Source organism: Streptomyces sp. NPDC091281 (assembly GCF_044757425.1).
In the GTDB taxonomy this organism is placed as follows: Bacteria; Actinomycetota; Actinomycetes; order Streptomycetales; family Streptomycetaceae; genus Streptomyces.
Genome location: NZ_JBIVUY010000008.1, coordinates 226,644 through 340,181, shown reverse-complemented (window position 1 = coordinate 340,181; position 113,538 = coordinate 226,644). Strand labels below are relative to the sequence as shown.

97 protein-coding genes, 3 tRNA genes and 3 pseudogenes (1 of these 103 cut by a window edge) are annotated in these 113,538 nt (G+C 71.7%); 46 read left to right on the top strand and 57 right to left on the bottom strand.

From position 1 onward, the window contains the following. The first annotated feature begins 99 nt into the window (after positions 1-99). Together ACIQPQ_RS22730 and ACIQPQ_RS22725 are read left to right on the top strand one after the other, a co-directional pair. Positions 100-648, top strand: a complete 549-nt coding sequence (locus tag ACIQPQ_RS22730; RefSeq protein ID WP_401306293.1) for an ATP-binding protein — start codon at positions 100-102, stop codon at positions 646-648. A 189-nt stretch (positions 649-837) separates the two neighbouring features. After that, positions 838-1,782, top strand: a complete 945-nt coding sequence (locus tag ACIQPQ_RS22725) for a helix-turn-helix domain-containing protein (RefSeq protein WP_401306292.1) — start codon at positions 838-840, stop codon at positions 1,780-1,782. Between the two features lie 86 nt (positions 1,783-1,868). Here the strand turns inward: ACIQPQ_RS22725 and aspS are convergent, their stop codons facing one another. Beyond that, a complete protein-coding gene (gene aspS / locus ACIQPQ_RS22720; RefSeq protein ID WP_401306291.1) occupies positions 1,869-3,632 on the bottom strand; it encodes an aspartate--tRNA ligase in 1,764 nt (587 codons plus the stop codon). A 325-nt stretch (positions 3,633-3,957) separates the two neighbouring features. Here aspS and ACIQPQ_RS22715 point away from each other — a divergent pair, with 325 nt between their 5' ends. Further along, a complete protein-coding gene (locus tag ACIQPQ_RS22715) occupies positions 3,958-6,180 on the top strand; it encodes a SpoIIE family protein phosphatase (protein ID WP_401306289.1) in 2,223 nt (740 codons plus the stop codon). Positions 6,181-6,199: 19 nt separating this feature from the next. Here the strand turns inward: ACIQPQ_RS22715 and ACIQPQ_RS22710 are convergent, their stop codons facing one another. The 3 genes from ACIQPQ_RS22710 to ACIQPQ_RS22700 form a co-directional block, all read right to left on the bottom strand. Continuing rightward, positions 6,200-7,270, bottom strand: a complete 1,071-nt coding sequence (locus ACIQPQ_RS22710) for an AI-2E family transporter (protein ID WP_401306288.1) — start codon at positions 7,268-7,270, stop codon at positions 6,200-6,202. 139 nt (positions 7,271-7,409) lie between these two features. Continuing rightward, positions 7,410-8,381, bottom strand: a complete 972-nt coding sequence (locus ACIQPQ_RS22705) for a pirin family protein (protein ID WP_383769709.1) — start codon at positions 8,379-8,381, stop codon at positions 7,410-7,412. 229 nt (positions 8,382-8,610) lie between these two features. Next, positions 8,611-9,093, bottom strand: a complete 483-nt coding sequence (locus ACIQPQ_RS22700; protein WP_383769712.1) for an SseB family protein — start codon at positions 9,091-9,093, stop codon at positions 8,611-8,613. Positions 9,094-9,335: 242 nt separating this feature from the next. Here ACIQPQ_RS22700 and ACIQPQ_RS22695 point away from each other — a divergent pair, with 242 nt between their 5' ends. From ACIQPQ_RS22695 to ACIQPQ_RS22685, 3 genes are all read left to right on the top strand, one after another. Then, positions 9,336-11,162 carry an acyl-CoA dehydrogenase gene (locus ACIQPQ_RS22695; RefSeq protein WP_401306286.1) on the top strand — a complete coding sequence of 609 codons (1,827 nt, stop codon included), beginning with the start codon at positions 9,336-9,338 and terminating at the stop codon, positions 11,160-11,162. Between the two features lie 187 nt (positions 11,163-11,349). Then, the gene (locus ACIQPQ_RS22690; protein ID WP_401306285.1) at positions 11,350-12,648 is read left to right on the top strand and encodes a M18 family aminopeptidase; all 1,299 of its coding nucleotides are present in this window, start codon (positions 11,350-11,352) and stop codon (positions 12,646-12,648) included. A 183-nt stretch (positions 12,649-12,831) separates the two neighbouring features. After that, positions 12,832-13,077 carry a DUF6458 family protein gene (locus ACIQPQ_RS22685; protein WP_383769719.1) on the top strand — a complete coding sequence of 82 codons (246 nt, stop codon included), beginning with the start codon at positions 12,832-12,834 and terminating at the stop codon, positions 13,075-13,077. A gap of 117 nt (positions 13,078-13,194) precedes the next feature. Here the strand turns inward: ACIQPQ_RS22685 and ACIQPQ_RS22680 are convergent, their stop codons facing one another. Together ACIQPQ_RS22680 and ACIQPQ_RS22675 are read right to left on the bottom strand one after the other, a co-directional pair. Further along, entirely contained in the window at positions 13,195-15,102 is a 1,908-nt protein-coding gene (locus tag ACIQPQ_RS22680; RefSeq protein ID WP_401306283.1) for an NHL domain-containing thioredoxin family protein, read from the bottom strand. A 245-nt stretch (positions 15,103-15,347) separates the two neighbouring features. Next, entirely contained in the window at positions 15,348-16,898 is a 1,551-nt protein-coding gene (locus ACIQPQ_RS22675; protein WP_401306282.1) for a recombinase family protein, read from the bottom strand. 144 nt (positions 16,899-17,042) lie between these two features. On the opposite strand from ACIQPQ_RS22675, the gene ACIQPQ_RS22670 reads away from it, so the two are divergent. Next, positions 17,043-17,537: an LURP-one-related/scramblase family protein gene (locus ACIQPQ_RS22670; RefSeq protein WP_383769727.1), complete on the top strand. Its 495-nt coding sequence runs from the start codon at positions 17,043-17,045 to the stop codon at positions 17,535-17,537. Positions 17,538-17,799: 262 nt separating this feature from the next. Further along, complete coding sequence (locus ACIQPQ_RS22665) at positions 17,800-18,738, top strand: UTP--glucose-1-phosphate uridylyltransferase (protein ID WP_401306280.1); 939 nt, start codon at positions 17,800-17,802, stop codon at positions 18,736-18,738. 94 nt (positions 18,739-18,832) lie between these two features. On the opposite strand, the gene ACIQPQ_RS22660 is transcribed toward ACIQPQ_RS22665, so the two are convergent. Next, on the bottom strand, positions 18,833-19,630 hold the full coding sequence (locus ACIQPQ_RS22660; protein WP_401306278.1) for a carbon-nitrogen family hydrolase: 798 nt from the start codon (positions 19,628-19,630) through the stop codon (positions 18,833-18,835). Between the two features lie 243 nt (positions 19,631-19,873). Between ACIQPQ_RS22660 and ACIQPQ_RS22655 the strand changes: the two genes are divergently transcribed. Beyond that, entirely contained in the window at positions 19,874-20,698 is an 825-nt protein-coding gene (locus tag ACIQPQ_RS22655; protein WP_383769735.1) for a maleylpyruvate isomerase family mycothiol-dependent enzyme, read from the top strand. Positions 20,699-20,880: 182 nt separating this feature from the next. On the opposite strand, the gene ACIQPQ_RS22650 is transcribed toward ACIQPQ_RS22655, so the two are convergent. Beyond that, the gene (locus ACIQPQ_RS22650) at positions 20,881-21,714 is read right to left on the bottom strand and encodes a D-alanyl-D-alanine carboxypeptidase family protein (RefSeq protein ID WP_401306277.1); all 834 of its coding nucleotides are present in this window, start codon (positions 21,712-21,714) and stop codon (positions 20,881-20,883) included. A gap of 303 nt (positions 21,715-22,017) precedes the next feature. Between ACIQPQ_RS22650 and ACIQPQ_RS22645 the strand changes: the two genes are divergently transcribed. Beyond that, entirely contained in the window at positions 22,018-22,746 is a 729-nt protein-coding gene (locus ACIQPQ_RS22645; RefSeq protein WP_401306276.1) for a GntR family transcriptional regulator, read from the top strand. Next, a complete protein-coding gene (locus ACIQPQ_RS22640) occupies positions 22,743-24,056 on the top strand; it encodes a nitrate/nitrite transporter (RefSeq protein WP_401306275.1) in 1,314 nt (437 codons plus the stop codon). Before ACIQPQ_RS22645 ends, ACIQPQ_RS22640 begins: the two co-directional genes overlap by 4 nt. A 225-nt stretch (positions 24,057-24,281) precedes the next feature. On the opposite strand, the gene ACIQPQ_RS22635 is transcribed toward ACIQPQ_RS22640, so the two are convergent. The 3 genes from ACIQPQ_RS22635 to pdhA (ACIQPQ_RS22625) are packed head-to-tail and all read right to left on the bottom strand — an operon-like array spanning position 24,282 to position 27,970. Continuing rightward, positions 24,282-25,787 (bottom strand): dihydrolipoamide acetyltransferase family protein, encoded by a 1,506-nt coding sequence (locus ACIQPQ_RS22635; RefSeq protein WP_401306273.1) that lies wholly within the window; start codon positions 25,785-25,787, stop codon positions 24,282-24,284. A 10-nt stretch (positions 25,788-25,797) separates the two neighbouring features. Then, complete coding sequence (locus tag ACIQPQ_RS22630; RefSeq protein WP_401306271.1) at positions 25,798-26,775, bottom strand: alpha-ketoacid dehydrogenase subunit beta; 978 nt, start codon at positions 26,773-26,775, stop codon at positions 25,798-25,800. Position 26,776: 1 nt separating this feature from the next. Beyond that, positions 26,777-27,970, bottom strand: coding sequence for a pyruvate dehydrogenase (acetyl-transferring) E1 component subunit alpha (gene pdhA / locus ACIQPQ_RS22625; RefSeq protein ID WP_383769752.1), 1,194 nt, complete (start codon positions 27,968-27,970; stop codon positions 26,777-26,779). 321 nt (positions 27,971-28,291) lie between these two features. On the opposite strand from pdhA (ACIQPQ_RS22625), the gene ACIQPQ_RS22620 reads away from it, so the two are divergent. Then, positions 28,292-28,951 carry a response regulator gene (locus ACIQPQ_RS22620; RefSeq protein ID WP_401306270.1) on the top strand — a complete coding sequence of 220 codons (660 nt, stop codon included), beginning with the start codon at positions 28,292-28,294 and terminating at the stop codon, positions 28,949-28,951. Between the two features lie 173 nt (positions 28,952-29,124). Next, complete coding sequence (locus ACIQPQ_RS22615; RefSeq protein ID WP_401306269.1) at positions 29,125-29,535, top strand: pyridoxamine 5'-phosphate oxidase family protein; 411 nt, start codon at positions 29,125-29,127, stop codon at positions 29,533-29,535. A gap of 85 nt (positions 29,536-29,620) precedes the next feature. Here the strand turns inward: ACIQPQ_RS22615 and ACIQPQ_RS22610 are convergent, their stop codons facing one another. Continuing rightward, a complete protein-coding gene (locus tag ACIQPQ_RS22610; protein ID WP_401306267.1) occupies positions 29,621-31,231 on the bottom strand; it encodes a protein kinase in 1,611 nt (536 codons plus the stop codon). A gap of 402 nt (positions 31,232-31,633) precedes the next feature. Between ACIQPQ_RS22610 and ACIQPQ_RS22605 the strand changes: the two genes are divergently transcribed. Further along, the gene (locus tag ACIQPQ_RS22605; protein ID WP_401306266.1) at positions 31,634-33,265 is read left to right on the top strand and encodes a protein kinase; all 1,632 of its coding nucleotides are present in this window, start codon (positions 31,634-31,636) and stop codon (positions 33,263-33,265) included. Between the two features lie 30 nt (positions 33,266-33,295). On the opposite strand, the gene ACIQPQ_RS22600 is transcribed toward ACIQPQ_RS22605, so the two are convergent. Continuing rightward, positions 33,296-33,844 (bottom strand): bacterial proteasome activator family protein, encoded by a 549-nt coding sequence (locus ACIQPQ_RS22600; protein ID WP_383769767.1) that lies wholly within the window; start codon positions 33,842-33,844, stop codon positions 33,296-33,298. Between the two features lie 168 nt (positions 33,845-34,012). Between ACIQPQ_RS22600 and ACIQPQ_RS22595 the strand changes: the two genes are divergently transcribed. After that, complete coding sequence (locus ACIQPQ_RS22595; protein WP_401306264.1) at positions 34,013-34,885, top strand: hypothetical protein; 873 nt, start codon at positions 34,013-34,015, stop codon at positions 34,883-34,885. 34 nt (positions 34,886-34,919) lie between these two features. On the opposite strand, the gene ACIQPQ_RS22590 is transcribed toward ACIQPQ_RS22595, so the two are convergent. After that, entirely contained in the window at positions 34,920-35,900 is a 981-nt protein-coding gene (locus tag ACIQPQ_RS22590; protein ID WP_401306263.1) for an NAD(P)H-quinone oxidoreductase, read from the bottom strand. 167 nt (positions 35,901-36,067) lie between these two features. Between ACIQPQ_RS22590 and ACIQPQ_RS22585 the strand changes: the two genes are divergently transcribed. Together ACIQPQ_RS22585 and ACIQPQ_RS22580 are read left to right on the top strand one after the other, a co-directional pair. Continuing rightward, complete coding sequence (locus ACIQPQ_RS22585) at positions 36,068-37,117, top strand: ATP-binding cassette domain-containing protein (protein ID WP_401306262.1); 1,050 nt, start codon at positions 36,068-36,070, stop codon at positions 37,115-37,117. Beyond that, entirely contained in the window at positions 37,114-37,965 is an 852-nt protein-coding gene (locus tag ACIQPQ_RS22580) for an ABC transporter permease (protein WP_401306260.1), read from the top strand. Before ACIQPQ_RS22585 ends, ACIQPQ_RS22580 begins: the two co-directional genes overlap by 4 nt. Before the next feature lie 146 nt (positions 37,966-38,111). On the opposite strand, the pseudogene ACIQPQ_RS22575 reads toward ACIQPQ_RS22580, so the two are convergent. Next, positions 38,112-38,864 (bottom strand): annotated as a pseudogene (locus tag ACIQPQ_RS22575) (potassium channel family protein); the annotation flags it as partial. 31 nt (positions 38,865-38,895) lie between these two features. Between ACIQPQ_RS22575 and ACIQPQ_RS22570 the strand changes: the two are divergent. Together ACIQPQ_RS22570 and ACIQPQ_RS22565 are read left to right on the top strand one after the other, a co-directional pair. Beyond that, positions 38,896-40,011 carry a potassium channel family protein gene (locus ACIQPQ_RS22570; RefSeq protein WP_401306258.1) on the top strand — a complete coding sequence of 372 codons (1,116 nt, stop codon included), beginning with the start codon at positions 38,896-38,898 and terminating at the stop codon, positions 40,009-40,011. A 108-nt stretch (positions 40,012-40,119) separates the two neighbouring features. Then, on the top strand, positions 40,120-40,608 hold the full coding sequence (locus ACIQPQ_RS22565) for a hypothetical protein (RefSeq protein WP_401306257.1): 489 nt from the start codon (positions 40,120-40,122) through the stop codon (positions 40,606-40,608). An 84-nt stretch (positions 40,609-40,692) separates the two neighbouring features. Here ACIQPQ_RS22565 and ACIQPQ_RS22560 read toward each other — a convergent pair whose 3' ends face one another. The 5 genes and pseudogenes from ACIQPQ_RS22560 to pdhA (ACIQPQ_RS22540) form a co-directional block, all read right to left on the bottom strand. After that, positions 40,693-42,132, bottom strand: coding sequence for a molybdopterin molybdotransferase MoeA (locus tag ACIQPQ_RS22560; protein WP_401306255.1), 1,440 nt, complete (start codon positions 42,130-42,132; stop codon positions 40,693-40,695). A 209-nt stretch (positions 42,133-42,341) separates the two neighbouring features. After that, a pseudogene (locus tag ACIQPQ_RS22555) lies at positions 42,342-43,220 on the bottom strand (DUF6457 domain-containing protein); the annotation flags it as partial. A 175-nt stretch (positions 43,221-43,395) separates the two neighbouring features. After that, entirely contained in the window at positions 43,396-44,772 is a 1,377-nt protein-coding gene (locus tag ACIQPQ_RS22550) for a dihydrolipoamide acetyltransferase family protein (protein ID WP_401306253.1), read from the bottom strand. Next, positions 44,772-45,776 (bottom strand): alpha-ketoacid dehydrogenase subunit beta, encoded by a 1,005-nt coding sequence (locus ACIQPQ_RS22545; protein ID WP_383769794.1) that lies wholly within the window; start codon positions 45,774-45,776, stop codon positions 44,772-44,774. Before ACIQPQ_RS22545 ends, ACIQPQ_RS22550 begins: the two co-directional genes overlap by 1 nt. Beyond that, positions 45,773-46,945 (bottom strand): pyruvate dehydrogenase (acetyl-transferring) E1 component subunit alpha, encoded by a 1,173-nt coding sequence (gene pdhA / locus ACIQPQ_RS22540; RefSeq protein ID WP_401306251.1) that lies wholly within the window; start codon positions 46,943-46,945, stop codon positions 45,773-45,775. The genes ACIQPQ_RS22545 and pdhA (ACIQPQ_RS22540) overlap by 4 nt, the downstream gene beginning before the upstream one ends. A 174-nt stretch (positions 46,946-47,119) precedes the next feature. Here pdhA (ACIQPQ_RS22540) and ACIQPQ_RS22535 point away from each other — a divergent pair, with 174 nt between their 5' ends. Next, positions 47,120-47,719 (top strand): Lrp/AsnC family transcriptional regulator, encoded by a 600-nt coding sequence (locus ACIQPQ_RS22535; protein ID WP_401306249.1) that lies wholly within the window; start codon positions 47,120-47,122, stop codon positions 47,717-47,719. Positions 47,720-47,847: 128 nt separating this feature from the next. Here ACIQPQ_RS22535 and ACIQPQ_RS22530 read toward each other — a convergent pair whose 3' ends face one another. Both ACIQPQ_RS22530 and ACIQPQ_RS22525 read right to left on the bottom strand, forming a co-directional pair. Beyond that, positions 47,848-48,438, bottom strand: a complete 591-nt coding sequence (locus ACIQPQ_RS22530; protein WP_401306248.1) for a TetR/AcrR family transcriptional regulator — start codon at positions 48,436-48,438, stop codon at positions 47,848-47,850. Beyond that, positions 48,435-49,949 (bottom strand): 3-hydroxyacyl-CoA dehydrogenase, encoded by a 1,515-nt coding sequence (locus ACIQPQ_RS22525; RefSeq protein ID WP_383769804.1) that lies wholly within the window; start codon positions 49,947-49,949, stop codon positions 48,435-48,437. Before ACIQPQ_RS22525 ends, ACIQPQ_RS22530 begins: the two co-directional genes overlap by 4 nt. Before the next feature lie 148 nt (positions 49,950-50,097). Between ACIQPQ_RS22525 and paaN the strand changes: the two genes are divergently transcribed. After that, on the top strand, positions 50,098-51,789 hold the full coding sequence (gene paaN, locus ACIQPQ_RS22520; protein ID WP_401306246.1) for a phenylacetic acid degradation protein PaaN: 1,692 nt from the start codon (positions 50,098-50,100) through the stop codon (positions 51,787-51,789). A 50-nt stretch (positions 51,790-51,839) separates the two neighbouring features. On the opposite strand, the gene ACIQPQ_RS22515 is transcribed toward paaN, so the two are convergent. From ACIQPQ_RS22515 to ACIQPQ_RS22505, 3 genes are all read right to left on the bottom strand, one after another. Beyond that, a complete protein-coding gene (locus ACIQPQ_RS22515; RefSeq protein WP_401306244.1) occupies positions 51,840-52,649 on the bottom strand; it encodes a TrmH family RNA methyltransferase in 810 nt (269 codons plus the stop codon). Continuing rightward, complete coding sequence (locus ACIQPQ_RS22510; RefSeq protein WP_401306478.1) at positions 52,646-54,073, bottom strand: HTTM domain-containing protein; 1,428 nt, start codon at positions 54,071-54,073, stop codon at positions 52,646-52,648. The genes ACIQPQ_RS22515 and ACIQPQ_RS22510 overlap by 4 nt, the downstream gene beginning before the upstream one ends. Before the next feature lie 137 nt (positions 54,074-54,210). Beyond that, the gene (locus ACIQPQ_RS22505) at positions 54,211-54,990 is read right to left on the bottom strand and encodes a DUF5819 family protein (RefSeq protein ID WP_401306242.1); all 780 of its coding nucleotides are present in this window, start codon (positions 54,988-54,990) and stop codon (positions 54,211-54,213) included. Positions 54,991-55,226: 236 nt separating this feature from the next. Here ACIQPQ_RS22505 and ACIQPQ_RS22500 point away from each other — a divergent pair, with 236 nt between their 5' ends. Next, entirely contained in the window at positions 55,227-56,360 is a 1,134-nt protein-coding gene (locus ACIQPQ_RS22500) for an acyl-CoA dehydrogenase family protein (RefSeq protein WP_401306240.1), read from the top strand. Positions 56,361-56,425: 65 nt separating this feature from the next. Here ACIQPQ_RS22500 and ACIQPQ_RS22495 read toward each other — a convergent pair whose 3' ends face one another. From ACIQPQ_RS22495 to ACIQPQ_RS22480, 4 genes and pseudogenes are all read right to left on the bottom strand, one after another. Beyond that, on the bottom strand, positions 56,426-56,755 hold the full coding sequence (locus tag ACIQPQ_RS22495; protein ID WP_401306476.1) for a rhodanese-like domain-containing protein: 330 nt from the start codon (positions 56,753-56,755) through the stop codon (positions 56,426-56,428). Between the two features lie 456 nt (positions 56,756-57,211). Further along, positions 57,212-58,006 (bottom strand): annotated as a pseudogene (locus ACIQPQ_RS22490) (hypothetical protein); the annotation flags it as partial. Positions 58,007-58,037: 31 nt separating this feature from the next. Beyond that, on the bottom strand, positions 58,038-59,477 hold the full coding sequence (locus ACIQPQ_RS22485; RefSeq protein ID WP_401306239.1) for a DUF2252 domain-containing protein: 1,440 nt from the start codon (positions 59,475-59,477) through the stop codon (positions 58,038-58,040). A gap of 334 nt (positions 59,478-59,811) precedes the next feature. Next, positions 59,812-59,895 (bottom strand) — tRNA-Leu (locus ACIQPQ_RS22480). A 575-nt stretch (positions 59,896-60,470) separates the two neighbouring features. On the opposite strand from ACIQPQ_RS22480, the gene ACIQPQ_RS22475 reads away from it, so the two are divergent. The 6 genes from ACIQPQ_RS22475 (at position 60,471) to pknB (ending at position 68,735) form a co-directional block, all read left to right on the top strand. Beyond that, positions 60,471-61,331: an FhaA domain-containing protein gene (locus tag ACIQPQ_RS22475; protein ID WP_401306237.1), complete on the top strand. Its 861-nt coding sequence runs from the start codon at positions 60,471-60,473 to the stop codon at positions 61,329-61,331. Positions 61,332-61,341: 10 nt separating this feature from the next. Next, positions 61,342-61,863 carry an FHA domain-containing protein gene (locus ACIQPQ_RS22470; protein WP_383769821.1) on the top strand — a complete coding sequence of 174 codons (522 nt, stop codon included), beginning with the start codon at positions 61,342-61,344 and terminating at the stop codon, positions 61,861-61,863. A gap of 92 nt (positions 61,864-61,955) precedes the next feature. Continuing rightward, positions 61,956-63,599, top strand: a complete 1,644-nt coding sequence (locus ACIQPQ_RS22465) for a Stp1/IreP family PP2C-type Ser/Thr phosphatase (protein WP_401306235.1) — start codon at positions 61,956-61,958, stop codon at positions 63,597-63,599. A gap of 27 nt (positions 63,600-63,626) precedes the next feature. Further along, positions 63,627-65,066, top strand: a complete 1,440-nt coding sequence (locus ACIQPQ_RS22460; RefSeq protein WP_383769826.1) for an FtsW/RodA/SpoVE family cell cycle protein — start codon at positions 63,627-63,629, stop codon at positions 65,064-65,066. Next, the gene (locus tag ACIQPQ_RS22455; protein ID WP_401306233.1) at positions 65,063-66,535 is read left to right on the top strand and encodes a peptidoglycan D,D-transpeptidase FtsI family protein; all 1,473 of its coding nucleotides are present in this window, start codon (positions 65,063-65,065) and stop codon (positions 66,533-66,535) included. The genes ACIQPQ_RS22460 and ACIQPQ_RS22455 overlap by 4 nt, the downstream gene beginning before the upstream one ends. 181 nt (positions 66,536-66,716) lie before the next feature. Further along, entirely contained in the window at positions 66,717-68,735 is a 2,019-nt protein-coding gene (gene pknB, locus ACIQPQ_RS22450; protein ID WP_401306231.1) for a Stk1 family PASTA domain-containing Ser/Thr kinase, read from the top strand. A gap of 136 nt (positions 68,736-68,871) precedes the next feature. Here pknB and ACIQPQ_RS22445 read toward each other — a convergent pair whose 3' ends face one another. From ACIQPQ_RS22445 to ACIQPQ_RS22420, 6 genes are read right to left on the bottom strand one after another with little or no spacing between them, the layout of a single operon-like run. After that, complete coding sequence (locus tag ACIQPQ_RS22445; RefSeq protein WP_383770157.1) at positions 68,872-69,633, bottom strand: class E sortase; 762 nt, start codon at positions 69,631-69,633, stop codon at positions 68,872-68,874. Positions 69,634-69,645: 12 nt separating this feature from the next. Beyond that, entirely contained in the window at positions 69,646-70,743 is a 1,098-nt protein-coding gene (locus ACIQPQ_RS22440) for a class E sortase (RefSeq protein WP_401306230.1), read from the bottom strand. Beyond that, positions 70,740-71,378: an aminodeoxychorismate/anthranilate synthase component II gene (locus ACIQPQ_RS22435; RefSeq protein WP_401306228.1), complete on the bottom strand. Its 639-nt coding sequence runs from the start codon at positions 71,376-71,378 to the stop codon at positions 70,740-70,742. Before ACIQPQ_RS22435 ends, ACIQPQ_RS22440 begins: the two co-directional genes overlap by 4 nt. After that, entirely contained in the window at positions 71,375-71,536 is a 162-nt protein-coding gene (locus ACIQPQ_RS22430; RefSeq protein ID WP_383769839.1) for a hypothetical protein, read from the bottom strand. The genes ACIQPQ_RS22435 and ACIQPQ_RS22430 overlap by 4 nt, the downstream gene beginning before the upstream one ends. 52 nt (positions 71,537-71,588) lie before the next feature. Continuing rightward, complete coding sequence (locus ACIQPQ_RS22425; protein WP_401306226.1) at positions 71,589-72,359, bottom strand: class E sortase; 771 nt, start codon at positions 72,357-72,359, stop codon at positions 71,589-71,591. A 36-nt stretch (positions 72,360-72,395) separates the two neighbouring features. After that, complete coding sequence (locus ACIQPQ_RS22420; RefSeq protein ID WP_383769845.1) at positions 72,396-73,187, bottom strand: DUF881 domain-containing protein; 792 nt, start codon at positions 73,185-73,187, stop codon at positions 72,396-72,398. Positions 73,188-73,339: 152 nt separating this feature from the next. Here ACIQPQ_RS22420 and crgA point away from each other — a divergent pair, with 152 nt between their 5' ends. Next, positions 73,340-73,594 carry a cell division protein CrgA gene (crgA, locus tag ACIQPQ_RS22415; protein WP_383769848.1) on the top strand — a complete coding sequence of 85 codons (255 nt, stop codon included), beginning with the start codon at positions 73,340-73,342 and terminating at the stop codon, positions 73,592-73,594. Positions 73,595-73,930: 336 nt separating this feature from the next. On the opposite strand, the gene ACIQPQ_RS22410 is transcribed toward crgA, so the two are convergent. Together ACIQPQ_RS22410 and ACIQPQ_RS22405 are read right to left on the bottom strand one after the other, a co-directional pair. Next, on the bottom strand, positions 73,931-74,824 hold the full coding sequence (locus ACIQPQ_RS22410) for a rhomboid family intramembrane serine protease (protein ID WP_401306224.1): 894 nt from the start codon (positions 74,822-74,824) through the stop codon (positions 73,931-73,933). A gap of 138 nt (positions 74,825-74,962) precedes the next feature. Next, positions 74,963-75,505 carry a peptidylprolyl isomerase gene (locus tag ACIQPQ_RS22405; protein WP_401306222.1) on the bottom strand — a complete coding sequence of 181 codons (543 nt, stop codon included), beginning with the start codon at positions 75,503-75,505 and terminating at the stop codon, positions 74,963-74,965. 491 nt (positions 75,506-75,996) lie between these two features. Here ACIQPQ_RS22405 and ACIQPQ_RS22400 point away from each other — a divergent pair, with 491 nt between their 5' ends. The 4 genes from ACIQPQ_RS22400 to ACIQPQ_RS22385 all read left to right on the top strand — a co-directional run bounded on the left by ACIQPQ_RS22400 (position 75,997) and on the right by ACIQPQ_RS22385 (position 79,992). Continuing rightward, positions 75,997-76,692, top strand: a complete 696-nt coding sequence (locus ACIQPQ_RS22400) for a DUF5324 family protein (protein WP_401306220.1) — start codon at positions 75,997-75,999, stop codon at positions 76,690-76,692. A gap of 885 nt (positions 76,693-77,577) precedes the next feature. After that, positions 77,578-78,609 carry a helix-turn-helix domain-containing protein gene (locus ACIQPQ_RS22395; protein WP_401306218.1) on the top strand — a complete coding sequence of 344 codons (1,032 nt, stop codon included), beginning with the start codon at positions 77,578-77,580 and terminating at the stop codon, positions 78,607-78,609. A gap of 98 nt (positions 78,610-78,707) precedes the next feature. Next, the gene (locus ACIQPQ_RS22390) at positions 78,708-79,088 is read left to right on the top strand and encodes a hypothetical protein (protein WP_401306216.1); all 381 of its coding nucleotides are present in this window, start codon (positions 78,708-78,710) and stop codon (positions 79,086-79,088) included. Between the two features lie 100 nt (positions 79,089-79,188). Beyond that, a complete protein-coding gene (locus ACIQPQ_RS22385) occupies positions 79,189-79,992 on the top strand; it encodes an SAM-dependent methyltransferase (protein WP_401306214.1) in 804 nt (267 codons plus the stop codon). A 156-nt stretch (positions 79,993-80,148) separates the two neighbouring features. Here the strand turns inward: ACIQPQ_RS22385 and ACIQPQ_RS22380 are convergent, their stop codons facing one another. Together ACIQPQ_RS22380 and ACIQPQ_RS22375 are read right to left on the bottom strand one after the other, a co-directional pair. Then, complete coding sequence (locus tag ACIQPQ_RS22380; RefSeq protein WP_401306212.1) at positions 80,149-81,066, bottom strand: helix-turn-helix domain-containing protein; 918 nt, start codon at positions 81,064-81,066, stop codon at positions 80,149-80,151. 93 nt (positions 81,067-81,159) lie between these two features. Then, complete coding sequence (locus tag ACIQPQ_RS22375; protein ID WP_401306211.1) at positions 81,160-81,393, bottom strand: DUF397 domain-containing protein; 234 nt, start codon at positions 81,391-81,393, stop codon at positions 81,160-81,162. A gap of 206 nt (positions 81,394-81,599) precedes the next feature. On the opposite strand from ACIQPQ_RS22375, the gene ACIQPQ_RS22370 reads away from it, so the two are divergent. Then, a complete protein-coding gene (locus tag ACIQPQ_RS22370; RefSeq protein WP_401306210.1) occupies positions 81,600-82,154 on the top strand; it encodes an ATP-binding protein in 555 nt (184 codons plus the stop codon). Positions 82,155-82,677: 523 nt separating this feature from the next. Here ACIQPQ_RS22370 and ACIQPQ_RS22365 read toward each other — a convergent pair. Next, positions 82,678-82,989: a class I SAM-dependent methyltransferase gene (locus ACIQPQ_RS22365; RefSeq protein ID WP_401306474.1), complete on the bottom strand. Its 312-nt coding sequence runs from the start codon at positions 82,987-82,989 to the stop codon at positions 82,678-82,680. Between the two features lie 515 nt (positions 82,990-83,504). Between ACIQPQ_RS22365 and ACIQPQ_RS22360 the strand changes: the two genes are divergently transcribed. Genes ACIQPQ_RS22360 through ACIQPQ_RS22350 form a run of 3 tightly spaced genes read left to right on the top strand, consistent with a single transcriptional unit; the run spans position 83,505 to position 86,561 of the window. After that, complete coding sequence (locus tag ACIQPQ_RS22360; protein WP_401306209.1) at positions 83,505-84,221, top strand: hypothetical protein; 717 nt, start codon at positions 83,505-83,507, stop codon at positions 84,219-84,221. Continuing rightward, positions 84,214-85,197: an McrB family protein gene (locus tag ACIQPQ_RS22355; RefSeq protein ID WP_401306208.1), complete on the top strand. Its 984-nt coding sequence runs from the start codon at positions 84,214-84,216 to the stop codon at positions 85,195-85,197. Before ACIQPQ_RS22360 ends, ACIQPQ_RS22355 begins: the two co-directional genes overlap by 8 nt. Then, entirely contained in the window at positions 85,194-86,561 is a 1,368-nt protein-coding gene (locus ACIQPQ_RS22350) for a hypothetical protein (RefSeq protein WP_401306206.1), read from the top strand. The genes ACIQPQ_RS22355 and ACIQPQ_RS22350 overlap by 4 nt, the downstream gene beginning before the upstream one ends. Here ACIQPQ_RS22350 and ACIQPQ_RS22345 read toward each other — a convergent pair. After that, on the bottom strand, positions 86,539-87,702 hold the full coding sequence (locus tag ACIQPQ_RS22345; RefSeq protein ID WP_401306204.1) for a DNA methyltransferase: 1,164 nt from the start codon (positions 87,700-87,702) through the stop codon (positions 86,539-86,541). The genes ACIQPQ_RS22350 and ACIQPQ_RS22345 overlap by 23 nt on opposite strands. A gap of 402 nt (positions 87,703-88,104) precedes the next feature. On the opposite strand from ACIQPQ_RS22345, the gene ACIQPQ_RS22340 reads away from it, so the two are divergent. Then, the gene (locus tag ACIQPQ_RS22340) at positions 88,105-88,362 is read left to right on the top strand and encodes a hypothetical protein (protein WP_401306203.1); all 258 of its coding nucleotides are present in this window, start codon (positions 88,105-88,107) and stop codon (positions 88,360-88,362) included. Between the two features lie 593 nt (positions 88,363-88,955). On the opposite strand, the gene ACIQPQ_RS22335 is transcribed toward ACIQPQ_RS22340, so the two are convergent. Beyond that, on the bottom strand, positions 88,956-89,144 hold the full coding sequence (locus tag ACIQPQ_RS22335) for a hypothetical protein (protein WP_401306201.1): 189 nt from the start codon (positions 89,142-89,144) through the stop codon (positions 88,956-88,958). Positions 89,145-89,325: 181 nt separating this feature from the next. Beyond that, positions 89,326-89,398, bottom strand: a tRNA-Ala gene (locus ACIQPQ_RS22330). Positions 89,399-89,586: 188 nt separating this feature from the next. Here ACIQPQ_RS22330 and ACIQPQ_RS22325 point away from each other — a divergent pair. Both ACIQPQ_RS22325 and ACIQPQ_RS22320 read left to right on the top strand, forming a co-directional pair. Beyond that, positions 89,587-90,135, top strand: a complete 549-nt coding sequence (locus ACIQPQ_RS22325; protein WP_383770053.1) for a helix-turn-helix domain-containing protein — start codon at positions 89,587-89,589, stop codon at positions 90,133-90,135. Positions 90,136-90,400: 265 nt separating this feature from the next. Beyond that, the gene (locus ACIQPQ_RS22320; RefSeq protein ID WP_401306199.1) at positions 90,401-92,332 is read left to right on the top strand and encodes a serine/threonine-protein kinase; all 1,932 of its coding nucleotides are present in this window, start codon (positions 90,401-90,403) and stop codon (positions 92,330-92,332) included. Here the strand turns inward: ACIQPQ_RS22320 and ACIQPQ_RS22315 are convergent. After that, positions 92,296-93,648, bottom strand: a complete 1,353-nt coding sequence (locus tag ACIQPQ_RS22315; protein WP_401306197.1) for a hypothetical protein — start codon at positions 93,646-93,648, stop codon at positions 92,296-92,298. The genes ACIQPQ_RS22320 and ACIQPQ_RS22315 overlap by 37 nt on opposite strands. A 253-nt stretch (positions 93,649-93,901) precedes the next feature. Further along, positions 93,902-94,030: a DLW-39 family protein gene (locus ACIQPQ_RS22310; protein WP_003999697.1), complete on the bottom strand. Its 129-nt coding sequence runs from the start codon at positions 94,028-94,030 to the stop codon at positions 93,902-93,904. A gap of 361 nt (positions 94,031-94,391) precedes the next feature. Here ACIQPQ_RS22310 and ACIQPQ_RS22305 point away from each other — a divergent pair, with 361 nt between their 5' ends. Beyond that, positions 94,392-94,793: a DUF6344 domain-containing protein gene (locus tag ACIQPQ_RS22305; protein ID WP_401306196.1), complete on the top strand. Its 402-nt coding sequence runs from the start codon at positions 94,392-94,394 to the stop codon at positions 94,791-94,793. A gap of 277 nt (positions 94,794-95,070) precedes the next feature. Here the strand turns inward: ACIQPQ_RS22305 and ACIQPQ_RS22300 are convergent, their stop codons facing one another. From ACIQPQ_RS22300 to dnaA, 12 genes are all read right to left on the bottom strand, one after another. Then, positions 95,071-95,694, bottom strand: coding sequence for an SMI1/KNR4 family protein (locus tag ACIQPQ_RS22300; RefSeq protein WP_401306194.1), 624 nt, complete (start codon positions 95,692-95,694; stop codon positions 95,071-95,073). Beyond that, a complete protein-coding gene (locus tag ACIQPQ_RS22295; RefSeq protein ID WP_401306192.1) occupies positions 95,691-96,044 on the bottom strand; it encodes a VOC family protein in 354 nt (117 codons plus the stop codon). The genes ACIQPQ_RS22300 and ACIQPQ_RS22295 overlap by 4 nt, the downstream gene beginning before the upstream one ends. 135 nt (positions 96,045-96,179) lie before the next feature. Further along, positions 96,180-97,289, bottom strand: coding sequence for a hypothetical protein (locus ACIQPQ_RS22290; protein ID WP_401306190.1), 1,110 nt, complete (start codon positions 97,287-97,289; stop codon positions 96,180-96,182). 116 nt (positions 97,290-97,405) lie between these two features. Further along, positions 97,406-97,479, bottom strand: a tRNA-Ile gene (locus ACIQPQ_RS22285). 124 nt (positions 97,480-97,603) lie between these two features. Then, positions 97,604-98,536, bottom strand: a complete 933-nt coding sequence (locus ACIQPQ_RS22280) for a DUF3566 domain-containing protein (RefSeq protein WP_401306188.1) — start codon at positions 98,534-98,536, stop codon at positions 97,604-97,606. Positions 98,537-98,555: 19 nt separating this feature from the next. Then, positions 98,556-101,150, bottom strand: a complete 2,595-nt coding sequence (gene gyrA, locus ACIQPQ_RS22275) for a DNA gyrase subunit A (protein ID WP_401306187.1) — start codon at positions 101,148-101,150, stop codon at positions 98,556-98,558. A 42-nt stretch (positions 101,151-101,192) separates the two neighbouring features. Then, entirely contained in the window at positions 101,193-103,277 is a 2,085-nt protein-coding gene (gene gyrB, locus ACIQPQ_RS22270) for a DNA topoisomerase (ATP-hydrolyzing) subunit B (RefSeq protein WP_401306186.1), read from the bottom strand. 492 nt (positions 103,278-103,769) lie between these two features. Further along, positions 103,770-104,300, bottom strand: a complete 531-nt coding sequence (locus tag ACIQPQ_RS22265; protein ID WP_401306185.1) for a DUF721 domain-containing protein — start codon at positions 104,298-104,300, stop codon at positions 103,770-103,772. Continuing rightward, entirely contained in the window at positions 104,297-105,418 is a 1,122-nt protein-coding gene (recF, locus tag ACIQPQ_RS22260; protein ID WP_401306183.1) for a DNA replication/repair protein RecF, read from the bottom strand. Before recF ends, ACIQPQ_RS22265 begins: the two co-directional genes overlap by 4 nt. 108 nt (positions 105,419-105,526) lie before the next feature. Continuing rightward, positions 105,527-106,402, bottom strand: a complete 876-nt coding sequence (gnd, locus tag ACIQPQ_RS22255) for a phosphogluconate dehydrogenase (NAD(+)-dependent, decarboxylating) (RefSeq protein ID WP_401306182.1) — start codon at positions 106,400-106,402, stop codon at positions 105,527-105,529. 181 nt (positions 106,403-106,583) lie between these two features. Beyond that, on the bottom strand, positions 106,584-107,714 hold the full coding sequence (gene dnaN / locus ACIQPQ_RS22250) for a DNA polymerase III subunit beta (RefSeq protein ID WP_383770163.1): 1,131 nt from the start codon (positions 107,712-107,714) through the stop codon (positions 106,584-106,586). Positions 107,715-108,830: 1,116 nt separating this feature from the next. After that, complete coding sequence (gene dnaA / locus ACIQPQ_RS22245; RefSeq protein ID WP_401306180.1) at positions 108,831-110,846, bottom strand: chromosomal replication initiator protein DnaA; 2,016 nt, start codon at positions 110,844-110,846, stop codon at positions 108,831-108,833. A 375-nt stretch (positions 110,847-111,221) separates the two neighbouring features. Between dnaA and rpmH the strand changes: the two genes are divergently transcribed. The 5 genes in view from rpmH to ACIQPQ_RS22220 are tightly spaced (at most 21 nt apart) and all read left to right on the top strand, a layout consistent with a single transcriptional unit that may run on beyond the window. Beyond that, on the top strand, positions 111,222-111,359 hold the full coding sequence (rpmH, locus tag ACIQPQ_RS22240; protein ID WP_003956500.1) for a 50S ribosomal protein L34: 138 nt from the start codon (positions 111,222-111,224) through the stop codon (positions 111,357-111,359). A 21-nt stretch (positions 111,360-111,380) separates the two neighbouring features. Beyond that, positions 111,381-111,752, top strand: a complete 372-nt coding sequence (gene rnpA / locus ACIQPQ_RS22235; protein WP_383770091.1) for a ribonuclease P protein component — start codon at positions 111,381-111,383, stop codon at positions 111,750-111,752. Then, the gene (yidD, locus tag ACIQPQ_RS22230) at positions 111,749-112,102 is read left to right on the top strand and encodes a membrane protein insertion efficiency factor YidD (RefSeq protein ID WP_383770094.1); all 354 of its coding nucleotides are present in this window, start codon (positions 111,749-111,751) and stop codon (positions 112,100-112,102) included. Before rnpA ends, yidD begins: the two co-directional genes overlap by 4 nt. A gap of 3 nt (positions 112,103-112,105) precedes the next feature. Then, entirely contained in the window at positions 112,106-113,383 is a 1,278-nt protein-coding gene (yidC, locus tag ACIQPQ_RS22225) for a membrane protein insertase YidC (RefSeq protein ID WP_401306178.1), read from the top strand. A 15-nt stretch (positions 113,384-113,398) separates the two neighbouring features. Beyond that, positions 113,399-113,538, top strand: the beginning of a protein-coding gene (locus ACIQPQ_RS22220) for a protein jag (protein WP_383770099.1). It continues 373 nt past the right edge of the window; the window shows 140 of its 513 coding nt (coding positions 1-140); it begins with the start codon at positions 113,399-113,401; the stop codon falls past the right edge of the window.

The following is a 113,538-nucleotide window of genomic DNA, read 5'->3' as shown; positions in this document are numbered from 1 at the left end:
CGCACCTCTTCGGATACCGGACCTCCTCACGTCCTCCCTGGTCACCGAGACGACGAGTCCGCCCCCACCCAACTCCAGCCACCCACAAACGACTTCACGGTGCTGCTCTCCCCCGCCCCCCGAGGCGCCCGCCTGGCCCGTCTCCTCGCCACGGACTGGCTGCGCGCCCGGAACCTGCCTCACCCCGTCCCCGAGACCGCGGAGCACCTCATCGCCGAACTCGCCGCGAACGCGGCCACCCACGGCCGGTTCCCCGGCAGGGACTTCCGCCTCGCTCTTCTCGTGGACGCGGCGACGCTCCGTATCGAGGTCGCGGACACCCGAGGGGACGACCTCCCGCACCGCCGAGTACCCGGTCCCGAGGACGAGTCGGGGCGCGGTCTGCTGCTGATCGAGGCCCTGGCGGACCGCTGGGGAGTCGAGCGCGGCCCGTTCCCGAGGAAGACCGTATGGGCTGAACTCGATCTGGCAAAGCGCCGACCTGCGGAAACATCGCTCGCACCGGAACCCGGCCGCCCGTGCTCCGGTGGCGCCGACGATCTCCCACAAGAAGCCACTGGAGAGAAAGGAACCGGACCAGACCCCACCCCTCCCGCCCATGGCGGCGACTCACTCGGGAGGGTGAACATCCCCAACTGGATTGGATAGGCGAGGGGTTGTCTGCCCTACGCTCAGCGCAGCAAAACAACACGACCCCGGACATACGACGGCCCTCGCAGGGACTGCCATCCCGATGCGAGGGCCTGACCACCTAGGAAGCATCACCTTCCCGACGGCCTGACCACCAAGAAGCATCACCTTCCCGATGGCCCCCACCTAGGAAGCATCACCTTCCCGATGGACACTCAGAACCCTAGCGCGCACCGCCGCCCCCAGTCCCGTATCGGCGGGAAAAGCCACTCCTTCCGGCGCCCCCGCGCGAACGCGCATCCGACCGGTGGCGTCACCCACGACAACGCGCGGCACACCACCCGCTTCACGGTGATCGGCAACCACCTGGCGCAGCACGAGGATCTGTCGCTGCTGGCGATCGGTCTGGCCTGCCACATCCAGTCGCTGCCGACGGGCGCCGCGATCGACATCAAGAGCCTGGCGGCCCGCTTCCCGGAGGGCGCGGCCCGGATCGCCGCCGCCCTGCGCGAACTGGAGGCGCACGGCTACCTGCGCCGCACGCGCGAGCGCACCACCGAGGGCCGCATCATCACCCGCACCGTCTCCTGCAACCAGCCCAAGCGGGCCCGTACGGCGGACGACACCCGCACCCCCGGCCCCGGCGCCCCGTCCGCCCCCACCCCCGAGGGGGCAGCACCGGAGCGTCCCGCCCCCCGCCAGAACCCGACCCCCCGCCGCCCCCGCGCCCTCCCCGACGTACCGAAGCCCGCGTACACCTCCCCGGCCGCCCTCCAGGCAGCTACGGAGGTCCTGGCGTCCCTCCGCCGGGAGGACCCCCGCCTGCTGCTCTCGGCGACCGACGCCGACCACCTCGCGCCGGGCGTGGCCGCCTGGCTGGAACGGGACCTGACCCCCACCGCCGTACGCCGCGCCCTGTCCACCGGCCTCCCCCTGGAACCCCTGGTCAGACCGGCCGCCTTCCTGGCCCACCGCCTGACCGCGAACCTCCCACCCCTGCCCCCACCCGGCCCGCCGAGACAGACGCCCCCACCCCCACCACCGCTCCGCCACCCCCTCCGCAACTGCGACTCCTGCGACCACGCCTACCGAGGCCCCGACCCCCACCGCTGCCCCGGCTGCGCCGCGCCGAAGGACCCTCCCGAGCGATGACCCCGCGGGCAGACGGCGCGCAACGCGAAGAGGGCCCGGGATCACCGATCCCGGACCCTCTCGCAGGCACCCTATGCCCGCCGCTACTACTTCGGCTGCGGCTTGCGCACCGTCAGGTGCAGTTCGCGCAGGCGGGTCTCGTCCAGCTCGGTGGGGGCGCCCATCATGAGGTCCTGGGCGTTGCCGTTGAGCGGGAAGGCGATCGTCTCGCGGATGTTGGGCTCGTCGGCGAGGAGCATCACGATGCGGTCGACGCCGGGGGCGATGCCACCGTGCGGCGGGGCGCCGAAGCGCAGCGCGCGCAGCATGCCCGCGAACTCGCGCTCGACGGTCTCGGCCTCGTACCCGGCGAGGGCGAACGCCTTCAGCATGATGTCGGGCTCGTGGTTACGGATCGCGCCGGAGGACAGCTCGACGCCGTTGCAGACGATGTCGTACTGCCAGGCCAGGATGTCCAGCGGGTCCTGGTTCTCCAGGGCGTCCATGCCGCCCTGCGGCATCGAGAACGGGTTGTGCGAGAAGTCGATCTTTCCGGTCTCCTCGTCCTTCTCGTACATCGGGAAGTCGACGATCCAGCAGAACCGGAAGACGTTCTCCTCGAAGTGGCCGGCCCGGCGGGCGGCCTCGACGCGGACCGCGCCCATGATCTTGGAGACCTCGTCGAACTCGCCCGCGCCGAAGAACACCGCGTGCCCGGCGGCCAGCGACAGCCGCTTGGTCAGCTCGGCCACGTCGTCCTCGGTGAGGAACTTCGCGATCGGCCCGGACAGCGAGCCGTCCTCGGCGACGCGCACCCAGGCAAGGCCCTTGGCGCCCTGCGAGACGGCGAAGTCGCCGAGCTGGTCGAAGAACTTGCGGGGCTGGTCCTGGACGGCCGGGACGGGGAGCGCGCGCACGTGCTTGCCCGCGAACGCCTTGAACTCCGAGCCCGCGAAGACGTCGGTGATGTCGACCAGTTCCAGCTGGGCCCGCAGGTCCGGCTTGTCGGAGCCGTACTTCAGCATCGACTCGCGGAACGGGATCCGCGGGAACGGCGAGGTGACCTCACGGCCGCCGCCGAACTCCGTGAACAGCTCCGTCATCAGCTTCTCGATCGGCTGGAAGACGTCCTCCTGCTCGACGAAGCTCATCTCGACGTCGAGCTGGTAGAACTCGCCGGGCGAGCGGTCCGCGCGCGCGTCCTCGTCGCGGAAACAGGGCGCGATCTGGAAGTAGCGGTCGAAGCCGGAGACCATCAGCAGCTGCTTGAACTGCTGCGGCGCCTGCGGCAGCGCGTAGAAGCGGCCCGCGTGCAGCCGGGACGGCACGACGAAGTCGCGCGCGCCCTCGGGGGAGGTCGCGGTGAGGATCGGCGTCGCCATCTCGTTGAAGCCGAGCGCCACCATCTTGTGCCGGATCGCGGAGATCACGGCCGTGCGCAGCATGATGTTGCGGTGCATGCGCTCGCGGCGCAGGTCGAGGAAGCGGTACTCCAGACGGCGCTCCTCGTTCACCCCGTCCTCGGCGTTGATGGTGAACGGCAGCGGCTGGGCGGCGCCGAGCAGCTCGACCTCGCCGACCTCGACCTCGACCTCACCGGACGGCAGGTCCGGGTTGACGTTCTCGGCGCCGCGGGAGACGACCTTGCCGTCGACGCGGACCGTGGACTCCTTGGTCAGCTTGTCGAGGGCGTCGTAGGCGGCGGTGCCGGGGCGGGCCACCAGCTGGGTGATGCCGTAGTGATCGCGCAGATCGATGAAGAGGATGCCGCCCAGGTCGCGCCGATTGTGCAGCCAGCCGCTCAGCCGGACGTCGGTGCCGACGTCAGAGGCGCGGAGCTCGCCGCAGGTGTGGGACCTGTACCGATGCATCGTCGTTTCATCCAGTCTGTGCAGATCGGGCGGATCAGGGCGGATCGGGCGGATGTTTCACGTGAAACAGCTCCCAGGGTACCGGGCACCCCACCGCCGCCTCCCCCGGATAACAGGCCGCCACCGGACCGCCGACCCGACCACTGGCCAGACCATCGACCGGACCGCCGACCCGACCACTGGCCAGACCATCGACCGGACCGCCGACCCGACCGCCGACGAGCGGTCACCGGGAGCGGGACGGCCGATCGCCGACGAACGGGCGACAGACGACCGGTAGGGGGATCAGTGGCATTCTTCGATCGTCTGTTCTTAAAGTGGGGCAATGCGCACTGGCGAGCCGTTGCCCGCCGTGGGGGAGGTCCTGGCCACCCTCGCGACCGGAGTCTGGCACTGGGACACCGCCACCGGACTGGTCACGGCCGACGCCGAGGCCGCCCGGCTGCTCGGGCTGCCCCCGGAGGAGACCGTCCTGACCGAGGCCCAGACCCGGGCCCGGCTGCACCCGGTCGACTGGAACGAGATCACCGGCATCGTGCAGCTCGCCGCCGCCGAGGGCACCCTCGCCGAGGTCCGCATCCGGATCATGGACGAGCGCGGCCGGATCGTCCGCGTCGTCCGCAGCCGCTCCCGGCCGTCCTTCGACCCGGTCAAGAAGGCGTACGAGCTGATCGGCACCCTCCAGGAGGTCACCGAGCCCCGCCCCGGCACCCCCGCCGGGCGCACCGCCGTCACCGGCGACTGGCGGCGCTCGCGGGAGGCGTTCCTGCTGGACGCGGGCCGCGCGCTGGCCGAGGCCCGCTCCACGGAGGAGGTCCTGCGGGTCGCGGGCGGACTGTCGATGCCGGGGTTCTCCCCGGACGGGCTCGCCGTGTTCGGCGTGACGGGCGACCGGCTGACGATCATCGGGCACCACGGCCAGCAGCCCGGCGACGAGGACCCCTTCACCCAGATGGCCCTCGGCACCGACTACCCGGCGGCCGAGGTCGTCCGCACCGGCCGCGCCGTCTACCTCTCCTCGCCCGACCAGTACCGCACCCGCTACCCGCTGACCTGGCCGCTCGCCGCCCGCTTCGACCGGCACTCGTGGGCGTTCCTGCCGCTGACGGTGGCCGGGCGGACCATGGGCGCCTGGATGGCGGGCTTCGCCTACCCGGTGGCGTTCACCCCCGACGAGCGGTCCGTCCTCACCACCGTGGCCCGCATGCTCGCCCAGGCCCTCACCCGGGCGAGCGCCGCCGAGACCCAGCGCGAGCTGACCGACGGGCTCCAGCGCTCCATGCTGCCCACGCTCGGCCCCGAGATCCCCGGCATGACCCTCGCCGCCCGCTACATACCGACCGGCGGCGGCCTCCAGGTCGGCGGCGACTGGTACGACATGATCCCGCTGCCCAACCAGCGCTTCGCCCTCGTCATCGGCGACGTCCAGGGCCACGACGTGCGGGCGGCGGGCCTGATGGGGCAGCTGCGGATAGCGCTGCGGGCGTACGCCGCCGAGGGCCACCGCCCCGACGCCGTCCTCTCCCGCGCCTCCCGCTTCCTCTACGGCCTCACCCACACCGACGACGCGGGCGCCGACGGCGACCTGCGCTTCGCGACCTGCCTCTACATCGAGGTCGACCCGGCCACCGGGCTGCTGGAGACGGCCCGCGCCGGGCATCTCGACCCGGCGATCCGGCTCGCCGACGGCACCGTCCTGCTCCGGGCCACCGCCGGTGGTCTGCCCCTCGGCATCGACCCGGACTCCGACTACCCCACCACCCGGCTGGCCCTGGAGCCCGGCGAGGCCCTGATGATGAGCACCGACGGCCTGCTGGAGACCGGCGGCCACGACCTCGACAGCGGCTGGCAGCGGGTGCGCGGCATCCTGGAGACCCACGAGGGCGGCCTGGAGGAGCTGGCCGACGCGCTGGTCCAAGCCGTGCACGGGCCGTCCTCCCACCACACCACCGGCCCGTTCGCCGACCGCCGCGAGGACGACATCGCCCTGCTGCTGGTCTGCCGCCAGTGCGAGGGCGGCGTCGGCCTCGGCGCGACCGCGCCCGCCCGGACCGCCGTACGGCGTTCCGTCCTCACGATCGCGCAGGCCGAGCCCGAGCGGGTCGCGGAGGCCCGGCGGCAACTGCGCGAGCTGCTGCACGACTGGCCCAGCGCCGACCAGGTCGACTCCGCCGTCCTGCTGGTCTCCGAGATGCTGACCAACGTCCTCGTCCACACCGACGCGGACGCGCTGCTGCTGGCCGAGGTGACCGGGGTCGGCCCCGGCGGGCGGCGTATCCGGGTCGAGGTCACCGACACCAGCGACGACCTGCCCCACAAGCGCCGACCGGGCGAGCTGGCCTCCTCCGGCCGGGGCCTGGTCCTCATCGAGCTGCTCGCCGACGCCTGGGGGGTCGCCCCGCGCGGCGAGGGCAAGAGCATCTGGTTCGAGCTGTACGAGACACCGGGCACGGACGACCCGGACGCTCTACCGGACGCGGCCGACCGGACCGACCCGGCCCCTCGGCCCGACCCGGCGGACCAGGCCGAGGGGCCGGACCTCGGCTGACCCTGGGCCGCCGGACCGGTCAGGGGGAGCCGCCCGCCTCCGGCGTCGCCTCCGCCCCGCCGCCGGGCCCGTACCGTTCCCGCAGCTCGTGCACGACGCCGAACACGGCCGCCGTCAGCGGGACGGCGAGGAGCATGCCGATGATCCCGGCGACGGAGGCGCCCGCCGTGATCGCCAGCATCACCACCGCCGGGTGCATCTGCACGGTGCGGCTCTGGATCATCGGCTGGAGCACGTGCCCCTCCAGCACCTGCACCGCCAGCACCACCCCGAGCACCCACAGCGCGATGACGAAGCCCCGGTCCGCCATCGCCACCAGCACGGCCACCGCCCCGGACAGGAAGGCGCCCAGGTAGGGGATGTAGGCGCCGACGAAGACCAGCGCGCCCAGCCCCACGGCGCCCGGCACCCGCAGCACCAGCAGTCCGACGGTGATGCAGACGGCGTCGATGAACGCGATGAACGTCGTCCCCCGCATGAACCCCTCGACCCCGCGGAACGCCCGCCGGGCCATCGCCTCCAGGGTGTCGGCGGTCCCCGCCGGGGCGATCGTGCGCAGGGTGGCCACGGCCCGGTCGGAGTCGCGCAGGAAGAAGAAGACGAGCAGCAGGGCGAGGACGGCGACGGCGATCGACTCCGCGACCACGCTGACCCCGCTGATCACCCCGGAGGCGGCGGTCCCGCCGAACTTGGACAGCAGCTCCCGCGCGTTGGAGGCGACGTCCTCCAGGGAGGTCCCGGCCGGGCCGAAGTGCTCGGCGAGGGAACGGGAGGCGTCCTTGAGCGAGGCGACGATCTCGTCCCCGCTGTCCAGGATGGCGGCGACGACGATGTAGACGGCCCCGCCGACCACGGCCACCACGGCGACACAGGTGACCCCCGCCGCCACCGACCGGTTGACGCGCGCCCGTACCAGCCGCCGGTGGAACGGCCCGAGCAGCGCGGACCCCAGCAGCGCGAGCAGCACCGGCACCACGGCCGTACTGAACTCCACGCACAGCCTGATCCCGATGTAGACGACCCCCGAGACCAGCAGCACGACCACACACCAGGCGGCGACCCGCCGCACCGCATCCGGAAGCAAGAGCACACGCCCACCCGACCACGCCCCCGCCCTGCTGTCCCCCGCACAGGGCCACGCGGGTGACGGACCGTCAGCGGGCCGGGACCCGCACCCTGGGGTACGGCTCCCGGCCCGCTTCTCCCGCCGCGGCGGGGGGACCCGGCCCCTACAGGCCGCCCTCCGTCATTCCGTGGACCGCCGGGACGGTGCCGAGGCGGCCCTTCTGGAAGTCGTCGAAGGCCTGCTGGAGTTCGGCCTTGGTGTTCATGACGAACGGGCCGTAGTGGGCCATCGGCTCACGGATGGGCTGTCCGCCGAGGAGGACGACCTCCAGGTCGGGGGTGTGGGAGTCCTGCCGCTCGTCCGCCCGGACGGTCAGCGAGCCGCCCGCGCCGAAGACGGCCGTCTGCCCGACGTGGACCGGACGCCGCTCCGCGCCCACCGCGCCCTTGCCCGCCAGGACGTAGGCGAGGCCGTTGAAGTCCTCGCGCCACGGGAGGGTGATCTCCGCGCCCGGCGCCAGGGTCGCGTGGACCATGGTGATCGGGGTGTGGGTGATGCCCGGCCCGGCGTGCCCGTCCAGCTCGCCCGCGATGACCCGCAGCAGCGCCCCGCCGTCCGGCGAGGTCAGCAGCTGCACGCTGCCGCCGCGGATGTCCTGGTAGCGGGGGGCCATCATCTTGTCCTTGGCCGGGAGGTTCACCCACAGCTGGAGGCCGTGGAAGAGGCCGCCCGACATGACCAGCGCCTCCGGCGGCGCCTCGATGTGGAGCAGGCCCGAACCGGCCGTCATCCACTGGGTGTCGCCGTTGGTGATGGTGCCGCCGCCGCCCTGGCTGTCCTGGTGGTCGAAGATCCCGTCGATGATGTAGGTGACGGTCTCGAAGCCGCGGTGCGGGTGCCAGGGGGTGCCCTTGGGCTCGCCCGGCGCGTACTCCACCTCGCCCATCTGGTCCATCATGATGAACGGGTCGAGGTGGCGGTAGTGGATTCCCGCGAACGCCCGGCGCACCGGGAAGCCCTCGCCCTCGAAACCGCTCGGCGCGGTCGTGACGCCGAGCACGGGGCGGGCCACAGCGTCGGCCGGCGCGGCCACGCGCGGCAGGGTCAGCGGGTTCTCGACGGTCACTGCGGGCATGTCGGTACCTCCTTGGGGCGACGTACGTCCGAGTTTAGTTGAGCGTTGAACTTTCTGCCACCCACAACGGCGGAAGCCCGGAGGACATTCCCTCCGGGCTTCTCCTGGACGATGCGCGGGATCGATTGTGGAAGAACGGTGAAGAACAGGTGGGCCCACGCACCGTACGCGCTCGGGTCCCCTCTGTCACCAGGGCCCCCACCGGACCCCCGGGCCCCAGCGGTACGTCTCAGCCGTACATCCGCCGCATCGCGAACTCGACCATCTGCTCGACCGCCTTCGCGTCGAACACCATCCGGTGCTCGCCCTCCATGTCGAGGACGAAGCCGTAGCCGGTGGGCAGCAGGTCGAGGACCTCGGCGCCGGTGATGACGAAGTACTTGGACTCCTTGCCCGCGTAGCGCCGCAGCTCCTTGAGGGTGCTGAACATCGGGATCACCGGCTGCTGGGTGTTGTGCAGGGCGAGGAAACCGGGATTGTCGCCGCGCGGGCAGTAGACCTTCGACGTGGCGAAGACCTGCTGGAAGTCCTCGGCGGCCAGCTGCCCGGTGGTGAAGGCGCGCACCGCGTCGGCGAGCGACGGCGGTGACGGCTCGGGGTACAGGGGCGGCTGCTGACCGTATCCGCCGAGGCCGCCGGACATCTGCTGCTGCGGCTGGGCGTACTGCTGCTGGGCAGCGCCCCCGTCCATGGGCTGGCCGTATCCGTACATGGCGCAAGCGTAGCGAGGAAGCCGCCCGGCTCGGGGGCTCGGGCGGGAGCAGGAAGCGGGCGCGGGCTAGACCCTTCTCACACTTGACCGAGTTGGGGTTGCGCCTTATTACCGACGGGTAGCATCATCGTAGTCACTTGCTACTTGTTGGTATGTGAACGACGCGAGGGCCCGATCCCCCGATCCAGTGCCTCGCCGATCTCTCTGCCGAAATCTCTACTACGGAGCCGGGAGCCGTCGCCATGGGGCACTACAAGTCGAATCTCCGCGACATCGAGTTCAACCTCTTCGAGGTGCTGGGGCGCGACAAGCTGTACGGCACCGGCCCGTTCGAGGAGATGGACACCGAGACCGCCCGCAGCGTGCTGGAGGAGCTGACCCGCCTCTCCGAGAACGAGCTGGCCGCGTCCTTCACCGACGCCGACCGCAACCCGCCGGTCTTCGACCCGGAGACGAACACCGCGCCGGTCCCCGCGTCCTTCCGCAAGAGCTACCAGGCCTTCATGGACTCGGAGTACTGGCGGCTCGGCCTGCCCGAGGAGATCGGCGGCACCACCGCCCCGCCGTCCCTGATCTGGGCGTACGCCGAGCTGATCCTGGGCGCCAACCCGGCCGTGTGGATGTACTCCTCCGGCCCGGCCTTCGCCGGCATCCTCTTCGACGAGGGCAACGACACCCAGAAGAAGATCGCCCGCATCGCCGTCGACCGCCAGTGGGGCTCCACCATGGTCCTCACCGAGCCGGACGCGGGCTCCGACGTGGGCGCGGGCCGCACCAAGGCGGTCCGGCAGGAGGACGGCTCCTGGCACATCGAGGGCGTGAAGCGGTTCATCACGTCCGGCGAGCACGACATGTCGGAGAACATCCTCCACTACGTCCTCGCCCGCCCCGAGGGCGCCGGCCCCGGCACCAAGGGCCTCTCCCTGTTCCTCGTCCCGAAGTACCACGTCGACGCCGAGACCGGTGAGCTGGGCGAGCGCAACGGCGTCTACGCCACCAACGTCGAGCACAAGATGGGCCTCAAGGCCTCCAACACCTGCGAGATGACCTTCGGCGACCGCCACCCCGCCAAGGGCTGGCTGATCGGCGACAAGCACGACGGCATCCGCCAGATGTTCCGCATCATCGAGTTCGCCCGCATGATGGTCGGCACGAAGGCCATCTCCACCCTCTCCACGGGCTACCTCAACGCGCTGGAGTACGCCAAGGAGCGCGTCCAGGGCCCCGACCTGGCGAACTTCATGGACAAGGCCGCCCCCAAGGTCACCATCACCCACCACCCCGACGTCCGCCGCTCGCTGATGACGCAGAAGGCGTACGCGGAGGGCATGCGCGCCCTCGTCCTCTACACCGCCTCCGTGCAGGACGCGATCGCCGTCAAGGAGGCCGAGGGCGCCGACGCCAAGGCCGAGCACGCGCTCAACGACCTGCTCCTGCCCATCGTCAAGGGCTACGGCTCCGAGAAGGGCTACGAGCAGCTCGCGCAGTCGCTCCAGACGTTCGGCGGCTCCGGGTTCCTCCAGGAGTACCCGATCGAGCAGTACATCCGCGACGCCAAGATCGACACCCTCTACGAGGGCACCACCGCGATCCAGGGCCAGGACTTCTTCTTCCGGAAGATCGTCCGCAACCAGGGCGCCGCGCTGAACTCGCTCGCCGAGGACATCAAGAAGTTCCTCGCCCTCGGCACCGGCGGCGAGGACCTCGCGGGCGCCCGGGAGCACCTGGCCAAGGCCGCCGTCGAGCTGGAGGCCGTCGTCGGCCTGATGCTGACCGACCTCGCGGCGACCGAGCAGGACGTCAAGAACATCTACAAGGTCGGCCTCAACACCACCCGGCTGCTGCTGGCCTCCGGTGACGTCGTCGTCGGCTACCTGCTGCTGAAGGGCGCCGCGGTCGCCGCCGAGAAGCTGGAGACGGCCTCCGCCAAGGACCGCGCCTTCTACACCGGCAAGATCGCCGCCGCCAAGTTCTTCGCCGCCAACGTCCTGCCCGGCGTCACCCTCGCCCGCACGATCGCGAGCGACGTCGACCTGGACCTGATGGAGCTGGACGAGGCCGCGTTCTAGGACCCGCCGCCGCCCCGGCCGGGGGCGCGCTCGGACCGCCCCGCGGCCCGCCCCCGCCCGTCCCGGCCAGGCCCCGGCCCGCCCCCGGTCCGCTTCGACCGGGGATGGACCGACCTCCACACCGTCCTCACGAGGGCCCGTTCCCCATCACCGGGAGCGGGCTTTCGTACGTCGTTAAGGTGAACCCATGAGCGAACCCCCCCGCTTCGACCGCGGCCACACCGACGATCTCCTGACCTTCCTCACGGCCGGCCCCACGCCCTACCACGCCGTGGCGACCACCGCCGAGCGGCTGGAGAAGGCCGGGTTCCGGCAGGTCGCCGAGACGGACGCCTGGGACGGGACGAGCGGCGGCAAGTACGTGCTGCGCGGCGGCGCGATCGTGGCCTGGTACGTCCCCGAGGGCGCCGCCCCCCACACCCCGTTCCGCATCGTCGGCGCGCACACCGACTCCCCCAACCTGCGCGTCAAGCCGCTCCCCGACACCGGCGCGCACGGCTGGCGCCAGGTCGCCGTCGAGATCTACGGCGGCCCGCTCCTCAACTCCTGGCTCGACCGCGACCTCGGCATCGCCGGACGGCTCACCCTGCGCGACGGCTCGACCCGCCTCGTCGACGTCAGCAGACCCCTGCTGCGCGTGCCGCAGCTCGCCATCCACCTGGACCGCGCCGTCAACACCGACGGCCTCAAGCTCGACAAGCAGCGGCACGTCCAGCCCGTGTGGGGCCTCGGGCACGACGTCCGCGACGGCGACCTCGTCGCCTTCCTCGCCGAGGAGTCCGGGCTCGCCGCCGACGAGGTCACCGGCTGGGACCTGATGACGCACCCCGTCGAACCGCCCGCGTACCTCGGCCGGGACGAGGAGCTGGTGGCCGGTCCGCGCATGGACAACCTGCTCTCCGTGCACGCCGGGGCCGCCGCCCTCGCCGCCGTCGCGACCGGCGGCGCCGACCTGCCGTACATCCCCGTCCTGGCCGCGTTCGACCACGAGGAGAACGGCTCCCAGTCGGACACCGGCGCCGACGGGCCCCTCCTCGGCGGCGTGCTGGAACGGTCCGTCTTCGCGCGCGGCGGCTCCTACGAGGACCGCGCCCGCGCCTTCGCCGGGACCGTCTGCCTCTCCTCCGACACCGGGCACGCTGTGCACCCCAACTACGCGGAGCGGCACGACCCCACGCACCACCCGCGCGTCAACGGCGGCCCGATCCTCAAGGTCAACGTCAACAACCGCTACGCCACGGACGGTTCGGGCCGCGCGGTGTTCGCCGCCGCCTGCGAGCGGGCGGGCGTGCCCTTCCAGTCGTTCGTCTCCAACAACTCCATGCCCTGCGGCACGACGATCGGCCCCATCACCGCGGCCCGGCACGGCATCCAGACCGTCGACATCGGGGTGGCGATCCTCTCGATGCACAGCGTGCGCGAGTTGTGCGGCGCGGACGACCCGTACCTGCTGGCCAACGCGCTGGTCGCCTTCCTGGAGGGCTGAGGGCCACGCCGCACGGCACCCGCGGGAGCGCCGGGGAGGCGCTCCGCTGACGGTCCGTCGACGGTTCCTGCGGCGGTGTCAAGGGCGCTTCGAGGCATGCGTGTTGACGCCGGGGGTACCCGGATTCCGCGACCGGCCCGACCGGACCGGACCGACGGGTACACCGGACAGAGAGGCGACACCATGGGCCTCGGCGGATGCATCATCCTCATCGCCGCGGGAGCCATCCTCACGTTTGCGACCGACTGGGACATGCAAGGGGTCAACCTCGACCTGGTCGGGGTCATCCTGATGATCGTCGGACTGATCGGTGTCACGACCTTCAGCAGCATCGCCCGTCGCCGCCGCGTGATGGTGCCCCCGGCCTCCACGGTGGTCGAGACCGACCACCAGCGCCGCGACGGCTACCGCGACGGCTACGGCGTCTGAGACGTCCCGCACAGCTGAGACACCCCGGACAGCTGAGACGTCCCGGGATGCCTCGGGCGCCCCGGACAGCCGGGACGCCCGAGGCGTCCGGCAGCGACGACGGCGGCAGCGTCGGCGTCAGCCGTCCATGCCCGCCAGCACCAGCGGCAGGCGGTCGGCGCCGTCGTCGGTGAGCACCACCGGCACGCCCCAGTCCTGCTGGTGGACGTGGCAGGCCGGATACGGGTTCGCGGGGTCGTCGTCGCAGGACGCGGCCATCGCGGAGACGTGCAGCACTCCCTCCGGCACGGCGGGGTCGAACTCCACCACCCGTGACAGCGCGGTGTCCGCCCCGCCGCCCGCGACGATCAGTCCGGGCGGGGTGGACGAGACGAGCAGCCGGGTGGAGGGCCCGTACCGGGTGTCGAGCTTCTGCCCGGACGGCGCCTGGAAGATCACGTCCAGCCGCACCCCCGCTCTCGCCACCTCGGTGGCGGCGCGGCGGGTGCGGTGCGCGACGGACGCCACCCGCACCGCCTCCTCGGGCAGCCGCAGCCGGGTCAGCCGGTGCCGCGCCGACTCCACCACCACGATGTCGTCACCGACGAGCACCGCGTCGCTCGGTTCGCGCAGATCGGTGGCGAGGGTGGTGACCTCGCCGGTCGCCGGGTCGTAGCGGCGCAGGGCGTGGTTGTAGGTGTCGGAGACGGCCACCGAGCCGTCCGGCAGCGCGGTCACCCCCAGCGGGTGCTGGAGGAGCGCCTGGTCGGCGGGGCCGTCACGGTGCCCGAAGTCGAACAGCCCGGTGCCGACGGCGGTGTGCACGGTGCCCTCCGGGTCCACCCAGCGCAGCGCCGAGGTCTCGGAGTCCGCCAGCCAGAGCCGGTCCGGGGTGGCCGCGAGGCCCGAGGGCTGCGCGAACCAGGCCTCGGCGGCGGGTCCGTCGACCAGCCCCTCGTTGGTGGTCCCGGCCGCCGCCGCGACGGTGCCGTCCGCCGGGTCGTACGTCCACAGCTGGTGGGTGCCCGCCATCGCGATCCACACCTTGCCGCCGAACAGCGCCACGTCCCACGGGGAGGACAGATCGACCTCGCGGGCCGGACCGGCGGTGGGCGACCCCTGCCACCACTGCTTCCCGGTGCCCGCGAGGGTCGTCACCTCACCGGTGGCCAGGTCCAGGCGGCGCAACGCGTGATTGACCGTGTCCGCGACGACCACGGCGGCGCCCCCCGAGCCGCCGGAGCCACCCGAGTCGCCGGAGCCGTCCGAGCCCCCCGAGCCGCCGGAGCCCTCCAGCAGCGCGAGCCCCTGCGGTTCGTTGAACGCGGCGGCCGTCCCCGTCCCGTCGGTGAAGCCGCGCAGCCCCGACCCGAACCGGCGCAGCACGGTCTCCCCGTCCGCCGCCAGCTCGACCAGCTGATGCCGGGTCGTGTCGCTGACCAGGAGGTTCCCCGAGGGCAGCAGCAGTGCCTTGCCGGGGAAGCGCAGCGCGGTCGGCTCCGGTTCGGGCGCCACGTACGGCCCGTCGCCGCGCCGCAGGGTGCCCTTCGCGCCGTGCTCCGCCTCCAGCTCGGCCACCAGCCGCTCGATGGCGTGCACATGCCCCTCACCGGCGTGCTGCGCGACCACGTACCCCTCGGGGTCGATCACGACCAGCGTCGGCCAGGCCCGCACCGCGTACTGCTTCCAGGTGACCAGCTCGGGGTCGTCGAGCACCGGGTGCTCCACCCCGTACCGCTCGACGGCGTCGACGACCGCCCGGTGCTCGGCCTCGTGCACGAACTTCGGCGAGTGCACCCCGACGACGACCACCGTGTCCCGGTGCTTCTCCTCCAGCTCGCGCAGCTCGTCCAGGACGTGCAGGCAGTTGACGCAGCAGAAGGTCCAGAAGTCCACAACAACGCACTTACCTCGCAGGTCGGCGAGGGTCAGCTCTTCGCCTCCGGTATTGAGCCAGCCGCCCTTGCCGATCAGCTCGGGGGCGCGGACACGGGCACGGCGGCGGGGCGCAGGACCAGGGGTGGGCTCCGGGACGGCATCGTTCATCCGTCAAGCTTGCCATCCGCGCGTGAACGCAGAATCACGGCCGTACGAAGCGGCTGCTCAGGGCATACGCTCCACCACGGCGACCTCAGAGAACTCCCGGAGGACAGGTAATCGGGCAGCGCCCGGCGGTCGCGAATCGCCCTGAGGAGCGCCTCGACGTATGCGCGCGTCTGGAAAGGGGATGTTGCGTGCTGTGGCGATCAGGTCGGCCGCCTGTCCGCTGTCGGTGGGCGTCTACCGGGTGCTCAGACAGCGGGGTCGGTGCCGACCGGCTTCGCCCAATGGATCTGGACGCGTTGCTCGGGGATGATCCGCTGACCGCGCACCCCCTTGCTCACCTCGACCCGGTCTATGGCGAGTGACAACCGTTCGCGCCGGTCTTCGTTCGTCGCGACCGTCCACGCCTCGCGCAGGGTGACGCCGTCGAGCATCGAAGACACGTCCACGGACGGCACGGGGAGCCTCTGGAGCTCGCCACGAAGGCCGTCGAGGCGTCCCCTCAGTCGTCCTGAAAGCCGGTTGTAGCGCTCCACGGCTGCGGCACCGCTGAACTCACCACGCAGGTAGCGCGCATCCTCCAGATCAGCCAAGCGGGCTTCCTCGTCCTGGATTTCGGCCGTGAGCGCATCACGTTTCGCAAAGGTCTCCGGGTCCACACGATGCACCCAGCGATCTGCGATCGCGACAAGCAGCGGGTCGTCCGGTCCGAGCGCCGGGAGCTTGGTGAGGAATTGTTCCGTCACGTACTGGTCCACCGCCTCAGCCAACGCTGACGCTCCGATGCACTGGTTGCCCGCGCGGCGAGCCATGCACTGATAGCTCCCGCCCACACGGTGCATGCGGCGACCACAGCCCGGAACCGCGCAGAAGACGAGCCTCGTGAGCAGAGCCGTCCCCTCGGGCTTCGGCCGCCGCTTTCCTGCGTGCACGAACGTTCTGGACTCCAGCGTGCGGATGATCTGTTCACGCTCTCCTACCGTGATGATCCCCTCGCCGATCTCGACGGTGTCCCGCGTCTCGGGATCGCGGTACGGGAAGACCCTGCCGGTGTACTTCCGCTCGCCGCCATCCGTCACGACGCTCTCGGTCTCCGGCATCAGGCCGGCGAACGCAGGGGAGCGCAGGAGTTGCGTGATGCTGGCCGCGTTCCACTGCCCGCCCCTCGGCGAGAGGATCTCGTACTCGTTGAGGAGACGGGCGATCTTGACCAACGATGTCCCGGCGAGTGCTTCATCCGCGATCAGGCGAGCGTAGACGGCATGCTCCTGGTCGTGGACCAGTCTCTTGGTCTGCCCGTCGATGAGCAGTCCGTACGGGGGCTGTCCGCCGATCCACTGCCCCCTGCTGCGGAGGTAGCGCTTCGCATGACCGACACGCGTACCAAGGTTCTTCGACTCGGACCGGGCGAGCTCAGCCAGCATCGCGACGACCATGCGCGCCGAGTCGTTCGAAGTATCGAGACCGTCCAGGACTGAGACGAGACGGCCGCCGGCCTTCTCGATGCCGTCCAGCACCTTGCCCACCTGGCCGATGCCCTTGCGGGACAGGCGGTCCAGTTTCCAGACGATCAGCGTGCCGACGACACCCGCCGTCACAGCCGCCAACGCGGCGTCGAAGCCCTTGCGCTCAACGGTCTTGTAGCCGGAGCGCCCTCTGTCCATGTGGACCTTGCGGACGGTCAGTCCGTTGCGTTCGGCCCAGGCACGGCAGTCGGCTTCCTGCCGTTCGATTGCGGTCTTGCCGTCCCTGTCGAGGGACAGGCGAAGATAGAGATCACAGATCGTGTCTTGGTGCACCCACTCAGTGTGGCAACGGCAAGCTTGCCACCGCCGGACGGATGCCGTCCGGCCTGTGGATATCCGCCTGTGGATATCCGCCGGTAGACCCCCGACGGCCTACGGTCTGCGTCCCCGGGCGGTCGCCGGGGAAGCCGTCACCGTATGAGATTCCTCGTGCGCGACCGCATTCTCGGCTTCGGCGACGACTACTGGATCGAGGACGACCGGGGCAACAAGGTCTACCTCGTCGACGGCAAGGCGATCCGGCTCCGGGACACCTTCGAGCTGAAGGACACCCGTGGGCGGGTCCTGATCGACATCCACCAGAAGATGTTCGCGCTGCGCGACACCATGGTGATCGAGCGGGACGGCGAACCGCTGGCGACGATCCGCCGCAAGCGGCTGTCCTTGCTGCGCAACCACTACCGCGTCTCGCTCGCGGACGGCCGCACCGAGCTGGACGTCAGCGGCAAGATCCTCGACCGCGAGTTCGCCGTGGAGTACGACGGCGAACTCCTCGCCGTCATCTCCCGCCGCTGGCTCAGCATCCGCGAGACCTACGGCGTCGACGTCGTCCGCGACGACGCGGACCCGGCGCTGCTGATCGCGGTCGCGGTCTGCGTGATCCACCTGGCGGAGAAGGACCGGGAGGACTGACCGGAAGGACTGGCCGGGAGGACCGACCCCGGCGGCCGGCGCCGAGCCGCACGGACACCGGCCGCAACGACAACAGCCGTACGTAGCAACAGCCGTGCGTACCGGCAACCGCCGTACGGAAGACCACCGTACGGATCACCACCGTACGGACAACAGCCGTACGGATCACAGTCGTGGAGATCGCCCCGGAGCGCCGTCTCCCGTTGGTAGCGTCGGGCGTGCCGTGCCGGTCGGTGCGGCAGCCCGGCGACCGAGGAGCCCGATGCCCCCTACGATCCGCAGGGCCGTGATCCCCGCCGCGGGACTCGGCTCCCGTCTGCTGCCCCTCACCAAGGCGATCCCCAAGGAGATGCTGCCGGTCGGCGACAAGCCGGTCATCGAGCACACCGTGCGGGAGCTGGTGGACTCCGGCATCACCGACATCACCATCGTCGTCTCGGGCGGCAAGTCGCTGATCCAGGAGCACTTCCGGGCCAGCCCCGCCCTGGTCGCGCAACTGCGGGCCGACGGCAAGGACGGGTACGCGGACGCGGTGGAGGAGGTCGCCGAGCTGGCCCGCCGGGGCCACATCACCTACCTCGACCAGCACGGCCCGTACGGCAACGGCACGCCCGTGCTCAACGCCGCCCGCAGCTTCGGCGACGAGCCGGTCCTCGTGCTGTGGCCCGACGACGTGTTCGTGGCGGAGGTGCCGCGCGCCCAGCAGTTGATCCGCGCCCACGAGCAGACCGGCTGCCCGGTGCTGGCGCTGCTGCCCATCGACCGTACGGAGGCGCACCGTTACGGCGTGCCGGTCGTCAAGGAGGACCTGGGCGGGGGCCAGTTGCGCATCACCGGTCTGACGGAGAAGCCGCGCCCCGCGGACGCCCCGTCGGAGTACGCGGCCATCGGCGGCTACGTCATCACGCCGGGGATCGTGGAGGAGCTGCGGGAGCAGACCCGCCGCTGGTACGAGGCCCGCGAGGCGGGGCGGCCGGTCGGCGAGATCTATCTGACGGACGCGATCAACGCGTACGCCAAGGACCGCGCCGTCTACGGGCAGGTCATCCGCGGTACCTGGTACGACACGGGCAACCCGACCGACTACCTGGTGGCGCAGATGGCGCACGCCCTGTCCCAGCCGGAGTACGGCACCGTCCTGCGGGACCTCGTCGACCGCCTGGGCCGCCCCGCCGCCGAGGAGCCGGGCACCGCCGCCTGAGCCGCCCGAGCCGCCCCGGCCGTCCTGGCCCGCCCAGCCGTCCTGGCCGCCCGCACCGGCCCGGACGACATCCGGCCCGCCCGGCCCCGCCGGGTCAGCGGCGCGGCGTCGTGAGCCCCGGCACCCGGTCCTTGAGCGCCGGGAACTCCTCGCGGACCGCCGGGACGCGGGCCGGGTCGAACTCGACGGTGAGGACCTGCTCGCCGGGGCCTGCCTGGGCGAGGACCTCGCCCCAGGGGTCGACGACGATCGAGTGACCGGCCTGCGCGACCCCGGCGTGCGTCCCGGCCGTCGCGCAGGCGAGGACGAACGCCTGGTTCTCGACCGCGCGCGCCTGCGCCAGCAGCGTCCAGTGCGCGCGGCGCCGCTCCGGCCAGCCCGCGCAGAGGACGAGGGTCTCGGCGCCCGCGTCGACGAGGCCGCGGAAGAGTTCGGGGAAGCGCAGGTCGTAGCAGGTGGCGAGGCCGAGGACGGTGCCGGGCAGGGGGACCGTCACGAGGTCGGTGCCCGCGCTCATCAGCACGGCCTCGCCCTGGTCGAAGCCGAAGCGGTGGATCTTGCGGTAGGCGGCGGCCGGTTCCCCGTCGGGGGAGAAGACGAGCGAGGTGTTGTAGAGGGGGCCGTCCGGGTCGCGCTCGGGGATCGAGCCCGCGTGCAGCCAGACGCGCGCGTCCCGCGCGGCCGCGGCCATCGCCTCGTACGTCGGCCCCTCCAGCGGTTCCGCCTCGGTGGCGAACGACTCGTAGGCGAAGGCGCCCGTCGTCCACAGCTCGGGGAGGACGACGAGATCGGCCGTCCCGGCCTGCTCCCGCACGAGCGCGGCCACCCGCGCGCGGCGCGATTCGACCGATTCGCCCTCGTCTACGGCGATCTGGAGGAGAGAGGCGCGCACACTACCACCGTCCTGGCATTCGAGCCGTCCACACGGGCCTACGATCGTCACACGAAAGCACTGCCGGGGTGCCTGGCATCAGCGTAACTTGGGGGCTCCCCCGCTCGGACGCCGCCGGGCCCCGGGGAACCCCAAGACAGCCGCCGACCGCCGCCGACACCCGCCGACAGCCGCGCCTCCCGCTGGCAACGCCGCCACGACCTGCCCGAGTACCGAGTTACGACCGCCGAGGGGTCCCGTTCCGTGAGTCTGCATCCCACTCTCCAGCCCTACGCCGACGCCTGGACCCACTCCATCGAGGCCATATCTGGGCTGGTGCAGCCGCTGGTGGAGGCGGACTGGAACCGGCGGACGCCGTGCCCCGGCTGGTCGGTGCGCGATCTGGTCTCGCACGTCATCGGGCTGGACAGCGAGATGTACGGCGACCCGCGGCCCATCCACACCCTGCCGCGCGACCTGTTCCACGTCACCAACGACTTCCAGCGGTACATGGAGATGCAGGTCGACGTCCGCCGTCACCACACCTCGCCGGAGATGACCTCCGAGCTGGAACTCATGATCATCCGCCGTAACCGGCAGCTGCGGAACGAGAACCGGCAGCCCGGCCAGGCGGTCCGCGGCCCGCTCGGCACCGAGCTGACGCTGGAGGAGTCGATGCGCGGCCACGCGTTCAACGTGTGGGTGCACGAGCAGGACCTGCGCGCCGCCCTCGGCGTCCCCGGCAACCTCGACTCCCCCGGCGCGCACATCGCCCGCGACGTGCTGCTGGAGGAGCTGCCCGCCGTCGTCGCGGAGAAGGCGGACGCGCCGCGCAGCTCCGCGATCGTCTTCGACGTGCACGGGCCGGTGGAGTTCCTGCGTACCGTCCGGGTCGACATCCAGGGCCGCGGCACCGTCGAGACGGCCCCCGCGCTCGGGCCCGCCGCCGCCTTCTCCCTCGACTGGGAGACGTACGTCCGGCTCGCCTGCGGGCGGGTGACGGCGGACGCGGTCGCGGACCGGGTGAAGGCGGAGGGCGAACCGGAGCTGACGGCGGCGGTCCTGCGCCACTTCGCGGTGACGCGGTAGGCGCCACCCGGGCCGCGCGGAACCGGGGCCCGCGGCGGCCCGACGGGAACGGCGAGGCGAGCGACGACAACGGGAAGGGCCCGTCGTGAGTGACACGACGGGCCCTTCCCGTTCGTCCGCCCGACCGCGGTCCGCGGACCGCGCGCGGCCCTGAGCCGACGTCGGCCGGCCCGGAGTCCGCGTCAGATGCGGGAGTAGCCGTACTTGATGAGCTTCTGCACGTCCGTGGTGCGCTGGGCGGCCGACGGGGCGGTCATCACCGCGCCGACGATCGACTTGCGGCCGGACGTGGCCGCGAAGACCAGGCAGTACTTGGCCTCGGTGCCGGAGCCGGTCTTGACGCCGAGCGTGCCGTTCCAGCCGAGCAGCGTGTTCGTGTTGACCCAGGCCGCCATCTTCCGCTTCGCGCCGGTCTTGGTGACCGTCGTCGCGGTGTACGACTTGGCCTTGACGACCGCGCGGAACGTGGAGTTCTTCATCGCGCTGCGGGCGAGCAGCGTGAGGTCGCGCGGGGTGGAGGCGTTGGCGCCGCGGCTGATCCCGTCGAACGAGTCGAAGCGGGTGTTCTTCATGCCGAGCGACTTCGCCGTGCTGTTCATCTTGCCGATGAACGACTTCACGCGCGCGGCGCGCGTGGAGCCGCTGCCGAACTTGTCGGCGAGCGCGTAGGCGGCGTCGCAGCCCGACGGCAGCATCAGCCCGTAGAGCAGCTGACGGACGGTCACCTTGTCGCCCACGATGAGCTTGGCGTTGGAGGCGTAGTTGTTGGCGACGATGTAGTCGCTGTAGGCCTTCTGGATCGTCACCTTCGAGTCAAGGTTCAGACCCGGCTGGGCCAGCACCACCCGCGCGGTCATGATCTTGGTGGTGGAGGCGGTCAGCCGCTTGGTGTCGGGCGACTTGGAGTAGAGCGTCTTGCCGTTGGCGCTGTTCATCACGAACCCGCCCTTGGCGGTGATCGAGGGTGCGGCCACGGCCTGGGCGGGTGCCGCGGTGAGGGCGCCCGTGGCGAGCATCGCACCGGTCGTGAGAACGACGGCGACGGCCCTGCGACGACGGATGCCCTGATTGGCGGTTATCACTGGAATACCCCGATTTGAAGTCGAATGCCCCTGCGGTGCGGCCGAGTTGGGTGGCGAAGCTGAGCGGGCCGCATGTGTGAGACACGTAAGTAGCACAGATGGTTGCGCTCCCGCAGGGCCGAGTCGGGACTCCGGCCGGTACCGGACACCGCCGGGCGGGCGGCCCGAACCACCGCCGCCGTCCCGGATGCTGGACCCGCACTCCCCTTGCGTACGTGTTGTATCTAAGCTGTCGGCATGCCGTCAGCGCCCTCCCTGTCGTCGTCCCGGTCGTCCTCCCCGGCGTCTTCCCCCACCCCCTCCCCGCACTCCCCGCAGCCCGCTCCCGGCAAGCAGCCCCCGGCCGCCGAACGCGTCTACGCCCACGTCAAAGAGGGTGTCCTGGACCGCCGTTACGAAGGCGGTCTGCTCCTCACCGAGGGTGAGCTGGCCGAGGCCGTCGGGGTCTCCCGGACCCCGGTGCGCGAGGCGCTGCTGCGGCTGGAGGCGGAGGGGCTGATCAAGCTCTACCCGAAGAAGGGCGCGCTGGTCCTGCCGGTCTCCGCGCAGGAGATCAAGGACGTCGTCGAGACCCGGCTGCTGGTCGAGGAACACGCGGCGCGCAAGGCCGTGCCCGCGCCCCCCGGACTCGTCGCGCGCCTGGAGGAACTCCTCGCGCGCCAGCGGGAGCAGGCCGCCGCGGGCGACTTCGCCGGGGCCGCCGTCACCGACCGCTGCTTCCACGCCGAGATCGTCCGCAGCGGCGGCAACGAGATCCTGTCGCGCCTCTACGACCAGCTGCGCGACCGGCAGTTGCGGATGGGCGTCGCCGTGATGCACTCCCACCCCGACCGCATCGCCAAGACCCTCAGCGAGCACGGCGAGATCCTCGACGCGCTGCGCTCCGGGGACGCCGAACGGGCCGTCGCCGTGGTCCGCGGACACGTCGGCTGGTTCTCGCACCTCGCGCGCGGGGAGGTCCGGTGAGCGCGGGCGGAGCCGCCGCCAGGCTCACCCTGCCGGGTGACCCGCCGGGCGGACGGCGCGCGACAGCCGTCTGGGGGATCGGCGTCTCCGTCTACTTCGTCGCCGTCATCTTCCGTACGTCGCTGGGGGTGGCCGGGCTCGACGCCGCCGACCGCTTCGACGTCAACGCCTCGGCGCTGTCCACCTTCTCCATCCTCCAGCTGCTGGTCTACGCGGGCATGCAGATACCCGTCGGCCTGCTGGTCGACCGGCTCGGCACCAAGCGGGTGCTGACCATCGGCGTCGTCCTGTTCACCGCCGGACAGCTCGGCTTCGCCTTCTCCCCGACGTACGGCACCGCGCTCGCCTCGCGCGCGCTGCTCGGCTGCGGCGACGCCATGACGTTCATCAGCGTGCTGCGGCTCGGCACCCGCTGGTTCCCCGCCCGGCGCGGGCCGCTGGTCGCCCAGCTCGCGGGCCTGGTGGGCATGGCGGGCAACCTCGTCTCCACCCTCGTCCTCGCCCGGCTGCTGCACGGCGTCGGCTGGACGGCCGCGTTCGCGGGCAGCGCGCTCGCCGGGGTCGTCGTCCTCGTCCTGATGCTGCTGTTCCTCAAGGACCACCCCGAGGGCCACGAGCCCGAACCGTTCCCGCACCGGGGCGCCGCCTACGTCCGCCGTCAGATCGCCGCGTCCTGGCGCGAACCCGGCACCCGGCTCGGACTGTGGGTGCACTTCACGACCCAGTTCCCGGCGATGGTGTTCCTGCTGCTGTGGGGCCTGCCGTTCCTCGTCGAGGCGCAGGGCCTGGACCGCGGCACGGCGGGCGGGCTGCTGACCCTGGTCGTCCTGTCCAACATGGCCGTCGGCCTCGTCTACGGCCAGGTCGTCGCCCGGCACCACGGGGCGCGGCTGCCGCTGACCCTCGGCACCGTCGGGACGACGGCCGTGCTGTGGGCGACGACGCTGGCCTGGCCCGGCGCCCACGCCCCGATGTGGCTGCTCGTCACCCTGTGCGCGGTGCTCGGGGCGTGCGGGCCCGCGTCGATGATCGGCTTCGACTTCGCGCGGCCCGCGAACCCGCCCGAACGGCAGGGCACCGCGTCCGGGATCACCAACATGGGCGGCTTCGTCGCCTCGATGACGACCCTCTTCGCGATCGGCGTCCTGCTGGACGCCACCGGCGACGACTACCGGATCGCCTTCTCGTCGGTGTTCGTCCTCCAGGCGTTCGGCGTGAGCCAGATCCTGCGGCTGCGCGGGCAGGCGGCCCGCCGGGAACGGGAACGGCTGGTCGCGAGCAGGGTGTCGTCGGTGCACGTGCCGGTGTAGGGCGGGGCGGGGGCGCATACCGGAGGGCGGGGGCCCTGGGAGCCGGTCCGACCGCGCGGACAGGGGCCGGCCGGCCACCGGGACACGGCCCGGACCGCCCGAAGATGCCGCTGCTCCCGGGGACGGGTCTCCCCGGGAGCGCACGGTGTGGGCGGTCGGGCCCAAATAGTCAGGCCCAGGTGATCAGGCCCGACTGGTCAGGCCCAGGTGTCCAGGCCCAACCGGTCAGGCCCAGGTGATCAGCCGCTTGGGCTGTTCCAGGACGGCCGCCGTGTCGGCGAGGACTCTGGAGCCCAGTTCGCCGTCGACCAGGCGGTGGTCGAAGCTGAGCGCCAGGGTGGTGACCTGACGCGGCTTCACCTTGCCCTTGTGGACCCAGGGCTGGAGCTTGATCGCCCCGACCGCGAGGATCGCGGCCTCGCCCGGGTTGAGGATCGGCGTGCCGGTGTCGACGCCGAAGACACCGACGTTGGTGATGGTCACCGTGCCGCCCTGCATGGCCGCCGGGGAGGTGCGGCCCTCGCGCGCGGTGGCCACCAGCTCTCCGAGCGCCTCGGCGAGCTGGGGCAGCGTCTTGTCGTGCGCGTCCTTGATGTTCGGCACGATCAGCCCGCGCGGGGTGGCCGCGGCGATGCCCAGGTTGACGTAGTGCTTGCGCACGATCTCCTGGTTCGCCTCGTCCCAGGACGCGTTGACGTCCGGGTTGCGCCTGATGGCGACGAGGAGGGCCTTGGCGATCAGCAGGAGCGGGTTGACCCGCAGACCCTGGAGGTCCTTGTCCTGCTTCAGCTCCTCGACGAGCTTCATCGTGCGCGTGACGTCGACCGTCACGAACTCGGTGACGTGCGGCGCGGTGAACGCCGAGCCCACCATCGCCTGCGCGGTCGCCTTGCGGACCCCCTTGACGGGGATACGCGTCTCGCGCGCGCCGTCGAACCCGACGGCGGCGGCCGGGGCCACCGGGGCGGGCGCCACGGCGGGGGCCGGTGCGGCGGCGGGGACCGTCGCGGGCGCGGGCACGGCCGCGGGGGCCGCCGCGGCGTGGACGTCCTCGCGGGTGATGATCCCGTCCGGGCCGGACGGGACCACCGCGGCGAGGTCGACGCCGAGGTCCTTGGCCAGCTTCCGCACGGGCGGCTTGGCCAGCGGACGGGACCGGTCGGCGGGGGTCGCGGGCGCGGCGGGCGCCGCCGGTGCGGTGGCGGCCGGTGCAGCCGGGGCGGCTGCGGGCGCGGGCGGGGCCGCGTGGCCGTTCAGCTCCGCCTGGACGGCCGCGGCGACCGCCGCCGTCTCCTGGGACGGGCCACCGGTGCTCTTGCGCGGGCGGCGCTTGGTGGAGGAGGCGGCCACGCCGTACCCGACGAGGACCGGCTGGCGGCCGGAGCCCGCGGGCTTCTCCTCCTCGGCGGCGGGCGCGGCCTGCGGCGCCTCCGCGGCGGGGGCGGCCTCCGCGGGTGCCGGGGCGGCCCCGCCGGAGACGTCGACCGCGATGATCGACACCCCGACGTCGACCGTGGTGCCCTCGGGGAAACGCAGCTCGCGGACCACGCCGTCGTAGGGGATGGGGAGTTCGACGGCGGCCTTGGCCGTCTCGACCTCGCACACCACCTGGCCGTCGGTGACCGTGTCACCGGGCTGCACGTACCACTTGAGGATCTCGGCCTCGGTGAGCCCCTCGCCCACGTCCGGCATCTTGAACTCGCGTACGGACGCTTCCGTCATCGTCGTCACGGCCCTCTCCTCAGTACGCCAGGGCACGGTCGACGGTGTCGAGCACCCGGTCCAGACCCGGCAGGTACTCCTCCTCCAGACGCGCCGGCGGGTACGGGGCGTGGTAGCCGCCGACCCGGAGCACCGGGGCCTCCAGGTGGTAGAAGCAGCGCTCCGTGATCCGGGCGGCGATCTCCGCGCCCGAGCCGAAGAACACCGGCGCCTCGTGGACCACGACGAGACGGCGGGTCTTCTCCACGGAGGCCTGGACGGAGTCGAAGTCGAGCGGGGAGACCGAGCGCAGGTCGACGACCTCCAGGCTCTTGCCCTCCTCGGCGGCCGCGGCGGCGACCTCCTGGCAGAGCTTCACCATCGGGCCGTACGCGACGAGGGTCAGGTCGGTGCCCTCGCGGACGACGCGCGCCTTGTGCAGCGGGCCGGGGATGGCCTCGGGGTCGACCTCGGCCTTGTCCCAGTAGCGCCGCTTGGGCTCGAAGAAGATCACCGGGTCGTCGCTCTGGATGGCCTGCTGCATCATCCAGTAGGCGTCGTCCGCGGTGGACGGGGACACCACCTTGAGGCCGGAGACGTGCGCGAAGAGCGACTCGGGGGACTCCGAGTGGTGCTCGACCGCGCCGATGCCGCCGCCGTAGGGGATGCGCACGACGACCGGCAGCTTGACCTTGCCGAGGGAGCGGGCGTGCATCTTGGCGAGCTGGGTGACGATCTGGTCGTAGGCCGGGAAGACGAAGCCGTCGAACTGGATCTCCACCACCGGGCGGTAGCCGCGCAGGGCGAGGCCGATCGCGGTGCCGACGATGCCGGACTCGGCGAGCGGGGTGTCGATGACACGGGACTCGCCGAAGTCCTTCTGGAGGCCGTCGGTCACCCGGAACACACCGCCGAGCTTGCCGACGTCCTCGCCCATGACGAGGACCTTCGGGTCGGACTCCAGGGCCTTGCGCAGCGACTCGTTGATCGCCTTGGCCAGGGCCATCTTCTCCGCCATGTCAGTTACCCCCCTCGGGAGCGTCCGCGAACGACGCCTGGTAGGCGGCGAACTGGGCGCGCTCCTCGTCGACGAGCGCGTGCCCGTCCGCGTACACGTTCTCGAAGATGGCGAAGTGGTCCGGGTCGGGCATGGCGCGGACCGCTTCGCGCACTCGTCTGCCCAACGCCTCGCTCTCCGTCTCCAGTTCCGCGAAGAATCCCTCGTCCGTGTGGTTTGACGTCTCCAGGTGGCGGCGCAGGCGCAGGATCGGGTCCTTCGCCTCCCAGGCCACGCGCTCCTCGTCGTGCCGGTAGCGGCTCGGGTCGTCGGACGTGGTGTGGGCGCCCATCCGGTACGTGTACGCCTCGACGAGGGTGGGGCCCTCGCCCCGGCGGGCCCGCTCCAGCGCCCACTTGGTCACCGCGAGGCAGGCCAGGACGTCGTTGCCGTCGACGCGGACGCCGGGGAAGCCGTAGCCCTGCGCGCGCTGGTAGAGCGGGACGCGGGTCTGCTTCTCGGTGGGCTCGGAGATCGCCCACTGGTTGTTCTGGCAGAAGAAGACGACCGGCGCGTTGTACACCGCGGAGAAGGTGAACGACTCGGCCACGTCGCCCTGGCTGGAGGCGCCGTCGCCGAAGTAGGCGATCACCGCGCTGTCGGCGCCGTCCTTGGCGACGCCCATGGCGTAGCCGGTGGCGTGCAGCGTCTGCGAGCCGATGACGATCGTGTAGAGGTGGAAGTTGTTGCCGTTGGGGTCCCAGCCGCCGTTGTTGACGCCCCGGAACATGCCCAGCAGGTTGGTCGGGTCGACCCCGCGGCACCAGGCGACGCCGTGCTCGCGGTAGGTCGGGAAGACGTAGTCGTCGTCGCGCAGCGCGCGGCCGGAGCCGATCTGGGCGGCCTCCTGGCCGAGCAGCGAGGCCCACAGGCCCAGCTCGCCCTGGCGCTGGAGCGAGGTGGCCTCGGCGTCGAAGCGGCGGGTGAGCACCATGTCGCGGTAGAGGGCGCGCAGCGCCTCGGGGGTGATGTCGGCGACGTACGGGTCGAACTCGGCGTCCTTGACCCGCTTGCCCTCGGGCGTCAGCAGCTGCACGAGCTGCGTCTCGTCGCCCTTCGCGGCGGGCTTGCGGGTGGTGCGCCCGGTGCCGGTGGCGCCGGCCTTGCTCCCGGCGCTGCGTCGCGGCTTGCGCGCGGCAGTGCTCTCCACGGTCACGTGTGCTCCTCCGTCGGTCCGGCCCCCGGGGTTGCCGGGTAACCAGTGCGGCTCACCTGCTCCGGCACCCGCGCACGGGGTGGGTGCCACTCGGCCGGAGACAGGCGTGACAGGTGCCCCGGCGAGCGCCTGCAAGTTTCACGTTACCCAGTACGCCACATATCTGTGAAACCCCACCTGACCTGCGTTTTTGCTTGGATTTCCAAGTAAATCGGCAAAGTCGGGAAGGACCCTGGTCACAGCCTTGCAGGAGGCCGGAGCTACGGCACGTTATCCCGCCCACCCAGGTCTCGGGAAGGGTTCGTGTGTGAGACTGCGTTCGTGCGCGAAACCGGAAAAATCAGGGTATTTCTTCTGGACGACCATGAGGTGGTCCGGCGCGGGGTGCACGAGCTGCTCTCCCTGGAGGACGACATCGAGGTCGTCGGAGAGGCCGGTACGGCCGCCGAGGCACTGGCCCGGCTGCCCGCCGCCCACCCCGACGTCGCGGTCCTGGACGTGCGCCTGCCGGACGGCAGCGGTGTCGAGGTCTGCCGGGAGGTCCGCGCGCTGGACGAGCGCGTCCGCTGCCTGATGCTCACCTCGTACGCCGACGACGAGGCCCTTTTCGACGCCATCGTGGCGGGCGCCTCGGGGTACGTCCTGAAGGCCATCCGCGGCGACGCCCTGCTGACGGCCGTACGGGACGTGGCGGCCGGGCGGTCCCTGCTGGACCCGGTGGCCACCGCGCGCGTGCTGGAACGCCTGCGCGGCGGCGGCCCGCGCCCCGACGAGCGCCTCGCCCGCCTCAGCGAGCAGGAGCGCCGCATCCTCGACCTGATCGGCGAGGGCCTCACCAACCGGCAGATCGGCGCCGAACTCCACCTCGCCGAGAAGACGATCAAGAACTACGTCTCCGGGCTGCTCGCCAAGCTGGACATGCAGCGGCGCTCCCAGGCGGCGGCGTACGTCGCGCGCGTGCAGGCCGCGGGCGGCCACTGAACAGCCAGCGGGCGCGCGCAGGCGGACGGCGAGCGGGGTGTGGGCGGGCCGCCGCCGGTCGCCAAGGGGTTGCGCGTGAGGCGCGCACGCCGCCGGTACTCGGGACTTTCGTCCCTTTCTTCCGGGGCCGCCGCCCCTGGTGCGGCCACGCGCGCGCCGCACACAGTGGACCCATGCCGACCGACGAACAGCTCGCCGTCGACCTCCTCGCGCGCACCGCGTACGGCCGGGTCGCGACCAGCCTGCGCGCCCTGCCCTTCCTGGCGTGCGCCCGGCACGTCGTCGTCGACGGCGCTCTGCTGCTGCGCATGCACCGGGGCCACGGCCACCACCGCGCGTGCGCCGGGCACGTCGTCGCGTACGGCACGGACAACCTGAACGCCGCCCGGCCGGACCCGGGCGAGGGCTGGTGGTCGGTCCAGGTGGTCGGCGAGTGCACCTCCGCCCACCCCACCCCGGCGGAGCTGGAGCTGTTCGGCCCCGCCCCCCGGCACACGGCCGACGGCACCGCCTTCGACCCGGTCTACCTGCGCGTCGTGCCCCGGCTGGCCCGCGTGGAGCGCGCGGACGCCACGCGCGCGTGAGCGCAAACGCGTCGCGCGCGTGAGGCGGGTGCCGCACGCGCGCGAGGTGAAGTGAGGTGAGGTGAGGTGCCGGAAAGGCTCCGGGTCAGTTGCCGCCGGGGAGACCGGCGACCGCGCCCTGGTCCGCGCCGCCGTTCGCGGCGCCGCCGTCGGCGGTTCCGGGCGGCGGGCTCTCCTCGTTGCTCGGCTCGGGCTCCTGCGTCTCCGGCTCGGTGGGCTCCTCCTCGGTCGGCTCCTCCTCGGTGGGCTCCTCCTTCGTCGGCTCCTCGCTGACGCTGGGCGAGGGCTTGTAGGAGGGCGAGTAGGAGGGCTCCCAGCCGGAGCCGGAGTCCGAGCCGGTGCTGCCGTCGGAGGTGTCCTCCGACTGCTCCTCGGTCGGCTCCTCGCTCGGCTTCTCGCTCGCGCTGTCGTCCGGCTTCGAGGGGGTGGCGCTCGGCGACTGCGAGGTCTTGCCGTCGCCGGAACCGCCCGTGTTCTGCGTGTTCAGCGCCAGGGCCACGCCCGCCGCGATGGCGATCACCGCGAGCACGGCGAGAATCCACAGCTTGCCGCGACCGCTGCCCTGGTTGCCGTGCCCCTCGAAACCGCCGTCGTCGCCGCCGCCGTAGCCGGAGGGCAGGATCTGCTGCGGGATCTGGGAGGTGTGGGCCCCGCCGTCGCCGTGCGGCAGCGCGGTGGTGGACGCGAAACCGCCCGCGGCGGAGGCGCCCGTGCCGGTGGGCGCCGTGACCGGGCCGGTGTTCCAGGTGCCGGTGTGGCCGCCCTGGTCGTACAGCATCTGGAGGGCGTACTGGACCAGGCCGCGCATCTCCTCAGCGGTCTGGAACCGGTCGTCCGGGTCCTTGGCGAGGGAGCGCATGACGAGCCCGTCCAACTCGGGCGGGCAGGCGCCGTCCGAGCCGCGCGAGGGCGGCATCGGGATGTCCTGGACGTGCTGGTAGACCACCGACAGCGGGGTCTCGCCGGTGAACGGCGGGCGCAGCGCGAGGAGTTCGTAGAGCAGGCAGCCGGTGGCGTACAGGTCGGAGCGGTGGTCGACGGCCTTGCCGAGCGCCTGCTCGGGGGAGAGGTACTGCGGGGTGCCCATGACCATGCCGGTCTGCGTCATGGTGGTGGACGCGCCGTGCAGGGCGCGCGCGATGCCGAAGTCCATCACCTTGACCGCGCCGTGGTGGGTGATGATCACGTTGGCGGGCTTGATGTCGCGGTGCACGATGCCGTGCTGGTGCGAGTAGGCGAGCGCCTCCAGCACCCCGGAGACGATGATGAGGGCCTGCTCGGGGCCGGGTGCCTCGGCGTTCAGCAGCAGGTCGCGGATGGTCCGCCCCTCGACCAGCTCCATGACGATGTACGGCACGCTCTGGCCGCCGACGACGTCCTCGCCGGAGTCGTACACGGCGACGATGGCGTGGTGGTTGAGACCGGCCACCGACTGGGCCTCGCGCGTGAAGCGGGCCTTGGAGACGGGGTCCTCGGCGAGGTCGGCGCGCAGCAGCTTGACCGCGACGGTGCGTCCGAGGCGGACGTCCTCGGCGGCGAACACCTCCGCCATGCCGCCCCGGCCGAGCCGACCGGTCAGCCGGTACCGGCCGTCGCCGACCAGCCCGCCGTTGCCCCACATCTCCGGCGCGTCTGACATTCCGCCGCCAGTCGCCTCGGGGTCGGACGGGCCCTGAGCCTGCTGCTGCGGTGCCATCGGTCCTCGCCGTCGTTTCTGCCCGCGGTGCGCGCGGTGTTGTCACGGTCTCCGGCGGCCACGCTACAGCCTCCGCGCCGGCCTCCGTTCCGGGATCGGCGCGGGCCGCGGCCGGGGACGGACCGGCCATCAAACCCGCAGCGCGGTCCGGCGCGCAAATTCCGTGTACCGCCCGCAGTGCGCCGGTAACGCTTGCGCGACGCTTCTTTCGCGTACGGTCACGGAACGGGCATCGCGCTTGACGTGTCAGTGCCCTCGGGCAGACTTGGCCGGGAATAGCACTATCGATCACACGACGGCGGGCCGCGGCGGACGACGGGCCAGGAAGGCCCACCGGGCCCGCCCGAGGCCCTGTAGGGCCACGACGGGGCCCACGGGGCTCTTTGACGGGGGACGCAGACGATGAGTCAGGACGGCGACGCACAGGGCCGGTACACGGGGCGGGCGGTCGCCGGCGGTCGGTACCAGCTGCGCGATCTGCTCGGCCAGGGCGGCATGGCCGCCGTCCACCTCGCCTACGACTCCGTGCTGGACCGCCAGGTCGCGGTCAAGACGCTCCACACCGAGCTGGGCCGCGAACAGGCATTCCGCGAGCGGTTCCGCCGTGAGGCCCAGGCCGTGGCCAAGCTCACGCACACCAACATCGTCTCGGTGTTCGACACCGGCGAGGATGACGTCGACGGCATGACGACGCCGTACATCGTCATGGAGTACATCGAGGGGCGGCCGCTCGGCTCGGTGCTCGACGAGGACGTGCGGCGGCAGGGCGCGATGCCCGCCGACCAGGCCCTGAAGGTCACCGCGGACGTGCTGGCCGCACTGGAGATCAGCCACGAGATGGGCCTGGTCCACCGCGACATCAAGCCGGGCAACGTGATGGTGACCAAGCGCGGCGTGGTCAAGGTGATGGACTTCGGCATCGCGCGCGCGATGCAGTCGGGCGTCACCTCGATGACGCAGACCGGCATGGTGGTCGGCACCCCGCAGTACCTGTCGCCGGAGCAGGCCCTCGGCCGGGGCGTCGACGCCCGCTCCGACCTGTACTCGGTCGGCGTCATGCTGTTCCAACTGGTCACCGGGCGGCTGCCGTTCGACGCGGACTCGCCGCTGGCGATCGCGTACGCGCATGTGCAGGAGGAGCCGGTGGCGGCGTCCTCCATCAACCGCGCGCTGCCCCCGGGCGTGGACGCGCTGATCGCGCGCGCGTTGAAGAAGAACCCGAACGAGCGCTTCCCCACCGCCGTCGCCATGCGCGACGAGTGTCTGCGCGTCGCGGCCTCCTTCCAGGCGGCCCCGCCGAGCATCGTGCCGGGCGTCGGCCCGCAGAGCGGCGCGGGCGTCGGTTCGGCGGTGTTCCCGCCGATCGGGCAGAACCCGCAGACGCCCGCGGGCCACGTGCAGACGCCGTACCAGCCGAACCCGACCCCGAACCCGTACGGCACACCGTCGACGCCCCCGCCGTCGTACGGCTATCCGCAGCAGGGCGGCTACCAGACGCCCGCCCAGCAGTACGGCCTCCAGCAGCAGGGCGCGCCCACGCCGCCCGCCTACCACCTCGGCGGGCAGCAGGGGCCGACCGGTCCGCGGCGCAGCGGCAAGCCGGTGGTGATCGGTTCGGCGGTGGTCGCCGTGACGGCCGTCGTCGCCCTGGCGGCCACCCTCGCCCGCGGCGAGGGCGACACCGGCGACAAGGGCTCGTCCGGTTCCAGCGCGTCGGCCTCGGCGACGCAGGCGGCCGGGTACCGCGGCCCGGACCCGAGCCGCACGATGGACCCGACGGCCTGCTCGGAGCCGCAGGAGTCGTACAACGACCCCGACAAGATCCGGGTCCCGAACTTCCAGTTCAAGAACCTGGACTCGGTGAAGGAGTGCTTCCAGGCCGCGGGCTGGAAGATCGAGGTCAAGAAGGTCGACGAGAACACCTACGGCGACGGGACGGTCATGAACCAGTTCCCGTCCGCCGGGACGGACGTCGACCCGAAGGACATGCCCGAGATCGAGCTGAGCGTGTCCACGGGCAACCCGGCGTCCTGACGACGCCGGGCCCCCAGGTGGCGTACGGGCCTACAGGTACGGTCCGCCCGAACGGCCGCCCGCGCGCGGGTCCTCGACGCCCTCCTGGCCGCCCACGCCCGGCGGCAGGGCGCGGCGCATCTGCTCCAACTGGGCCCGCGCGGCCATCTGCTGGGCGAACAGCGTGGTCTGGATGCCGTGGAACAGGCCCTCCAGCCAGCCGACCAACTGGGCCTGCGCGATCCGCAGTTCCGCGTCGCTCGGGGTGGACTCCTCGTTGAAGGGCAGCGAGAGCCGCTCCAGCTCCTCGACCAGCTCCGGCGCGAGGCCGTCCTCCAGCTCCTTCACGGAGCTGGCGTGGATCTCCTTGAGCCGGGCGCGGCTGGCCTCGTCGAGGGGAGCCGCGCGGACCTCCTCCAGCAGCTGCTTGATCATGCTGCCGATCCGCATCACCTTGGCGGGCTGCTCCACCATCTCGGTGACCGGGATCTCCCGTGCCTCGTCGTCCGCGTCGACACCGCCGAGCGCCATGCCGTCCTGGCCCACGACCAGGATCTTCTGGGCGTTATCCGGCGACGTTTCGTTCCTCGGCATCTCCATGCCCCCATTGTCTCCCACCCGTACACCTCATCACCGTGGCGCCCCCCGCGGAAGATGATCCACAGCATCGGTCGGTTCCGATCGGAGCAGTGCGGAATGCGGTGAATATGCCGCCGTGTGACGCTTGAGGCCTCTTTCTTCGCCGGTTTCTCCGGGAGGGGCACGGACGTGACACCAAGGCGGCGGGGGCAGCGGGGACGGCGGGAACAGTCGGGGCTGCGGGGACGGTCGGGGCTGTGGGGGGCGCGGCTGGGGGCCGGACTGCTGGTGGCGGCCCTCCCGCTCGTGGGCGGGGTGACGTACGCGGGGGCGGCAGAGTACGGGAGCGTGACGTCGTACGGGGGTGCGGCGCCGTACGTGGGTGGGGCGGCGTACCTGGGTGTCGTGCCGTATGCCAGTGGTGGCCCGGAGGACGGTGGGGCGGTGTCCTCGGCGGCCGGGGACGAGCGGGGGACGGCGGCCCCGCGTGGGCCCGGACGGGAGCGGGAGTCCGCGCCGGGACGGGACTCCTCCTGGGCGCCGGGGCACCACGGCCGCGAGCGCGCCCCGGACGCCGCGGCACCGGCGTCGCGGGCGCCACGCGCCCCCGGATCACCGTCCGACGACGCGTCCGAGCGGGCGGGCAGCCGGGCGGGGGAGGGGCGGGCCCGGCCCGGTCGTACCGAGGAGGCGCACGGCAGGGCGCCCGCCTCCGCCGACGCCGAGCCGGAGGAGCGGTCGAGCGCCGCACCGGACGACGACCCGGCGGAGGACACCCAGGACGACCCGCAGGAGAACCCGCGGGAGGACACCGCCGGGGACGGTGAGGACAGCGCCGTACCGGACGGGACAGCCGCCGCGGAACCGGACGCCTCGGCCGGGGTCGGCCAGGAGGCCGGGCGGGCGCCGTCCGCCTCGCCGCAGGCCGTGGGGCGGGTGCACGCCGTGGCGGAGCAGCCCGTGGGCCGCATGCTGCGCGTCCTGCCGCTCGGCAGCGGCCTGATCCTCATCGGCCTCGGGCTGGGCCTCGCCTTCCTCGGCCTGCGGCTGCGGCGCGGGTGACGCGCCCCCGGCGGGGGCGGTGCCGCGGTCCCGGTCAGGGGGCGAGCAGCAGGACCTTGCCGACGTGGCCGCTCTCCTCAATGACCCGGTGCGCCGTGGCCGCGTCGCTCATCGGGATCTCACGGTCGACCACCGGCCGCACCCGGCCTTCCGCGATCAGCGGCCAGACGCGCTCGCGCACCTCCGCGACGATCTCCGCCTTCTCGTCGAGCGGGCGGGCCCGCAGCGAGGTCGCGCTGATCGTGCCGCGCTTGGCCAGCAGGGCACCGATGTTCAGCTCGGCCTTGAGGCCGCCCTGCATGCCGATGATCGCCAGGCGGCCGCCCACGGCGAGCGCCCGGACGTTGCGGTCGAGGTACTTCGCGCCCATGTTGTCGAGGATCACGTCGGCGCCCGCGCCGTCGGTGGCGCGCTCGATCTCCGCCACGAAGTCCTGCTCGCGGTAGTCGATCAGGATGTCGGCGCCCAGCTCGGCGCAGCGCGCGAGCTTCTCCCCGGTGCCCGCCGTGACCGCGACGCGCGCGCCGAACGCCTTGCCGAGCTGGATCGCCATGGTGCCGATACCGCTGGAGCCGCCGTGCACGAGCAGCGTCTCCCCCGCGGTGAGGCGGGCGGTGCGGAACACGTTCGACCAGACCGTGCAGGCGACCTCGGGCAGCGCGGCGGCCCGGACCAGGTCGGTGCCGTCGGGCAGCGGCAGCAGCTGACCGGCCGGGACGGCGACCTTGGTGGCGTAGCCGCCGCCCGCGAGCAGGGCGCACACCTCGTCGCCGACGGACCAGCCGGTGACGCCGGGGCCGAGGGCGGCGATCCGGCCGGAGCACTCCAGGCCGGGGTAGGGGGAGGCGCCGGGCGGCGGGTTGTAGAAGCCCTGGCGCTGGAGGAGGTCGGCCCGGTTGACGGCACCGGCCACCACCTCGACCAGGACCTCGCCCTCGCCGGGTACGGGGTCGGGGACCTCGTCCCACACCAGCGCCTCGGGACCACCGGGTTCGGGAATCGTGATCGCATGCATGAGGGGGACGCTACTCCCCCGGCGGTGACCGGCCCGGCCCCCGCTCAAAGGTGCGCGCCGAGGCTCGACCGGTCCCGGAGAAAAAAACCTGTGCGGGACCGATGAATCTGCGCGACGGTAAAGGTCTTCCCATGCGTCACCCAAGAACGCGGAAGGACGACCCCACCATGAGCCAGCACACCGCCGGCCTGGCGATCGAGACGGACGGTCTGGTGAAGACGTTCGGCGAGACGCGGGCCGTGGACGGCGTGGACCTCGCGGTTCCCACCGGAACGGTCTACGGAGTCCTCGGCCCCAACGGCGCGGGCAAGACCACCACCGTCAAGATGCTCGCCACCCTGCTGCGGCCCGACGGCGGCCGCGCGCTCGTCTTCGGCCACGACGTGGTCCGCGAGGCGGACGAGGTACGCGGCCTGGTCAGCCTGACCGGCCAGTACGCGTCCGTCGACGAGGACCTCACCGGCACCGAGAACCTGGTGCTGCTCGGCCGCCTCCTCGGCCACGCCAAGAAGGCCGCGCGGGAACGGGCGGGCCAGCTCCTGGAGGCGTTCGGGCTGACCGAGGCGGGCGGCAAGCAGGTCAAGCACTACTCGGGCGGGATGCGCCGCCGTATCGACATCGCCGCCTCCATCCTCAGCACCCCCGACCTGCTCTTCCTCGACGAGCCGACGACCGGGCTCGACCCGCGCAGCCGCAACCAGGTGTGGGACATCGTGCGCGCGGTGGTCGCCCAGGGCACCACCGTCCTGCTGACCACGCAGTACCTGGACGAGGCCGACCAGCTGGCGTCCCGGATCGCCGTCATCGACCGGGGCAAGGTGATCGCGGAGGGCACCAAGGGGGAGCTGAAGGCGTCCGTGGGCGCCGGATCGGTCCACCTGCGGCTGCGGGACGCGGACCAGCGGCCGGTCGCGGCGGAGGTGCTGGGCCGGGTGCTGGACGCGCGCGTGCAGCTCGAACCCGACCCCGTGGCACTGACGGCCCGGCTGACGGCGGCGGCCGACGACACCGCCGCGGAGCAGGCCGCGCGCGCCCTCGGCGAACTCGCCCGGGGCGGGGTCACCGTCGACAACTTCTCCCTCGGCCAGCCCAGCCTGGACGAGGTCTTCCTCGCCCTGACCGGCCACGACACCGGCGAATCCGGCACCACCCGCCCCGCGGACAGCGGCGGCGACGCCGACGGCGACAGCACGAAGAAGGACGAGGTGGCGGCATGAGCACCGTGACGACGACCCACGAGGCGCAGGATCTCGCCCCCGTCCGCGCCGACTCGCTGGCCGCGCTGCTGGTCGCCAAGGAGCGCCCGCCGCGCCCCAGCGCCTGGTCGGCCTCGCTCACCTTCGGCTGGCGCGCGATCCTCAAGATCAAGCACGTGCCGGAGCAGCTGTTCGACGTCACCGCGTTCCCGATCATGATGGTGCTGATGTACACGTACCTCTTCGGGGGCGCCCTCGCCGGGTCGCCGAAGGAGTACATCCAGTTCCTGCTGCCGGGCATCCTGACGATGTCCGTGGTCATGATCACGATGTACACGGGCGTCTCGGTCAACACCGACATCGAGAAGGGCGTCTTCGACCGCTTCCGCTCGCTGCCGATCTGGCGGCCGTCGACGATGGTCGGCTACCTCCTCGGCGACGCCCTGCGCTACGCCATCGCCTCCGTCGTGATGCTGACGGTGGGCATGATCCTCGGCTACCGGGCGGACGGCGGGGTGCTCGGCGTGGTCGCCGGGATCGCCCTGCTGATCGTCTTCTCGTTCGCCTTCTCGTGGATCTGGACCATGTTCGGGCTCCTGCTGCGCACCGAGAAGTCGGTGATGGGCGTCAGCATGATGGTGATCTTCCCGCTGACCTTCCTGTCCAACGTGTTCGTGGACCCGAGGACCATGCCGGGCTGGCTCCAGGCCTTCGTCAACAACAGCCCGGTCACGCACGTCGCGTCCGCGGTGCGCGGCCTGATGGCCGGTGACTGGCCCGCCGCCGACGTCGCCTGGTCGCTGGGGTGGGCCGGTCTCTTCGTCGCGGTCTTCGGACCGGTGACGATGCGGCTGTACAACCGGAAGTAGCCGGGCCTACAAGTGCGCGGGTCCGAGGGTGCGCCGGTCCACGGGTGCGCGGGTGCGCGGGTGCGCGGGCAGACGGTGTCGGGAGGGGAAGGGAGGCAGGTCCGGTGCGTGAGGCGGGGCCGGTACTCAGGGCGGTTCGGGCGGCCTCAGAGGCGGGGGATCGGCGGCGGGGGCGGCGGGGGCACCCGCACGATCGTGACCAGCCGGTCCGTCAGCTCCAGCACACCGAGCGCCGGATCGTCGTACGCCAGCACCCGGTGACCGCGCACCACGCTCACCACCAGGTCGTCCGTGTCGCGCGGGCGCAACCCCGCCTCGGCCTTGGTGACGGTGCGTTCGACGAGGTCGAGGCCGCTGCCCTGATGCATCAGGTCCTCCATCACCCGGCCCGCGGCGGGACTGAGCACGGACAGCCCGAGCAGCCGCCCGGCGGCACCCGCGCTGGTGATGACCTCGTCGGCGCCGGACTGCCGCAGCAGCGGCGCGTTCTCCTCCTCCCGCGCGGCGGCCACGATCTTGGCGTCGGCGTTGAGCTGCCGGGCGGTCAGCACCACGAGGACGGCCGTGTCGTCGCGTTCCGTGGCGATGATGATCCGCCCCGCCCGCTGCACCTCCGCGCGCCGCAGGACGTCGCTGCGGGTGGCGTCGCCCGCCACGCCCTCGTAGCCCTCGGCGCGGGCCGCCTCGATCGCCTTCGCGCCGGGGTCGATCACCACGACCAGCTCCTTCCGCAGCCCCGAGGCACAGGCGGTCCGGATCGCGGACCGGCCTTTCGTGCCGAAGCCGACGACGACAGTGTGGTCACGCAAGGGGGACCTCCGGGATGCTGGGCGAAAGCTCTGTACGGACGGGTGTCGCGTGCGGACCGGTGCGACGCCGCCGTGAACCATGGTGCCCACCGATCGGATCACCACCACAGGGGGGCACGCGATGCGGGACCATGAACGACGGCAGACGGGGGCGGGGCGGCTGACGCTGCTGCGCTCGCTCTGGTACCGGTCCCGTGCCGAGGCCCGCGACGACGCGGAGGCGGGCCGCTCCATCACGATGCCGCTCCAGACCGGCATCCCCCCGCTCCTCCAGGTGCTGCGCCGCCTCGCCCTGGCGTTGCTGGTGCTGCTGGTCACCACCCTCATCGTCTACGCGGACAACGCGGGCTACAACGACAACTCCGACGGCTCCGTCGACTTCCTCGACGCCGCCTACTACGCCACGGTCACCCTCTCCACCACCGGCTACGGCGACATCACCCCCGTCGGTGACGGCGCGCGGCTCATCAACATCCTGGTGATCACGCCGCTGCGGGTGGTCTTCCTGATCATCCTGGTCGGCACGACCCTCGAAGTCCTCACCGAGCGCACCCGCCAGCAGGTCCGCGTCCACCGCTGGCGCAGCCGCACCCACGACCACGTCGTGGTCGTCGGCTACGGCACCAAGGGACGGCACGCGGTGGAGACCCTGATCGGGCAGGGCATCACCAAGGACCGGATCGTGATCGTGGACGTCCAGAAGAAGGCCGCGCACGCCGCCGGGGACGCCGGACTGGTCTGCGTCATCGGGGACGCCACCCGCTCGGAAACCCTCCTCAAGGCCGAGGTGCCGCACGCCTCCCGGGTGATCGTCGCCCCGCAACGCGACGACACCGCCACCCTGGTCACGCTCACCGCCCGCCAGCTCAACAAGCGCGCCACGATCGTGGTCGCCGCCCGCGAGGACGAGAACGTGCCCCTGCTCAAGCAGAGCGGCGCCGACACCGTCGTCACCAGCTCCAGCTCCGCGGGCCGCCTGCTCGGCGTCTCCATGGTCAGCCCCACGGTCGCCCGCACGCTGGAGGACCTGATGACCCTGGGCAGCGGCCTGGACCTCGTCGAACGCCCCGTCACCCGCAAGGAGGCCGGAAAGTCGCCCCGCGGCTGCGCCGACCTCGTCGTGGCGGTCGTCCGCGGCAAGGACCTCCTCGACTTCGCCGACCCCCGCCTCACCGAACTCAAGGTCGGCGACCGGCTGATCACCGTACGGCGAGCGACGGTGTCCGAGGCGGCGTGAGGAGGGCGCGCCGGGGGGGTGCGACTCCGCCGCCGGGCGGTCTCGGCGTTCCCCCCATTGGCGTGTGATCGCCTTCCGGGCAGGCCGCACGGCGCCTAGCGTGCGTCCATGCCCTGGCTCACTCTGCTCAGCGCGGTCGTGGGCGCGGTCATCGCCACCTCGTCCGCTGCCCTGCTCGACCGGTTCCGGTGGCGAAGAGAACGGCACGACCGCCTTCTCGGAGTACGCCGCTCTCTGTACGGCGACTACCTCGCCTGTCTCTCCGAGGCGCGCAACGCCTTCCGGAGCCTGGCGCGTGACCTGGACGCGACGGCCACCGCACGGGAACGGACAGCGCGGGACGGCTTCGCCGCCTGCTACGGCGCGCGGTATCAGATGTCGATCACCGCGTCACAGGAGGTCTACGAGGCCTCCGAGACGGCCTTCCGGCGCCTGCGCGATGTGCGGGATCTGGCTGCCGCAGGCGCCGCACCGGACGACGCGGCCTACGAAGAGGGCCGCATCCGCTACGAAGACGCTCTGACCGGACTCCGTGCCGCCATGCGCCGGGACCTGGGGTCGGACCGGACGACCCCACCCTCCGCGCCCGGCGGGTGAGGTACGGCTCGCCCGGTGGGGGCAGCGCCCGCAGCGTCGGCCGTTCCGTCCTCGCCCGGCTGCTGCGACGAGGACGGACATGTTTCACGTGAAACAGGACCCCATCCCGGCCGTCGTCCACGGCAGGTCCAGCAGTTCCGTCTCCTGACCGGCGCGGGTGCCGCCCGGCGGTACGACGGCGAGGGCGTCGGCCGTGGCGATGCCCCGGAGCATCGCCGGGCCCTGATAGCGCAGCGGCACCGCGTGGTCGCCACGCAGGACCACGGGGACGAGGCGGGCGTCACGCGGATGCCCGTGGACCGACTCCCGCAGCGGCAGCCCGTACGGCTCCGGGGCGGGCCGCCGGCCGAGGGCGCGCAGCAGGGGTTCGGCGAGGGTGAGCAGCCCGGAGACGGCCGCCAGGGGGTTGCCGGGCAGCCCGACGAGGTGCCGGTCGGGCTGGAGGCGGGCCAGCAGCATCGGATGCCCGGGGCGGACGTCCACGCCGTCCACCAGCAGGTCGGCGCCCATCCGCTCCAGGGTGGGGTGGACGTGGTCCACGGGTCCGGCCGCGGTGCCGCCCGTGGTGACGATCAGGTCGGCCGTCGAGCCGGTCAGGGCCCGGTGGAGGGTGTCCGCGTCGTCGCCGATCCGGCGGAGCGACACCACCTCGGCGCCCAGGGAACGCAGCCAGGGCGGCAGCATCGGGCCGAGCGCGTCCCGGATCAATCCGTCGTGGGGTCGGCCCTCGGTGAGCAGTTCGTCGCCCAGGACGTACACCTCGACCCGGGGCCGGGGCGTCACGGCCACCGTGTCGTATCCGGCCGCCGCGGCGAGTCCCAGGACGGCGGGGGTGACGACGGTTCCGTCCGGCAGCAACTGCTCCCCGCTGCGGCACTCCTGGCCGCGCGGCCGGATGTCCTGGCCGTGCTGGACGTCCCGGCCCGCGTGCAGCCTGCCCTGTTCGTCGGTCCGGCCGTGCTCGCTGCGGAGGACCGCCGTGGTGTCCGGGGGGATACGGGCGCCGGTGGCGATCCGGACGGCCTCGCCGTCGACCAGGCGCGCGGCCTCGGTGTGCCCGGCCAGCACGCCGTCGCCGCGGACGGTCCAGGGGCCGGGTCCGGCGACCGCCCAGCCGTCCATCGCGGACGTGTCGAAGGACGGCAGGTCGGTGAGGGCGGTCAGCGGGGCGGCCAGGACGAGGCCGAGGGCGTCGTGCAGGGCGACGGAGTCCGGGGCACGCCGGGCGGCCGGGGCGCGTCCGGCCCGCCCGGCGATCGCGCGGGCGTCGGCCCAGGAGGTCGCGGGGCGGTGCCGCTCGGGCGGGCGGGGGGCGGGCGCCGGGGCGGGGGCGGCTCCGGTGGCGGGGGAAGGGGTGCCGGGGGAGGCGGGGGTGCCGGGGGAGGCGGGGGTGCCGGGGGAGGCGGGTCCGTGGTCCGGGGGCGCCGGGCGGGCCGGGCGGCTGCGGTGGTTCACGAGGGCAAGCACCTCCTCGACGTCGAGGTCCTCGGCGTCCTGACCGGCCCGGATACCGGGGGCGCTCATCCGGCGTCCGGCCGGGGGGCGGGGGTGCCGGGAGCCACGGGGGTGCCCGGATCGGCGGGGGCGGCGGGCCCGGTGGGCGCGGCTGGGTCGGTGGGGGTGCCCGGATCGGCGGGGACGGCGTGCCCGGTGGGGGCGGCTGGGTCGGTGGGAGCGGCTGGGTCGGTGGGGGTGCCCGGATCGGCGGGGACGGCGTGCCCGGTGGGGGCGGCTGGGCTGCCGGCCGGGGCCGCCGCGGCACGCCCCGTCCCCTCCGCCTCCTGGGCCTGCTCCGTCTCCTCGGCCTCCTGGGCCCACCGCTGTGCCAGGGCTGCGGCGCGGCGGGCGGCCTCGGCGACGGCCTCGGGGCCGCCTCCGGCGCGCGCGGCGGCGTAGCCGACCAGGAAGGTGGTCAGGGGAGCGGCGGGCCGCGCCACGCCGTGGGCGGCGTCGCGGGCGAGGTCGAGGAGGAGTCCGGTGTCGACGTCCAGGTCGATGCCCAGCTCGTCCTTGGCTGCGGAGATCCATTCATCCAACACGTGGCCATGCTCCCTGATGCGCGCGCGGGCGGCGGCGATGTCGTCCCAGGTGTCGCAGTCGAAGGCGGCCACCGGGTCGGGTACGCGGGTGACGCGGAGTGCGGCGGTCAGCCGCCGCAGGGGCAGCCCGGCGAGGCCGCCCGGCCGCGCGCCGAGCACCGCCAGTTCCCGCCGCAGGGCGCCCGCCCGGTACGCGGCGACCAGCGGCTGGTCCCGCCCGTCGGCGTCGGTGAGCAGCGCGCCCTCGGGTCCGGCGCCGCCGGGCTCCAGGGCCGCGCGCAGCCGCCGTACGGTGTCCGGCGCGAGGAAGGGCAGGTCGGCGGAGAGGGCGAGGACGGTGTCGGCGGTGGTGTGCCGCAGACCGGCGGCCAGCGCCGCGACCGGGCCCGCGCCGGGCGGGTCCTCGCGGGCCCAGCGCACCGGACGGGCCGTGGGCCGGGGCGCCGCGACGACGACGGTGACGGCCGCGTCCGCGCAGGCGCCGAGCACCCGGTCGAGGAGGGACCGCCCGCCGACCCGGACACCGGGCTTGTCGGCACCCCCCAGCCGTCGGGCGCCGCCCCCGGCGAGCACGACGACGTCGTACGCGCCGACGGCCCGCCCGGCCGGGCGGTCGGGGCTCTCCGGGTGCGCCGCGCGCTCGATCGGGGTCACCCCCCGAGTATGCGCGCGCCGGTGCCGGGCACCGCGGGGCGGAGGCCCGTCCCGCGGCGCCGTACGGCGGCGTGCCCGGTGCGCGGTGGCGCCGTCACAGGGTGCGCAGCAGCACCGCCGGCTGTTCGACGCAGTCCGCGACGTACCGCAGGAAGCCGCCCGCGGTGCCGCCGTCGCACACCCGGTGGTCGAAGGTGAGCGAGAGCTGGACGACCTGCCGGACGGCCAGCTCGCCCTCGTGCACCCACGGCTTGGGGATGATGCGCCCCACGCCGAGCATGGCCGCCTCGGGGTGGTTGACGATCGGGGTGGAGCCGTCGACGCCGAAGACCCCGTAGTTGTTGAGGGTGAAGGTGCCGCCGGTCAGGTCGGCCGGGGTGAGGGTGCCGGTGCGGGCCGCCTCGGTGAGCCGGGCGAACTCGGCGGTCAGGCCCTCCGCGTCGCGGGCGTGCGCGTCGCGGACGACGGGGACCACGAGGCCCCGTTCGGTCTGCGCGGCGAACCCGAGGTGGACCTGGTCGAGGACGACGACCTCGCGGGCCTCCTGGTCGACGGTGGAGTTCAGCTCGGGGAAGCGGGCCAGGGCCGCGGTGGTGATCCGGGCCAGCAGCGCGAGCAGGGAGATCTTCGGCGCCCCGGACGCGTTCATCGCCGCGCGGGCGCGCATGAGTTCCGTCGCGTCGGCGTCCACCCAGCAGGTCGCGTCCGGGATTTCCCGACGGCTGCGGGCGAGCTTGTCGGCGACGGCGCCCCGGACGCCCTTGAGCGGTATCCGGGTGCCGCCCGCGGCGGGGCGGGCCGCCGCGGGGGCCGCGACCGGCGCCTGCGGGGCGGACGGGAGGGGCGTCACCACGGTGGTGCGGGCCTGCGCGGCGGCGGCGCGCAGCGCGTACTCCACGTCGGCGCGCAGGATCAGGCCGTCCGGTCCGGAGCCGGTCAGCTCCCGCAGGTCGAGGCCGTTCTCCCGGGCGAGACGGCGCACCAGCGGGGAGATCACGGGCACCGGCCCGTCGGGCTCGGCGGCCGCGCTCCAGCCGTTCGCCGGGGCGGGCACGGCGGGGGCGGCGGGCCGCTCGGGAGCCGCGGACACCGTGGGCGCCACCGGGGCGGGCCGCTCCGGGCGGACCCGGCGGCGCCGGGCGGGCGCCTCGGAGGTGCCGTACCCCACGAGGACATTGCCCGATCCCTCGGCGGCGGGGGTCTCCGCCGGGCCGTCGGACGCGTCAGGACCGACGGCGACCGTGATCAGCGGAGCGCCGACGGGCAGTTCGCTGCCCTCGTCGCCGAAGCGGGCGGTGACGACGCCGCCGTAGGGGCAGGGCACCTCCACCATCGCCTTGGCCGTCTCGACCTCCACGACCGGCTGGTCGACGGCGACGACGTCGCCGACCTGGACCAGCCAGCGGACGATCTCCGCCTCGGTGAGCCCCTCCCCGAGGTCGGGGAGCTTGAACTCCAGCACCTGTGCCATCAGCTCTCGGCCTCCCACTGCAGACGCGCCACGGCGTCCAGGATGCGGTCGACGCCGGGCAGATGGTGGCGCTCCAGCATCGGCGGCGGGTAGGGGATGTCGAACCCGGCGACGCGCAGCACCGGCGCCTCCAGGTGGTGGAAGCAGCGCTCCGTGACGCGGGCGGCGATCTCCCCTCCCGGACCGGCGAAGGAGCCCGATTCATGGACGACGACCGCTCGTCCGGTCCGCCGGACCGAGGCGCAGACCGTCTCGTCGTCGAACGGCACCAGCGAGCGCAGGTCGACGACTTCCAGGTCCCAGCCCTCGGACCGTGCCGCCTCGGCGGCTTCGAGGCAGACGGGCACCGACGGCCCGTACGTGATGAGCGTGGCGCTCCGGCCGGAGCGCCGCACCACCGCACGGCCGATGGGTTCAACGGCCGCGGGCTCCTCCGGGTTCCAGGAGTCCTTCGACCAGTACAGCCGCTTGGGCTCCAGGAGGACCACCGGGTCGTCGGAGGCGATCGCGGCGCGCAGCAGGCCGTAGGCGTCGGCGACGGTGGCGGGGGTGACGACGTGCAGGCCGGGGGTGGCGATGTAGTAGGCCTCGGAGGAGTCGCTGTGGTGCTCCACGCCGCCGATGCCGCCGCCGTAGGGCACGCGGATGGTGATCGGCAGGGGCATCCGGCCGCGGGTGCGGTTGCGCATGCGCGCGACATGGCTGATCAGTTGCTCGAACGCCGGGTAGGCGAACGCGTCGAACTGCATCTCCACGACCGGCCGCAGCCCGTACATGGCCATGCCGACGGCGGTGCCGAGGATGCCGGCCTCGGCGAGCGGGGTGTCGGTGCAGCGGTCCTCGCCGAACTCCTTGGCGAGGCCGTCCGTCACCCGGAACACCCCGCCGAGCGCCCCCACGTCCTCACCGAGGACGTGGACCGTGGGGTCGGCGGCCATCGCGTCGCGCAGCGCGCGCGTGAGGGCCTGCGCCATGGTGGCCGGTTTCACGGCGACGGTCGTCATCGCAGGCCGCCTTCCCGATCAGCGGCGTCGGTGTCGTCGGAGTCGGCGCCGTGCTCCGCCTCCAGTTCGGCCCGCAGCAGGGCCCGCTGTTCGCGCAGTTGCGGGGTGGGCTCGGCGTACACGTGGGCGAAGAGGTCCATGGGGTCCAGCGGGGCGTCCTGGTTCATGCGGGCGCGCAGGTCGGCGGCGGTGGCCTCGGCGGCGTCCCGGGCGGCCTGCCGGGTCTCCTCGTCGAGGAGCCCGCGCGCGGTCAGCTCGCGCTCCAGCAGGTCGATGGGGTCGTGCGCGCGCCAGGTCTCGATCTCGGCCTCGCCGCGGTAGCGGGTGGCGTCGTCGGCGTTGGTGTGCGCCTCCACGCGGTACGTGACGGCCTCCACCAGGGTGGGGCCGCCGCCCGCGCGGGCGTGGCGGACCGCCTCGGTGAGCACCTCGTGCACGGCGGCGACGTCGTTGCCGTCGACCAGGCGGCCCGGGATGCCGTATCCGACGGCCTTGTGCGCCAGGGAGGGGGCGGCGGTCTGCTTGGCGAGCGGGACGGAGATCGCGAAGCCGTTGTTCTGGACGAAGAAGACGACCGGGGCCTGCCAGACGGCCGCGAAGTTCAGCGCCTCGTGGAAGTCGCCCTCGCTGGTGCCGCCGTCACCGACCATCGCGAGCGCCACCACGTCGTCGCCCTTGAGGCGGGCGGCGTGCGCGAGCCCCACGGCGTGCGGGAGCTGGGTGGCGAGCGGGGTGCAGAGCGGGGCCACCCGGTGGTCGTACGGGTCGTAGCCGGTGTGCCAGTCGCCGCGCAGCAGGGTCAGCGCCTCGACGGGGTCCACGCCGCGCGCGACGACCGCGAGGGTGTCGCGGTAGCTCGGGAAGAGCCAGTCGCGGTCTTCCAGGACGAGCGCGGCGGCGATCTCGCAGGCCTCCTGGCCGGTGCTCGACGGGTAGACGGCGAGGCGGCCCTGCTTGGTGAGGGCGGTCGCCTGCGCGTTGTACCGACGGCCGCGGACCAGGTGGGCGTAGAGCCCGCGCAGCAGCTCCGGATCGGCCTGCGCCGCCGCCTCGGTGCCGAGCACGCGGTACGGCTCCGCGTCGGGCAGGAGCGGCGCGGGGTCGGTGCGGGGCTGCCAGGCGGGCGGCGGGGTCGGCCTGTACCCGCCCCGCTGCTCCATGACCGTCATGACGGCACCTCCTCGTGGAGTCGCTACGGGAGGCGGGTCGGCTGTGACCCGTCTCACCTACCGATTGTTCGGTCGTCGGCACATTTTGGCTACAGGGCCCCTCAGGCTGTGGACAAACGGTTCTGCACAGCCTGGAATGAACGCAGGACGTCCACGGCGGAGAGGCGGGGGGACATGGCGCCTGAACAAATGGCCGATCAGCCGGAGGGCGACGTCCGGTCCCGTCCGGACAGCGGCGGCCGGCCACCCGCCCCGGCGGCCCCGCCGCAGAACCCTGCGCCCCAGGCCGCCGCGCCCCAGAACCCGGTGCCCACCCCTGCCCCGCCGCCGCGCCCCCTCGACGCCATCGACCAGGACATCCTGCGGATGCTCCAGGCGGACGGCCGGGCCTCGGTGCGCTCGGTCGCCGAGCGGGTCCACGTCTCGCGCGCCAACGCGTACGCGCGCATCAACCGGCTCGTCGAGGACGGCGTCATACGCGGTTTCGGCGCCCGCGTGGACCACGAACGCGCCGGTCACGGCACCTCCGCCTACGTGACGCTGAAGATCGTGCAGAACTCCTGGCGCACGGTCCGCGAGCAGCTCCGGCAGCTGCCGGGCGCCTCCCACATCGCCCTGGTGGGCGGGGACTTCGACGTGCTGCTCCTGGTGCACACGCCCGACAACCGCTCCCTGCGCGAACTGGTCCTCACCCGGCTCCAGGCGATCCCGGAGGTCCTCAGCACACGCACCCTGCTGGTCTTCGAGGAGGAGGACCTCGACCTCCAGGCCTGACGCCGCCCGCGGCCTGACGGCGCCCGCGCGCAGACGCCCCGCGCGGGCCGACACTCCGCGCAGGTGGCCGCCCCACGCGGGCGGAGATCCCGCGCGCGCGGACGCACGGGGCGATCACCGCCCCGGCGTCAGCCCTCCGCGCGCAGCCCCGCGAACACCAGCCGCACCACCGCGTCGCCCACCTCGCGCTCGCCCATGCCGCGCCCGTCGGGCCGGTACCACTCGACGATCGAGTTGATCATCCCGAAGACCAGGCGGGTCGCGAGCCGCACCTCGATGTCACCGCGCACGTCCCCGTCCTCGGCGGCGGCCCGCAGCAGGGCGGCCACCCGGTGGTCGAAGTCGCGCCGCCGCTCCAGCGCCCACCGTTCGGCGTCCGTGTTGCCGCGCACGCGCAGCAGCAGCGTCACGTACGGCAGTTCGGTGATGAGCACCTCGACCATGCGCCGGACGACGTACTCCAGGCGCTCCACCGCGCGTCCCGCGCGCGCGTGCTCCTCGTCCAGGATGCCGAAGAGGCCGTCCAGGGCGCGGCTCACGGCCCGCCGCAGCAGTTCCTCCTTGCCGGGGACGTGGTGGTAGATCGACGACTTGGAGATCCCGGCCGCGCGCGAGAGGTGCTCCATGGAGGTGCCGTCGTAGCCGCGCTCGTTGAAGACCTGCACGGCGACCGAGAGCAGGGTCTCCGGGGTGTACGTGTCGCGCTTGGCGGTGGTCACGAGGCGCCCTCCCGCTTGTCGGTGGAGTGACCGTGACGGTACAGCGCCAGGGAGGGCGCGTAGCGGCCGGAGGGTTCACGCAGGTGCAGCTCCTCCAGCAGGTCGTGGGCCCAGACCCGGCCGAGCCTGCGGCTCCACTCGAAGGGCCCGAGCGGGTAGTTGACGCCCAGGCGCATCGCGGTGTCGATGTCCTCCTCGGTGGCGACGCCCTTGGCGACCGCGTCGTGCGCGAGGTCGACGATCCGGGCGACGGTGCGCGCGACGATCATTCCGGGCACGTCCCCGATGACGCTGACGTCCTTGCCGAGCGCCTGGAACAGGCCGACGGACTCGGCGACGGCCTGCGCGGAGGTGTCCTGGGACGCGGACAGCGCGATCCGGGTCGCCTTGCGGTAGTCGAGGGCGAGGTCGAAGTAGACGACGTCCCGGAACTCCACCGACGTCTGGCCGTCGGCGAGGACCAGCTGGCCGCCGCAGGGCAGCACCAGGCGGGTGCCGTTGTCCTCGTCCTCCTCGCGCACCGGGATGCCCCGCTCGCGGATCAGGTCGAGCAGGTCGGCGGCGGGCCCGAGATCGCCCTCGGCGACGACGTAGGCGGGCGCCTGCGCGGGCTCGGCGGTGTGCGGTTCGGCGGGCTCGGCGCCCTCGCCGTAGTCGAACCAGCCGTGCCCGGTCTTGCGGCCGAGGCGGCCGGACTCGACCAGGCGGCGCTGGGCCAGCGACGGCGTGAACCGCACGTCCTGGAAGAACGCCCGCCACACGGAGTGGGTGACCGACTCGTTGACGTCCTGGCCGATCAGGTCGGTCAGCTCGAAGGCGCCCATCCGGAACCCGCCGGACTCGCGCAGCACCGCGTCGACGGTGGCCGGGTCGGCGCCCTGGGCCTCGTGCACGGCGAACGCCTCGGCGTAGAAGGGCCGGGCGATGCGGTTGACGATGAAGCCGGGGGTGTCGGCGCAGGCGACCGGCGTCTTGCCCCACAGCCGGGCCGTCTCGTACGCGCGCGTGGCGGAGGTGACGTCGGTGGCGTAGCCGGAGACGACCTCGACGAGGGGCAGCAGCGGCGCGGGGTTGAAGAAGTGCAGTCCGACGAGGCGGCCGGGCGCGCGCAGGGCGCCGCCGATCGACGTCACCGACAGGGAGGAGGTGTTCGTGGCGAGCAGGCAGTCCTCGCCGACGACGTCCTCCAGCGCCCGGAACAGCTCCTGCTTGACCTCCAGCCGTTCGACGACCGCCTCGACGACCAGCGCGCAGTCCGCGAGCCCGGCGAGGGCGTCCACGGCCGTGAGGCGCGCGCGGGCGGCGTCCCGTTCGGCGGCGGTGAGCCGGTCCTTCTCGACCAGCCGGTCGAGGCGCCGGCCGAGGATGTCGGCGGCCTCCGCGGCCCGGCCGGGGACGGCGTCGTACAGCCGCACAGGATGGCCCGCGACCAGTGCGACCTGGGCGATCCCCTGGCCCATGGTGCCGGTGCCGACGACGGCCACGGGGCTGCTGAGGTCGAGTGCTGTCATGTGCGCGATCCTCCCGCACGGGGTTTTCCACAGATGCGGCGGACCCCCTTGTCCCGACCGATCGTTCGGTTACTCTAACGTGGACGCGCCCTTCCCGCCCAGGTCATGAGCTCGACGAGGAGCTCTCAAGACGAGGAGTTGGTCCCGCATGGCCCCCCAGCCGACCGCCCACGAGCTGATCGCCCAGCACCGGCCGACCCTCGACCAGGCCCTGGAGGCGATCCGCAGCCGCGCGTACTGGTCGCCGCACCCGGAGCACCCGAAGGCCTACGGGGAGAACGGCAGCCTGGACGCGGCCGCGGGCAAGGCCGCCTTCGACGCCGTCCTCGGCACCCGCCTCGACCTCGGCCAGCCCGGCACGGACGGCTGGGTCGGCGGCGAGGTCTCGCCGTACGGCGTCGAGCTGGGCGTGGAGTATCCGCACGCGGACCTCGACGTGCTGCTGCCCGCGATGAAGGCCGGGCAGCGCGCCTGGCGGGACGCGGGCGCGGAGCTGCGCGCGGTGGTCTGCCTGGAGATCCTCAAGCGGATCTCCGACCGGACGCACGAGTTCGCGCACGCGGTCATGCACACCTCCGGCCAGGCCTTCATGATGGCGTTCCAGGCGGGCGGCCCGCACGCCCAGGACCGCGGCCTGGAGGCGGTGGCGTACGCGTACGTGGAGCAGGTCCGCACCCCCGACACGGCGGAGTGGACCAAGCCTCAGGGCAAGCGCGACCCGCTGGCGCTGACCAAGAGCTTCACGCCGGTCCCGCGCGGCATCGCCCTGATGATCGGCTGCAACACCTTCCCGACGTGGAACGGCTACCCGGGCCTGTTCGCCTCCCTCGCCACGGGCAACGCGGTCGTGGTGAAGCCCCACCCGCGCGCGGTGCTGCCGCTGGCGCTGACCGTGGCCGTCGCGCGCGAGGTGCTGGCGGAGGCGGGCTTCGACCCGAACCTGGTCGCGCTCGCCGCCGAGCGCCCCGGCGAGGGCATCGCCAAGACCCTGGCGACCCGCCCCGAGATCAGGATCGTCGACTACACCGGCTCCACCGCCTTCGGCGACTGGCTGGAGGCCAACGCCCGCCAGGCGCAGGTCTACACGGAGAAGGCGGGCGTCAACAGCGTCCTCGTCGAGTCCACCGACGACTACAAGGGCATGCTCGCCAACCTGGCGTTCTCCCTGTCGCTCTACAGCGGCCAGATGTGCACCACCCCGCAGAACCTGCTGATCCCCCGCGACGGCATCCGCACCGACCAGGGCCCGCGCACCTTCGACGAGGTCGTCGCGGACCTCGCGGGCGCGGTCGGCGGCCTCCTCGGCGACGACGCGCGCGCCAACGGCCTGCTGGGCGCGATCGTCAACCCGGACGTGAAGGCCCGCCTGGAGGCCGCCGCCGGTCTCGGCGAGGTCGCGCTCGCCTCCCGCGAGGTGACCCACCCGGACTTCCCCGGCGCGGTCGTGCGCACCCCGCTGATCGTCAAGCTGGACGGCGCCAAGCCGGACGACGAGGCCGCCTACCTGAACGAATGCTTCGGCCCGGTCTCCTTCGCCGTCGCCCTCGACTCCACGCAGGACGCGCTCGCGCTGCTGCGGCGCACGATCCGCGAGAAGGGCGCGATGACCGTCGGCGCCTACACCACCGACGAGGAGGTCGAGCGGGAGGTCCAGGAGGTCTGCCTGGAGGAGGCCGCGCAGCTCTCCCTCAACCTCACCGGCGGGGTGTACGTCAACCAGACGGCCGCCTTCTCCGACTTCCACGGCTCCGGCGGCAACCCGGCGGCCAACGCGGCCCTCACCGACGGCGCGTTCGTCGCCAACCGCTTCCGCGTGGTGGAGGTCCGCCGGGAGGCCTGAGGCCCGTACCGGAGCGGCTCCGCGGACCGGGCCTGGCCGCCGGGCCCGGCCTAGTCCGCCTCCGGCCCCCTGCTCGGCTCCGGCCCCCGACCCACACCCAGGTCGCGTCCGGGGCCGGAAGCGCTCCAGTGGTAGAGCGTCATGGCCACGCTGGTGGCCAGGTTGTAGCTGGAGACCTGGGGCCGCATCGGCAGCGCGAGCAGCCGGTCGGCCCGCGCGCGCAGCGCGTCCGAGAGCCCGCTGCGCTCGGAGCCGAAGGCGAGGACGGCGTCGTCCGGGAGCTTCACGTCCCGAAGGTCCTCGCCCTCCGGGTCCAGCGCGAACACCGGCCCGGCGGGCAGCTCGGCGACGGTCAGCCGCTCCACGGCGGTCGCGAAGTGCAGCCCCGCCCCGCCGCGCACCACGGTCGGATGCCAGGGGTCGAGCGTGCCGGTGGTGACCACCCCGGCCGCCCCGAACCCGGCGGCGAGCCGGATCACGGCACCCGCGTTGCCCAGGTTGCGCGGTTCGTCGAGGACCACGACCGGCGCCGTGCGGGGCGTCCGGGCCAGCGCCCGCAGATTCGCCTCCCGCGCGGGCCGTACGGCGAGGGCGGCCACGCCCGTGGGATGCGGGCGCGCCACCAGCGAGGCGTACACCGCCTCCGGCACCTCGCTCAGCAGCGCGTCCAGCGGCGCCCGTACGTCGGGTGCGAGATCGTCGGCCAGGGCGAGCGCCGCCCGCCGGTCCACGGCCACCGCGACCGGCAGGTCGGCCCCGAAGCGCAGGGCGTGCTTCACGGCGTGGAACCCGTCCAGCAGCACGGCGTCCGCCGCGAGCCGACGCCACCGGGCGAGCGGGTCGGACACGGCGGCGGTCATGTCCCGAAGCCTACGCGGCCGGGCTCGACACCTTCCGCGCCCACGGTCCGGTCGGCACCCTCGGCACTCCGCACGCTCGCAGGGCCCTCGGTGCCCTCAGGATTCTCCGCCGCGCCCTCGGCACCCTCCCCCTCACCGGAGTCCCGCTGCTTCGGCACGCTCCCCGCCGACCCCCCGTCCGGGTCCGGGTCGGGCTCCGGGCCCCGGTCCGCTTCCAGCGCGGGCGTCGGCGCCGGGTCCAGGCCCCCGCCCTGCTCACCTCCCCGATCACGCCCCCGTCCCCGCTCCCGCCCGAGGAACGCGTCCGTCAGCACCCCCGCCCACCGGCCCAGCCGCCGCAGGAAGGACGTCGGCAGGAACACCGCGTCCGCCGCGATCATCGCCAGGGAGAAGAACGGCAGCCCGAGGACGATCGCGATCGCCGTGTGCTCGATGATCATCACGACCAGCAGGACGTTCTTGACCCGCCGGTTGAACAGGGTGAACGGGAAGGCGACCTGCACGATGACCGTCCCGTACGTCACGAGCATCAGCATCGTGCCGCTGGACGCCAGCAGACCGCCGAGCGCGGGCCAGGGCGAGAAGTAGTCGAGGTGCAGGGGGTAGTAGACGGCGGTGCCGTCCTGCCAGCGCGAGCCCTGGACCTTGTACCACCCGGCGGTCGCGTAGATCAGGCAGGCCTCGGCCATGACGACCAGCAGTCCGGCGTTGTGCAGGATGTGGGTGATCACGTCCAGCAGGGCGCGCGGCTGCGCGGTCGGCGCCAGCCGGTCCACGGCCCACCGCACGCCGAGCGCGGCCCACACCGCCCAGAGGATCAGCGGCACCGTGAGGTCCCCGTCGAGCCGCCCCGCCGCCGTCGCCGTGACCAGCACGAACCCGAGGACTCCCCACAGCGCGGGCCCCACCCGGTCGGTGACCCGCTCCCCGCGCGCCCGCGCCCCGGCCTGCCGCCGCGCCCGCCGGGCGTCCAGCGACCAGACCTGGCCGCAGCGCAGGAAGACGAGGTAGATCGACATCAGGTGCAGGACGTTGTCGCCGCCGTCACCGACGAAGACGCTGCGGTTCTGGAGCGACAGCACGCCCACCATGAACAGCACGGACATCGTGCGGGTACGCCAGCCCAGCAGCAACAGCAGGCTCGCCAGCACCGCCAGCGCGTACACGGCCTCGAACCAGCCGCGGGCGTCGGACCACATGAGGGTGGTGAAGGCGCCGTTGCCGTCGATGAGCCGACGGGCCAGTTCCCAGCTCCACGGGCCGTCGGGGCCGTACAGCTCGGCGCGGTGCGGCAGCTCGCGCAGCAGGAACAGCAGCCAGGTCAGGCTGAACCCGATCCGGATCACGGCGCTCTGGTACGGCCCGAGCGCGGCCCCGGTGACGCGCGCGACGGCCGTCTGCGCCACCACCGCGAAACGCTTCACCGCCGGGAAACGCCCCACCACCGACGGACGCAGCTCCGCCCCCGGCGACGGGGACAACGACGGCGCCTGCGCCTGCGCCTGCGCCTGCGCCTGCGCCTGCGATGAGGACGGCGACGGGGACGGGGACGATGTTTCGCTCACTTCACGCCTCCCTCGGCCTCACCGGCGGGCACCGTCCACCAGGGCAGCTCCCGGAAGACCGGCTTGGTCGAGATCCGGTCAGTGCTCCAGGGCGGCGGCGCCACGGTGGTGGTGCGGGAGCGTATCTGCACGCGCTGGACGACCCCGTCCGCGCCGGCGGCGCCGCCGCGGTCCAGCCGCAGCACGACGATGCGGCGCAGATACTCCTCGGCGAGCGGGCCGCGGGTGCTCAGCGCGCGGTTCTCGGCGTCGTGCGAGCCGGTGTAGAAGTCCCACGCCCGGCGCAGTTCGTTCTGCTGGGTGTGGCTCGGCACGAGGTTGCCGTCGATGGCCCGCCCGTCCTGCGCGGAGAGGTCGTACCAGGCCGTGGTGCGCGAGGACCCGTCCGGCGTCCGCACGTCCGCGCGGACCTGGACGGCGATGTTCTGCTGGAGCGGGTTCGGCGCGAAGAGCTTCCAGTTCTGCTCGAACTCCGGGTAGATGTAGTCGTCGATCGCCCGGCTGTGCGTCTTGGACACCGTGTTGGACGGCGCGACGTGCAGGAACACCATGCCGAGGTGCACACAGACGGCCACCGCGACGACGGCGAGCACCAGCGCCGCGACGACCTGGTAGCGCGGCGAGAGCGCGACCGCGCCCGCGGGGACCTCGGGGGCGGGCCCCGCAGGCTCCCCGGCGCCGGGCACCGCGCCGGGCGCGGCCTCGGCCGACGGCTCCGCCGCCCGGGACGCCCCGGCCTCCCGAGGGCCGCCGCCCCCTCCGTCGTTCGCGTCCATCGCGCCCCGTTCCCCGTCCCCGCTCGTCCGCCGGTGCCGTACGGCCGTCGCTCGTTCCCCGTATCCGTACGGCTGTCGCACGGCACGGTACTCAGGCCGGACACCGGCCGGGAACCCGGCGGGTCGTCCACCGCGGGGACACCCTACGACGGCCCCGGCCGCCCCGTTCCCTTCTTCTAGAACCTGTTCTATCTTGACGGACCGTCAGACGATCCGAACCGTCGGGAGGACCGGCCGTGGACTTCACCTTCACCGAGGAGCAGCGGGCGGTGGCCGAGGCCGCGCGGGGCGTCTTCGCCGACGTCGCGCCCGACGGCGTACCGAGCCCGGCGCTCACCACGGGCCCCGTCGCCGACGACCTCGACCGCGCCCTGTGGTCCCGGCTCGCCGCCGCCGACCTGCTGAGCCTGCTGCTCACGGAGGAGTACGGCGGGTCCGGCCTCGACGCGGTGGCGCTCTGCCTGGTGCTGCGCGAGGCCGCACAGGTCCTGGCCCGCGTCCCGCTCCTGGAGAGCGCCGCGGCCGCGGCCGCCGTCCAGGCGTACGGCGGGCCCGAGCTGAAGGCGGCCGTGCTCGCGCGGTCCGGCCGGGGCGAGACGGTCCTGACCGTCGCCGCGCAGGGCCGCACCGGCCACGACGGCGCCGAACTCGCGGTGACCGCCCGCCCCGACGGCGGGCACTGGGTCCTCGACGGAGTCCAGACGGCGGTGCCTTGGGCGTACGAGGCGGATCTCGTCCTGGTCCCGGCGCGCACCGCCGACGACCGCGTCGTCCTCGCCGCGGTTCCCCGGGGCCACGAGGGCGCCGCGCTCGCCGAGCAGACCTCCACCAGCGGCGAACGGCTGGCCGAACTCCGCCTGGACTCCGCCCGCGTCCCCGACCGGGACGTGATCACCGCCGACGGCGCCTGGGAGTGGCTGCGGGGCCTGCTCACCCTCGGCACCTGCGCCCAGGCCCTCGGCCTCGGCACCCGCGTCCTGCACATGACCGCCGACTACGCCGGCACCCGGGTGCAGTTCGGGCACCCGATCGCCACCTTCCAGGCGGTCGCCGTACAGGCCGCCGACCGCTACATCGACCTGCGGGCGATGGAGGTCACCCTCTGGCAGGCCGCCTGGCGGCACGCCAGCGGCACACCGGGCGCCCTGCCCGTCTCCGGCGACCTGGCGGTGGCCAAGATCTGGGCCGCGGAGGGAGTCCGGCGGGTGGTGCAGACCGCGCAGCACCTGCACGGCGGCTTCGGCGCGGACGTCGACTACCCGCTGCACCGCTACCACGCCTGGGCCAAGCACCTGGAGCTGTCCCTGGGCCCGGCCGCGGCCCACGAGGAGGCGCTGGGCGACCTGCTGGCCGCCCACGCCCTCGGCTGAACCCGGCCGGTCTCAGCGGACGCCGCACCCCGCTCCGCCCCGGCGGGCTCTTCCCGTACGCCTACTCAGAGGACGAACCCGGACCCGCCGTCGTCGGTCACCACGGGGCGCCCGGCGGCGGCCCAGTACTGCATGCCCCCGTCGACGTTCACCGCGTCGATGCCCTGCTGGACGAGGTACTGCGTGACCTGGGCGGAGCGCCCGCCGGAGCGGCAGATCACATGGACCCGCCCGTCCTGCGGCGCGGCCTCGGTCAGCTCGCCGTAGCGGGCGACGAACTCACTGATGGGAAGGTGCAGCGCCCCTTCGGCGTGACCGGCCTTCCACTCGTCGTCCTCCCGGACGTCCACCAGGAAATCGCCGTCCTTGAGGTCGCCGACCTCGACCGTGGGCACACCAGCTCCGAAACTCATGCCCCCGACGCTACCGGACACCCCGGCCCGCCCGTCCGGCTCCGGCCGTCCCCTCCTACGGCCCCCGGAGCGTCCCACCGGCCGCCCGGCCGACTCCTCGACCGGCCACCCGGCCTACTCGGCGGGGTCGACCGGCTTGGCCGTGTCCACGGGGTCCACGGGGTCGACGGTGTCCACCGCGTCCGACGGACCGGAAGCGTCGGCCGAGCCGACCGGATCGGCGGAGTCCGGCGCATCCGCAGGAGAGACCGGGTCGGCCTGACCCGCCACGCCCGCACCCACCGCCGCACCGGCACCGGCACCGGCACCGGCACCGGCCACAGCTTCCGCTTCCGAACCCGCCCCCGACCCCGAGCCCGAATTCGAGCCCGAGCCCGAGCCGGAGGCCGAATCCGAACCCGAGGGGGAGCCGGAACCCGTTCCCGCAGGCTCCGCCAGCGCCACCAGCTCCGCCAGCTCCCCCTCCCGCTTGGCCACCTCGGCCAGCAGCTGCTCGGCGATCTCCTCCAGCAGGCGGTCCGGGTCCTCCGGGGCCATGCGGAGCATCGAACCGATCGCGCTCTCCTCCAGCTCGCGGGCGAGCGCCGACAGCATCTCCTTGCGCGCGGAGAGCCACTCCAGGCGGGCGTACAGCTCCTCGCTGGGGCTCGGACGGCGCTCGGCCGGGGCAGGACCGGCGGCCCATTCCTCGGCCAGTTCCCGCAGCAGGCCCTCGTCGCCGCGGGCGTACGCGGCGTTCACGCGGGTGATGAACTCCTCGCGCCGGGCCCGCTCCGCGTCCTCCTGCGCGAGGTCGGGGTGGGCCTTGCGGGCCAGCTCCCGGTAGAGCTTGCGGGCCTCGTCGCTGGGGCGCACCCGCTCGGGGGGCCGCACCGACTGGTCCGTCAGCATCGCGGCGGCCTCGGGGAAGAGGCCGTCGCCGTCCATCCAGCCGTGGAACAGCTCCTCGACGCCGGGCATCGGCAGCACGCGGGCCCGCGCCTCGTCCGCCTTGCGGGCGTCCTCGGGGTCGCCGCTGCGCGCGGCGCGCGCCTCGGCGATCTCCGCCTCCAGCTCGTCGAGCCGCGCGTACATCGGACCGAGTCTCTGGTGGTGGAGCCGCGAGAAGTTCTCGACCTCGACGCGGAAGGTCTCCACCGCGATCTCGAACTCGATCAGCGCCTGCTCGGCGGCCCGCACGGCCTGCTCCAGCCGCTCCTCGGGCCGCGACTGCTCAGCTTCGGGGGTCGTCACCCGCCCAGCCTAGGGCCTCGCCTCCCGCGCCTCACACCCCCAGCTCCGCCGCCACCCGTCCCTCGCGCACCGCGGCCACCAGCGCGGCGTGGTCCGCCTCGGTGCGGTCGGCGTAGGCGACGGCGAAGGAGGCGATCGCCTCGTCCAGTTCGTCGTTCTTGCCGCAGTACCCGGCGACCAGCCGCGGGTCGGCGCTGTGCGAGTGGGCGCGGGCCAGGAGGGCGCCGGTCATGCGGCCGTAGTCGTCGACCTGGTCGGCGGAGAGGGCGGCCGGGTCGACGCTGCCCTTGCGGTTGCGGAACTGCCGGACCTGGTAGGGCCGCCCGTCGACGGTCGTCCAGCCGAGCAGGATGTCGCTGACGACCTGCATCCGCTTCTGCCCGAGGACGACCCGGCGGCCCTGGTGTTCGGCGGCGGGCGGGTCGAACCCGGCGCTCACGAGGTGCGGGACCAGCGCCGAGTCCCGCGCCTCCTTCACCTGGAGCACCAGGGGCTCGCCCCGGTGGTCCAGCAGCAGGACGACGTAGGAGCGGGTGCCCACGCTGCCGGTGCCGACGATCCGGAAGGCGACGTCGTGCACCGCGTGCCGGGCGAGCAGCGGGAGGCGGTCCTCCGACAGCGTGGTCAGGTACTCCTCCAGCGAGGCGGCCACCGCGGCGGCCTCCGCGTCGAGGACGCGGCGCAGGACCGGCGGGGCGTCGACGAAGCGGCGTCCGCCGTGCTCGGTCGTCTCGGTGGATCTGGCGGCGAACCGTCCGCTGGTGTTGGCCCGTGCCTTCTCCGCGACCCGCTCCAGGGTGCCGAGCAGGTCGTGGGCGTCGGTGTGGGAGACGAGTTCCTCGTCGGCGATGGCGTTCCAGGCGTCCAGTACGGGCAGCTTGGCCAGCAGGCGCATGGTCCGCCGGTAGGCGCCCACGGTGTCGTAGGCGGCTCTGCGGCAGGTGTCCTCGTCGGCTCCGGCCTCCCGGCCCGCGAGGACCAGCGAGGCGGCCAGCCGCTTGAGGTCCCACTCCCAGGGGCCGAGGACCGTCTCGTCGAAGTCGTTGAGGTCGATGACCAGTCGGCCGCGGGCGTCGCCGTAGAGACCGAAGTTGGCCGCGTGGGCGTCGCCGCAGATCTGGGCCAGGATGCGGGTGGCGGGGGTGCGGGCCAGGTCGTGGGCCATGAGGCCCGCGGAGCCGCGCAGGAACGCGAACGGCGTGGCCGCCATCCGCCCGACCCTTATCGGGGTCAGCTCGGGGATGCGGCCCCGGTTGGACTCCTCGACCGCCGTCACGGCGTCCGGCCGGGCGCCGTCCAGGTCGAGCAGGGCGTGCTCCGACCGCGGCACCCGCGCGCGCAGCGCCTTCCCCTCTTCCTTCGGCTCCCCGGCGGCGGGCCACGCGGCGAACCCGCCCACCCGCGGCAGCCGCCCCCCGCCGTGCGCTCCACCCCTCGCTCCGGCACCCTCGCCGACTCCGACCTCGGCCATCACGACCGCCTCCCCCGTACTCGAACCTTGCACGCGAACCCCGCACGTCAGCCCCGTACGCAGATCCGCACGAGAACCTCGTACGCGAGCCCGTACGCGAACTCGTGCCGACGGTACCGCCCGATCCCCCCGCCCCGGCAGCCCTGTGGACAACGCCCCGCCGCCCTCTCACCCGCGACGCCCCGCGCCCCCGCCCTGAGACCTTCCTCACAGCCGCGCCGCCGCCCGGCCCCTCCCGCGGCTCCCTCGCCCCGTGTCGTCGGCCACACGAAAGCCATGAGGACACAACAAAGCGGTCGGCATCGTGATCACGATGCCGACCGCTTCTTCGCTGTGCGCGAGGGGGGAGTTGAACCCCCACGCCCTTTCGGGCACTGGAACCTGAATCCAGCGCGTCTGCCTATTCCGCCACCCGCGCATTGGGTGTGTCCTCGGGCTTGTGGGCTTTTCGGCCCGGCGCCTTCCGACATGCAGAACATTAGCACGCGGTCCAGGGTGCGTTCACACGCTTATCGGGGGCCCCGGAGCAGGTGCGCGAGGCCCCGCGGAGGGGTCCGGGCGGCCCCGTACGTCCCGGCGGAGACCGGTTCACGTATCAACCTCGTACCTATGCCGCCCGTCTCCCCAGGAGCCGGACCGGTGGCCCGGTCGGGTGCGGGACACTGGTCCCCGGCCGCCTCTACGATCCAGGGCAGCGGCACAAGCGGAAGTACGTGCGGACGTACGTACGGCGCAACCCGGGAAGGTACCCGGGGGGAAAGAAGAAGAGAACCGGAGCGAACGACGGCGAAGGGCGGCGAAGGGCGCGAAGGGGAGGAGAAGGACCGGCGGGGGGAGAACGGTCGGCCGGGTGCCGACACCGTTCGGCTGGGCCGACCGGGGGAACCAGCCGATCCACCGGCGCGTAGATACGATCAGTGAGCAGTACGCAGTGAGCGGTACCAGGTAAGCAAACGGGACACGGGACGCAGGTCACGACGGAGGAGGTGCCCCATGGGAGTCCTGAAGAAGTTCGAGCAGCGACTCGAGGGTCTGGTCAACGGCACCTTCGCCAAGGTGTTCAAGTCCGAGGTGCAGCCGGTGGAGATCGCGGGCGCGCTCCAGCGCGAGTGCGACAACAACGCGACCATCTGGAACCGCGACCGGACCGTCGTGCCCAACGACTTCATCGTGGAACTGAGCACACCAGACTACGAGCGGCTCAGCCCGTACTCGGGCCAGCTCGGCGACGAGCTGGCCGGCATGGTCCGCGACTACGCCAAGCAGCAGCGCTACACCTTCATGGGACCGATCAAGGTCAACCTGGAGAAGGCCGAGGACCTCGACACCGGCCTCTACCGCGTCCGCAGCCGCACCCTCGCCTCCACCAGCAGCCAGCAGGCACCCGGCGGCGCTCCCGCCGCGGGCCAGCAGCGCGGCGGCTACGGATACCCGCAGGCCGGTGCCCCCGCCGCACCCCCCATGCCCTCCGCCCCGCCCCCCGGCCGCCCCGGCGGCTACGGCTACCCGCCCGCGGGCGGCGGCCAGCGCCCCGGCGGCGGCGGACCGGCCGGCGCACCCGCGCCCGGCTCCCGCGCCCGCCACTGGGTCGAGATCAACGGCGCCCGCCACCAGATCTCCGGCGCGACGCTGGTCCTGGGCCGCAGCACCGAGGCCGACGTGCGCATCGACGACCCCGGCGTCTCCCGCAGGCACTGCGAGATCCGGCCCGGATCGCCCTCGACGATCCAGGACCTCGGGTCCACCAACGGCATCGTGGTGGACGGGCAGCACACCACCCGCGCTACGCTCCGCGACGGCTCGCGGATCGTCGTGGGCAGCACCACCATCATTTACCGGCAAGCCGAAGGGTGAAGCGGGGGCAATGTCAGAGCTGACCCTCACGGTCATGCGGCTGGGTTTCCTGGCCGTACTGTGGCTGTTCGTGATCGTGGCCGTGCAGGTCATCCGCAGCGATCTGTTCGGTACGCGCGTCACGCAGCGCGGCGCGCGCCGCGAGGCCGCCCGCCCGCAGCAGGCGCAGCGGCAGCAGGCGCCCCCGCAGCAGCGGCAGCAGTCCGCCTCGGGCGGCGGCGGCCGCCGGGGCCGGAACGCGCCGACCAAGCTGGTGGTGTCCGAGGGCACCCTGACCGGCACGACCGTCGCCCTCCAGGGCCAGACGATCTCGCTGGGCCGCGCGCACGACAGCACGATCGTGCTGGACGACGACTACGCCTCCAGCCGCCATGCCAGGATCTACCCGGACCGCGACGGCCAGTGGATCGTCGAGGACCTGGGCTCCACCAACGGCACGTACCTCGACCGAACGCGGCTGACGACTCCCACACCGATCCCGCTGGGCGCACCGATCCGTATCGGCAAGACCGTCATCGAGCTGCGGAAGTAGTGCTACATCATGAGTGAGCGCGAGCGGAGCGAGCACGCCGCGGCGGCCGGCACCCCGGGCCGCGGCGCGCTCCCGACCGGAGGGTGGGCAGTGTGGCTCGACACGACCGGCTGTACCCGGGGCCGACGGGCGAGGTGGGCATGAGTCTGTCACTGCGCTTCGCCGCCGGATCGCACAAGGGCATGATCCGGGAGGGCAACGAGGACTCCGGTTACGCCGGCCCGCGCCTGCTCGCCATCGCCGACGGCATGGGCGGCGCCGCCGCCGGTGAGGTCGCCTCCTCCGAGGCCATCTCCACCATCGTCGCCCTCGACGACGACGTGCCCGGCTCCGACGTCCTCACCTCGCTCGGCACCGCCGTGCAGCGCGCCAACGACCAGCTGCGCTCGCTGGTCGACGAGGACCCCCAGCTCGAAGGCATGGGCACCACGCTGACCGCGCTGCTGTGGACGGGCCAGCGGCTCGGCCTGGTGCACGTCGGCGACTCGCGCGCCTACCTGCTCCGCGACGGCGTGCTGACCCAGATCACCCAGGACCACACCTGGGTGCAGCGGCTGGTCGACGAGGGCCGGATCACCGAGGAAGAAGCCACCACCCACCCCCAACGCTCCCTGCTGATGCGGGCGTTGGGCAGCGGTGAGCACGTCGAGCCGGATCTGTCGATCCGTGAGGTGCGGGCGGGCGACCGCTATCTGATCTGCTCCGACGGCCTCTCCGGCGTCGTCTCGCACCAGACGCTGGAAGACACCCTCGCCAGCTACCAGGGCCCGCAGGAGACCGTGCAGGAGCTGATCCAGCTCGCCCTGCGCGGCGGCGGCCCCGACAACATCACCGTGATCGTCGCGGACGTCCTCGACCTGGACACCGGCGACACCCTCGCCGGGCAGCTGTCGGACACCCCGGTCGTGGTCGGCGCCGTCGCCGAGAACCAGCACCAGCTGCACGACAACGGCATCATGCAGACCCCCGCCGGCCGCGCCTCCGGCCTCGGCCGCCAGGGCCGCGGAGGCGGTGGCGGCGGCGAGTTCGGCCCGCCCGGCTCCGGCGGCGACGTCACCGGCTTCATCCCCACCGACGGCTTCGGGGACTACACCGACGACGACTTCGTCAAGCCGCGCAAGGGCCGCCGCTGGCTCAAGCGCTCCCTGTACGGCGGGCTCGCGCTCGCCGTGGTCGGCGCCGGGCTGTACGGCGGCTGGCGCTGGACGCAGACGCAGTACTACGTCGGCACCAAGGGCGAGCACGTCGCGCTGTACCGGGGCATCAGCCAGGACCTGGCGTGGGTCTCGCTGTCGAAGGTGGAGAAGGACCACCCCGAGATCGAACTCAAGTACCTCCCGCAGTACCAGCAGAAGCTGGTGGAGGCCACGATCGCCGAGGGGAACCTGTCCACCGCGCGCAAGAAGATCGACGAACTCTCCGTCCAGGCCTCCGCCTGCAAGAAGAAGGCCGACGCCGCGAAGACCCCCGCCGCGGCCGGTCCGGCCGAGGAGGGCGACAAGGCCGAGTCCGCCCCGCCCGCCGCCGACACCGGCGAGGCCGGGGGCACGGGAACCACTCCGGTCTCCTTCACGTCCAAGGCATCACCGAGCCCCAACCCCTCGGCGTCCGACCCGAACCCGTCGGCGTCGTCGTCCGCGTCTCCGTCCACATCAGCGACCGCCGGTACGCCCGGCCCCGGCCCCACCCTCTCGGAGGATGAGCAGAAGGTCGTCTCGCTGTGCGGTAAGCAGTAGGCAAGCCGTGAGAGGCCCCGTCACCCCATGAGCAGCACAACCAACACGCCGACCCACCACACGTCCACGATCGGCTCGATCGGCACCCCGAGCCGGCGCAACACCGAGCTGGCCCTGCTGGTGTTCGCCGTGGTCATCCCGGTGTTCGCCTACGCCAACGTGGGGCTCGCCATCAACGAGCAGGTCCCGTCGGGCCTGCTCGCGTACGGCCTGGGCCTCGGCCTGCTGGCCGGTGTCGCCCACCTCGTGGTCCGCAAGTTCGCGCCGTACGCCGACCCGCTGCTGCTGCCGCTGGCCACCCTGCTGAACGGGCTGGGGCTGGTCGCGATCTGGCGGCTGGACCAGTCCAAGCTGCTCCAGCAGATCCAGCAGGCGGGCAACGCGGCACCACGCCAGCTGATGTACACGGCGCTCGGCATCGCGTTCTTCATCGTGGTGCTGATCTTCCTGAAGGACCACCGCGTCCTCCAGCGCTACACCTACATCTCCATGGTCGGCGCGCTGCTCCTGCTGCTGCTGCCGCTGGTGCCCGGCCTCGGCCGGAACATCTACGGCGCCAAGATCTGGATCCAGGTCGGCAGCTTCAGCATCCAGCCCGGTGAGTTCGCCAAGATCGTGCTGGCCGTCTTCTTCGCGGGCTACCTGATGGTGAAGCGGGACGCGCTCGCCCTCGCCAGCCGCCGCTTCATGGGCCTGTACCTGCCGCGCGGCCGCGACCTCGGCCCGATCCTGGTGGTCTGGTTCATCTCGATCCTCATCCTGGTCTTCGAGACGGACCTCGGCACCTCGCTGCTGTTCTTCGGAATGTTCATCATCATGCTGTACGTCGCCACCGAGCGGACCAGCTGGATCGTCTTCGGTCTGCTGATGTCCGGCGCGGGCGCGGTCGGCGTGGCCAGCTTCGAACCGCACGTCCAGCAGCGCGTCCAGGCCTGGCTCGACCCGATGAAGGAGTACGCGCTCTCCCGGCAGGGTCAGGCCGGCCACTCCGAGCAGGCGATGCAGGCGCTGTGGGCGTTCGGCTCCGGCGGCACCCTCGGCACCGGCTGGGGCCAGGGCCACTCCGAGCTGATCCGCTTCGCCGCCAACTCCGACTTCATCCTCGCCACCTTCGGCGAGGAGATCGGCCTCGCCGGTGTGATGGCGCTGCTGCTGCTGTACGGGCTGATCGTGGAGCGCGGCGTGCGCACCGCACTCGCCGCCCGCGACCCCTTCGGCAAGCTGCTCGCGATCGGCCTGTCCGGCGCGTTCGCGCTCCAGGTGTTCGTCGTCGCGGGCGGTGTGATGGGCCTCATCCCGCTGACCGGTATGACGATGCCGTTCCTGGCCTACGGCGGTTCCTCGGTCATCGCCAACTGGGCGCTGATCGGCATCCTGATCAGGATCAGCGACACCGCGCGCCGCCCGGCCCCGGCCCCCGCCTCCAACCCCGACGCCGAGATGACCCAGGTGGTCCGCCCGTCATGAACAAGCCCCTGCGCCGGATCGCGATCTTCTGCGGACTCCTGATCCTCACCCTGCTCATCCGCGACAACTGGCTCCAGTACGTCAAGGCCGACACCCTCGCCACCGACGACGAGAACCGCCGCGTGAACATCGAGCGGTACGCCACCCCGCGCGGCGACATCATCGTCGACGGCAAGGCCATCACCGGCTCGGTGGAGACCACCAGCGGCGACTACAAGTACAAGCGGACCTGGAACAACGGCCCGATGTGGGCGCCGATCACCGGCTACTCCTCGCAGGCGTTCGGCGCCACCCAGCTGGAGAAGCTGGAGGACGGCATCCTCACCGGCAACGACGACCGGCTCTTCTTCCGCAACACGCTCGACATGCTCACGGGCAAGAAGAAGGAGGGCGGCAGCGTCGTCACCACCCTCAACTCGGCCGCGCAGAAGGCGGCGTACGAGGGCCTGGGGAACAAGAAGGGCGCCGTCGCCGCGATCGACCCGGCCACCGGCAAGATCCTCGCGCTGGTCTCCACGCCGTCGTACGACCCCTCGAAGTTCGCCGGGGCCTCCGACAAGGACTCCGAGGCCTGGAACGCGGTCCAGAAGAAGAACAACGCCGACGACCCGATGCTGAACCGGGCGCTGCGCGAGACCTACCCGCCCGGCTCCACGTTCAAGGTCGTCACGGCCGCCGCGGCGCTGGAGAACGGCGTGGTCGACGGCATCGACGACGCCACCAAGACGCCCGACCCGTACCAGCTGCCGGACACCAAGACCGACCTCACCAACGAGCACGGCGAGTGCAAGGACGCCAACCTGCGCTACGCGCTCATGGTGTCCTGCAACACCGTCTTCGCGAAGATGGCCGACAACGTCGGCAGCGAGAAGATGATCCAGCAGGCCGAGAAGTTCGGCTACAACAACGCCGAGCTGGACACCCCGGTCCGCGCCTCGGAGAGCGTCTACCCCGAGGACAACCGGCCGCAGAACGCCATGGACGGCATCGGCCAGGCCTCCAACCGGGCCACCCCGCTCCAGATGGCGATGGTCGCCTCGGCCGTCGCCAACGACGGCAAGCTGATGAGGCCGTACATGGTCGACCAGCTCAAGGCCGCCAACCTGGACACCATCGAGACGACCGAGCCGCAGGAGCTGTCCCAGGCGGTCTCCTCGGAGACGGCCCAGAAGCTCCAGGAGATGATGGAGACGGTCGTCAACGACCCGCAGGGCACCGGCGGCAAGGCGAAGATCGCCGGGGCCACCGTCGGCGGCAAGACCGGTACCGCCCAGCACGGTCTGAACAACAGCGAGAAGCCGTACGCCTGGTTCATCTCCTACGCGAAGCTGTCCGACGGCAGCTCGCCGGTGGCGGTCGCGGTGGTCGTCGAGGACGGCGCCGCCAACCGTGACGACATCAGCGGCGGCGGTCTCGCCGGCCCGATCGCGAGGGACGTGATGAAGGCAGTCATCGACAGCAAGAAGTGACCCGCACAGTGACCCCCATCACGTCGCCTGCACATCGACGCACGTTGCGATACCGGTCCTGTATCGGGTGACGGGCTTGGCCAGGTCGCACAGCGCCGTCCGGGTACGGTAAGCCCGGACGGCAGCCCCCGACCGCACACGTGTGCCGGACGGGACCGACGGAGAGGGCTGGTAGGTAGCTATGGAAGAGCCGCGTCGCCTCGGCGGCCGGTACGAGCTGGGCCATGTGCTCGGCCGTGGTGGCATGGCGGAGGTCTACCTCGCGCATGACACCCGCCTCGGCCGCACCGTGGCGGTGAAGACGCTGCGCGCGGACCTCGCGCGCGACCCTTCCTTCCAGGCCCGGTTCCGCCGGGAGGCCCAGTCGGCCGCCTCGCTCAACCACCCCGCGATCGTGGCGGTCTACGACACGGGCGAGGACTACATCGGCGATGTGTCGATCCCGTACATCGTCATGGAGTACGTCGACGGCTCCACGCTCCGTGAGCTGCTGCACTCCGGCCGCAAGCTGCTGCCGGAGCGCTCCATGGAGATGACGATCGGCATCCTCCAGGGCCTGGAGTACGCCCATCGCAGTGGCATCGTGCACCGCGACATCAAGCCCGCGAACGTCATGCTGACGCGCAACGGCCAGGTCAAGGTGATGGACTTCGGCATCGCCCGCGCCATGGGCGACTCCGGTATGACGATGACGCAGACGGCCGCCGTGATCGGCACCGCCCAGTACCTCTCCCCGGAGCAGGCCAAGGGCGAGCAGGTCGACGCCCGGTCCGACCTGTACTCCACGGGCTGCCTGCTCTACGAACTGCTCACCGTCCGCCCGCCGTTCGTGGGCGACTCCCCGGTGGCGGTGGCCTACCAGCACGTCCGCGAGGACCCGCAGGCGCCCAGCGTCTTCGACCCCGAGATCACGCCCGAGATGGACGCCATCGTCCTCAAGGCCCTGGTCAAGGACCCCGACTACCGCTACCAGTCCGCCGACGAGATGCGCGCCGACATCGAGGCCTGCCTCGACGGCCAGCCGGTCGCGGCCACGGCGGCGCTCGGCTCGGTCGGCTACGGCGGCTACCCGGACGACCAGGCCACCACGGCGCTGCGCTCCGCGGACGGCGGCGCCACCTCGATGCTGCCCCCGATGAACCCGGACGACGGCGGCTTCGGCTACGACGACCGTCCCGACCGGCGGCGCCAGAAGAAGAACAACACCTCCACGATCCTCCTCGTCGTCGCGGCGGTGCTGGTCCTCGTCGGCGCGATCCTGATCGGCCGCTGGGCCGTCAGCGGCGGGGGCGGCTCGGCCGACGACCCGGTGGCCGTGCCCAACCTCGTCGGCAGCTCCCAGGCGGACGCCCAGCAACAGCTCACCAACGTGGGCCTCAAGCTCGGGACCGTCACGCAGAAGCCCTGTGAGAACCAGGCCAAGGGCAACGTCTGCGACCAGGACCCCAAGGCCAAGACCGAGGTCGACAAGGACTCCCTCGTCAACCTGGTGATCTCCACGGGGGCGCCGAAGGTGGCCGTGCCGAGTGTCCTCGGCAAGAGCCTGGACGACGCCCGCTCGACGCTGGAGGGCGACCAGTACCAGCTGGTCGTGGAGACCAAGAACCGGATCTCCACCGAGGAGCCGGGCACCGTCCTGGAGCAGGACCCGCGCCTCGGCACCGAGGTGGAGAAGGGGTCGAAGATCACCCTCACCATCGCCAAGGCGGAGGAGAAGGCGACCGTCCCGGACGTCGTCGGCAAGAGCTGTGACGAGGCCAAGGCGCAGATGCAGGCCAACGACCTCACCGGCAACTGCAGCGAGGTCGAGACCGAGGACCAGAACCAGGTGGGCAAGGTCATCCAGACCACCCCGTCGGCCAACTCCAAGGTGGACAAGGGCTCCCAGGTCGAGATCCAGATCGGCAAGGCGAAGCAGAACCAGCAGACGCAGGTCCCGGGCAACCTCCAGGGCCAGCGGCTGGCGGACGCCCGCAACGCGCTCCAGCAGGCGGGCCTGAACGTCGGCAACGTCCAGGGCTCCAACGACGACAACGCGATCGTCCTCACCTCGGACCCGGCACCCGGCAGCACAGTGAACCGCGGCCAGACCGTCAACCTGGTCACCGTCGGCGGGGGCGGCGGCAACAACGGGGGCAACAACGGCGGCGGTGACGGGGACGACGACGGCATCGGCTTCTTCGGCGGAGGCAACGGCTAGCGCCACCACCGACCGGCCGGCGCTCCCGGCAGGCAGAGCGGAAAAGGCCTCGGGCCCCGCGGGATCACTTCCCGCGGGGCCCGAGGCCTTCGTCGTGTGTGCTGCCTCGTCCGTCGGCGGCGCCGTGCGCCGTCCGTCAGCGCAGTTCCTTCGGCGGGGTGCGGTCCGCGTCAACCTTCTCGACCCGGACCAGTTCGCCCCAGACGACGTACCGGTAGCGGCTGGTGTAGACGGGTGTGCAGGTGGTCAGGGTGATGAACTTGCCGGCCTTGGTGCGGCCGGACTCCGCGGGGACCGGGCCGAGGACCTCGACGTTGTACTTCGACGTCTCGGGCAGGGTCGCGAAGACCTTGTAGACGTACCAGTCGTCCTTCGTCTCGAAGACGATCGGGTCGCCCTTCTCCAGCTTGTCGATGTGGTGGAACTTGGCGCCGTGGCCGTCGCGGTGCGCGGCGAGGGAGAAGTTGCCGTTCTTCCCGGCCGTGGGGAGCGTGGCCTTGACCGGGTCGGTGTAGTACCCGGCGACCCCGTCGTTGAGGATCTTCGGCGAGGTGCCCTTCTCGACCAGGACCTCGCCGCCGCCCATCGCGGGCACGTGGAGGAAGCCGATGCCGTTCCCGGTGTCGAGTGCTCCGGGGCCGCCGGACTCCTCCCGCGCCCAGGTGTCGCGGACCTTGTCGCCCTGCCGGTCCGCCTTGCGGTCGGCGACGACGTTGGTCCACCACAGGGAGTAGACGACGAACAGGCCGAGCACCAGCCCGGCCGTGATGAGGAGTTCACCGAGGACGCTGACCGCGCGGGCGAAGCGTCCGCCGCCGCGGCGCCGGGCGGGCGACGCGCCGCCGTGCCGCGCGCCGGTGTGCTCTTCGTGCTCGGTGTCGCCGGTGGTCGCTGCCACGTTCATCTGCCCCTACTCGACGAGCGCATCCGGCTTGCCCTTGCTGCGCGGCCGTTCCTCCACCATCTTGCCCCAGACGATCATCCGGTACGTGCTGGTGAACTCCGGCGTGCACGTCGTCAGGGTGATGTAGCGGCCCGGTCCGGTGAACCCCGACTGCGGGGGGACGGGGTCGAGGACGCTGACGTTGCTCGGCGAGGTGCTCGGGAGGATCGACGCCATCTTGTAGACGTAGTAGTCGTCCTGGGTCTCGACGACGATCGGGTCGCCCGGCTGGAGCCGGTTGATGTAGCGGAACGGCTCGCCGTGCGTGTTGCGGTGGCCCGCGACGCCGAAGTTGCCGGTCTTCGCGTCGGGCATGGGCGTCTTCAGCGACTCCTCGCCGTAGTGACCGACCATGCCCTTGTCGAGGACCTTCTTGTTGCTGATGCCCTCGGCGATCGGGACGACGACGTCCAGCTTGGGGATGTGCAGGATGGCGAAGCCCTGCCCCGGCGAGAAGGCGCCCGGGGTGCGCTTGCCGTTCGCCCAGTCGTTCTGGAGGCTGCTCGCCTCCTTGTCCGCCTGCGCGTGGGCCCGCACGTTGGTCCACCACAGCTGGTAGGTGACGAAGAGCAGCATCAGCACGCCCGTGGTGATGAACACCTCGCCGACGGCCCGGCTGGCGACCACCGCGGGTCCGGGCCTGCGGGCGCGGGCCTGGCGCCGGGCCTCGACGCGGGAGAGCGGCGCGGCACGGCGCCCGGCGCGGTCCGCGGCCCGCCCGCCCCGTGCGCCGTTCGCAGCGCGTCCGTCGGGGGACCGTCCGTCCGGAGACCGACCGTCCGGGGCCGGACCGGACGACCGGTCGGGCCGGTCCTGCTCCGGGGAACCGCCGTGGCGCCCGTGACGGCGCTTGGCGGCCTTCCTGCGGGCCGCACGGCCACCGGCCGGGGTTCCGGGGAGGGCGGACGCCGCCGGGGCGTCAGAAGCGGATATGGACTCGCCGCCGAACTCGTGCCAGGACTCGGGCGCCCGCGGTATCCGCAGCGCCACCGTCTCGTCGTCGAGGGGAGCCCGGTACGGCTGTTCGCCGTACCGCTCCTCGCGCTCGGGGCGCAGCGCGGTCACGCCGAGGCCCTGCCCACCACCGGGGCGAGCCCCGCCGACCTCGCCACCGCGCCCTGGTCGCCGCACTCCACCAGCCAGTTGGCCAGCATCAGGTGCCCGTGCTCGGTGAGCACCGACTCCGGGTGGAACTGCACGCCCTCGACGGGCAGTTCTCGGTGGCGCAGGCCCATCACGATGCCGTCGCGGGTGCGGGCGGTGACCTCCAGCTCGGCCGGGACGGTGGCGGGCTCGGCGGCCAGCGAGTGGTAGCGGGTCGCGGTGAACGGGGAGGGCAGTCCGGCGAAGACGCCCTTGCCGCCGTGCTCCACCGGCGAGGTCTTGCCGTGCAGCAGCTCCGGCGCCCGGTCCACGACACCGCCGTACGCCACCTGCATCGACTGCATGCCGAGGCAGACGCCGAAGACGGGGACGCCGGTGTCCGCGCAGTGGCGGACCATGTCGACGCAGATCCCGGCCTCCTCGGGGGTGCCGGGGCCGGGGGAGAGCAGGACGCCGTCGAAGCCGTCCTGGGCGTGGGCCGTGGTGACCTCGTCGTTGCGCAGGACCTCGCACTCGGCGCCCAGTTGGTACAGGTACTGGACCAGGTTGAAGACGAAGCTGTCGTAGTTGTCGACGACGAGAATGCGCGCGCTCACTGGTTGTCCACCGTCACATCATTGAAGGGAAGCAGCGGTTCGGCCCACGGGAAGACGTACTGGAACAGGACATAGACCACGGCCACCACGAGCACGATCGAGATCAGCGCCCTCAGCAGGGCGTTTCCCGGCAGATGCCGCCAGATCCAGCCGTACATGCCGTCCCTTCCGTCGCACCACGGCACCTGACTCACGCCGTACGTCACCAGACTAACGGCGCAGAGCCCTCGGTTCGCCTGTCTCCACAGGCTGTGTGGAGTCCAGGTGCGCCCAGACGATCAGCCGGTGACTGTGGCCCCATTCGGGGTCGCACGTGGTCAGCGTCAGATAGCGTCCGGGACGCGTATACCCCGACTTACGTGGCAGAGCGGCGATCACCTCGACATCCGAGGGCACTGTTTTGTACGGCCCCCGGTCGACGCGGTACGTGAACCAGGTGACGCCGTCGTCGAGGACCACCGCGTCGCCGGGCCGCAGCCGGGGGAAGTCCTTGAAGGGGTCGCCGTACGTACGGCGGTGACCGGCGACGGCGAAGTTCCCGGGCTGCCCGAGGCGGGCCGTGCCCGCGTAGTGGCCGAGCCCCTTCTTGAGGGTGGCCGTGCCGGTGCCCTCCAGCACGGGCTTGTTCCACGTGAAACCGAACCGCGGGATGTACATGATCGCGAAGGGCCTGCCCTCCCGGTACGGCCTCGGCGGCGCGGGCACGGCGGCGGGGCCGGACGCGGGGTCCGGGGTGACCGCCGGGGTGGCGGCCGGGGTCCCGGCGGAGGGCGGCCGGTCCGGCGCGGAGGGCTGCGGGGCGGGGGCGGGCGGCGCGGTCGGGTTCGGGTGCGCCCACTGGTCGCGGAGGAGGTCGATCTGCGCGTCCATGGCGCGGTCGGCGCGGACCCCGGTCCAGAAGAGCAGGTAGACGACGAGGAGCAGGATCACGGTGCCGACCGTGACGCAGAGTTCGCTGAGCGTTCTGACGATCACGCGCACCGGCGGCTCCCCGGGAGGCGGCTGGCCCGGCGGGGGCTACTCCACCGGCTTCGCGTAGTGCAGGTCCACTGTGCCCGAGTAGCCGGGCAGCGTCACCGTGCCGTCCTCGGTGACTTTCCACCCGAGCCCGTAGACGTTGACGTAGACCATGTAGTTCTGGATCGCGCGGGAGTCCGCGAGGGCCTGCTGGAGCTTCTCCGGGTCCCCCACCGCCTGGATCTTGTACGGCGGGGAGTAGACGCGGCCCTGGAGGATCAGGGTGTTGCCCACGCAGCGGACGGCGCTGGTGGAGATGAGCCGCTGGTCCATCACCTTGATGCCCTCGGCGCCCGCCTGCCAGAGCGCGTTGACGACGGCCTGGAGGTCCTGCTGGTGGATGACCAGGTAGTCGGGCTGCGGCTCGGGGTAGCCGGGGAGCTTGGCGGTGGCGTTCGGCGGGGCGTCGTCGAGGGTGACGGTGATGGCCTTGCCCTTCACCTTCTGGGTGCCCGCCGCGTCCTCCAGGCGGGCCAGCTTCTCGTCCTCGGCGCTGGTGCTGCCGTCGTCGGCCTCGGCGAGGGTGTCGACGTCGTCGCGCAGGGCCGCGTTGGTCTCGTCCAGCTCGCCGTTCTTGTGGCTGCGTTCCTGGATGAGGTCGGAGAGCTTCAGCAGCGAGGCGTCCGTGCGGATGTCGGTGCCCTTGGCGGTGTCGAAGCTGGTGAAGAAGATGAGTCCGGCGAGGGCGAAGACGCCCGCGGTGAGCACGCGCACCGGCCGCAGCCGCCGACGGCGAGGTTCGGGTGCGGAACCCGTTGTCCCCGTACCGGGGGAGTCGGCAGAATAGCTCAACGTACCCTTATCTCCTTCGGCGCCGTAGAAGCACTACGCTAACGGACGCCCGGGGGAGCACTCAGCGCCGCCTCAGTGTCCCCTTGTACGCTGCCCCGAGCCCGACCCAGTACCCTGCGCGGCCACGCAGCGCATCGACAGGAGAGACCCTCGTGCCGAAGTCACGTATCCGCAAGAAGGCCGACTACACGCCGCCCCCGGCGAAGCAGACGACCGCCATCAAGCTGAACAGCCGGGCCTGGGTCGCGCCGGTGATGCTGGCGATGTTCCTCGTCGGCCTCGCCTGGATCGTCGTGTTCTACGTGACCGACGGGTCACTGCCGATCGACGCGCTGGGCAACTGGAACATCGTGGTCGGCTTCGGCTTCATCGCGGCGGGCTTCGGCGTCTCCACGCAGTGGAAGTAGCAGGCCGGACGGCTGCTGCGCCACCTCTGCCCAGGGATTTCCGGCGAGTTATCCACAGCCGTTGTCCACAATGGGGAAAAAGAACGACGATCTGTGGATAACCTCTGGCAGGTTGACGCCGGTGTGAAGAAACCACGGCATTCGAAAACCTGTTCGCCCCCTGCCTGACCTGCGGAAACAAGGGTCGGGGACAGGGGGCACAGTTGTTCCCGCACCGTGTGCACAAGATCCGGCACCCACTGTGGACAACTTGTGCCCGGAAGCCGCTCCGGGGAGCTGGGCGCGCCCACTCAGGTGAGTCCGGCCGGGCCCCCGGGTGGGCCGGGCGGGGAGGCCTCAGGTGAGCTGGGCGGTTCTCAGCAGGACCAGTGCCAGGGTGACGGCGAGGACCAGGACGCAGCTGCCGACCTGGACCGCCGTCCGCCGCTGGCGCGGGGCGTGGACCATGCCGTACCCGACGAGGACACCGGCGACGAGGCCGCCGACGTGGGCCTGCCAGGCGATGCCGGACCAGCCGAAGGTGATGACGAGGTTGATCACCAGCAGGGCGATGATCGGCCGCATGTCGTAGCGCAGGCGGCGCATCAGGACGGCGGTGGCGCCGAACAGGCCGAAGATCGCGCCGGAGGCGCCGAGCGAGGCGGTGTTCGCCCCGGCCAGCAGATAGGTGAGCGCGCTGCCCGCGAGGCCCGAGACGAGGTAGAGCGCCAGATAACGGACCCGGCCGAGGGCCTGCTCCAGCGGGCCGCCGAGCCACCACAGGCTCAGCATGTTCATCACGAAGTGCAGCACGGCCTGGTGCGTGAACATCGCGGTGACCAGCCGGTACCACTCGCCCTCGGCGACCCCCTCGACCTGGCCGGTCTCCGGGAAGAAGGCCCGGCCCACCAGGACGAGGTGGTCCGCCAGCGACGGACTGGCCTGGACGGCCAGGAAGACCGCCAGGTTGATGCCGAGGAGGATCTTGGTGACCAGGCGGGGGTCGGCGGCGATCGAACCCCCCGCGAGCGTCCGGGGCCGGGCGGCGTCCGGGGCGTGGCCGGTGCCCGAACCCTCCCGCACACACTCGGGGCACTGGAAGCCGACGGAGGCACTGACCATGCACTCCGGGCAGATGGGGCGCTCGCAGCGGGTGCAGCTCACCCCGGTCTCCCGGCCCGGGTGCCGGTAGCACGAGGGCAGGCCGCTCTGCGCGCCGCCGTCGGGTCGGCTGCCTGGTGCCTGGTCCATGGATGCGCTCCCCCGAGGTCGTGGTGAACAGGTCGTCGTGCGCGGGACGCCGGGAACAGGACCGCGCCCCGCCCCGGCCTCCGCCCATCCTTACGGACGAGCGGGACGAATGGTTCCCGGAGCAGGTCCGGAGCCTCCTCAGACCCGACCGGCCGCGCGCTTCTCGACGACGACCGACTCGATCACGACGTCCTCCAGCGGACGCTCGGTGCGCGGGTTGGTCCGGACGCCCGCGATCGCATCGACGACCTTCTGACCGGCCGGGTCGGTGACCTCGCCGAAGATGGTGTGCTTGCGGTTCAGCCAGGCCGTCGGAGCGACGGTGATGAAGAACTGCGAGCCGTTCGTCCCGGGGCCCGCGTTGGCCATCGCCAGCAGGTACGGCCGGTCGAAGCGCAGGTCGGGGTGGAACTCGTCCTCGAAGGCATAGCCGGGATCGCCCGTGCCGTTGCCCAGCGGGTCACCGCCCTGGATCATGAACCCGCTGATCACCCGGTGGACGACCGTGCCGTCGTAGAGCCTCGCCGTCGTCCGCGCGCCGGTCGCCGGGTGGGTCCACTCACGGCCGCCCGTGGCCAGGTCCACGAAGTTGCGCACCGTCTTCGGCGCGTGGTCCGGGAAGAGCCGGACGTCGATGTCCCCGTGGTTGGTCCTGAGGGTGGCGTGGAGCTGCTCGGCCACGGTGCGCCTTCCGTCGTCCTTCTGTGACAGGCCGATCCTCGCACGCACCACCGCCTACGCCGTCCGCCGTCCGTCCGGCCCGGCGGACCGGCCGCTTCGGGTACGGAATCGTGCCGTTCCGGGCCGGGTCGGGAGCGAGCGGGACCGATCCGTGGCATTGTCGACGACAAGCTCCCGTTGCCCCGTATTCACCCGCTCTCCCATCTCTCGTCCAGACATGATCCAGACATGATCCAGACCTGATCCAGACCTGATCCAGGTTGACCCCGATCTGATCCGGGCCTCGTCCGGGCCCGATCCGGGCCGCGTCCGCATCCGTCCGGTCCTGGCCCACCCGTTGCACCCGTTGCATCCGTTGCATCCGATCAAGACAACTCGGGACGTCCGGCACCCGTATGCCCCGCCGGGCATGCTCCGGCGGCCGTCGGCAGGCATGATCCGCACAAGGGCGGAAAGGCGATTTACCGTACGCCACCGAGGAGGAGGAACCCGTGACCCGCATCGACAGCGTGCGCGCCGCGACCGGCTCGGCGAAGGGCAGCGTGCTGCACGCCGCGGAAGTGGTGGCGCCCTACGCCGACACGGCCAAGGAGAGGGCCGCGCTCTACGCGCACGAGGCCCGCGTACGGCTCGCGCCGAAGGTGACGCAGGCCGCCGAACAGGCCCGCGTCCAGTACGACGCCCATGTCGCCCCGCGACTGGAGCAGGCGCTGACGCATGTCCCGCCGAAGGTCGACCAGGCCGCGCACGAAGCCGCGCTCCGCACCCGGATCGCCGCCCGGCAGGCCGCCGACTACTCCCGGCCGAAGATCGAGCAGGCCGTGGCCTCGGCCGGACCGGTGAAGGACGAGGCTGCCGCCCGCAGCGCCGCCGTCCTGGCGGCCCTCCGCGGTCACGTCACGGCGAAGGAGATCGAGAAGCTGGTGCGCAAGCACCGCCGCCGGGCCAGGGCGGGCAAGGCCGCCAAGGTGCTCGTCGTGGCGGGCCTCGTGGCCGGCGGTGCCTTCGCGGCCTGGAAGTGGTGGGACAAGCAGGCCAACCCGGACTGGCTGGTCGAGCCGCCGGAGGCCACCGAGGTCCCCGCCGCGGCCGGTCTCACCTCGGTCGACGGCAGCGCCGGCGCCTTCGACCCGGACGTCCAGGCCAAGGAGGACGAGGAGGCGGCCAACCGCGAGGACCGCGGCTGAGCCTGACCCTGTTTCTGTTTCACGTGAAACAGAAACAGGCCGGAGAACATCGCAGCGCACCGAAGAGCCCTCCCGACCGGACGCCGGTCGGGAGGGCTCTTCGCTGCGCGGTGCGGGGTGGCGTGAGGGGAAGCGAAAGGGAGCGAAGGGGAGCGAAAGAGCGGCGAAACGGAGGCGAAAGGCGGCGGGGGCGTGCGCCGGGGGCTTCCCGGTGGTTTTTCAGTCTCTGCCGCACACACTTCCCGCCCGCTTCTCCTAGCAAAGCGATCGATTGATTTCGCATCCGATCAAAATGTGCCACGAAATGAATGGACTCAGGGGGCTGTACGGCCCGGTGCTGCGCTTTTAGCGCGGGGGTGAGGTCGCTTGAATGGTTACGTCTCACTCTGATGGCCGAGCCTGAGGACGGCGCGCTAACCTCACGGCGGAGGTGGGCCCCGGACCAGGCTGGCTACCGAAATTCCGGGACCCTTCCGCATTTTGAGCAGCCATCACTTCCCTGAGGAGCGAGATGACCGCACTCCATGGCGTGTCCGGCACCGCGGTGCCGGAAGCACGCCTGGACGGTAGCAACGCCGACGGAGGGGACGCACGCGCGCGTGCCCGTTCTGTCACGCCCGGATCGGTGGCGCCGCACCGCAGGAACGTTCCCCGCGTTCCCCGCGGCGTCCGACGCCGTCTTCCCACCGGTCGGGCGAGCGTGGAAGGGGCCGCCCCGCCCCCGGACGCACGGGCCCGGCAGCTCGGTGACCACGGGACACGAGGATCACGAGGGCCACGATGAGCGCGGCGGAGGTTCCGCGTCAGGATTCCGCGGAGCGCGGCGGTACACCGCTGCCGGACGGCCCACCGGCGGACCGGTGCGTCACCTGCGCGGCTCCGCTGGTGCAGAACACAGGCGCGGGCCGCCGTCGGCGGTACTGCGGCGTCGCGTGCCGCAGAAGGGCGCAGCGCAAGCGCCAGACGCCCGCCGCCCGGTCCGCCGACCGGCAGAGTCCGCTGGGCGGCACCATCGCCACCGAGATCCACCGGCTGGCCGGACAGCTCATGGACAGCGAGCTGCGCCGGGAGGAACTGGCGACGCTGCTGGAGCGCGCCGAGACGATCCGCAGGGAGCTGGATATCTACACCGCGGCTGCGGTGTCGGACGCCCGGCATCGCGGTGAGAAATGGGAGAGCGTGGCCCGGGCGGCCCATGTCGCGCCGGAGACGGCGCGCGCCCGGTGGGGGCCGGAGCGGGTGGCGCGGATGATGGATCTGCACGCCAACGACAAGCGGGCCGCCCCCGCCCGGTGGCGGCCGGTCCGTTCCACGGCCCCCGCGGACGGGGGTGAGGAGCAGCCCGCCGACCGCCCGGACGCCGTGGGCCCGGTCGGCCGGCTGGCCGCCGCGCTGACCCAGTTGCAGTCCGCGAGCGGCAGGACGATCCGCGAGGTGGCCGAGGTCGCGATGCTGTCCCCCTCGTACGTCTCGCGGGTGCTGTCCGGCGACCGGCTCCCGACCTGGGACCTGGTGTGCGCGTTGAGCAACATCCTCGGCGCCGACCCGGCGGAGCTGCGGGTGCTGTTCGAAGCGGCGCACGGGCGGCCGCCGCTGCCGCGGCAGCCCGTCCCCCGCGCCATCGAGCAGCTGCACGCGACGCTGCGCGGGCTGCACCGGGCCGCGAAGTCGCCGACCGCCGAGCGGATCGCGTCGCTCAGCGGCGGCAAGGTGAGCACCGGGGCCGCCCGGAGGGTGCTGTCGGGCCACGAGATCCCCGACTGGGAGGTCCTGTCCGCCTTGGTGCTCGCGCTGGGCGGCCGCCCCTCGGAGGTGAAGCCGCTGTGGGAAGCGGTGCACTACGCGTTCCTGATGGTCGACGACCCCGGTCTGCCGGACGGTGTCGCCCACGTCGCCCGGCCGGGACCGGCGGAGTGACGGCCGACCGGTCCGCGCGTCCGGCGGTCCGCCCGGGACCGGGGCGGACGGGCGCGGCCCCGCACCGGGGCGGCGCCCACCGGGTGGAGCGGGCGGCCGTGACGGCGTTCGGCGCGTTCCGTGAGCGCCACTACGAGCCCTACCTGCGGTACGCGGCGTTACGGATCGGCCAGTCCGACGCGGCGGAGCGCGTGGTGAGCGACGCGTTCACCGAACTCGCGGTGACCTGGACCGTGGCCCTGGGCAGCGCCGGGCCCGCCGCCGTCGCCTGGGACATCCTGCACGACCACATCGGCCAGGCGCTGGCCGGCCCAGGGCACCCGGACCAGTCAGACGGGCCCGCCCGCTCCCTCCCGCTGGAGGCACAGGTGCTGCACCGGCGGCTGCGGCTCAGCTCGGAACGCGTGGCCGAGGTCCTGGGCATATCGCCGGGGGTCGTCCCCGGCCTGCTGCCCCGCTCCGCGCCCCTGAAGGAGTGACAACCGGCCACCTCCCCGGCACGGCGGCGGGACTCTCCCCCTAAACTGTGCTGTCACGGCGTCAGATGACGGTCCGTCACGGTACCGGGGGGTGGCACGGGTGGATCTGCCGTACGGAGTGGACGTCTCGGTTCCGAGCGTGGCCCGGATGTACGACAGCCTCCTCGACGGCAAGGACAACTACCCCGCGGACCGCGCCGCCTGCGAGGAACTCCTCCTGCACGTGCCCAGCATGCGCGAACTCGCCCTCAACAACCGGCAGTTCCTGCGCAGGGTGGTGCACTCCCTCGCCGCCGACCACGGCATCCGCCAGTTCGTCGACCACGGCTCGGGCCTGCCCACGCGGGACAACGTGCACGAGATCGCCCAGCGCGTCGATCCGGCGAGCCGGGTGGTCTACGTCGACAACGACCCCATCGTGCGCGCCATGGGCGGCGCGCTGCTGGAGAGCAACGACCGCACGGCGGTGCTCCAGGCCGACTTCCGCGACACCGACACCGTCTTCGCCAGCGAGCCCGTACGCCGCCTGATCCGCCCCGACGAGCCGGTCGCCGCGCTGTTCGTGTCGGTGCTGCACTGCATCCCGGACTCCAGCGGGCCCGCAGAGCTGATCGCGCGGGTGGCGGAGCGGCTGCCGGTGGGCAGCATGATGGTCGTCTGCCAACTGGTCAGCGCCTCGGAGCAGGTCCGTGACTTCGTCACGCGCTTCATGGACGAGCAGACCCGGGGCCACTGGGGCCGGGTCCGCGAACGCGCCGACGTCGAGGCGTTCTGCGCGCCGCTGGACCTGGTCGAGCCCGGTCTGACCGAGGTGTCGGCGTGGCGGCCGCAGCAGGACGAGGTGCCCGCCCAGGTGACCTGGGAGTGGGAGGAGTACGGCGGCGTGGGCTTCGTCCGCCGCTGAGGCCCGCCCGCTCCGCTCCACCGCCGCGAGGACGGTGCGGTCCGGTCCGTCAGAGACCGACCGTGCGACAGAGGTCCACCAGGCCACGGGGGCCCACCGTGCGACCGGGGCGGACGGTGCGAGCGGGGCAGACGGCGCGACCGGGGCGAACCCCGTTCACTGCTTCCAGGTCCGGAGGACCTCGCGCAGTTGGGACGCGGTCTGGTCGGCCGGGGTCGCCAGGCCGACCAGGTGGTTAAGCACCGCGAGATACCGCTCCGACTGCGAGGGCTTGTCCCGGTAGACGGCGCCCTCGTGCTGCTCCAGGTAGACCATGTCGGGCAGGTACTCGTGGGCGAAGAAGCGCAGGTGCACGATGGGATGCCCGACCGCCCCCGCGGCGCCGACCGCCAGCGGGGCGATGTGCAGGCGGATCGCGTACGGCATCTCGTCCAGGAGCATCAGCAGGTGCGTGATCTGCCGGTACATGACGCCGGGGGCGCCGACCATCCGCCGCAGCACCTCGGAGTCCATCACCGCGAGCAGGGTCGGCGGTCCGTCCGCGCGGCGCAGCATCTCGATCCGGGCGCAGCGCAGCCGGACCCGCTCCTCGACCTTCGAGGCCGGAAGCGTGGGGTCCATCGCCTGGATGACGATCCGGGCGTACTCCTCGGTCTGGAGCCAGCCCGGTACCAGCTGCGGTTCGTAGGAGACGATGCGGTGGGCGGCGGGCTCCATCGCCAGCAGCGGGCGCAGGCTGGGCGGCGCGGCGTGGGCGTGGGGCTGCCAGGGGTCGGGCTTCGCCGCCTCGCTCACCAGGTCCGCGATCCGCCGCCGCTCGGCCGGGTCGTGCACGCCGTACTCGTCGAGCAGTTGCTCCACCTCGTCCGTCTTGAGGGAGGCGAGCCCGTTCTCGATGCGGCTGATGGTCGATTCGGAGGCGCCGATGCAGCGGGCCGCCTGCCGGGTCCCGATCCCCGCGTGGTCACGGCAGCGGCGCAGATGACCGGCGAGCGCTTTGCGGTGCGCGGTCGCACCCCATTCCGCGCGGTGCGGGAATCCGAGAATGGACGGCGCCTGCGGCTCGGCTGCCATACGGGGCACTCCAATCGACCTGTCCGAGAAACCCGAGTATGGCAGCCGCTCCTCACGGCCGTCAGGAAGTGGCCATAAATCTACGCTCTGTCATCAGAGCGTGAAATCGAACTCCCCGTCCTTCACGCCGCCGAGGAAAGCCACGATTTCCTCGCGCGTGTAGACGAGAGCCGGTCCCTGCGGGAAGCGGGAGTTGCGCACCGCCACGGCTCCGTCCGGCAGGGCGGCGACCTCCACGCAGTTGCCGCTCGCGCCGCTGCGGCTGCTCTTGCGCCATGTGACGCCCTGGATCGTGTCGGCGACGATGCCGTTCTCCACTCGCTGCATGTTCCTCGCCCCTCTCTTTCCCGGCCGGCGGACACCCGCTCCGAAAAGCGCGCCGCATCGGCCTCATGTACGAATACCGAGGGTCTGCAATTGCAGACCGACGCTTGCAGAAACGACGGACCGACCGGAATAGTGACGGCCGAGACGGCACGCCAGGCCCCGGGCCGCGCACGGTCTCCGGCGCGTACGGTCTCCGGGGAGGGACGATGACGGCACAGCGCGACCACGGCATCCGGCCACGGTCGACCCACCGAGCGCCCGTCGGGGCGGATCACCGCCTCTTCCGCGGCGTCCCCCCCGCCGTCCCCTCCGATCTCGCCCTGCGGATAGGCATGGGCAGCACCCCCTTCGCCGCCCGCCGGATACCGGCCGCGACGGACTGCTGCTCCGTGGCCCGGCAGTTCACCCGGCGGACCCTGCTGGGCTGGGACCTGAGCAGCGGCCTGTGCGACGACACCGTCCAGATCGCCTCCGAGCTGGTCGCGAACGCCGTACGCCACGGCCGTCCGCGCGGCGCGCGCGCCGCGGCCGACCCCCCGCCGACCGTGTGGCTCGCGCTCGCCCTGCGTCCGCGCACCCTGCTCTGCGTCGTCCGTGACCCCAGCCGCCGCCGCCCCCGCCTGACGTGCCCGGCCCCGCTGGCCGAACGCCATCGCGGGCTGCCCATCATCGACGCGCTCAGCACGAGCTGGGGCTGGACCGACGACCACGGCCCCCACGGCAAGTCCGTCTGGGCCCGGCTCACCCTGCCCCCGGCGTGAAAAGACCCCCCTGACCGCGTTCCCGCAGGTCAGAGGGGTCTTCTCGATGTGGAGCCTAGGGGAGTCGAACCCGACAATGTTACCTTCCTGAGCTGCGAGAACGCCGCCGATCCTGGACAAACACCCCGTTTGCATCCTCCTGTATCCGGCTCGTTCCCCCCTCGATCCGGCACCCGTGCTGACGTGTCAGCACGGACACGCCGGCGTTCGCGTTTGGCAATGACCACCAGTAGGGCTCCTGTTCAAGGAGGCCACAGGGGCGGGTAGGTAGCTGTTTGCAGGGAACATCGACGGACCTGCTCCATCGGCGTGATCATCAGGTCGTCGCACTCAGGGATCCGGGCAGGGCAGCTCTGCATGGAGTTGTCGACGATGATCAGTGCCACCGTTATGAGCGTGACGGGCCCGATGCTTAGCGTGCAGCCCTGCATGTCCCAGTGCGTGCTTCACCCCCTGTCGAGGTCAGGCCGGCGATTCGTCCACGTGCTCGGGTCGGCAGGCCGGGGGCGTGCCGCAGCGTGGCTCATCGTGGGGTGGGTGGTGAGGACAAGGCATCGGCGATGACGACCGTGCCGTCCAGGGCAGTGATCCGGCTAATTTCGGGCTGCCCTTGGTGTGGGTTCTGCCGGCGCCGAAGCGACGGGGTGGATACGCCTAGGCTCAACAAGTGCTTACTGAGGCGCAGTTGTTCCGCGCGGGCTTGCAGCCACCGCACTGCTGTTGTGGACGCGGCAGCGTGGTTGATCATTTCGGCGCATGGGTCGATGCCGATGACCAGCACAGCCGGGTATAGGCAGGCGTAGGAGCGGGTGAGTCGACCGGTGCCGCATCCGATTCCCAGGATGTGGGTGGGAGTAAGAGCGCACCGGCGGGTGTGACGATCGGCAGGCGTTGATGAAGCCGCAGCCTCGGCCGGTCACGCGCCCGCCTCGCCGACATGATCGAGCAGTGCGGGGTTCCGAAGAACAAAGAGGCACCCGTGTGCGTCGTGTCCACAGCACAAGAGCGAGGGCCGCGGCGCCGGGCAGGCCGCAGGTCTCGACGATTCCCGGGCGCGTCCAAAGCCCCCTGAAAATACCGGAGCGCTGAGGCGTTCAGGGACAGCCGACCCCGACGGTTCCGTGGCCCGGACGCTGAGCTCCCCATGTGCGGCTGTCGGTGTCGCCCACGCTGTGGCACCGGTGTCGCATCGGGGTCATCGGTCGACGCAGGCGTTCCCGGAGGCCAAGTCGAGGGCGCGTCCTGACCGCGCACCCTGGCGTCCTGTCCGCAGGCAAGCACGTGGATCTATCGATCTACGTTTCCCAACAAGTTGACCGGCACGGAAACCCGTTAGGTACGTTGGCTCACGTGAGTGAGACGGAAGAAGCACCAGCGCAGAGCAGAGACCCGCTGCTGGAGGAGTCGACGGCGGTCGTAGAGGACACCCACAACCGGCACGTGCTCACCAGGGCGGCAGTCATCGCTGGGATCGGCGCGTTGAAGGCCCAGCGCATCCACGAGCACTTCCCGGCCTACCTTCAGCTACGCAAGTTGGCCGTTGCCTCTGGCTCTCCGACGAGCATAAATCCTGACTGGAAGGAGGTCAGCGATCTGCTGAAGATGCCCGGTGGGCCGCCAACCAAGCCGCACTACAGGCCGTTCAGTTCGGTCAATCGCAGGGATGAAACAGGTTACTGGTATAACCGCAACCTTGCCGGGAGCTACGCCCCGAAGTCGATGAGGGCGACCTCGAGCTTCATGCTCAACGCGAACGGCGACGACTACGCGCTTCCCACCGATCACGCCCAGCAGGCCCTAGACAGACTACTGAAGGGGACGAAAGTGCCTGCTTGGGCGCTGGCGACCTACTACCTGCGCAACTACGGCTTCGTTTTTGAGGGCGAGGGTGGTTACGACGAGTTGATCACCGCCTTCAGAAAGGAATTTGGCTTCGAGCAGGACACTGATTTCGACGTGATCTTCGAGGACAACGAACCGATTCAGTTCACCGGGCCCTGGTTCGAGCTGTTCGATCAGGCGTCCGGCAATGAATCCGACCATAAGGAAGGCGCGCTCAATGACTGACGTGTCCCTGATTAAGGGCCTCCGGGAGTTGAACGCCGACGACCTGGATATCGGGTACATCGCGCGTGCTCAGGCGTCACATGGGTCCAGTGCCCCGGACGCCCCGCTGCTCCAGTCTGACGATCCCCGGTTGGAGACGATCCTCAGGCTTCTACGGCGCTTCGGAGGCGTGATCCTCAGTGGCCCGCCCGGCACCAGCAAGTCGTGGTTGGCCGGGCAGATCGCGGATAAAATGACGGGTGGCGATGGCAGCCGTCGAGCCGACATCCAGTTTCATGCCTCGTACCAGTTCGAGGATTTCATGGAGGGCTATCGCCCGAAGAAAGATGGCAGCGGGTTCGAACGCCGCGACGGGGTCTTCCTCCAACTGGTGCGGAAAGCACATGAGAATACTGACGACGCCTACGTGCTCGTCGTTGATGAATTGAGCCGCGCGGACGTTGGCCGCGTGTTCGGCGAGGCGCTGACCTACATCGAGCGGAACAAGCGTGGCCAGCGGTTCAACCTGCCGTCCGGTGAGACCATCTCGATCCCACTCAATTTGTTTCTGATTGCAACGATGAACCCACTTGACCGCGGTGTTGACGACGTGGATGCGGCATTCGAACGCCGGTTTGCGAAGGTCGATATGCCGCCCAGCCGGGGACTGCTCGAGCAAATGCTCGACGACAACGGCTTTCCCAATGGCAACATTCATCGGCGCCTGCTCGGCTGGTTCAGCAAGATCAACACCCGTGCGACGCAGACGCCGGCCGCTGCCGTGGGTCACGCGTATTTCGCTGACGTGACCGATACAGAGACCCTTCAAGAGGTCTGGGATTACCAGTTGAAGTACCTTGTCGCCCGGGCATTCAAGAACCTTCCCGAGACGCGCGATGAGATGGTCAATGGCTGGGCAGCGATCTTCGATTCGCCTGACGACGAGAGTCAGCCACCTGTTGCCGAGGAAGCAGGATCGAAGGCCGAGGCGCCATGACGGTCGTAACGCTTGACCGGCTCACGGAGCCGAACCGGACCGTAATTCCGTGCTCGGAGTATGGGCCGATCAACGTAGCCCCGGAGGACGTTATCGGGCACGACGGACGCCTTGCTCTGGCTCCCGGTGTTCTGAACCACTACGTACGAGTTGACTTCAAAGACGGCCAACTCCGCCTCTCCGCCAAAGGCGTGGTCGGTTTGATGCCGCTCACCGACCGCATCGCGATCCAGGTGCGCCCGCGGTTCCCGCTCCGGAGCCTCACGCACATGGTGACCGTGGCTGGCTATGCCCCAGCAGTGCTGTCGGCATTGCGTGAGTACAGGTCGACCGATCAGTGGAGTGACTGGCTGCTCGACGTAATGGCGGACGCGCTGCTCGATGTGATGGACACCATCGCCCTTAACGGATTCCTCCGTACCTACCACCGCCGCACCGAGGATGGGTCCTACCCACATGGCCGCATCGACACGACGGCCACCATGCTTCGGTTCGCGGCGCGCGGCATAAACCATCGTGCGCAGTATTCCTGGTTCGAGCGGACCATCGACAACCCGCCAAACCGCTGCCTGAAGAGCGCGGTCTCACTCCTGCACAGCCGTTACGTCAACGCGCCGCGCCATAAGGGCGTGCGTGGACGCGTAGCGAGGCTCGCGGAGGCACTGCGACTCCTCGAACACGTGGCACTGGAGAATCACCCCGCCAGTCTCGATGACCCGCAGGTGCGCGGCGAATCCCCCATCCCCGAGACGCGGTCCTACTACCGGTCAGCGCTCGATCTCGCCGTCGCAATCCTGACTCGCCGCGGGATAAGTCTGGACGTACCTACCGGCGACCTCACCATGCCAACGCTGCTCGTGAAGACTGAGGACCTCTTCGAGAAATTCGTCCGTGTCAGCCTTCGGGCGGCACTGGCCGACCATCCGAACCTGGCGGTCCTCGACGGCAACCAGGAGCCTGGCCGCCTGCGGCTCTACGAGGACCTGCCAGAAGCCACGAGTCAGGTCTTGCCGGATCACGAAGTGCCGACAACGAGCGGTGAGCCGCCATACGCTGAACCCGACGTCGTCTTTCGCATGGACGACGGCACTCACCCTGTGGTCGCGGACGTGAAGTACACCAACGTCAAGGGCTTGGCCGCGCGCTCCGAGGTCGAGCAGACAGTGCTCTATGGCCTCCGTTACAGGGCTCCAGTCGTGATGACCATTCACCCGCGCCGAGCTGGCGCGAAGAAGGGTCTCCACGTGGCCGGACGCATCGGCTCGGTGGTCGTGGCTCAGTATCGGATCGACCTCGGTGCCAGCGATCTGGAGGCGGAGATGGAGGAGATGGGTGCGAAAATCAGCGAACTGATCGCTTTGTAGACTCCTTCGCCTTCCCCTGTTTCGGAACCTCTGTCTCCTGCGCATGCGGCACCAGGTCGACACCGATCGCGTCCTGGCCCATGGCAGTTGCGGTCTTCAGTGTGGTTCCGGTGCCCATGAATGGGTCAAGAACTACGCCGCGGGCCGGCGTACCGTGGCCGCAGTCGGTCCAGCCCGCGGTTGCCTTCTTGGCAAAGGTGAATTCGCGGAAGTAGCCACCGAGGACCGCCTTTGCTTCGGCAGCAAGCTGCTGTACTTCCTGGGAATTCCGCCCGGTGCCAGACTGGAACTTGGTCGCCTTACCGACGTCAGAGATGCCGGTCGCTTGGACCGCGCGAATGTGGTCGGGCGTCAGCCCGTGCTCCTTCGCCAACTCCATGGCACGTCGAGCCTGTGGCCTCTGCGGATCGAGTTGGTCGGTCCGCTCCAACACGCGGGTGCGAGGCTTGACGCAGGTGGAGCAAACCTGCGGCGGACAGCCGAGCATGACGGCGCGACGCACCAACTCCTGCGGATATGGGGCAAGGTGGGCACCCATGTTCCGCTCAGGCATAATCTTCCAAACGTCACCGGGGTTGGCGCCGTTGCCCATATATTCGCTGTAGCCGATCAGGTCGTAGTAGTAGTTCGGCTTCAAGGCAAGGTGAATGATGTATTCGTGGCGGTTTGCGAGCCGGTTCTTAGCGGGTTCCGGCATGCCGCTGTCCTTAGTCCAGATGATCCGGTTGCGGATCAGCCAGCCGCGCTGTACTGCGGCGAACTCCAATAGTCCAGGGATACCCATGAGGGACCGCTTGTGATAGGTATCGCCGACGTTGAGAAAGATCGAGCCAGTCGGGCGGAGTAGTCGCTTCCACTCGTCTAGACATTCCATCATCGACTCGACGTAAGCCTGCGGTGTCGACTCCTGACCGATCTGATCCTTATGGCCGTAGTCACGCTTCTGCCAGTATGGAGGCGAGGTGACGATCACGTCGACCGAATTGTCCTCCAGTCCGGTCCGACGGGCGTCCCCAATGACAACCTCTGCGTTGGCGGGCGGGAGATTCTCCTCCCAGTCCTCCAGGCTGCTGACACCAACCGCCGACAGGTTCCGCGAAATGACGGGCTCCGCGTCATTAGCCTCAAGAGCCAGGGACACTCTCTTCTCCTTCTACCGGGCCAGCCTTCAGTCTGGTGCAAGCGGTGGGGAATCACGTAGGCACGACGCGCATCTCCGCGCCTCACACACCCGCCGGCAGGGACACTAGACGCGACCACTGACAATAGCCGCCTCGAGGTCGCCTGGCGGACGGGGCGGCCCCGATCGGACGCTTCCAACACTTCACACGGCGAGTCTGCCGCCAGCGCGGCAGGGGATAAAAGCCCTCTGACGGTCTCCACGAGATCGCGAGCCGCGAGGACGGAACAGTGAGGTTTACAGCCCCGTCAGAGCAGCCAGGAAACCGTCTGGTCGCGAGGTCAATCAGCTGTGCACCCACTCCAGCATGTTAGCGCGTTAACATACCGTACGCAAGCGCGCTAACGGTAGGATGGCGTCCTGATGACCCCCGAGACCGAACTGAAGCGCGCCATGCAGGAGGCCGACCCACGTAAGCGCGCCGCGAGCCTCGCCGCCCTGCTCGACCGGTTGGGGGCACTGCGCAAGGACGTACTGACCGCGCGTGACGCTACCGCGAGGCAACTCCATTCGGCCGGTGCCAGCGGTGCGGAGATTCAGCGTCTCCTCGGAATCTCCCACGGCAGGGTCAGCCAGATTCTGTCCGGCTGGGACGAGCACCGCGGCAAGGTTGCCGATTAGGCGCCCGGCGCCTCGTCGTCTCAGTTTCCCGAGCTGCCGGCTCGTCCTGGCTGCATGGGCTGCGCGGCACGTACCTTCGCATACAGCGGGTGGCGGATGTCACCAAATGCGAGTACTGGTCCGACGCCCCCACGCTCGAAGCTCGGCGACGGCAGGCTCCTCCGGCACTTCGCGCACGTCCTGCAGCTCCAGCTTCACTCTGCGGGCCGCCTTCATCCCCCGTCTCGAGATGATGGGGGCGTGTCAATGGCCCCCGCCGAAAGTTAGCGACCCTGGTCAAGTCGCCGATCACTGCCAGGGCTGGATACAGGCATCGTCAAGTCGAGGAACAAATCCCAAAGCGCCCACACCAGCGAGTCCAGCAGATCCGGCGAGTCCTCCGTCTCACCCTGGCTGACGAACGCCGTCATGTGCTCCCTCAGTTCCGCGTACACCCGAGCTGGCCGCTGGCGCGGCCCGTGCCCGCTCGCCCCGGGTGGCGTGGGAGATCCGCCATGCCACCCGCGGGCGACCTGCTGCAGCAGTACCGGAAGGTAGTCGCCGCCGTTGTTGGCCTCGATGGCCACGCAGTCGGCCTGGTGCTCGTGGTATAGCTATGCCGCGCGCTGCATCGCCTGCATCGGCGTGTGCCGGCCCTGCTCGCAGTCCATCACGTATCCGCGTGGCCGGTCGTCGCCGTACAGCGACTCCACCGGCCAGCCCCGGCCGGCCACGGTGAAGGCGATCAGGCTGGCGCTCTCGTGGGACTTCGTCGCCGGGTCCACCGCGATGACGACAGACACAGCCCAACCCAGGCTGCTCCCCAGACAGCAAGAGCCTAGGGGAACCACGGGGAGACAAAGGGCTGGCAAACCTCGAAGAACCGAGGCCTATGAAGGAACCGTCAGCACCGCCGTGCTGACACGTCAGCACGCAAAAGCCCCTCAAAACCACGTTTCCGCAGTTCAGAGGGGCGATATCAAGTGGAGCCTAGGGGAGTCGAACCCCTGACATCTGCCATGCAAAGACAGCGCTCTACCAACTGAGCTAAGGCCCCGGAGGGATGGCGTCCGGCCGGATCGCGGAGACGCATTCCGGTGGGTGCCGCGCACCAGAGTACCGGGTCACCCCCCGTATCCCGCAAAAAGATTGGGGGTCCCCGCGGATGACCACGCTCCGTAGGATGCTCGGCGTGGTTCGCTGGAGCGAACCGCGGTTTTCTGGGGAAGCGATGGGGAGACGCACATGGATGCCGCACAGCAGGAAGCGACCGCGAGAGCGCGGGAACTTCAGCGGAACTGGTACGGGGAGCCGCTGGGGGCGCTCTTCCGTAAGCTCATCGACGATCTCGGCCTGAACCAGGCCCGTCTCGCGGGGGTGCTGGGACTCTCGGCTCCGATGCTGTCGCAGCTGATGAGCGGTCAGCGGGCGAAGATCGGCAACCCGGCGGTGGTGCAGCGGGTGCAGCTGCTCCAGGAGCTGGCCACCCAGGTCTCCGACGGCAGCGTCAGCGCCGCCGAGGCGACGGAGCGCATGGACGAGATCAAGCGGTCACAGGGGGGCTCGGTGCTCAGCAACACCACGCAGACGACCAGCGGTTCGGGGGCACCGACGGTCAAGAGGGTCGTGCGCGAGATCCAGTCACTGCTGCGGTCGGTGGCGGCGGCCGGTGACATCATCGAGGCCGCCGACACCCTCGCCCCGACCCACCCCGAACTGGCAGAGTTCCTCCGGGTGTACGGCGCCGGACGCACCGCGGACGCCGTCGCGCACTACCAGTCCCACCAGAGCTGAACGGTCCCGAGAGAGCTGACCAGTCTCACCGGAGCTGAACGGTTCCACCGGAGCTGAACCCGGGGCCCCGGCGACCGGGAGGGGGTCGGCGGCCGGGCCGACGGCGCACGGCGGGCCGCGGGCCGAGAGGAGCGCCGTGATGGCGCTCTTCACCGGGGAACCGGCGCGCCGCGCGGGCACGGGCACGGGGGACCGTACCGCTCGTCGCCGGGGGGAGTGAGCAGCATCAGGGGGGACACCGCAGGGGGAGGAGTGACGCACGGCCATGGGTGAGGTCTTCGCCGCACGGTACGAACTCGCCGATCCGATCGGCCGGGGAGGGGTCGGCGCCGTCTGGCGCGCCTGGGACCACCGCCGCCGCCGGTACGTGGCCGCCAAGGTGCTCCAGCAGAGCGACGCGCACGCGCTGCTGCGCTTCGTCCGCGAGCAGGCCCTCCGTATCGACCATCCCCACGTCCTCGCCCCGGCCAGCTGGGCCGCGGACGACGACAAGGTCCTCTTCACCATGGACCTGGTCACCGGCGGCTCCCTGGTCCACCTGGTCGGCGACTACGGCCCGCTGCCCCCCGCCTTCGTCTGCGTCCTCGTCGACCAGCTGCTGTCCGGTCTCGCGGCCGTGCACGCCGAGGGGGTCGTCCACCGGGACATCAAACCGGCCAACATCCTGCTGGAGGCGACCGGTACGGGCCGCCCCCGGCTGCGGCTCTCCGACTTCGGCATCGCGATGCGGCTGGGCGAACCACGGCTGACCGAGACCAACCTCGTCGTGGGCACGCCCGGCTACCTCGCCCCCGAACAGATGCTGGGCGCCGAACCGGACTTCCCCGCCGACCTGTTCGCTGTCGGCCTGGTCGCCCTGTATCTCCTGGAGGGCGCCAAGCCGGACGCCAAGGCGCTCGTCCAGCACTTCGCGGAACACGGCACTCCGGGCGCTCCCCAGAGCGTTCCCGAGCCGCTGTGGCAGGTGGTCGCGACGCTGCTCCAGCCGGACCCGCAGGCACGTTTCCGCAGTGCGACGGGCGCCCGCAAGGCGCTGGCGTCGGCCGCCGAACTGCTCCCCGAGCCGGGTCCCGACGACGAGCAGATCGAGATCTTCGACCAGATCGGCCCGCTGCCCAAGGGGTTCGGGCCGCGGGGCCCGTCGAGACCCGCCGCGGGCGTGGCCGGTCCGAACGGCGTCGCCGCCGGTCCGGGCGGGTTCGCGGTCGGTCCGGGCGGCGTCGCCGCCGTGCCGGGGGAGGGCGAAGTGCCCGGCGACGGCCCGCTGGGGGACGGGGGTTCTCGCGGTGGGGGCGAGGGCGGCGGCGCGGGGGCCTGGCCCACGGGAACCCCTTCGCCGTACGAGCGGTCGCCGTACGAGCGGCCGGGCCCCGAGCGGAACGCGGCCGACCCCTCCGGTCACGCCGACCACGCCGGCCCCGCCACCGACGACGTGCCCGGTGCCGATCCCCACTGGGCCTGGCCCGGGACGGGCTCCCGGACCTCGGGTCAGGCGGTCGCACCGGCCCGGCCGGACACGCCGCCGCCCCCGCCCGTCCCGGCGCGGCCTCCGCACCCCGGCGGGGAGCCCGGCTCGGGTGCCTTCCCGGGCGACCCGCGCCGACCCGCCGTACCCGGAGCACCGCCGTCCGCTCCCCCGGCCCCCGCGCAGGACCCGACGCCCGAGCCCTCCATGTCGGACACCGGCAGCTTCCACCTCCCGCCGCCCGGGTCCACCGGCACGGCCTTCCTCGGCACCGCGCCCCCTCCCGCGCGCCCCCCGGCCCCCGTACCGCCGCCGCCCGCGCACCTCCCGACGGCCACGGCGACGCCGACCCCTACGCCGACGCCCACCCCCACTCCCACTCCCACTCCCGCGACGACGCCCCAGCGTTCCGCGCTCCCCCACGAGGGCACCTTCGCGCTGCCCCTCAGGCCGCAGACCGGGGGCACGGCCCACCTCACCGACCCGTCCACCGCGTCGTACACCACGAAGGACCCGCCGTCCCCGACCACGCAGGCGCCGTCCCCAGTGCCGCTTCAGCACCCTCAGCAGACCGCCGGGGCGCCGGGCGCGGCCGGGCGGAGCCGTCGCCGGGGTCGGCGCCGGGCTCCCGTGCCGCGTCGTCCGGGCCCGCCGGTCGCGGTCGCGCTGCCGCTCCTGCTGCTGGCGCTGGCCTGCTACGCCGTCGGGTTCTGGGCCCTGGCCCGGATCTGAGCGCCCGCGCGCCGCCGGGCCACCGCCGTCCAGCCGCCGAGCACCAGCAGCAGCGCGGTCCCGGTGCCGATCCCGCCCGCCGCGACCGCCGTCATCGCCCCGCGGTCCCCGCCACTCCCGGCGGTCCCGTCGCCGTTCCCGGCGGGCCCGGCGGCCACCGCGTCCGAGCCCGGCAGCCCGTCCGAGCCCGGCCCGAACAGGCCGCCCGGCACCGAGGGTCCGGTGTACCGGGGCCCGTCCTGCGCCGTGCCGTCGACCGTGACCCGCAGGACGAGGTCGTAGGGGCCGTCGCCGAAGCGGTCCGCGACCCGCGCGGAGAGATGGACGACGAGATAGTGGTCCCCGGCGAACCGCAGGCTCCGCGCCGGGTCGGTCGGGGCGTACCGGTTGGCGTAGCCGACCGGCGGCAGCACGGGCAGCGCGGCCGTCTTCTGGCCGCCGTCGTACCCGACGCTCGCGTTCACGACCTCGGCACGCACGGGGTTGTGCAGGGCCAGGTCCAGGGCCGGGACGACGAATCCGGTGCCCGCGCCCGCCGCGCTGCCCAGTTCGGCGGTGGCGTGAACCTGCTGTCCCCAGCCGACCGGCACCTTGTAGAAGAGGGACTGGCCGGGCGCGATCTCGTCGCGCCAGACCCCCGGCCGGAGCCGCGCGGCGCGCGTGAACCCGCCGCCGCCGTCGCCGTCGGCGGGTTCGCCGGACGGGGGCGCGGGCGGCGCGGAGTCCCAGGCGCCGGGACCGTCGGTCGGGCCGCCGCGCCGCACGGCGGCCTCGGCGACGGGGGCCAGCTCCAGTTCCCAGGGCCTCTCGGTCGCGGTGTCCGTCTCGGCGCGTTCGACCACGAGGTAGTACGTTCCGGCCTCCTGGCAGAGCCCCTTGCCGACCAGGATCTCGCGCGCCCCCCAGGCGGTGACCGGGCGCCGGTCGCGGGAGGCGCCGACGGTCGAGGAGTCGTAGGAGCAGTTGACGCCGTCGGCGTTCTGCACGGCGACCCTGATGCCGTCGCCGCTGGCCAGGGTGTCCTCGGGGTCGGGCACGGCGGTGACGGAGACGTACGCGGTGACGGCGGCGTCGAGCGCGAGCCGGTAGTACGCCTTCCCGCGCCCCGCCAGCGCGCTGCGGTACACGCGGCCCGCGTCCAGCCGTACCGCGCCGCCGGTGCCGTCGGCCGCCGGGACGTCCCGCGCGTCCGGGTCGAAGGCGTAGTCGGAGCCGTCCGCCGCAGGCGCGGCCAGCGCGACCGGCCCCGGCACCGTGACCGCCGCGCCCATCACGACCGCGGCCACCACGCCCACCCAGCCCGTACGCCGCTTCATCGCCCGTCCCCTCGCCCGCTCACCGGCACGCGGTCCCGCCCCGTCCGGCCGTGGGCGCCATCCTGCCCGCTCGGCCCGCCCACCACCCCCGCATTCCGCACGGGCGTCCGAAACACCATCGTCGGCGGGACGTACGGAGGGGGACCGCCCTCGCCGCTCCCGGCGCGGCCCCTGCCCCACATCGCCCCGCCCCGCAACACGAGACCCCGACCGCTCCGGCGGCCGGGGTCTGCTCAGTTCTCGGTATCGGTACTCACGAACCCGTGGGCACGGAGTCAGTCGCCTCCGTCCACAGATCCTGCTCGGCGCGATCCGCCTGGATCTGGCGGTACACGAGGAGCCCGCCGATGGCGGCCAGTGCGACCAGGAGAAGCTTCTTCACCGCGCGACCTCGTCTTTCCTTGACGTAGGGGACCTCTGGCGCCCGACTATACACACCGGCCGAGACCGTTCGGTGACCTGCGTCGCGCCCCCCAACTCCCGCCCTCTACCGCGCAGTAGCCGGGACAGCGGCCGAGGATCAGACCCTCGGATCGGAGGGTGATCACACCACCACGAAGGGTCGCTTCACCCCTCCTTGGCCGGTTTTGCCCAGCCGCCCAGGGCATTTCATACGTCTTACGTCCATCCGGGTGGTGTTCATCGGAACATCGCCACGCCACGAACGCAGATCCACGACTTCCGGCCCGGCATACACATCATGAGGAAAGTACGCAAATCGCCCAAGCCGAAAGTGAGGGGCCATGCCCGAGATCCGGGTCAAGAAGCTCTGGACCGTCCTCGTCACCGCTTTCATCGCGCTGTGCACGGCGCTCGGACTCGTCACGACGACCGCCGCGACGGCGTCGGCACAGACCGAGCCGACGCGCAACAGCAGCGAGAGCGCCACCACCGCTACGGCGAACGAGCCGGCGGTGTCGCCCTGGGCGGCCTGGCTGAACGCGAGGTCCCTGCCCCCCACGATGAAGCAGCGCATCCGCGCCGAGGCCCACGGCTCCTCCCCCAACTGCCGCCACCGCGCCCTTCCCGACACGGACCAGGCCGACCACCTCACGGACGCAGCCCCCGCGGACCGGACCCCGGACACCACGGCCCCCTGCGACACCGACACCGACGCCGCGGCCCGGACGGCCCAGCTCACCTGACAGCACGCAGTAGCAGGCACCAGCAGCAGCAACAGCAACAGTTGGACCACAGGCGGCAGGAAGCAGGCCGCACGCGGTAGAAGGACATGACGTAACTCCAGCGGGACCCCCGCTGTACCCCGCTGCACCCCACCAGCACACGCACGGCACCGCTGCGCACCCGCGGACAGCCCTGCCCCCGTGCTGAGGAGATGTCACGGCGAACGTGCGTACATCCGCATGATGCAGGCCCGGAAGCTCCCAGGAGCAACCGGGCCTTCGCCATGCCCACGCCGCGTCAGGCGACGTCGTACCAGGACTTCTTGTCGGCCCAGTGCCGTACCCAGCCGGTGAAGCCGGGCTCGGCCGTGGTGTGGCCGTACGGAGCGCCGAAGGGGACGGCGCCCACGTCGGTGATCATCCAGATCTGTCCCCGGTGGGGGCCGGTGACCACAAGGTGCCAGTTCATGGCGCACCCGTCCGTGCCGAGCACGACCGAGCCGTCGCCGTGGACCCGGTCGAGGACCGCGTCCACGTCCTCCCCGTCCGCCACGCTCTCCGGGCCGTCGTCGTCCTCGTCCTCCCACATCCACGCCTCGGTCAGCGGGAACGGGCTGCTCAGCGAGCGCACGTCTGCCTCGCCGTCCCAGTCGGAAGGCAGCTCCGCGAGCGGCAGGAACCCGTACTCGGGCGGTCCGGAGGCCGATCCGTCCGCGATCTCGGCGACGAAGGTCCGGTACGGCTCGGGCAGCACGACCCCGTGCTCCGCCTCGAAGGCGCGCACGGCCGCCCACCCGAGGGGCGGGCGGCAGTCGCCGTCGGAGCCGAACACGGCCCGCAGGGCGGCGAGTTCGGCTGGATCGGCCGGATCGACCCGGTCAGGGCTCGTACCGGACGCCCCGGCGCCGCTCTCGTCGCTCACGAGGCGTGTTGGCCGAGGACGCAGAACTCGTTGCCCTCGGGGTCCGCGAGGACCACCCACGACTGCTCGCCCTGCCCGATGTCGACCCGCTTCGCCCCCAGCGCCTCCAGACGGGCCACCTCGGCGGCCTGGTCGTCGGGGCGGAAGTCGAGGTGGAGGCGGCTCTTGGCCGTCCGGCCCTCCTCGACCCGGACGAAGTCGAGGCCGGGCGTCTGGTCGGGCGCGGGCCGGATCTCGAACTCGTCGTCGTCGGAGTGGACCACCACCCAGCCGAGCGCCGAGGCCCACCACTGCCCCAACGCCGCCGGATCGACGGCGTGCACGATCACCTGTTCCCATCGCAAGGTCATCCGCAGAGCGTAGAGCCTGCGGCGGTGCCGAGAACAAGGGGTTTTGCGGAGCCCGCGCCGCCCGCCGCCGTACCGCGCCCAAGGCCCCGCCGACGGCGCGGACGTCCCGGCCCGCTCCCGTCCCCTTCTCCCCCCTCAGGACCGCGTCGCCCGCCGGCACTCGTCCCCGGCGGCCCCGCCCCGGCCGACGGGCGCGCTGCGGTCGTACGGATCGAGCGCCGGGGCGGTGTCGTCGGTGCGGGCAGCGGTGCCGAAGGGCGGCGTGAGATAGCCCGTGGGAGCGCCGCAACCGCCGTTGGTCATGTCGTACTTGTACGAGACGACCGAGAAGGTGCCCGGCTCCATGACGACCTTCTCGGGGTCGTCCCAGCTCAGGACCAGCTCACGCCGGACGATCGTCCGGACCAGCTCGTCCTCGGCCCCGACCCCGGCCGCGCCCGCCGGGGCGACGGGATTGACGAAGGTGACGTCGGCGGTGACCCGGAGCGCGCCGCGCTCGCCCACCTCGTAGGCGAGGCGGCCCCGGGTCTTCACGACGTCGCCGACCAACTGCGTCCGCGCGGGCTGGAAGCGGCTGAAGAGGAGAAGGGGATCGTTGTCCTCGTCCGGGGCCCGGAAGGCCGTGGCCAGCAGGTCCTGGACGTCCTTCTGGTGCGGGTTGATCATCGCGATGGCCGCCTCGGGACGCGCGCCCAGCAGAACGTCACGGTCCAGGCCGGAGGCGACGAGGAAGTCCCGGCTGCGGGTGAGGGCGCGCTCGACCTCGGCCGCGCTCATCCACCCGACCGCCCTGGCCTCCGGCACGGTGATCCCCGCCGCGCCGTTCGCCCACTCCGCCGCCGGCGATCCGCGGAACGGCTCGTCCAGGGTGGGGCGTTGCGGCGTCCCGGCCGGGGGCGCGGCGGTCGGACGGGCGGTCTCGGCCGTCGGCGGCCGGGAGTCGGAGCCGTCCCCCGGCAAGAGGCCCAGCACCGGCCCCGGCGCGAACGCCACCCCGAGCAACGCCACCGCACCGGCCAGCCCGGCCACGTACCAGCCCGTACGCCGCTTGGGGCGCGCGGGCGGGTGGCTGCGCCAGCCCTCCGGGGCCCGGTCGGGCTCCGCGGCCAGCCGCCGCGTCACCTCGCGCGCCCGCGCCGACGGCTCCTTCGGCGCACCGGCGGCACCCGCCACCGACTCCCGCAGAAACCGGTCCCACTCCTCATCGGACCTCGACGCCCCGTCCGGCTCCGCACCCGAGCCCATCCCCGACCCCCCCCTAGGCCTACGACCACCGCTCGGCCTGTTTCACGTGAAACATGACCCTCTGGCGGCACCATCAAAAGACCCCCGGACCGATGGTCCGGGGGTCTTCTCGTCTGTGGGGCTAACAGGATTTGAACCTGTGGCCTCATCCTTATCAGGGATGCGCTCTAACCAACTGAGCTATAGCCCCGCCGCGCTCTGCGGGGGTGTGTCCCGCGCGCTGACTCCTGAAGATTAGCGCACGACGCGGGCAGTCCCAAAATCGGTTCCCGACGGGTGACCGGCGGAGGTTTGGGACCGCCCGCGCCGCGGCCTCACTCGTCCTCGGCGAGGGTCAGCTCGATGCCGCCCACGAAGCCCGCGGAGAGGTTGTAGATGAAGGCGCCCAGCGTGGCCAGGGCCGTCGCGAGGACGACGTCGATGACCGCGATGACCGACGCGAACATCAGGACGTGGGGGAGCGACAGGAAGGACTGGAGGTCGAAGCCGTTCGACTCGTTGGAGCCGGTCGCCTCGGAGATGGTGCCGCCGACCGTGGAGAAGACGCCCATCGCGTCCATGACCATCCACAGCACCGCGGACGCCACGATGGTGCAGATGCCGAGGGCGATGGAGAGCAGGAAGCTGACCTTCATCACCGACCACGGGTCGGCCTTCGCCACCCGCAGCCGCGCCTTGCGCACCCGCGGTGCGGTGCGGGCGCCGGTGCGGGGACGGCGGACCGCGCCGGGCTGACCGCCCTGCGTCCCCGGGCCACCGGCCTGACCCGCCTGCGAGCCGTAGGCCTGCGGCGGGTGGTACGGCCCGGCGGCCGCCTGCTGCGCGGCGCGTTCGCCGGGCAGCGGAGAGGTGGTCTGCCGGTCGTCACGCCCGGTCTTGGTCTTCTTCCCGGCGGGGGCCGCTCCGGCCCCCTGCGCCTGCGTCCGCGGACCGCGGGTGTCCGTCACGCTTCCCCCCTGGGCTCCCTGCTGGTCCGGCGCCGGGGACTTCTTCAGGGGCGCCTTCACCGCCTGCAGATTGGTGGTCTGCGGGTCCTTGATCGGCTGGAGGTTGGTCGTCTGCGGATCGGTCACGTCCGCCCCCCGTGCCTCGGCCCCGCGGGCGTCGGTCCCACGCCCCGGAGTCGGCCCCGCGGCGGAGCCACGGCCCCCGCCGTCCGTTCCCTTGTCGGCAGGGTTACCGGCCGAAGGGCCGGCAGAGGTGCCGGCCGACGTTCCGACCGAACCGGCGCCCGTGGCTCCGCTCACGATGACTCACTCCTCGTGCCTACTCGGACGAGGGCGCCTCACCCTCGTCCGTACCGCTGACCGAACCGTCCTCGGCGGTCTCGTCGACGGCGATGTCGCCGTCGACCTCCTCCGCCTCGCGCCCCGCCTCGGCGTTACGAGCGATGCCCACGACGGCATCGCGCTTGCCCAGATTGATCAGTTGAACGCCCATGGTGTCACGGCCCGTCTCCCTGACCTCGTTGACTCGCGTACGAATCACACCGCCGGACAGCGTGATGGCGAGGATCTCGTCCGTCTCCTCGACCACCAGCGCGCCGACGAGAGAACCGCGGTCCTCCACGATCTTGGCGGCCTTGATGCCGAGGCCGCCGCGACCCTGGACGCGGTACTCGTCGACGGCGGTCCGCTTCGCGTACCCGCCGTCCGTGGCAGTGAACACGAACGTACCGGGTCGAACAACATTCATCGAGAGCAGCTGGTCTCCCTCGCGGAAGCTCATGCCCTTGACGCCAGAGGTCGCACGGCCCATGGGACGCAACGTGTCGTCCGTAGCGGTGAACCTGATCGACTGCGCCTTCTTGCTGATCAGAAGCAGATCATCGTCGGAGGAGACGAGTTCGGCACCGATCAGTTCGTCATCGGAACCGTTCTCCTGCTCCCGCAGGTTGATCGCGATGACACCACCGGAACGCGGAGAATCGTAATCTTTCAGAGGCGTCTTCTTGACAAGTCCGCCCTTGGTCGCGAGGACCAGGTACGGCGCCGCCTCGTAGTCGCGGATCGCGAGGATCTCGGCGATCGCCTCGTCCGGCTGGAAGGCCAGCAGGTTGGCGACGTGCTGACCGCGCGCGTCGCGGCCCGCGTCCGGCAGCTCGTAGGCCTTCGCCCGGTACACCCGGCCCTTGTTGGTGAAGAACAGCAGCCAGTGGTGCGTGGTGGAGACGAAGAAGTGGTCGACGATGTCGTCTTCCTTGAGCTTCGCGCCCCGCACGCCCTTGCCGCCGCGCTTCTGGGCGCGGTAGTCGTCCGTCTTGGTGCGCTTGACGTAGCCGCCGCGCGTGACGGTGACGACGATGTCCTCCTCGGCGATCAGGTCCTCGATGGACATGTCACCGTCGTAGGGCACCAGCATGGTCTTGCGGTCGTCGCCGTACTTCTCGACCAGCGCGGCCAGTTCCTCACTGACGATGCCGCGCTGGCGGACCGGCGAGGCCAGGATCGCGTTGTACTCGGTGATCTTCGCCTGGAGCTCGTCGTGCTCCTGGACGATCTTCCGGCGCTCCAGGGCGGCCAGCCGGCGCAGCTGCATCTCCAGGATCGCGTTGGCCTGGATCTCGTCGATCTCCAGAAGGCCCATCAGGCCCGTGCGCGCGATGTCGACGGTGTCGCTGCTCCGGATCAGCGCGATGACCTCGTCGATGGCGTCCAGCGCCTTCAGCAGGCCGCGCAGGATGTGCGCGCGCTCCTCCGCCTTGCGCAGCCGGAAGCGCGTACGGCGGACGATGACCTCGATCTGGTGCGCCACCCAGTGCCGGATGAACGCGTCCAGCGACAGGGTGCGGGGCACGCCGTCGACCAGCGCCAGCATGTTGGCGCCGAAGTTGGTCTGGAGGTCGGTGTGCTTGTAGAGGTTGTTCAGGACCACCTTGGCGACCGCGTCCCGCTTCAGGACGATGACCAGGCGCTGGCCGGTGCGCGAGGAGGTCTCGTCGCGGACGTCGGCGATGCCGCCGATCTTGCCGTCCTTCACCAGGTCGGCGATCTTCTGCGCGAGGTTGTCCGGGTTGACCTGGTAGGGCAGCTCGGTGACCACCAGGCACTGGCGGTTCTGGATCTCCTCGACCTCGACGACCGCGCGCATGGTGATGGAGCCGCGGCCCGTGCGGTAGGCCTCCTCGATGCCCTTGCGGCCCACGACGAGCGCGCCGGTCGGGAAGTCGGGGCCCTTGATGCGCTCGATCAGCGCGTCCAGCAGTTCCTCGTGCGAGGCGTCGGGGTGCTCCAGGCACCACTGGGCGCCGGCCGCGACCTCACGCAGGTTGTGCGAGGGGATGTTGGTGGCCATGCCGACCGCGATGCCCGCCGAGCCGTTGATCAGCAGGTTCGGGAAGCGGGCGGGCAGGACGGTCGGCTCCTGGGAGCGGCCGTCGTAGTTGTCCGTGAAGTCGACGGTCTCCTCGTCGATGTCGCGGACCATCTCCATCGACAGCGGCGCCATCTTGCACTCGGTGTAGCGCATGGCCGCCGCCGGGTCGTTGCCCGGTGAGCCGAAGTTGCCGTTGGAGTCGACGAGCGGCATCCGCATCGCCCACGGCTGGGCGAGGCGCACCAGCGCGTCGTAGATCGAGGAGTCGCCGTGCGGGTGGTAGTTGCCCATGACGTCGCCGACGACGCGGGCACACTTGTAGAAACCGCGTTCGGGGCGGTAGCCGCCGTCGTACATCGCGTACAGGACGCGGCGGTGGACGGGCTTGAGGCCGTCCCGGACGTCGGGCAGGGCTCGGGACACGATGACGGACATCGCGTAGTCGAGGTAGGAGCGCTGCATCTCCGTCTCGAGCCCGACGGGCTCGATGCGCATCACGAGCTCGCCGCCCTCTTCAGGGGTGACAGGGGTGATCTCGTCGGCCATTGCTGGTGGGAATCCTTCCTGGTGCGGTCAGCTGAGACCGACTCAGATGTCGAGGAAGCGGACGTCCTTGGCGTTGCGCTGGATGAAGGCCCGGCGGGCCTCGACGTCCTCGCCCATGAGGACCGAGAACAGGTCGTCGGCCTGGGCGGCGTCGTCGAGGGTGACCTGGCCGAGGACGCGGTGCTCCTGGTCCATGGTGGTCACGCGCAGTTCCTCGGCGTTCATCTCGCCGAGGCCCTTGAAGCGCTGGATGGAGTCCTCGCGCACGCGCTTGCCGCGCTGGCGGCCCAGCTCCAGCAGGGCGTCGCGCTCACGGTCGGAGTAGGCGTACTCGACGTCCTCACGACCCCACTTGATCTTGTAGAGCGGGGGGCGGGAGAGGAACACGTGCCCGGCCTCGACCAGCGGCCGCATGAAGCGGAAGAGGAAGGTCAGCAGCAGGGTGTTGATGTGCTGGCCGTCGACGTCGGCGTCCGCCATCAGGATGATCTTGTGATAGCGGAGCTTGGAGATGTCGAAGTCCTCGTGCACGCCGGTGCCGAAGGCGGAGATCAGTGCCTGGATCTCCTGGTTCTGGAGGATCTTGTCGATCCGCGCCTTCTCGACGTTGAGGATCTTGCCGCGGATCGGGAGGATCGCCTGGTACTGCGGGTTGCGTCCGGACTTGGCCGAGCCGCCGGCGGAGTCACCCTCGACGATGAAGATCTCGCACTTGGTGGGGTCGTTCGACTGGCAGTCGGAGAGCTTGCCCGGCAGGGACGCCGACTCCAGCAGGCCCTTGCGGCGGGTGAGGTCGCGGGCCTTGCGGGCCGCGACGCGCGCGGTCGCCGCCTGGATGCCCTTGCGGACGATGTCCGCCGCCTCGACCGGGTTGCGGTCCAGCCAGTCGTTGAGGTGCTCGTAGACCGCCTTCTGCACGAAGGTCTTCGCCTCGGTGTTGCCGAGCTTGGTCTTCGTCTGGCCCTCGAACTGGGGCTCGCTGAGCTTGACCGAGATGATCGCCGTCAGACCCTCGCGGATGTCGTCGCCCGTGAGGTTGTCGTCCTTCTCACGCAGCAGCTTCTTGTCGCGCGCGTACTTGTTGACCAGGTTGGTCAGGGCCGCGCGGAAGCCCTCCTCGTGGGTGCCGCCCTCGTGCGTGTGGATGATGTTGGCGAAGGAGTACACGCCCTCGCTGTAGCCGCTGTTCCACTGCATGGCGACTTCCAGGGAGAGGCTCTTCTCCTTGTCCTCCGCCTCCAGGTCGATCACCGTCGGGTGCACCGTCTCCCCCTTGCGGGAGTTGAGGTACTTCACGAAGTCGACGATGCCGCCCTCGTAGTGGTACGTGACGGTCTTGACCTCGTCCTTGTCGTCCGCGCCCGCCTCGTCCGCCCCGGCGGTGGCCTTCGCCGACTCGCGTTCGTCGGTGAGCTTGATCGTCAGGCCCTTGTTGAGGAACGCCATCTCCTGGAAGCGCCGCGACAGCGTCTCGAAGGAGTACTCGGTCGTCTCGAAGATGTCGCCGTCGGCCCAGAAGGTGACCGACGTGCCGGTCTCCTCGGTGGCCTCCTGCTGGACCAGCGGCGCCGTGGGGACGCCCATCTTGTAGTCCTGCGTCCAGCGGTGCCCGTCGGTCTTCACCTCGACCGAGACCTTGCTGGAGAGGGCGTTCACGACGGAGACGCCGACGCCGTGCAGACCACCGGAGACCGCGTAGCCGCCGCCGCCGAACTTACCGCCCGCGTGGAGCACCGTGAGCACGACCTCCAGGGCCGGCTTGCCCTCGGAGGGCACGATGCCCACCGGGATGCCGCGGCCGTTGTCGACGACGCGCACGCCGCCGTCGGGGAGGATCGTCACGTCGATGGTGTCCGCGTGCCCGGCCAGGGCCTCGTCGACGGAGTTGTCGACGACCTCGTACACGAGGTGGTGCAGACCGCGCTCGCCGGTCGAGCCGATGTACATACCGGGTCGCTTGCGGACCGCGTCCAGACCCTCGAGGACGGTGATGGCGCTGGCGTCGTACGACGCGGTGACCTCGCTGCCGGAGGAGGGGACCGCGCCGGTGGCGCCTGCGTCGGCGGACGGGATGTTCTCGTTGGGGTTGCCGGAATCGGCCACGAAGCGCCCTTTCTGGCACAGCACGAGCCGGGCTCGTCGGCGGGTTGCCGGAGCGGCTGCGGCATGTTGCGTTGGTAAGCCTTGATCAGCGTTGCTCAGCGTCTCCCGGGCGGTCCCCACGATCGGGGCGGGATTCGCTTCCAGTCTACCGGTAGCGCCGACAGTGATGGGGGTTTGCCGGTACCTGAGTCCGCATGTGCCGCCCTCAACCGGCGTCCACCGGGTCCCCATATACGGAAAGGGGCTCCGAGAGGCTCACAGAGGCACTCAGCGCTTCCGGGTGTCAACCCTTGGCTACCGGGGAGTCAGTTCCGGATTCGCAACCGCACGCGGGCTGTTCACGCCCCCGCGCGCAACAGCAGAAACGGTTCGCGAACCCGTCGTACGGCGGCCGCGCACACCCGTACGACAGCCGTACGCCCGCCGCACGGCACCGGCACTCGTCGTACCGCGCCGTACGAAAAGAGGACCGGGACGGTACGACGGCACCGTCCCGGTCCTGATACGTGACAGAGGTCACCCGTAGGTGTCGCCCGGACCCGTGCTTCCGGGGGCCCGCAGCGGGCCGTAGCGGCGGGCGGGACCGGTCGGACCCTGCACCCGGATCTGCCGCACCCGGCCGTGCCCCAGGTCCTCGTTGAGCCGGGCGACCAGGGTCGGCGCGTACAGCCGCAGGTTCGTCGCCCAGGCCGTCGAGTCGCACCGTACGAAGAGCACGCGCTCGTCCTCGTCGTACCGCTCGGGCTCGCAGTGCTTGGCGAGGTTCTCACCGACGATCTGCGGCCAGCGCCCCATCACCCCGCCGACCGCGGCGGGCGCCTCCCAGCCGCGCTCCGTCAGCAGCCGGTTGATCGCGGCGCCCAGCGCCATCGGGTCCCGTCCGTCGGCGCGCGCGCCGGACCGCAGTCCGCCGCCCCGGCGGGCCTGCTTCTTCTCCTGCGCCGCGTCGCCGCGCGCACGGGCCTGCTCCCGGGCGGCCCGCAACGCCACGCGCGCGAGGTCCACACCCGAGGGCTCGGGCCGCTTGGCCTCGTCCCGTCCGCTCATACGCGCTCCACCGTCCCCTCCGCCACCGCGTACCGCGCGCCGCTCAGCACGTCCGGCACGTCGTCGTCGACCGCGGCCGTCACCAGCACCTGCTCGCCGGGCGCGACCAGCTCCGCGAGCCGTTCGCGGCGGCGGGCGTCCAGCTCGGCGAAGACGTCGTCCAGGACGAGCACGGGCTCGTTGCCCTCGGCGCGCAGCAGGTCGTACGAGGCGAGGCGCAGGGCCAGCGCGCAGGACCAGGACTCGCCGTGCGAGGCGTAGCCCTTGGCGGGCAGCCTGCCGAGCTTGACGACGACGTCGTCGCGGTGCGGTCCGACGAGGGTGACGCCGCGCTCGATCTCCTGCTTGCGGACGTCGGCGAGCGCGCCCATGAACTGTTCGTAGAGGTCGTCGCGCGTGTGCGCCTCCCCGGGCGCCGACGGCTTGTACTCCAGGGCGACGGGGCCGCCGCCGGGCGCGAGCTGCTCGTACGCCTTGTCGGCGAGGGGTTCTACGGCGGCGAGCAGGTCGAGGCGCTGGGCGAGGAGTTCGGCGCCCACGCGCGCGAGGTGCTGGTCCCACACGTCGAGCGTGGAGAGGTCCATGGTGCGGCCGCCGTGGCGGCGGGCCAGCGCGGCGGACTTCAGCAGGGTGTTGCGCTGCTTGAGCACGCGCTCGTAGTCGGAACGCACGCCCGCCATACGGGGGGCGCGCGCCGTGATCAGCTCGTCGAGGAACCGGCGCCGTTCACCGGGGTCGCCCTTGACCAGGGCCAGGTCCTCGGGCGCGAACAGCACGGTCCGCACGATACCGAGGACGTCACGGGGTCTGACCTGCGAGGATCGGTTGATCCGGGCACGGTTGGCGCGGCCCGGGTTCAGCTCCAGCTCGATCAGCTGCTGCCGCTCCCCCTGGCGGACCTGGGCGCGGATCACGGCCCGTTCGGCGCCGACGCGCACGAGGGGCGCGTCGGAGGCGACGCGGTGGCTGCCGAGGGTGGCGAGGTAGCCGACGGCCTCGACGAGGTTGGTCTTCCCCTGCCCGTTGGGGCCGACGAAGGCGGTGACGCCCGGGTCGAGCGGCACCTCGGCGCGCGGGTACGAGCGGAAGTCGGCCAGCGACAGGTGCGTGACGTGCATGGTCGTCTCTCCGACCTCCCCGGGTGTCGGGGTCCGCCGGGGCGGACCCGGCGGACCTGTGACCACTGGCCGTGGACCGGCCGTGAGCCTGCTGTGGAGCGGCTGAGGCTACTTCGTCTCGACCGCGTGGCCGCCGAACTGATTGCGCAGCGCGGCGATCATCTTCATCTGCGGCGAGTCGTCCTGGCGGGAGGCGAACCGCGCGAACAGCGAGGCCGTGATCGCGGGCAGCGGCACGGCGTTGTCGATGGCGGCCTCGACCGTCCAGCGGCCCTCGCCGGAGTCCTGGGCGAAGCCGCGCAGCTTGTCGAGGTGCTCGTCGTCGTCGAGGGCGTTGACCGCGAGGTCGAGCAGCCAGGAACGGATGACGGTGCCCTCCTGCCAGGAGCGGAAGACCTCGCGGACGTTCTCCACGGAGTCGACCTTCTCCAGCAGCTCCCAGCCCTCGGCGTAGGCCTGCATCATGGCGTACTCGATGCCGTTGTGGACCATCTTCGCGAAGTGGCCGGCGCCGACCTTGCCCGCGTGGACGGCGCCGAAGTCGCCCTCGGGCTTGAGGGCGTCGAAGACCGGCCGGACCTTGGCGACGTTCTCCGGGTCGCCGCCGTACATCAGCGCGTAACCGTTCTCCAGGCCCCAGACGCCGCCGGAGACGCCGCAGTCGACGAAGCCGATGCCCTTGGCGGCCAGCTCCTCGGCGTGCTTCTCGTCGTCGGTCCAGCGGGAGTTGCCGCCGTCCACGACGACGTCGCCGGGCTCCAGCAGCTCGGCCAGCTCGTCCACGGTGGACTGGGTGGCGGCACCGGCGGGGACCATGACCCAGACGACGCGCGGGCCGCTGAGCTTGCCCACCAGCTCTTCGAGGCTCTGGACGTCCGCGAGGTCCGGGTTGCGGTCGTATCCGACGACGGTGTGGCCGGCGCGGCGTATCCGCTCGCGCATGTTGCCGCCCATCTTGCCGAGGCCGACGAGACCGAGCTCCATCAGTTGTTCCTTAGGTCGCTGTGTGGCGTGTGAGGCACCTCGTGCCCCCGCCCGAGCCTAAACCCGGACATCCGTGCACAGCTGTGGGGCCAGGCGCTCATCCGTACCGCCCCACCTGCGGGTTTCTCCCCAGCGGGCGGCCCGGTTGTCCACGCGCTGTGGACAACCGGGAGGGCACGGGTCAGCCGCTGAGGCGCACCGGCATGATCAGGTACTTGTAGGCCTCGTCCGCCTCGGCGTCCAGCGCGGGCCGGCCGCTGAGCAGCGCGGGCTTGGTGGACGTCGTGAACGACAGCTGGGCGACCGGGGAGTCGATCGCGCTGAGCCCGTCCAGCAGGAAGGTCGGGTTGAAGGCAATCGAGATGTCGTCGCCCTCCAGCTGCGCGTCGACGCGCTCCACAGCCTGTGCGTCGTCGCTGGAACCGGCCTCCAGGATGAGCACGCCCTGCTCGAAGGAGAGCCGCACCGGGGTGTTGCGCTCGGCGACCAGGGCGACGCGCTTGACGGCCTCCACGAAGGGGGCGGTCTCGATCACGGCGACGGAGTTGAACTCGGTCGGGAACAGCGTGCGGTACTTCGGGAGGTCGCCCTCAAGCAGGCGGGTCGTGGTGCGGCGGCCCGCGCCCTCGAAGCCGATCAGGCCCTCGCCCGCGCCGGAGCCGGAGAGCGCCAGGATGACGCTGTCGCCGCTGGTGAGCGCCTTGGCGGTGTCGAGAAGCGTCTTGGCGGGCACCAGGGCGACCGCGGAGGCCTCCGGGTTCTCCGGCTTCCACAGGAACTCGCGGACCGCGAAGCGGTAGCGGTCGGTGGAGGCCAGGGTGACGGTGTCGCCCTCGATCTCGATACGCACACCGGTCAGCACCGGGAGCGTGTCGTCGCGGCCCGCGGCGATGGCGACCTGGGCGGCGGCCGAGGCGAAGACCTCGCCGGGGACGGTGCCCGTGGCGTTCGGCATCTGGGGCAGCGACGGGTACTCCTCCACAGGCAGTGTGTGGAGCGTGAAGCGCGAGGAGCCGCACACCACGGTGGCCCGGACGCCGTCGGTGGAGATCTCCACCGGGCGGTTGGGCAGCGCGCGGCAGATGTCCGCCAGCAGGCGGCCGGAGACGAGGACGGTGCCCTCCTCCTCGGTCTCCGCCTCGACGGAGACGCGCGCGGAGACCTCGTAGTCGAAGCTGGAGAGGCTGAGGGCTCCGTCCTCGGCCTTCAGCAGGAGGCCGGCGAGGACAGGCGCCGGCGGACGGGCCGGGAGGCTGCGCGCCGCCCAGGCCACGGCCTCCGCGAGTACGTCGCGTTCCACCCGGATCTTCACTCTTGCCGCCTCCTGCTGTTGCCGGCGCTTCTCGCCCTGCCTGGCCTTCGTCGTCTGTCTCGGTGTCATCGGCCCCGCTGTGGGGAAGGACCACCGGGGACCAGTCTGACGCACCGCACTGACAGTAGGTGCCCGTCGGGGTCAAGTCGTGACGAGGGGCAGCCGGGACCCGGACGACGAGTTGTGCACAGGGCCCCCTTCGAAACGGACTTCTCGCTCTCTCTAGGGGGAAGTAGTAGTAGGGCCTGTGGATACCGTGGATAACCTCGTTTTCCCAGGTCAGAGCCGATTTTTTGTCCACTGCCCCTGTGGGTGGAGCCCGTGGACAACCGGGCCCTTCTGTGGAGAACGGAAAGTTCTGCACACTCCGTGCACAGGGAGGGCCGAGTTCTCCCCAGGACTGTCCCCAGCTTCGGGCGTCTTTCCCACAACCCCTCTCGGCAGCTTCGTGTGACGCCTTTCACTCGACCCGGTGAGGAGGCGCGTCGGGTTGTCGAACAGTGGACAGAGGTGTGGAGAAGCCGGTGATCACTGGGGACAACCGGCCCGCACCTGTGGGTTGCCCGTGGACAAGTCGATCCACAGTCTGTGGATCAAAATCTTGTCCACACCCTGTGGACAAGATTTTTCCACGAATCCACAACCAGGTGACCTGGCCTGATGATCCTTCACCTGCCGGGCCTGTGGACAAGATCTGGACAACTTCCCAGTCCCCAGGGTGTGGACGCAAGAAAGTCCCCGAATCTGTGGAGGACGGCCGTAACCCGGCGCCCGGTCGAACACCAGGTGACGCGTACGTTCGGCCGCGGGCGGTCGGCAGGCGGTCGGCAGGCCGCCGACCGGTGTCGGCGTACGGCGCGACGGCCGGGCAGACGCGCCGGGGAAAGGCTTCGAGGGGCACCCGCGAGCACGGAGGCGCCGCTCTGACGGCGGTCGGGCGGCGGCGGCGCGGCGGCGACAAGGCAGCGTGACGGCGATACGGCAGCCTGACGGCGTTGAGGTGTCGTACCGCCGGGCGGCGAGCCAGACGTGCGCTTCGTGCGCGCGCACGACGAAGGGCGCCCCGGAGAGCTGGAATCAGCTCCCGGAGCGCCCTCGACGGTCCGTCCGGCTCGGTCAGCCGGCCTTGATGCGGTTGGTCAGCTCGGTCACCTGGTTGTAGATGGAGCGCCGCTCGGCCATCAGATTGCGGATCTTCCGGTCCGCGTGCATCACCGTGGTGTGGTCGCGCCCGCCGAACAGCGCGCCGATCTTCGGCAGCGACAGGTCCGTCAGCTCCCGGCACAGGTACATCGCGATCTGCCGGGCCGTGACGAGCGCGCGCCCGCGGGAGGTGCCGCACAGGTCCTCGATCGTCAGCCCGAAGTAGTCCGCGGTGGCGCCCATGATCGCCGTCGAGGTGATCTCGGGCGCGGAGTCGTCGCCGCCCGGCATCAGGTCCTTGAGGACGATCTCCGTCAGGCCCAGGTCCACCGGCTGCCGGTTCAGCGACGCGAACGCCGTCACCCGGATCAGCGCGCCCTCCAGCTCGCGGATGTTGCGCGAGATGCGCGAGGCGATGAACTCCAGCACCTCCGGCGGGGCGTTGAGCTGCTCCTGGACCGCCTTCTTGCGCAGGATCGCGATCCGGGTCTCCAGCTCGGGCGGCTGGACGTCCGTGATCAGACCCCACTCGAAGCGGTTGCGCAGCCGGTCCTCCAGCGTCACCAGCTGCTTGGGCGGCCGGTCGCTGGACAGCACGATCTGCTTGTTGGCGTTGTGGAGCGTGTTGAAGGTGTGGAAGAACTCCTCCTGCGTCGACTCCTTGTCCGCCAGGAACTGGATGTCGTCGACGAGCAGGATGTCCATCTCGCGGTAGCGCTTGCGGAAGCTGTCGCCCTTGCCGTCGCGGATGGAGTTGATGAACTCGTTGGTGAACTCCTCCGAACTGACGTACCGCACGCGCGTGCCCGGATAGAGGCTGCGCGCGTAGTGGCCGATCGCGTGCAGCAGGTGCGTCTTGCCGAGCCCCGACTCCCCATAGATGAAGAGGGGGTTGTACGCCTTCGCGGGCGCCTCGGCGACGGCGACCGCGGCCGCGTGCGCGAAGCGGTTCGAGGCGCCGATGACGAACGTGTCGAAGAGGTACTTCGGGTTCAGCCGCGCCGTCGGCTCCCCGGGACCGCCCGCCGTTGCCGACGGACCGGCCGACGCGCCGGGTCCGGTGCCCCCGCGGTGCGGGGGACCGCCGGCCGGGCCGTCGGGCAGCTCGCGGCGCGTCGGGTCCCGCTGGTCGTACTCCGGGCGCTTCTGCTCGTACGGCGCGGAGTCGTAGGGCGGCCGGTCCACGGCCTGCGGCCGGTAGTCCTGCGCGGGCGCGCCGTAGCTGTCGCGGCCGGGGGGACCGTCGTAGGAGTCCTGGGACGGGGAGGCGTACGGATCGCGCTCCCGCTCACGGTCCCTGTCCTGGCCCCGGTCGCGGTCGCGGTCGCGGTCCGCGTACGGGTCGCGTTCGGGGAAGCCGAGGCGCTGCTGCTGCCAGCCGTAGTCGTCCTGCGACGGGCGCGGCCAGGCGCCGGGTTCGGGCCGCTGGTACTCCGACGGGTACGCCGGGCGCGCGACGGGCAGCTGGTCCTGACGGCCGCCCTGGTCCCCGCCGGGCTGCGGCTGCTCGGCGCGGTGACGGCCGTATCCCTCGTACGTGTCGTACGGGTCGCGGTGATCCCGCTGGCCGCGCTGTTCCCGCTGATCGCGCGGGTCCCGTTGGTCGTACTTGTTCTCGTACGGGCTGTCGTACTGGCCCGACGGAAGCTCCGGTTCCTCGTAGCGGGAGGACGTGGGCTGCGCGGAGGGGACGGGCGCGGGCGGGGTCTCGCCCACGGAGTCGTCGACGGTGATCGCGATCCGGATCGGGCGCCCGCACTCGCGGCTCAGCGTCTCGCTGACCACCGGGGCGAGCCGTCCCTCCAGGACGCCTTTGGCGAACTCGTTCGGCACGGCGAGCAGGGCCGTGTCGGCGACCAGCGCCAGCGGCTGGCAGCGCCGGATCCAGTGCTCGTCCTTGACCTCGACCCCCTGACCGCGACCCTCACCGAGCAGTTTCTCCAGTACGCGTGGCCACACTGCGGCAAGATCGGCAGGTACGTCAGCCACAGGGCACGCTCTCTCGCGGGTCCCACGTTCGTGTGAGGCGGGACGGATCGGGATTCATATCGGGTGGGGTCAGGGACAAAGGAACGAATCGGAGTTCAGCCACGGTAGTCAGGGCGAGCGCTGCGGTTCAAGTTGTTGTCCCCAGCCTGTGGACAGTGTCTCCCGACAGCCCCTGGTTTGACCGGATGGCGTAGCCGCGCGTACCGTAACCAGGTCGAGTTGTCGATGGCTGCTGCCGCCTGCCTCCGATGGGCACAGATCACGTCAGGTGATCGGGAAGCGGTGCACTCGGGCGTTAACGCGAGCTACTCGTGGGCGCACGGTGACAGCCAGGACGGCACCCCGCCATTACCGATTGATTTCTGGAGCCCCCGAGTGAGCAAGCGCACCTTCCAGCCGAACAACCGTCGTCGCGCCAAGACCCACGGCTTCCGGCTGCGTATGCGGACCCGTGCCGGCCGCGCGATTCTCGCGTCCCGCCGCAGCAAGGGTCGCGCCCGTCTGTCCGCCTGATCCCGGTCAGGTCATGCCGTCGTGCTGCCCACCGAGAACCGGCTGAGGCGGCGCGAGGACTTCGCGACCGCGGTACGACGAGGCCGTCGGGCCGGACGCCCGACGCTCGTCGTCCACTATCACAGCGGTGCCACGGACCCGCACGCGCCTGGGGAGAGCGCTCCCCCGACGCGTGCGGGTTTCGTCGTCAGCAAGGCGGTGGGCGGCGCGGTCGTGCGCAACGCGGTCAAGCGCAGACTCCGTCACCTGATGCGCGATCGAGTCGCCCTGCTGCCCCCCGGTAGCCTGGTAGTCGTACGGGCGCTGCCCGGTGCGGGCGACGCCGCTCATGCACAGCTGGCCCAAGACCTCGATGCCGCTCTCGAACGGCTCACGGGAGGGGGCGCGCGATGAAGTACCCGCTGCTGGCACTGATCAAGCTCTACCAGTGGACGATCAGTCCACTGCTCGGTCCGGTGTGCAAGTACTACCCGTCGTGCTCCCACTACGGATACACCGCCATCGACCGGCACGGGGCGATCAAGGGAACGGCCCTCACCGCCTGGCGCATCCTGCGGTGCAATCCGTGGTCGCTGGGCGGCGTGGACCATGTCCCGCCGCGCAAGCGTCCACGGTGGCACGAGATGCTGCGCGACGCCTGGCGGGCACGCAAGGGCGGGCCCTCCGCCGCCGAAACGGCCACCGGGGAGCACACCTCCCCGAGCCCGGCCGCAGAGACCCCGTCCCATGCCCAAGGAGCATGATTAGTGGACACGATTGCAAGCCTCTTCAGTTTCATCACGACACCTGTCTCCTGGGTCATCGTCCAGTTCCACACGGTGTACGGCGCGATCTTCGGCCCTGACACCGGCTGGGCCTGGGGCCTGTCCATCGTGTCCCTGGTGATCGTCATCCGGATCTGCCTGATCCCGCTCTTCGTGAAGCAGATCAAGGCGACTCGGGCCATGCAGACCCTGCAGCCCGAGATGAAGAAGATCCAGGAGCGCTACAAGAACGACAAGCAGCGCCAGTCCGAAGAGATGATGAAGCTGTACAAGGACGCGGGCACCAACCCGCTCTCCTCGTGCCTTCCCATCCTGGCGCAGTCCCCGTTCTTCTTCGCCCTCTACCACGTGCTCAACGGCATCGCCAACGGTGACACCATCGGCGTCATCAACCAGAAGCTGCTGGAGAGCGCCCAGCAGGCGCACATCTTCGGCGCCCCGCTGGCAGCGAAGTTCACCGACAGCACCGCGGACGTCACCGCCCTGGACGCCACGCTCCTCAACGTCCGCATCGTCACCGCGGTCATGATCGTCCTGATGTCGGCCTCGCAGTTCTTCACCCAGCGCCAGCTGATGACGAAGAACGTCGACACCACGGTGAAGACCCCGTTCATGCAGCAGCAGAAGATGCTGATGTACGTCTTCCCCGTCATGTTCGCCGTGTTCGGCATCAACTTCCCCGTCGGTGTCCTCGTCTACTGGCTGACCACCAACCTGTGGACCATGGGCCAGCAGATGTTCGTCATCCGCAACAACCCGACCCCCGGCTCCAAGGCGCAGGCCGCCTACCTGGAGCGCCTGCACAAGCGCGTCACCGAGCACGGCAAGACCCGCGGCCGCGGGGAGAAGGCCATCGTCAAGGCGATCGTGGCCAAGGGCCGGGACCGCAACGACTTCGAGCGCAAGTTCATCAACGGGCTGACCAAGGCGGGCCTCGTCGCCCAGGCCGACGGCAACGTGGAGAAGGGCGAGGCGCAGACCGCGACCCTGACCGAGGACGGCACGCCCGCCGCCCTGGCGAAGCGGCAGCAGCCCCGGCGCCAGAGCAAGTCCCAGCGGCAGTCCGGCGGCCCGAAGGCGGCCGGCGAGACCACCTCGCTCGTCAAGTCCGACGACGAGCCGGAGGACGCCAAGCCCGCAGGCGCCGCCAAGCCCGCAGCGGCGGCCAAGCCGAAGGCCGGGTCAGCCGGCCGCAGCAAGGCCCAGTCCGGGCAGCGCAAGGGCGGCCCGCAGCGCCCCAAGTCCCCGTCCAAGAAGTAAGAAGGAGCCCATCCCGTGACGGAAGGCACCACCTCCGCCGCCGCCGAGGGTGCAGACACCCTGACCCGCCTGGAGCAGGAGGGTGAGATCGCCGCGGACTACCTCGAAGGTCTGCTGGACATCGCCGACCTCGACGGCGACATCGACATGGACGT

Bases quoted from the DNA above. Each gene is read 5' to 3' on its own strand.
- ACIQPQ_RS22370 (WP_401306210.1), top strand. From the start codon at position 81,600: ATGACGGCACAGCGCGACCACGGCATCCGGCCACGGTCGACCCACCGA.
- ACIQPQ_RS22650 (WP_401306277.1), bottom strand. From the start codon at position 21,714: ATGCTCGCCACGGGCGCCCTCACCGCGGCACCCGCCCAGGCCGTGGCC.
- ACIQPQ_RS22525 (WP_383769804.1), bottom strand. From the start codon at position 49,949: ATGACAGCACTCGACCTCAGCAGCCCCGTGGCCGTCGTCGGCACCGGC.
- ACIQPQ_RS22315 (WP_401306197.1), bottom strand. From the start codon at position 93,648: ATGAAGCGGCGTACGGGCTGGGTGGGCGTGGTGGCCGCGGTCGTGATG.
- ACIQPQ_RS22475 (WP_401306237.1), top strand. From the start codon at position 60,471: ATGGGAGTCCTGAAGAAGTTCGAGCAGCGACTCGAGGGTCTGGTCAAC.
- ACIQPQ_RS22265 (WP_401306185.1), bottom strand. From the start codon at position 104,300: ATGAGCGGACGGGACGAGGCCAAGCGGCCCGAGCCCTCGGGTGTGGAC.
- ACIQPQ_RS22320 (WP_401306199.1), top strand. From the start codon at position 90,401: ATGGGTGAGGTCTTCGCCGCACGGTACGAACTCGCCGATCCGATCGGC.
- ACIQPQ_RS22680 (WP_401306283.1), bottom strand. From the start codon at position 15,102: ATGAACGATGCCGTCCCGGAGCCCACCCCTGGTCCTGCGCCCCGCCGC.
- ACIQPQ_RS22515 (WP_401306244.1), bottom strand. From the start codon at position 52,649: ATGACCGCCGCCGTGTCCGACCCGCTCGCCCGGTGGCGTCGGCTCGCG.
- ACIQPQ_RS22715 (WP_401306289.1), top strand. From the start codon at position 3,958: ATGCGCACTGGCGAGCCGTTGCCCGCCGTGGGGGAGGTCCTGGCCACC.
- ACIQPQ_RS22340 (WP_401306203.1), top strand. From the start codon at position 88,105: ATGACCCCCGAGACCGAACTGAAGCGCGCCATGCAGGAGGCCGACCCA.
- paaN (WP_401306246.1), top strand. From the start codon at position 50,098: ATGGCCCCCCAGCCGACCGCCCACGAGCTGATCGCCCAGCACCGGCCG.
- ACIQPQ_RS22630 (WP_401306271.1), bottom strand. From the start codon at position 26,775: ATGGCGGAGAAGATGGCCCTGGCCAAGGCGATCAACGAGTCGCTGCGC.
- ACIQPQ_RS22325 (WP_383770053.1), top strand. From the start codon at position 89,587: ATGGATGCCGCACAGCAGGAAGCGACCGCGAGAGCGCGGGAACTTCAG.
- ACIQPQ_RS22645 (WP_401306276.1), top strand. From the start codon at position 22,018: ATGCCGTCAGCGCCCTCCCTGTCGTCGTCCCGGTCGTCCTCCCCGGCG.
- ACIQPQ_RS22690 (WP_401306285.1), top strand. From the start codon at position 11,350: ATGAGCGAACCCCCCCGCTTCGACCGCGGCCACACCGACGATCTCCTG.
- ACIQPQ_RS22350 (WP_401306206.1), top strand. From the start codon at position 85,194: ATGACGGTCGTAACGCTTGACCGGCTCACGGAGCCGAACCGGACCGTA.
- ACIQPQ_RS22545 (WP_383769794.1), bottom strand. From the start codon at position 45,776: ATGACGACCGTCGCCGTGAAACCGGCCACCATGGCGCAGGCCCTCACG.
- ACIQPQ_RS22290 (WP_401306190.1), bottom strand. From the start codon at position 97,289: ATGGGCTCGGGTGCGGAGCCGGACGGGGCGTCGAGGTCCGATGAGGAG.
- ACIQPQ_RS22580 (WP_401306260.1), top strand. From the start codon at position 37,114: ATGAGCACCGTGACGACGACCCACGAGGCGCAGGATCTCGCCCCCGTC.
- ACIQPQ_RS22560 (WP_401306255.1), bottom strand. From the start codon at position 42,132: ATGAGCGCCCCCGGTATCCGGGCCGGTCAGGACGCCGAGGACCTCGAC.
- ACIQPQ_RS22605 (WP_401306266.1), top strand. From the start codon at position 31,634: ATGAGTCAGGACGGCGACGCACAGGGCCGGTACACGGGGCGGGCGGTC.
- ACIQPQ_RS22410 (WP_401306224.1), bottom strand. From the start codon at position 74,824: ATGGACCAGGCACCAGGCAGCCGACCCGACGGCGGCGCGCAGAGCGGC.
- ACIQPQ_RS22685 (WP_383769719.1), top strand. From the start codon at position 12,832: ATGGGCCTCGGCGGATGCATCATCCTCATCGCCGCGGGAGCCATCCTC.
- ACIQPQ_RS22380 (WP_401306212.1), bottom strand. From the start codon at position 81,066: ATGGCAGCCGAGCCGCAGGCGCCGTCCATTCTCGGATTCCCGCACCGC.
- ACIQPQ_RS22485 (WP_401306239.1), bottom strand. From the start codon at position 59,477: ATGGCCGAGGTCGGAGTCGGCGAGGGTGCCGGAGCGAGGGGTGGAGCG.
- ACIQPQ_RS22590 (WP_401306263.1), bottom strand. From the start codon at position 35,900: ATGCATGCGATCACGATTCCCGAACCCGGTGGTCCCGAGGCGCTGGTG.
- ACIQPQ_RS22600 (WP_383769767.1), bottom strand. From the start codon at position 33,844: ATGGAGATGCCGAGGAACGAAACGTCGCCGGATAACGCCCAGAAGATC.
- ACIQPQ_RS22570 (WP_401306258.1), top strand. From the start codon at position 38,896: ATGCGGGACCATGAACGACGGCAGACGGGGGCGGGGCGGCTGACGCTG.
- ACIQPQ_RS22565 (WP_401306257.1), top strand. From the start codon at position 40,120: ATGCCCTGGCTCACTCTGCTCAGCGCGGTCGTGGGCGCGGTCATCGCC.
- aspS (WP_401306291.1), bottom strand. From the start codon at position 3,632: ATGCATCGGTACAGGTCCCACACCTGCGGCGAGCTCCGCGCCTCTGAC.
- ACIQPQ_RS22700 (WP_383769712.1), bottom strand. From the start codon at position 9,093: ATGTACGGATACGGCCAGCCCATGGACGGGGGCGCTGCCCAGCAGCAG.
- pdhA (WP_401306251.1), bottom strand. From the start codon at position 46,945: ATGACGGTCATGGAGCAGCGGGGCGGGTACAGGCCGACCCCGCCGCCC.
- ACIQPQ_RS22665 (WP_401306280.1), top strand. From the start codon at position 17,800: ATGCCCCCTACGATCCGCAGGGCCGTGATCCCCGCCGCGGGACTCGGC.
- ACIQPQ_RS22375 (WP_401306211.1), bottom strand. From the start codon at position 81,393: ATGCAGCGAGTGGAGAACGGCATCGTCGCCGACACGATCCAGGGCGTC.
- ACIQPQ_RS22295 (WP_401306192.1), bottom strand. From the start codon at position 96,044: ATGACCTTGCGATGGGAACAGGTGATCGTGCACGCCGTCGATCCGGCG.
- ACIQPQ_RS22585 (WP_401306262.1), top strand. From the start codon at position 36,068: ATGAGCCAGCACACCGCCGGCCTGGCGATCGAGACGGACGGTCTGGTG.
- ACIQPQ_RS22695 (WP_401306286.1), top strand. From the start codon at position 9,336: ATGGGGCACTACAAGTCGAATCTCCGCGACATCGAGTTCAACCTCTTC.
- ACIQPQ_RS22610 (WP_401306267.1), bottom strand. From the start codon at position 31,231: ATGGCACCGCAGCAGCAGGCTCAGGGCCCGTCCGACCCCGAGGCGACT.
- gnd (WP_401306182.1), bottom strand. From the start codon at position 106,402: ATGGAGCTCGGTCTCGTCGGCCTCGGCAAGATGGGCGGCAACATGCGC.
- ACIQPQ_RS22705 (WP_383769709.1), bottom strand. From the start codon at position 8,381: ATGCCCGCAGTGACCGTCGAGAACCCGCTGACCCTGCCGCGCGTGGCC.
- ACIQPQ_RS22725 (WP_401306292.1), top strand. From the start codon at position 838: ATGGACACTCAGAACCCTAGCGCGCACCGCCGCCCCCAGTCCCGTATC.
- ACIQPQ_RS22305 (WP_401306196.1), top strand. From the start codon at position 94,392: ATGCCCGAGATCCGGGTCAAGAAGCTCTGGACCGTCCTCGTCACCGCT.
- ACIQPQ_RS22455 (WP_401306233.1), top strand. From the start codon at position 65,063: ATGAACAAGCCCCTGCGCCGGATCGCGATCTTCTGCGGACTCCTGATC.
- ACIQPQ_RS22505 (WP_401306242.1), bottom strand. From the start codon at position 54,990: ATGGACGCGAACGACGGAGGGGGCGGCGGCCCTCGGGAGGCCGGGGCG.
- ACIQPQ_RS22470 (WP_383769821.1), top strand. From the start codon at position 61,342: ATGTCAGAGCTGACCCTCACGGTCATGCGGCTGGGTTTCCTGGCCGTA.
- ACIQPQ_RS22615 (WP_401306269.1), top strand. From the start codon at position 29,125: ATGCCGACCGACGAACAGCTCGCCGTCGACCTCCTCGCGCGCACCGCG.
- ACIQPQ_RS22355 (WP_401306208.1), top strand. From the start codon at position 84,214: ATGACTGACGTGTCCCTGATTAAGGGCCTCCGGGAGTTGAACGCCGAC.
- pknB (WP_401306231.1), top strand. From the start codon at position 66,717: ATGGAAGAGCCGCGTCGCCTCGGCGGCCGGTACGAGCTGGGCCATGTG.
- ACIQPQ_RS22550 (WP_401306253.1), bottom strand. From the start codon at position 44,772: ATGGCACAGGTGCTGGAGTTCAAGCTCCCCGACCTCGGGGAGGGGCTC.
- ACIQPQ_RS22460 (WP_383769826.1), top strand. From the start codon at position 63,627: ATGAGCAGCACAACCAACACGCCGACCCACCACACGTCCACGATCGGC.
- ACIQPQ_RS22670 (WP_383769727.1), top strand. From the start codon at position 17,043: ATGAGATTCCTCGTGCGCGACCGCATTCTCGGCTTCGGCGACGACTAC.
- ACIQPQ_RS22535 (WP_401306249.1), top strand. From the start codon at position 47,120: ATGGCGCCTGAACAAATGGCCGATCAGCCGGAGGGCGACGTCCGGTCC.
- yidD (WP_383770094.1), top strand. From the start codon at position 111,749: ATGAAGTACCCGCTGCTGGCACTGATCAAGCTCTACCAGTGGACGATC.
- ACIQPQ_RS22430 (WP_383769839.1), bottom strand. From the start codon at position 71,536: ATGTACGGCTGGATCTGGCGGCATCTGCCGGGAAACGCCCTGCTGAGG.
- recF (WP_401306183.1), bottom strand. From the start codon at position 105,418: ATGCACGTCACGCACCTGTCGCTGGCCGACTTCCGCTCGTACCCGCGC.
- gyrA (WP_401306187.1), bottom strand. From the start codon at position 101,150: ATGGCCGACGAGATCACCCCTGTCACCCCTGAAGAGGGCGGCGAGCTC.